The sequence below is a fragment of the Nonomuraea sp. ZG12 genome (assembly GCF_052068115.1).
GTDB lineage: Bacteria > Actinomycetota > Actinomycetes > Streptosporangiales > Streptosporangiaceae > Nonomuraea.
Map to the genome: position 1 here is coordinate 107,183 of NZ_JBQHCW010000015.1, position 95,695 is coordinate 202,877.

Consider the following 95,695-nt stretch of genomic DNA (forward strand, 5'->3'; position numbering starts at 1 on the left):
CTGGGAGATGAACCCGCCCGAGCCGGTCACGCCGAGCGCCATCGGCGTCAGGGCGAAGATGGTCGCGATGGCGGTCATCAGGATCGGCCGCAGCCTGCGGCGGCCGCCTTCGATCACCGCCTCCACGATCCCCATCCCCTGGTCCCGATACTGGTTGATCAGGTCGATCAGCACGATCGCGTTCGTCACCACGATGCCGATCAGCATGAGCATGCCGATCAGCGCGGGGACGCCCATCGCCGTGTCCGTCGCCACCAGCAGGCCCACCGCGCCGGTCGCCGCGAACGGGATCGACACCAGCAGGATGAGCGGCTGCACGAAGCTCCGGAACGTCGCCACCATGATCATGAACACGATCGCGATGGCGGCCAGCATCGCCATGCCAAGGTCCGCGAAGGCGTCCTCCTGGTCGGCGGACGCGCCACCGATCTCGTACGACGAGCCCGCGGCCAGGCCCAGCCCGTCCAGCTTGGTGGTCAGGGCCTGGGTCACGCTGCCCAGGTCGGCGGCGGACGCCTTGGCCGACACCGTCGCGGAGCGTTCGCCGTCGATCCTGGTGATCTGGGTGGGACCGGCGACCTCCTCGACGTCGGCGACCGTGGACAGCTTCACCATGCCCGCGGCGGTCGCCAGCTCCAGGTCCTCGACCGCCTTGACGTTCTCCGGCGCGTCGTCGCCGCGCAGCACCAGGTCACTGGCCCGGCCGTCCAGGGTGAGCTCGCCCAGCGGCGCGCCGCGGAACGCCTGCGCCACCGCCTGGCCGATCCGCGCCTCCGACAGCCCGCGCTCGGCGGCTTCCTCCCGGTCGACGCGGACCTCGATGCGCGGGGCGCTGTTCTCCAGGTTGGACGCCACGTCCCGCAGCCCGGTCACCTGGCCCATCGCCCCGGTGACCGCGTCGGCGGCAGCGCGCAGCGCGTCGGCGTCGGGCGCCCGCACGATCACGTCCACCGTGTCGCTGGAGAACCCGCCGCCGCCGGCGGCTCCGACGGTGACCTCGCCGATCCCGGACAGGGTGGCGAGCTTGTCGCGGAGCTCCTGCTCCACCTGGGGCGTCTCGGCGCCCTCCTTGATCGTCACGGAGTAGGACGCCCGGTCGGCGCCGCCGCCGCTGCCGCCCATCATGGCGTCGCCGCCGCCCACGTTCACCTGGTAGGACTCCACCGCGTCCAGCTCCGCCAGGGCGTCCTCGACCTTGGCGGCGGCCTTGTCGGTGGTCTCCAGGTCGCTGCCGACGGGCATCCGCTGGCTGAGCGAGATCGTGTTCTGCCCGGAGGAGTCCAGGAAGTTGGTCCGCAGGCCGCCCGCCAGCACGAGTGTGCCGACCATCACCGCCACGCCGATCAGCACCGTCACCAGCTTGAACCGGGTGGCGAAGCGCAGCACCGGCAGGTAGGCGCGCTGCAGGGGGCTGCGCAGTTCCTTGGCCTCGGCGGCCTCACGCTGGGCGCGGGCCTGCTCCGGGGTCAGGTCGGGCGCCTTGAGGAACCAGTACGCCATCACCGGCACCACGGTCAGCGACACCACCAGCGAGGCGATCAGCGCGACCGCGACGGTGATCGCGAACGGGCTGAACAGCTCGCCCACCATGCCGCCCACGATGGCGATCGGCGCGAACACCGCGACCGTGGTCAGCGTGGACGCCGTCACCGCGCCCGACACCTCGCGCACACCGGCCAGGATGGCGGACTGCTTGGCCTCGCCGTAGCTGAGATGGCGTTTGATGTTCTCCAGCACCACGATGGAGTCGTCCACCACCCGCCCGACCGCGATCGTGAGCGCGCCGAGCGTCAGCATGTTGAGCGAGTGGTCGCCCACCCACAGCACGATCAGCGCGATCACCACCGACAGCGGGATGGACACCGCGGTCACCAGCGTGGAGCGCACCGACAGCAGGAACACCAGGATGACCAGCACCGCGAAGGCCAGGCCGAGCAGTCCTTCGGTGGTGAGACTCTCGATCGACTCCTCCACGTACGGGGCCTGGTCGAAGACGACCTCCACCGCCTTGTCGGAGCTGTCGCCGAGCGCCCGGCCGAGCTCCGGCAGCTTCTCGGTGACCTCGTGCGAGATCGCCACCGCGTTGCCGTCGGGCGCCATCGTCACCGACACGCCGAGGCTCGTCTTGCCGTCGGTGCGGGTGATCGTGCTGGCCTCGGCCAGGCCACGCTCCACCGTGGCCACGTCGCCCAGTTTGACCGGCTTGAGCGGCTTGGGCTTGACCACCGGCTGCGCCTGCGCCTGCGGCTGGCCGGGGCGGGCCTGCTGCGGCTGCTGTTGAGGCTGGGCCTGCGGCTGGGGCTGGGCGGGTGTCAGGTAGAGGTCGCGCAGGTCGGTGAGCGAGTCGACCCGGGCGCCCACCTGCACCGTCAGGGACTTGCCGTCGTCGACCAGCGCGCCGGCCGGGATGGGCGTGCCGTTGGCCTTCAGCACCTCGGGGATCTGTGCCGGCGACACCCCGGCCCGCGCCATCTTCTTCACGTCGGGGGTGATCGTCACGACCTCGTCGCGGGTGCCGGTGACCTGGACCTCCCGCACCCCCTCGATGGCCTGCAGCTCAGGCACCATGATCGTGCGCAACTCGTCGGCCATGGCGCGCGGATCGCCGCCGTCGCCCACGGCCAGCACCAGCACCGGGATGTCGTCGGTGTTACCCGCGACCACCTGCGGCTCGACGTTGGCCGGCAACTGACCCTGGATCCGGGACACCGCCTGCTGCATCTTGTTCAGCGACGCCTCGATGTCGGTGCCGAAAGCGAAGGCCACCTGGATCTGTGCCAGGCCCTCCTTCGAGGTCGACGTCATCGTCTCCATGCCGTCCAGGCCCTGGAAAGAGTCCTCGATCGGCTTGGTGACCTGCTCTTCCACGATGTCCGGCGAGGCGCCGGGGAACGACGCCACCACAAATGCGCCCGGGAAGGACAGGGAAGGCAGCAACTGCTGCTTGAGCTGCGGGATCGTGAACGCGCCGAAGGCGGTGAGCACGAGCGAGAGCAAGATCACAAGGCTGCGATTAGCGAGGCTTAACCGGGCGAGTGCGGTCATCGGCGTCCCTTCAAGATATGTGCCCCAGAGACTAACACTTAGCCTTGAACGAATTATTAGGTAGAAGTGACTTTCCTGATAACCTTCTCAGGAAAGCGAAGAGGTGCAAGTGAACGACGAACGTGAAGAGCTGATCCGGCGGATCATCGACAACCAGCGTGGCCTCGTCCGGGCCTTCGCCCAGCACCAGTCCCCCCTGTTCGCCTCCAACCTGACGATGCGCCAGCTCAAGGTCGTCTTGCTGGTGTCGGTCAACGGCTCGGCCACCGGCCAGGACCTGTCCCACCATCTCGGCGTCGCGCTCGGCACCGTGACCGGCATCGTGGACCGGCTGGTCGCCCACGGCCTCGTCAGCCGGCATGAGGACCCTCAGGACCGCCGGGTGCGCCGGGTCGAGCTCACCGAGGCCGGCACGAAGCTCATCGATCAGATCAACGACGCCGGCCTGCAGCAGTATCAGGCGGTCATGGCCTATCTCGACACCGAGATGCTCCGCTGCCTGAACAAGGTCACCGACCGGCTGCGCGAGGTCGCCAGGGATCTGTACGCGGAGTGACCGCCTTTACAAAGTAGATTCAAGGCGGACGAGCGGCGCGGGCAGATCGCCCTCGTGGACCACCGTCAGCCGCCGGGTCGCCCGGGTGATCGCCACGTACAGATCCCGCGTCCCCATCGGCGACTGCGCGACGATCCCCGCCGGATCCACCACCACGACCCCGTCGAACTCCAGTCCCTTGGCCTGCGTCACCGTCAGCGCCACCACCCGCGCGTCCAGGTCGCCGTCCGGGAACAGCGCCGCGACCTGCCCGTACCGGACGTCGGAGGTCACCACGCCGACCCGGCCCTCGCCGATCGCCGCCAGCTCCCGCGCCACGATGCCGGGCAGCCCCGCCACGTCCGAACGGACCGCGCGCGGCGCGGCCTCCCCCTCCCGCACCGACTCCGGCGGCCGCAGCCCCGGATCGATCGCCCGCAGGACGTCCGCCGCCACGCGCATGATCTCGGCCGGGGTCCGGTAGTTCACCTCCAGCCGCTCCTGGCGCCAGCGGCCCTCCAGGTAGGGATCGAGCACCTCGCCCCACGATCGGGCGCCCGCCGCCGAGCCCGTCTGCGCGATGTCGCCCACCACCGTCAGCGACTTGGCCGGCACCCGGCGCATGACCAGCCGCCAGGCCATCGCCGACAGCTCCTGCGCCTCGTCGACGATCACGTGCCCGTACGCCCACGTCCGGTCGCGCGCGGCCCGGTCCGCGGTGCTCAGGTCGTCACCGTCGCCGGCGTGCCGCTCGGCCAGCACGTCCGCCCGCTGGAAGATGCCCTCCTCCGCCAGACCCGTCGACCGCAGCACCTCCGCGGCGTACAGCTCCTGCTCCTGCCAGTCCTCCTGCCGCCGCCTGCCCGCCTCCCGCTCGGCCGAGTCGTCCTCCCCCAGCAGCTCGGCGGCCTCGTCCAGCAGCGGCACGTCGTCCACGGTCCACGCGGCGCCCGCCGGTCGCACCAGCGCCCGCCAGTCCAGCCCCGGCGGTGACACCGCGCGCAGCGTCTCCGGCGAGGCCAGCAGCCACGAGACCAGCCCCTGCGGCGTCAGCTCCGGCCACAGCTCGTCGAGCGCCCGGCGCACCTCCGGCTCCGCCCACAACCGCCGGCCGTTCAGCCGCAGGTCGACCTCGTCCAGCTCACCCTCCAGATCCAGCGGCCCGGCCAGCTCCGGGTCCTCCAGCTCCATCTCGTCCAGCCGCAGCGAGGCCTCCAGCGCCCGCGCCTCGGCCAGGGCCAGCTCCTTGAGCATCTCCAGGACGTACAGCTTGCGCGCCATGTTGTGCGGCAGGCGCACCGCCTGCGCGCGCGCCCGCAACCTCGCGCACACCTCGTACGGCACCCGCAGCGTGAGCCCGTCGGTCACCACCTCCAGGTCGCCCTCGGGCACCCGCTGCCGCTCCCGCACCGCCGCGGCCACCACGCCGGCCATCCGGGCGTCACCCTTGACCACCGCGACGCGCGGCTCGTCGTCGGCGGTGGCGCGCACCCCCGGGAACAGCTCGCCGAGCGTCGCCATCACCACCTGCGTCTCCCCGAGCGCGGGCAGCACCTGGCTGATGTAGCGCAGGAACATCGCGTTCGGGCCCACCACCAGCACGCCGCGGCGTTCCAGGGTGGCGCGGTGGGTGTAGAGCAGGTAGGCGGCGCGGTGCAGGGCCGCCACCGTCTTGCCGGTGCCGGGGCCGCCCTGCACCACCAGGGCTCCCTGCATCGAGGCGCGGATCACCCGGTCCTGCTCGGTCTGAATGGTGGCCACGACGTCGCCCATCCGGCCCGTCCTGCCCCGGCGCAGCGCCGCCAGCAGCGCCGCCTCGCCCACCAGGGTGCGGCGGTCGCCGTCGCTCATCCCCGTCAGGTCGAACACCTCGTCGTCCAGCCCCACCACCCGGCGGTCCCTGGTGTGCAGGTGACGGCGGCGCAGCACCGCGCCGGGGTCGGTGGCCGTGGCGACGTAGAAGGCGCGGGCGGCCGGCGCGCGCCAGTCGATCAGCACCGACTCGTGCTCGTCGTCACGCAGCCCGATCCGGCCAACGTAGATCGTCCGGCCCGAGCTGTCGTCGATCCTGCCGAAGCACAGCCCGCGTTCGACGGCGTGCAGCTGCGCCAGCCGCCTGGCCTGCTCCGACGCCATCACCTCGCGCTCCACCATCGCCTGGCGGGTGCCGATCGCGTCGCCCTGGCCGTGGACCTGGCGCAGCGTCGCCTGCGCGCGCGTCCTGGCCTGGTCGAGCCGGTCGTACAGCGCTGAGACGACACGCTGCTCGGTGTCAAGGGCTTCAGCAAGAGCATCTTGACGATTAGCCATTCGCTGGTATACTCCTAACGGGAGGACTGTCGAGACTGTCGCCTAGCGATAAGTTGTTCACTCTACTCGTCCGCGCGCTCCCCGAGCAAGGGTCGAGCGCGGTCCCGTGCTACCTTGACCGGTCGTGGCTGACTATCTTCGCGAGCTGTTCTCCCTCGCCGGCCGCCGCGCCCTCGTGACGGGCGGCAGCTCCGGCATCGGTCACCGCATCGCCGAGGCCCTCGGGCGGGCCGGCGCCGAAGTGGTGATCGTGGCACGCAGGAAGGCCGAGCTCGACCGGGCCGTCGACGGGCTCGGGCGGCACGGCGTGCGAGCCTCCAGCATCAGCGCCGACCTGGGCGACCGGCAGGCGGTCCAGCGGGTCTGCGAGACGGCCGGCCGGATCGACATCCTGGTCAACGACGCCGCCAACAACATCCGCAAGCCCATGGCGGAGCTCACCACCGACGACTACGAGCAGACCATCGCGGTCAACCTCACCGCCCCCTACCTGCTCGGCCAGCACTTCGGCCCGCGCATGGCCGAACGCGGCTGGGGCCGCATCATCAACATCGGCTCCCAGCAGACCGTGAGCGCCTTCGGCGACAGCGGCGTGTACGGCGCCGCCAAGGCCGCCCTCGGCGGGCTGACCCGCTCACAGGCCGAGGCCTGGTCGCCGCGCGGCGTGTGCGTCAACACGATCATCCCCGGCTTCGTGCTCACCCCGCTCACCGAGCCCGCCCAGGCCGTGCCCGGCCGCGTCGAGCAACTCGCCGCCCGCCACATGGTCGGCCGCAACGGGGTGCCGGAGGACTTCGCCGGAGCCGCCGTCTTCCTGGCGAGCGAGGCCAGCGCGTTCGTCACCGGGCAGATGCTGTTCGTGGACGGCGGCTTCTTCGTGCACTGAGAAGGGCACGCCTTTACAAAGTAGATCACCTTAGGGTGATTGATAAATGTACGGTCATTTACAAACGGGTCGACCTCCGGGTACGTTAGCGAACGTCCGTTCACGAATGGGGGTTCCAGCGTGGCCAGACCGCGCACCACCAGCGACGAGGCGATCCTGGGGGCCGCCGCGCGGGCGATCGGGCGGCACGGACCGCAGGGTCTCACGCTGGCCGCGGTCGCCCAGGAGGCGGGGCTGGCGCCCGCCACGCTGGTGCAGCGGTTCGGCTCCAAACGGGGGCTGCTGCTCGCGCTCGCCGCGCACGCCGAGCAGACCGTGCACGTCCCGTTCGCACGGGCCCGGCAGGAGCATCCCTCGCCCCTCGCGGCACTGCACGCCGCGCTCGCCGGTCTGTCGGCCGGCGCGTCCACGCCCGAACAGCTCGCCGGCAGCCTCGGCTTCCTGCGGCTGGACGTGACCGATCCGGAGTTCCGGGCGCACGCGGCCGCCCACGCCCTGCGCACCCGCGAGGAGATCGCCGCCCTGCTCGGCGACGCGGTCGCGGCGGGCGAGCTGACCCCGGCCACCGGCGTCGCGGCGCTGGCCCGCGCCGTTCAGACCACCTACAACGGCGTGCTCATCCTGTGGGCGCTGACCGGTGAGGACACCCTCGCCGCCACCCTGCGCCATGACCTCGACCAGACGCTGCGCCCCTACCGGGCCGGCGCCGGGAAGTGAGACGACCATGACGGTTACGGCACCGTTCACCGCCTCGGTGTTCATCGGCACCAGCCTCGACGGCTTCATCGCCCGGCTCGACGGCGACCTCGAATGGCTCACCAGCCGGGGCGAGGCCGCCGGCGACGACCTCGGCTACCAGGAGTTCATCAGCGGCATCGACGCCATCGTGATGGGCCGGGGCACCTACGAGGCCGGCCTGACCTTCGACACCTGGCCGTACGAAGGCATGCGGGTGGCCGTGCTCAGCACGCGCCTGGAGCCCGGCGCGGACCCGCGCGTCACTGTCTACCGCGACCTCGACCGGCTCGTCGAAGGGCTGGCCGGGCACGGCGTCAAGCGCGTCTACGCCGACGGCGGCCAGGTGATCCGGTCGTTCCTGCGGGCGGGGCTGATCCACGACCTCACCATCACCACGGTCCCCGTCCTGCTGGGCACCGGCCTGCCGCTGTTCGGCCCGCTCGACGGCGACATCTCGCTCACCCACCGGTTCACCCAGGTGTTCGGCGCCGGCGTCGTCCAGTCCACCTACACCGTCGGCTCCTGACGCGCGAACCCCTGGATTTGGTGGACATTCTGCGGGAAAGTGGCAAGATCCCGGCGTTGAGGAGGCGGCTGTGCGGCTCGGATTCAGCATTGGCACCCTGGGGCCGGTGGCGGCCACCCATGAGGCCCAGTTGAAGCTCGTGCGTGAGGCCGAACGGCTGGGCTACGACTCGGTGTGGGCCTCGGAGGGTTACGGGGTGGATCCGGTCACGACGATGGCGTGGCTGGCGGCCGGCACCGAGCGCATCGGCCTGGGCACGGGGGTGCTGCAGGTGACGGGCCGGACCGCGATCTCCGCGGCGATGGCCGCCGCCACCGTCGACCGGGTGTCGGGCGGCCGGTTCCTGCTCGGGCTCGGCACGTCCGGGCCGCAGGTGGCCGAGGGCTGGCACGGGCACCGCTACGAGCGGCCGCTGGCCCATCTGCGCGACTACGTGAGCGTGGTGCGGACCGCGCTGGACGGGCGGCCGGTCGAGCACGACGGGCCCGAGATCGTGCTGCCGCTGCCCGGCAGCCGCGGCAAGGCGCTGAGCATGACGGTCTCACCGGTGCGCAAGCCCCTGCCCGTCCACCTGGCGGCCATGGGGCCGAAGGCGGTCGAGCTGGCCGGGGAGATCGCCGACGGATGGCTGCCCATCCACTTCCCGCCCGAGCACCTGGCCGACACGATGGAGCACCTGCGGGCCGGAGCCGCCCGAGCCGGGCGGGACGTGGCGCGGGTGGAGGTGTCGCCCATGGTGATGGCCATGGTGGACGACGACGCCGACTACGCCCGCGACCTCATCCGGCCGATGCTGGCCCTCTATCTGGGCGGCATGGGCAGCCGGGGGGTGAACTTCTACAACCGGCTGGCCCATCGGCTCGGCTTCGGCCCGGCCGCGACCCGCGTACAGGACGCCTATTTCGACGGCGACCTGGGTGAGGCCGTGGAGGAGCTGCCCGACGACCTGGTCGACGCCCTGTCCCTGTGCGGCACCCCCGAGCGGGTCCGCGAGCGGCTCGCCGCCTACCGCAAGGCGGGCGCGACCAGGCTGATCGTCGGGCTCAACGCGCCCACCGTGGACGACCGCGCCGAGCAGCTGGGCTGGCTGGCCGAGCTCAGCTCGTGACCGGCGCCTGAGGCATTTCGCGCAGCTTCGGGATCGGCGACATCGCGAGCACGATCATCGGCACCACCGCGCCGATCACCGCCGCGACCAGGACCACCGGCCACATCCCCACCGCCTGGCCGAGCAGCCCGGCGACCAGGGCGCCCAGCGGCGCGGGCACCAGCCCCATCGCCCAGATGGTGGCGATCACCCGGCCGACGAGCTCACGCGGCGTCGCCGACTGCAGCACCGTGATGTTGTTGACCACGAAGATCTGCGTGCACAGGCCGACGAGCAGCTGGGACACGGCCAGGACGCCGATCGCCAGCCACAGCGGGCCACCCGCGAGCGGCACCAGGATGAGCGCGCTGTTGCCGATGACCGTCGACCAGAACATGGTGGGGCCCGGCCCCGCCCGCTTCATCAGCCGCACCGACAGCCACGCGCCCGCGATCGCGCCGACGCCGCCGACGGCCAGCACGGCCCCGACCCAGCCGGCCGGCACGCCGGCGCCGTCGATCACGTACGGGATGTAGAGGGTCTGCAGGATGCCGATGTCGAAGAAGGAGTACACGGCGCTGGCGATGGCCAGCGGGCGGATGATCGGCTGCGACATGACGAAGCCGAACCCCTGCCGGATGGCCGCGATCATGGTGCCGCCGTCGTCGGGCGGCGGCGGGTCCTCCCGCTTGCGGATGGAGATCAGGCACAGCGCCGACAGCACGTAGCTGACCGCGTCCACCAGGATGACCAGCGGCGCCGAGCGGGTGGCGATGAGCACGCCGGCCAGGCTGGGGCCGACCGCCTTGGAGACCGAGTCGCTGAGCTGCAGCTTGCTGTTGCCGTCGCCGAGCTGCTCCGGCGGCACCAGGATCGGCAGGTAGGAGCGGTAGGCGATCTCGAACAGCACCCCGGCCACGCCCATCGCGAACACGACCACGTACAGCCACCACAGCGTCAGCATGTCCATCACGAACAGCACCGGCACGGTGGCGAGCATGAACGCGCGGAAGACGTCGCTCCAGATGAGGACCGGGCGGCGGCGCATCCGGTCCACCCAGACGCCCACGACGAAGAACAGCACCATGGGCAGCCTGGCCAGCGCGCCGAGCACGCCCATCTCGGCGACGGAGGCGTTCAGCCACAGGTAGGCCACGATCGGCATGGCCAGCACGGTGACCTGGGAGCCGACCAGGGACAGGCTCTCGCCGGACCACAGTTTGAGGAAGTCGCGGTTCCTCCAGAGGCCGGCGGGTTCAGTCGTGGGGGGTGAGGCCATGGTCGACGCTGCTCCTCAACTCGGCGGCCGCCAGGGCGACCCTCGGTTCGTACATGACGGTGAAACGTTCGCCGTGGATGGGCGAGATGCGCAGCCGTCCGGTGACGACGTCGCGCCAGCCCATGTCGTCGGGTTCGACGCCTTCGGCGGTGGGGGAGAACAGCAGGACGTCGCCGTCGTACGGCGCGTGCTGGTAGTGGCCGACGGCGTGCGCGTTGGCGCGGAAGACCTCGACGAAGCGGCGGGCCTGACGCAGGTCGGCGGTGTCGGGCTGCAGCTTGTCGGCGCGGGCGGCGGCGTCGATCACGGCGAGCAGCCGCTCGTCGGGGTCCATCTGGTGCAGGTCGTCCAGGTTCACCTGCACCTGGCCGCCGGCCAGCGCGTGCATGAGCAGGACCGCGTCGTCCTCCAGCGAGGCGCGCAGCACCGGCTCGGCGGCGTCGGAGTAGAACAGGACGACGAGCGGCACCTGCTCGCCCATCGCGCGCAGCCGCCGGGCGGTCTCCAGGGCGATGTTGCCGCCGATGCAGTAGCCGCCGAGCACGTACGGGCCGTGCGGGCGGACGCGCAGCAGGTGGGCGGTGTAGTCGTCGACCATCTCGGCCAGGGTCGCGTGCGGCCGCTCGCCGGGGGCCAGGCCCGCCGCCTGCACGGCGTAGACCGGCTGGTCGGCGCCGAGGTGGCGGGTCAGCGGCAGGTAGCGGAAGACCTGGCCGCCGAGCGCGTGGAACAGGAAGATCGGGGTGCGCTCACCGGCGGGACGCAGGGGCACGATGCGCTGGGGGGCGCCGTCGTTGTCCTGCGGGCGGCGCAGCTCGACGGCGAGCCGGGCGACTGTCGGCGCGGTGAGCACGGTGGACAGCGGCACGTCGCGGCCCAGCTCCTTGCGCAGCCGCATGGTCAGGCGCAGCGCGAGCAGGGAGTGGCCGCCGAGGGCGAAGAAGTCGTCGTGGACGCTGACGGCGTCGACGCCGAGCGTCTCCTCCCACAGGGTGGCCAGCTTGGCCTCGAACGGGTCGCGGGGCGGCAGGTAGGGGGCGCGGCCGGCGTCGCCCGGGTCGGGGAGCGCGGCGCGGTCGAGCTTGCCGTTGGCGGTCACGGGCAGCGCGTCGAGCCGTACCCAGGTGGCCGGGACCATGGGGTCGGGCAGCTGCCTGCGCAGCGCCGGAGCCAGATCGGGCAGGTCCTCGCCGTCGGGGACGACGTAGCCGACCAGGCGTTCGCCGCGCAGGACGACGACGGCCGCGCGGACGGCGGGGTGGGCGGCGAGCAGCGCCTCGATCTCGCCGAGCTCCACCCGCTGGCCGCGGATCTTCACCTGGAAGTCGGTCCGGCCCAGGTACTGCACCTCGCCGCCGGGCAGCCAGCGGGCCACGTCGCCGGTGCGGTAGAGGCGAGCGCCGGGCGGGCCGTACGGGTCGGGGACGAACCGGTCGGCGGTGAGCGCGGGCCGGTTGACGTAGCCGCGGGCGAGCTGGACGCCGCCGAGGCACAGCTCGCCGGGTGTGCCGACGGGGACCCGGCGGCCGTCGGCGTCGAGGATCTCCAGGCGGGTGTTGGCGACCGGCGCGCCGATCGGCACGAGGCTCTCGCCGGCCGCGCACGCGTGCCAGGTGACGTCGACCGCCGCCTCGGTCGGCCCGTACAGGTTGTGCAGCTCGGTGCCGGGGAGCCGCTCGTGGAAGCGGGCGGCGAGTTCGGCGCTGAGCGCCTCGCCGGAGCACAGGACGCGGGTCGTCGCCGGCAGGGCGGGCTCGTCGAGGAAGAGCTCCAGCATGGACGGCACGAAGTGCATGGTGCTGACGCGCTGCGCGGTGGCCAGGGCGGCCAGGCGGGCGCCGTCGCGGTGCGCGCCGGGCTCGGCGACGACCAGCCCGGCCCCGGTCATCAGCGGCCAGAACAGCTCCCACACCGACACGTCGAACGACAGCGGCGTCTTGTGCATGACGCGCTCGCCGCTGGTCAGCCGGAAGGTGTCCTGCATCCACCGCAGCCGGTTGACGATCGCCCGGTGGGAGACGCCGACGCCCTTGGGCCGCCCGGTGGAGCCCGACGTGAAGATCACGTACGCGAGCGAGTCCGGATGGACGCGCGGCGCCGCGGCGGCCTGCGGCGCGGGGCCCCCAGCAGGCAGCACGATGGGGAGCACGACGGTCAGCGCGACGCCGTCCGGCAGCACCGCCGCCCCGGCCGCGCCGGTGAGGACGACGCGCGCCCGCGCCTCCTCGATCATGTACGCGAGCCGCTCCGGCGGCAGTTCGGGCTCCAGCGGCAGGTAGGCGGCGCCGGCGCCGAGCACGCCGAGCAGGGCGGGCAGCAGGTCGGGGCCGCGTTCCAGGCAGACGCCGACGACGTCGCCGGGGGCGGTGCCCGCGGCCAGCAGCCGGGCGGTGACCGCCCGGGCGCGTGCCGCCAGCTCTCGGTAGCTGAGCCAGGTGCCGTCGTAGCAGACGGCGGGCGCGGTCGGGGTGCGCCCGGCCTGCTCGGCGATCAGCTCGTGCAGGGTGGCGGCCGGATACGGGCGGGCGGTGGCGTTCCAGCCCTCGATGGCCGCGGTGTCACCGGTCAGGTAGGGGGCGGTGTCCCGGGGGTCGGCGCCGGTGTCGGCGGCCAGCCGCAGCGCCGTCGCGTACAGCTCACCGGCGCGGGCGATCTGCTCAGCGCCGAACTGGCCGCGGTCGTAGGTGATGGTCAGGTCGAAGCCGCCGTGCTCGCGAGAGCGGGTGAACCCGGCGGCGAACGGCAGGTCCGTCTGCTCGAAGAAGTCCTGCTCCACGATGTCGATGCCGGGCATGCCCCGGTAGACGTGGAAGTCGCGGAAGTCGAACAGCACGTCGAGCAGCGGCGAGCGGCCGGCGGCCCGCTGGATCTCGAACAGCGGATACTGCCGGTGCGGCAGCAGCGCCACCTCGGCGTCGAACACCCGCCGCACCAGGTCCGCCCAGGTCGGGGCGGCCACGTCGACGCGCAGCGGGACGGTGTTCAGGAACAGGCCGAGCACCTCCTCGCCCGCCTCGCTCTCCGGGCGGCTGTGCGTGACCAGGCCGGTCATCACCTCGCTCTCGCCGGTGAGCAGGGCCAGGACGCGCAGGTGGGCGGCGAGCAGCACGGTGCGCAGCGGCACCTTCAGCTGCCTGGCCGCCTCCTCCACCGGTCCCAGCTCCATCGGCAGGCGCAGCACCTCGACGCCCTCGCCGCCGGCGTGGCCGGGCAGGCGTGGCAGGCGGGTGTCGGGGGCGTCGGCCACCTGGGCGTGCCAGAAGTCACGGGCCTCGGCGGATGCGACGGCGGCCCGCTCGGTGGCGACCAGCTCCCTGAAGGCGGCGCCGGGCGGCTCGACGGGGAGCGGCTCCCCGGCCAGGTGCCCGTGGTAGCGGCGGAAGAGCTCGGTGACCAGCGCGGCCACGCTCCACCCGTCCAGGATGGCGTGGTGGAAGCTCAGGCTGAAGGCGAACAGGTCTCCCGGCAGCAGGTGCACGTGCGCGCGGGCCAGCGGCGGCGTCCCCCAGTCGAACGGCCGCCGCTTCTCCCCCTCCGCCCACTGCGCCACCTGGTCGCGAGCCGCCGGGTCGGCCGAGAGGTCCGTCACCTCCAGCGGCAGCACCGCCGAACGGTGCACGAACTGCAGCGGCTCGCTGTACCCCGTCAGGTCCATCGACGTGCGCAGCACCGGATGCCGGGCGGTCACCTCCGCCAGCGCCGCCGCGAAGGCCTCCCGCTCGAACCGGCCGCGCAGCGTCATCGTGGTCAGGTCGTGGTAGGTGGTCGCGTCCGGCTCGTAGGCGCTGTGGTAGAGCATGCCTGCCTGCAGCGCGGCCAGAGGATAGGCGTCCTCCAGATCGCGTGCGGCTCCCGTCGTCACTGTCATCGCTTCTCGCCTTCCAGCATTCGTGCCAGATCCTCGGGGTTGAGCAGGCCGAACGCCGCGGGCGCCGCCTCGGGGCGTTCGGCTGCTTGGGCGGGCAGGAGCTGTCCGGCGAGCTCCCTGACGGTCTGGTGGAGGAAGAGCTGCTCGAGCCGCACGGCGTAACCGGCCTCGCGCAGGCGGGCGACCACCTTGAGGCTGCGGATGGAGTCGCCGCCGACGGCGAAGAAGTTGTCGTGCGCCGAGACGCGGTCCATCCCGAGGACGCCGCGCCAGGCGGCGGCGACGGCCAGCTCGGCGGCGCCTTCAGGCTCGGCGTGCGCCGCCGCCTCCGGCGCCTGGGGGTCCGGCAGGGCGTTGCGGTCCAGCTTGCCGCTGCGGTTGAGCGGCAGCGCGTCCAGGAGGGTCCACGCTCTGGGGATCATGTGGTCCGGCAGCCTGTCGCGCAGCAGCCCGGCCCAGTCGGTCCCGCCCGGGACGCCCTCGGTCGCCCCCGCCTCGGCCCGGCCTCCGGACAGCGCGCCTTCTTCGGCAACCCCGTGACCGCCGGACACGGCCGCCTTCTCCGGGACCACGTAACCGGCCAGGCGGAGCCCCGCGCCGTCCTGGACCGCGCGTACGGCGGCGGCGCGCACGCCCGGCAGGGAGGCCAGGGCCGCCTCGATCTCGCCGAGCTCGACCCGCATGCCGCGGATCTTGACCTGGTGGTCGGACCGGCCGAGATACTCGATCTCGCCGTCGGGCCGCCACCGGGCCAGGTCACCGGTGTTGTACAACCGCCCGCCGGGCGGGCCGTGCGGGTCGGGGACGAACCGCTCGGCGGTCAGCCCCGGCCGGCCCGCGTACCCCCGGGCGAGCTGCACACCGCCGATCCACAGATCGCCCGGCACTCCGATCGGCACGCGGTTCAGCCGCTCGTCGAGGACCTCCAGCCGGGTGTTGGCGACCGGCCGCCCGATCGGGACCACGCCTTCGCCGGGCCGGCACGCGTGCCAGGAGACGTCGACCGCCGCCTCCGTCGGACCGTACAGGTTGTGCAGCCCCGCGCGGGGCAGCGCGGCCGCGAACCGTTCCGCCAGGTCGGCGCCGAGCGCCTCGCCCGAGCAGATCACGGTACGGAGCCCGCCGGGCCGCTCCCCCGGGCCGGGCTCGGCGAGGAAGGCGTCCAGCATGGACGGCACGAAGTGCACCGTGGTGACCGCCTCGGCGTCGATGAGGCGGGTCAGGTAGGCGGGGTCGGCCTGGCCGCCGGGCCGTGCCACGACCAGGCCGGCGCCCGTCATGAACGGCCAGAACAGCTCCCACACCGACACGTCGAAGGAGAAGGGCGTCTTGTGCAGCACCCGGTCGTCCGTGGTCAACCGGAAGGCGTCCTGCATCCAGCGCAGCCTGTTGACGATCGCGCGATGGGAGACTCCCACGCCCTTGGGCCTGCCGGTGGAGCCCGAGGTGAAGATCACGTACGCGAGCGAGTCCGGATGGATCGGGACGCCGAGCGGTGCGGGCTCCTCGGCGTCGACGGCCTCGGCGTCGCGGTCGAGCAGCACGGCGGTGACCCCGTCCGGGAGCCGCGCCGCGTGCCGGCCGGTCGAGACGGCCAGCCGTGCGCCCGCGTCGGCCAGCATGCCCGCCAGCCGGTCGGCCGGGTGATCCGGCTCCAGCGGCAGGTAGGCCGCGCCGGCGGCGACCACCGCGTGCACCGCGACGACCAGCTCCGGCCCCCGCTCCAGGCACACCCCAACCACCTGGTCCGGCCCCGCGCCGAGCGCCCGCAGCCGCCTGGCCAGGCGGTTCACCCTGGCGGTGAACTCCCCGTAGGTGAGCCACTCGCTGGCCCCCCGCGGGGTCTGGAACCCCAGCGCGGGCGCGGACGGGCTCCGCAACGCCTGCTCGGCCACCAGCGCGGGCAGCGTCGCGAACTCCTGACCGTCGGGGGCCGTCTCGCTCGCCGGGGCGATGCCTCCTGGGCCGGTGACCGGGTGCGCGGAGGCGGTGGTCGTGTCGTTCGCATGCAGGATGGTGGCCAGCTCGGCGGGGGTGAGGAGGGGGACGTCGGTCACCGGCCGCTCGGGGTCCGCCACCGCCGCGGACAGGAACGCGCGGAAGTGATCGGCGAATCGCTCCATCCGATCGTGCTCGAACAGGTCGGTCGCGTAGTGCAGCACGCCCGCGAGCCGCTCCCCGGCCTCCTCGATCACCAGGTGCAGGTCCGCCTGGGTGACGCCCGGGTCGATGTCCAGCGTGCGCAGCCCGATCCCCGCCACGTCCGGCGGTGACGGCGGCACGTTCTGGTAGGCGAGCATCACCTGGAACAGCGGGTTCCTGGTCAGGTCGCGCTCTTCGGCGAGCTCCTGCACCAGCACCTCGAACGGCAGCTCGGCATGGTCCTGCGCGTCCAGCACCCGATCACGGGTACGGTGCAGCAACTCGGCGAAGCTCGGCTCGCCGGACAGGTCGCCGCGAAGGACGAGCGTGTTGAGGAAGAGACCCGCCATCTCCTCCACCTCCGGATGCGCCCGGCCGGACACCGGCGTGCCGACCGGGATGTCACGCCGCCCGGTGTAGCGGGCGAGCACCGCCTGGAACGCCGCCAGCAGCACCATGAACGGCGTCACCTGCAGCTCCAGCGCGCGGGCGCGCACGGCGGCCACGGTCTCCGCGTCGATCGTGAACGTCAGCCGCCGCCCCGCCAGGCTCGCCCGCCCCTGCCGGTGCCGGTCGGCGGGCAGGTCCAGCGTCGCGGGCGCGTCGGCGAGCGCGTCCTTCCAGTACGCCAGATCGGCCGCCCGGCCGGACACCCGCTCCCGGTGCCAGACGGCGAAGTCCCGGTACCCGGCCGCCAGTGCGGGCAGCGTGGCCGGGGTGCCGGTGAGCCGGGCCCGGTAGAGCTCCATCAGGTCGCGCAGCAGGATCGACAGGCTCCACCGGTCGGCGATCACATGGTGCAGGGTGAGGAACAGGTCATGCTCGTCCGGCCCCGTGCGCACGAGCAGCGCCCGCACGAGCGGCCCTTCCCCCAGCTCGAACCGGCGGCGCGCCTCCTCCCGTCCGATCGCCGCAGCCGCGGCCGGGCCCCCGGCCGGCGGTGAGCTGGAGAGATCGCGCACGGACAGCCGGGCCCGGTGCGAGCCCTCCCGCAGCCGTGGCTCGCCGTCGTGACCCACGATGACCAGGCGCAGGGCTTCGTGCCGGGCCACCAGCGCGTCGAACGCGGCGGCCATCGCGTCCAGGTCCAGGGGCCCGGTCAGGTGCTCGGCCCAGGCCACGTTGTAGGCGGGGTTGCCGGGGTCGAGCTGGTCCAGGAACCACAGGCGGGCCTGCGCGTGTGAGGGCGGCACCTCTCCATCCGTCCTGGCGGCCCCGGCAGGTCCGGCGGTCCGGTGGGTCTCGGTCCCGGCGGTCATGCGCTGGGCCAGTCCCGCGATCGTCGGGGTTTCGAAGCACTGGCGCAGTGACACCTCGGCGCCGGCCGTCTCCCTGAGCCTGACCACGAGCCGCATGGCGAGCAGGGAGTGGCCTCCCAGGGTGAAGAAGTCGTCCTCGATGCCGATGTCGTCGCGTTGGAGGAGCTCGGTCCAGATGGCGTGCAGGGCGCGTTCCGCCGGGGTCCGAGGCGGGTGCAGGCGGGGTCCTCCGGTGCCCGGCTTCGGGGGTGGCGGCAGGGCGGCGCGGTTCAGCTTGCCGCTCGGCAGCACCGGGAAGTCGTCCACCAGCACGAACGCGGCCGGGATCATCGCCTCCGGCAACCTCGCCCGGAGGTGAGCGCGCAGCACACCGGCGGCATGCTCGTGAGCAGGACCGGCCTCCGCGTCGGAGGCGTCGTCCCCCGCCGGCACCACGTAGGCGACCAAACCGCGCCCGCCGGGCGCGTCCTCCCGCACGGCCACCACCGCACGCCCGACCAGCGGATGTTCCCCCAGCACGGCGGCGACCTCGTCCAGCTCGATCCGCACCCCGCGAACCTTCACCTGATCGTCCAGCCGCCCCAGATACTCCAGCGACCCGCCCGCGCTCCACCGGACCAGGTCTCCGGTCCGATACAACCGGCCGCCTTCACCGCCGAACGGATCCGGCACGAACCGCTCGGCCGTGAGCCCGGCCCGGCCGTGGTAGCCGCGCGTCACCCCCGCACCGCCCAGGAGCAACTCCCCCGGCACCCCGACCGGCACCGGGCGAAGCTCCCTGTCCACCACGTACGCCGCGGTGTTGGCCACCGGTGTGCCGATGGAGCCGCCGGCGCCGCCGGTGACCTGGAGCCGGGTGGACCAGACGGTGGTCTCCGTCGGGCCGTACAGGTCCCAGAGCTCGCCGGTCACCTTCAGCAGGCGGGCGGCGAGTGGGCCGGGCAGTGCCTCGCCCGTGCTGACCACGCGGGGGACGCTGCCGTGGGCGAGGGCGGGCAGCAGGCTCTCCAGCACCGAAGGCGTGGCCTGGAGGGTGTGCAGGTCGCCGTGCCGGATGAGGTGGTGGAGACGGTCGACGTCGGCCGTGGAGGCGATCACGACGGTCCCGCCGGTGACCAGGGGGCCGTAGATCTCGATCATGGCGATGTCGAAGGACACGGAGGTCAGGAACAGGTAGCGGGCGCCAGGAGCGAGACCCGGACGGATCCGTACGTCCCAGAGCAGGCTGACCAGACCGCGGTGCGGCACCACCACCCCCTTGGGGCGGCCGGTGGAGCCGGAGGTGTAGATGAGGTACGCCGCCTGGTCAGGGTGGAAGGTCGCCGCCGAGCCGTCTTCCCGCAGGTCAGGGTGCTTGGGGTGGAGGGCGTCGAGGAGGAACACCGGAGGGTGGCTCGAGAGCCGGTCGGTGAAGGAGGTGACGGTGATCACCAGGAGGGCGGCGGAGTCGGTGAGGATCTGGGCCAGGCGCTCGGGCGGGTAGCCCGGGTCCAGGGGGACGTAGCAGCCTCCGGCCTTGAGGACGGCGAGCAGCGCCACCGGCAGGCCGAGGTCGCGGGGCAGGCAGACCCCGACGCGGGTCTCCCGGCCGACGCCGAGCCGCCGGAGCCGGTGCGCCAGGGCGGTGGCGCGGGATTCGAGCTCGGCGTAGGTCAGGGTGGAGCCGTCCGGGCCTTCGACCGCCACCGCGGACGGGGTGCGGGCGGCCTGGTCGGCGACGAGTTCGTGGACGCCTCTGCCGGGATGGGCGGCCTTGGTGTCGTTCCAGGTGCGCAGTGTGCGGTGGAGTTCGCCGGCGTCCATGAGCGGCAGGCGTGACAGGGGCAGGGCCGGTTCGGCGACGGCGGCGGCGAGCAGGGTGCGCAGGTGGGCGGCCAGGCGTTCCATGCGGTCGTCGTCGAACAGGTCGGTGGCGTAGTCGAGGACGCACAGCAGTCCGCCGTCGGGGCGTTCTTCGACGATGAGGTCCAGGTCGAACATGGCGGTGCCGGGGCGGACGTCCAGGCGTTCGAGGCGGAGGCCGCGGGAATCGCCCGGCAGGGCCGGGGTGCTCTGGTAGGCGATCATGACCTGGAAGAGCGGGTTGCGGGACAGGTCCCGGCCGGTGGCCAGGTCGTCGACCAGGGTCTCGAACGGCACGCCGGCGTGGTCGAAGGCGGCCAGCACCCGTTCCCTGGTGCGCCGTACCAGCTCGGTGAAGGGAGGGTCGCCCGACAGGTCGCCGCGCAGGACGACGGTGTTGAGGAAGAGGCCGACCGTCCGGTCGAGGGAGGGGTGCGGCCGGGCGGACATCGGGGTGCCGAGGGGGATGTCGGGCTGGCCGGTGTAGCGGGCGAGCAGCGCCTGGAGGCCGGCGACGAGCACCATGAACGTGGTGGCGCGCTGGCCGGCGGCGAGCTCGCGCAGGCCGTCGGCGAGCCGCTTGTCCAGGTCGAACAGCAGCCGCCTGCCCTCGTTGGCCCGTGCGGGTGGCCGTGGCCGGTCGGCGGGCAGGTCGAGCACGTCCGGCAGGCCGTGGAGGGCCTGCCGCCAGTGGTCGAGGTCCTCCTGCGAGCTCTGTGGCCGTCCGGCCCGCCAGGCCACGTAGTCGGCGTAGGCGACGGGCACGGCGGCGAGCGGTTCGCCGGCGTGGAGCCGCAGCAGGTCCTCGAACAGGATCGCCACCGACCAGCGGTCGGCCAGGATGTGGTGGACCGTGAGGACCAGCAGGTGCTCCCCCGGGGCCAGATGGATCAGGCGGGCTCTGGTCAGGGGGCCCGCGCCCAGGTCGAAGCGGAAGCGCGCCTCGTCCCGGGCCACGGCGTCGGCTTCGGCGGCGGTCAGCGTCTCCACCCGCAGCGTGGGCCTGACGGGGCCGGGGAGCTGGCGTGGTTCACCGTCGCGGGCGTCGATCACGTACCCGAGGATCGGATGCCGCTCCACGAGCCTGTCGAAGGCCGCCGCGAGCGCGGCGGCGTCCAGGTCGCCTTCGATCTTGTACGCCCACGACAGCGTGTAGGCGGGGTTGCCCGGGTCGAGCTGGTCGACGAGCCAGAGGCGTCGCTGGGCGTCAGAGAGCGGCGCGGCGGTCTCCGACCGGCGGGGGACGGCCGGTGGGCCGTCGTCCCGGGGGCGAGGCGGGCGGCCGTTACCCGAGCGGGCGAGGCGGGCCTCCAGTGCGGCGCGCTGTTGCGGGCTGAGCCGGGCCAGCCGCTCGCGTACCCCGTCCACGTCGCTCACTGCTCATCCTCCAGGAATTCCAGCAGGTCGGCCTCAGTGAGGCTCTGTTCGAGCACGGCCAGGGCCTGCTCTTCGACGGTGGTGGCGTCGAAGCAGCGGCGCAGCGGCAGTTCCACGCCGAACTCGTCGGAGATGCGGCCGACGAGGCGGACGACGAGCAGGGAGTGGCCGCCGAGTGCGAAGAAGTCGTCGCTCGCCCCGACGCGTTCCCTGCCGAGGAGGTCGGCCCAGATGGCGGCCAGGGTCTCCTCCATCGGGGTGCGCGGCGGGACGTGTTCGGCCGCGGGGCCCGGCTCGGGTGGCGGGAGGGCGGCGCGGTTCAGCTTGCCGCTCGGCAGCACGGGGAAGTCGTCCACCAGCACGAACGCGGCCGGGATCATCGCCTCCGGCAACTTCCCCCTCAGATGAGCGCGCAGCACACCAGCCGCATGCTCGTGAGCAGGACCGACCTCCGCGTCGGAGGCGTCGCCCCCCGCCGGCACCACGTAGGCGACCAGGCCACGCCCGCCCGGCGCGTCCTCCCGCACCGCCACCACCGCACGCCCCACCAGCGGATGCTCCCCCAACACGGCCGCGACCTCATCCAGCTCGATCCGCACCCCGCGAACCTTCACCTGATCGTCCAGCCGCCCCAGATACTCCAGCGACCCGTCCGCGCACCACCGGACCAGGTCCCCCGTCCGATACAACCGGCCGCCTTCACCACCGAACGGATCCGGCACGAACCGCTCAGCCGTCAACCCCGCCCGGCCGTGGTAACCGCGCGTCACCCCCGCACCACCGAGCAGCAGCTCTCCGGCCACCCCCACGGGCACCGGACGCATCTCGCCGTCCACCACGTACGCCGTCGTGTTGGCCACCGGGGGGCCGATGAGCATCGTGGTCACGTCGTCCGGCACCCGGTGCGCGGTGGACCAGATGGTGGTCTCAGTCGGCCCGTAGAAGTTCCAGAGCTCCTTGGTGACCCGCAGCATCCGGCGGGCCACGTCGAGAGGGAGGGGTTCGCCGCCGAGGATGGCCCGGGGCAGCCCGGCGGGCAGGTGCTCGGCCGCCAGGCCGGCGACCGAGGGGGTGAGCTGGACGAGGTCGGCGTGCTCGGCGGCACGGCGGATCTCCTTGGGCGTCCGGGCGGCGTCCTCCGGGGCGAGCAGGAGGGTGCCGCCGGACAGCAACGGTGTGAAGATCTCCAAGGCGGCGATGTCGAAGGACAGCGACGTCATCAGCAGCGTGTCACCGCCGCCCAGGCGGCGGATCACGTCGGTGACCAGGTTGACGACGCCCCGATGCGGCACCTGCACGCCTTTCGGGCGGCCGGTGGAGCCGGAGGTGTAGATGAGGTAGGCCAGGTGATCCTGGCCGACGGAGGGGAGCAAGGGCTCCGGCGCAGGCGCGGGCGCGGGCGCCGGCCGGCCGGGCGGACCCTCGGGCGACGGCCGGTCGGCCAGGGGCTCGGACGACGGCCGACCGGGCGGGCGCTCGAACGGGGGCTGGTCGAGGAGCAGCTCGGGTGGCCGCCGGGCCGGCAGGCGGTCGCGATAGCTGGAGTCGCTGATCAGCAGGGCCGCGCGGGAGTCGTCCAGGATGTACGCCAGCCGCTCCTGCGGGTAGGCCGGATCGAGCGGCAGGTAGCAGGCGCCCGCGCGCAGCACGGCGAGCAACGCCACGATGAGGCCGGTGTCGCGCGGCAGGCATACCGCCACACAGGACTCCGGGCCCACGCCCAGCGCCGCCAGCCGCGCGGCCAGCGTCCGCGCCCTGGCGTCGAGCTCGGCGTAGGTCAGCGCCGCACCGTCCGCGCCGCCCATGCCGCCCATGCCGTCCGCCGCGCGTACCGCCACCGCGTCCGGGGTGCGTGCCGCCTGCTCGCCGACCAGCTCGTGCAGCGGCAGGTCAGGGTACGGCGCGGCGGTGTCGTTCCAGCCGGTCAGCATCTCCCGCAGTCGCTCCGGGCTCATCAACGGCAGCTCCGACAGCCGCGTCCGGGGCTCGGCGACGGCGGCGGCGAGGACGAGCTCGTAGGCTCCGGCCAGGCGGGCGATGGTGTCCTCGTCGAACAGGTCGGTGCTGTATTCGAGGTAGACGCCGGCTCCCTCGGCGGTCCTGACGACGTCCACGCTCAGGTCGAGCTGGGCGGTGCCGTTGGCGAACTGCCCGCGCGACTCCATCGGCAGCAGGTTGAAGCCCACCTGGTGCAGCGGCGTGCGGCTCGGGTCCCGTTCCGGCTGGAGCGCCTGCACGAGCTGGTCGAAGGGCACCTCCGCGTGGTCCAGGGCGTCGAGCACGGTGCCGCGCACGCGGCCGAGCAGTTCCTCGAACGGCGGGTCGCCGGTCAGGTCGGTGCGCAGCACCAGGGTGTTGACGAACATGCCGATCAGCGGCTCGAACTCGGGCAGGTCGCGCCCGGCCACCGGCGTGCCGACCGCGACGTCGTACTGGCCCGAGTACCGGGCGAGCAGCACCTTCAGCCCGGCCAGCAGCACCATGAACAGGGTGGCGCCGCGCTGCCTGCCCATGACTTCGAGGCGGTCGACCAGGTCGGCGGGCAGCGCCAGGTGGAATTCGGCGCCGTCGTGGCCGCGCGTGGCGGGCCTGGGGCGGTCGGTGGGCAGCCCGGCGTCGCGGGGCAGTCCGGCGAGCCGTTCGCGCCAGTGGACGAGCTGGTCGGTGAGCACCCCTTGGGCGAGGTGCGCACGCTGCCAGGCGGCGTAGTCGGCGTACTGGACGGGCAGGTCCGGCAGCCGGGGCGGGCGGCCCTCGCCGAGGGCCGTGTGGAGCTCGCGCAGCTCGGTCGCGAAGTTGGTGCCGGAGCGGGCGTCGAACACGGCGTGGTGGACGACGAACACGAGCCGCTGCCCGCCGCCGGGCATCCGCACCAGGTGCGCCCGCCACAGCGGCGGCCGGTCGAGGACGAACGGCCGCCTGGCCTCGGCGACGGCCAGCGCCCGGTACTCCCACTCGGCGTCCTCGGGCGGCAGGTGCCGCAGGTCGGTGCTGGGGAGGGTGACCGGCAGGTCGACGTGCACGACCTGGACGAGGGCTCCGTCCTCGATCGTCAGGGCGGTACGCAGCGTCTCGTGCCGCCTGACCAGCTCCCGCAGCGCCTGCGCGCACCGGTCGGGATCACCCTGCCCGGGCAGCTCGATCATGGCGTTGACGTGGTGCGCGGGCGCGTCGGGGTCGAGCCGGGCAAGGAACCACAGGCGTTCCTGCGCGAACGACGCCGGTAAGACGTACGTGCCGGTCACGGGCCGCTCCCCCTACTGCCCCATGGCCTCGCGCAGGCTGCGCGGGCGCATATCTGTCCAGACCTGCTCGATGTGGTCGAGGCAGCTCTGCTTGGCCCCTTCGAAACCGGTCTCCCGCCAGCCCTGGGGCAAAGGCCGTTCGGCGAACCAGATGGAGTACTGCTCCTCGTCGTTGACCACGACCTTGTACTGGCCGTCTCGCATGTCAGCGCCTTTCCGTGCGGGGGAGCCGGGTGATCGTCGTTGCCTGCTGGGGTGCGTTCTGGCCGCGCAGCTCTTCCACGAGCGCCGCCATGCCGGCGACCGTCGGTACCTGGAAGAGGCTGCGCATCGGCAGCCGGACGCCGACCTTCTTCCTGATGAGGGCGATGAGCTGGACCGCGACGAGCGAGTTGCCGCCCAGCTCGAAGAAGTCCTGCTCGACGCTGACCTGCCGGGCGCCGAGCACCTCGCCCCACAGCCCGGCGAGGGTGGTCTCCAGGTCGTTGCGCGGTGCGACGTGGTCGGACGGCAGCGCGTCCTGGCCGCCGGCGGCGGAGGCGGCGTCGAGTTCGTCGGCCACGGTGTCCTGGGTCAGCTCGCGGACGCCCGCCACGAACTCCGGGAGCGCGGTGGCGTTGACGACCACCTGCGGGCCCAGGGGGACGGCGAGCAGGCGGCGGAAGGCCTCCGCGCCGTCCGCCGGGGGGATGCCGCGCTTGGCGCCGTCGAGGTCGAGGGCGACCCCGGCGGTGGCGGACTCCTCGTTGACCGCCGCGTCCTCGGCTCCGTGCCGGGCCCCCTCGCCGACGGTCCTGGTGACGGCCTCCTTGTCGATGCGCCTCAGGACGAAGTCGGTGATGGTCACCACCGGCTCGCCCGCGTCGTCGTACAGGGTGAGATCGGCGGCGAGGACCTCGCCGCCGCCGGTGTCGCGGTGCCTGGCGTGGCTCCACAGCCGGGCCGGGAGCGGGGCGTGCACGGTGATGCGGCCGTAGCCGAGCGGGAGGTAGCTGTGCTCGCCGGAGACGGCGATGTACGCGGTCGCCTCGTCCAGCAGGGCCGGGTGGAGGGGCAGGCGGTCCAGCTCGGCGGCGACGTCGGGGCCGGCTTCCAGGCGGGCGATCTGCTCGTTCTGGCCGAGGTGCACGGTGCGCAGGCTGTTCCAGTGCGGCCCGAAGGTGACCAGGCCGGACGCCGAGGTGAACGGGGCGGCGTCCGCCGAGCCGTACGAGCAGCGGGCCCGGACGTCGGCGAGGTCGCCGGGGTGCTCCTCGGCGGCCACCCACACCGCCGAGCCTCTGGCGTGCTGGGTGGACTCGCCTCCTGTCACGCTGACCACGTCGAAGTCCATGCCGTCGCCGCTCGGGGTGAGCAGCACCCGCAGCTCGGCGGTGGACCCGTCGGCGACCGGGAGCGGCGCGACGAAGGCGACGTCGCGCAGCTCGATCACGTGCCCTGGGGCGGGGCTGGGCACGGCGGCCTCGAAGGCGGCGCGGGCGGTCTCCAGGTAGCCGGTGCCGGGCATGACGGGCACCCCGGCGACGCGGTGCTCGTTCAGCACCCAGTGGCTCTCGGCCGAGAGGGTGGCGGCGTACCAGGGGCGGCGGCCGGCGCTCTCGTGGCGGTGGCTGAGCACCGGGTGGTCCAGGCGGGTGACCCGGTCACCGCGCTGCAGCGCGCGGAAGGCCACCGGGGCGGCGACCTCGGCCGCCATGCCGACCTCCAGCCAGGCCCCCCAGTTCACCGACACGACGCGGCCGGGCCAGGTGTGGGCGTAGGCGTCGAGGAAGTTGTTGGCGGCGCAGTAGTCGACCTGGCCGAAGCCGCCCGCGACGGCCGTCACCGAGGAGCACAGCATGACGAAGTCGAGCGGCAGCTCGCCGAACACCTCGCGCAGCGCCAGCGTGCCGGTGATCTTGGGCGCCATGACGTTCTCGGCCGTCTCGCGCTCCTTGACCTCGGCCATGCCGCCGCCGGGGACGCCCGCGGCGTGCACGAGGCCGTCGACGCGGCCGAACCGGTCCAGCGCCTCGGTCCTGGCCCGGCGCAGGGAGGCGGGGTCGGTCACGTCGGCGGCCATGACGACCACCTCGGCGCCGGCCGCCTCCATCCGGCGGATCGCGGCGACGGCCCGGCGGGTCCGCTCGGGCGTCTCGTGGAGCTCGTGCAGGGAGTCCCACTCCTCGCGGGGCGGCAGCCCGGACCGGCCGAGCAGCACCAGCCTGGCCTCGGCACGCCGGGCCAGATCCTCGGCCAGGGTGAGTCCGAGGCCGCCGAGGCCGCCGGTGATGACGTACACGCCGTGCCGGCGCAGCGGGTCGTCCTGCGGCGGGAGCGGCACCGGCTCGAAGCCGCGCACCCAGCGGCGGCCGGCGCGCAGCGCGACGGGAGAGGGCGGCACGCCCTCCTCGGGGTCGGCGTGCTCCGCGGCCAGCTCCGCCAGCACGGCGGCGGGGTCGTACGGTCCCTGCTCCAGGTCGAGGTGGCGGACGGCGAGCCAGCGGGCCTCCAGCGGGACCACGCCGGTGATGCCCGCGACGGTGGCGTGCTCGGGTCTGCGGACGTCCTGGCCGACGACACCCTGGGTGCTCGCGGTCAGCACGTCGAGCCGCACCTCGGCGTCACGCTCGGCCGAGGCCAGGGCCTGGACCAGGGCGAGGAGGCTGAAGAAGCCCACGTCCTGGGCGGCTCGCGTCTGCGGGGCGTCGCGCGCGGGGTCGCCGTCCAGCGCCCAGGCGTGGATGATCCGCTGGGGCACGCCCGTCCGGGCGATGAGCGCCTCGTAGTCGTCCCGCTCGGCCGGGCGCACGGTGATCGTGCCGTCGGGCGCGGTGCCGTACGCACTGCCCGCGACCACCGGGACGACGTCGGCGCCGGCGGCGCGCAGCCCTTCCAGCAGCGGCCGCGCCGCCGGTCCGGCGAACACCAGGCAGCGGACGCCCGCGAGCACGGCCGGCGAGGCGGGAGCGACAGGGGCCTGACGCCAGGCCGGCAGGGAGAACCACTCCTCCAGCGGCTGCGCGCCCGTGCTCGGCGGCCGGGGGAAGACGAGCTCGGGGTCGACCGGCGTGTCCACCCAGTGGTGGGCGCGCTCGTAGGGGTAGGCGGGCAGCGGGACGCGGCGGGCGGGCTCGGCCAGCGCCTCGGCGTCGATCGGGACGCCCGTCGTCCACAGGGCGCCGGCCGTCGCGTAGATGATCTCCAGGTCGGGCCTGGCGTCGGCGGGGCCGGGCAGGCTGGCCAGCGGCGCCGGGGAGGTCCGCCCCAGCTGGGCCCTGGCCAGGCCGGCGAGCTGGCGGCCTGGCCCGCACTCCACCAGCCGCCACTCGCCGTCGGCGGCGAGCGTGCTGACGCAGTCGCCGAACCTGACGGCCTCGCGCAGGTGGCGCGTCCAGTAGGCCGGGTCGGTGGCGTCCTCGGCGGTGATCCAGCCGCCGGTGACGTTCGACAGGAACGGCAGGGCGGGCGCGTGCCGGGCCGCCTGGGCGACGGCCTCGTGGAAGTCGCCGAGGATCGGGTCCATCATCGCGGAGTGGAAGGCGTGCGAGGTGCGCAGCGCGGTGTGCTGGATGTCGGTCGCGTCCAGGTGCGCGGCGTACTGGGCGATGAGCTCGGCGGGGCCGGACACGACGCAGGTGCCGGGGCCGTTGACGGTGGCGATCGACAGGCCCTCCGGGAGGGTGTCGCGCACCTCGTCGTGGTCCTGGCGGACGGCGAGCATCGCGCCGGACGGCATGCTCTGCATGAGCCGGCCGCGGGTGGCGACCAGGCGCAGCGCGTCGCGCAGCGGGAAGACGCCCGCTACGGTGGCGGCCACGTACTCGCCGATGCTGTGGCCGATCATCGCGGCCGGCTCCACTCCCCACGAGCGCCACAGGCAGGCCAGTGCCCATTCCACGGTGAACAGCGCGGGCTGGGTGAGCGCGGTCTGGCGCAGCCGCTCGTTGGCGGCGGCGCGCTCGTGCTCGGCGGGGAAGAGCAGGGTGCGCAGGTCGAGCCCGAGGTCGTCGGCCAGCGCCTCGGCGCACTCGTCCACCGCCTCGGCGAAGACCCGCTCGGTACGGTAGAGCTCGGCGCCCATGCCCGCGTACTGCGCGCCCTGGCCGGGGAACAGCCACGCCACCCGGGGCGTGCCCGCCTTGCCCTTGACCAGGCGCCGGGAGTCCGACAGCGCCGCGACCGCGTCGGCGGCGTCGGCGGCCACCACGGCGGCGCGGTGCGCGAACTGCCGCCGCCCCACGCGCAGGGTGTAGGCCACGTCGGTGAGGTCGATCTCCCGGTCGGTGAGGTGAGCGGCCAGCCTGGCCACGGCCGCGTCCAGCGCGGCGGGCGTGCGGGCGGACAGGTGCAGCAGGTGGGCGGGGCGCGGCGGCGCGGTCGGCAGCGGGGCGGGCGGCGCCTGCTCGACGACCACGTGCGCGTTGGTGCCGCCGATGCCGAAGGAGCTGACGCCGGCGCGGCGCGGGAAGCCGTCGGTGTCCCACTTGGTCAGCGTGTCGGCGACGTGGAAGGGGTTGCGGCCGAAGTCGATGCGCGGGTTCGGCCGCTCGTAGTTGAGCGACGGCGGGATCAGGCCGTTCTCCAGGGAGAGCACGGTCTTGATGAACCCGGCGATGCCGGCCGCGGGGCCCAGGTGGCCGATGTTGGTCTTGACCGAGCCGATGCCGCACCAGCCGGCCTCGTCGGTGCCGGCGCCCAGCACACTGGACAGGGCGGCGACCTCGATCGGGTCGCCCAGCGAGGTGCCGGTGCCGTGCGCTTCGACGTAGGTGACGGTGCGCGGGTCGATCTGCGCGACGCCCAGCGCCTGGGAGACCGCGGCCGCCTGCCCTTCGGCGCTCGGCGCGGAGAAGCCCACCTTGGAGGCGCCGTCGTTGTTGATGGCGTTGCCGATCACCACCGCGCGGATGTGGTCGCCGTCGGCGACGGCGTCGGACAGCCGCTTGAGCAGGACCATGCCGCCACCTCCGCCCCAGATCGTGCCGGTGGCCGAGGCGTCGAAGGCGCGGCAGTGCCCGTCCGGGGCGTAGATGCCGTCCTGGTGGTACTGGTAGCCCCATTCGGCGGGCATCTCCAGGGAGGCGCCGCCGGTCAGCGCCATGTCGCACTCGCCCGTCCGCAGCGCCTCGCAAGCGACGTGCAGGGCGACGAGCGAGGAGGAGCAGGCGGTGTGCATGGTCACGCTGGGCCCGCGCAGGTCGAGCTTGTACGACACCAGCGTGGCCAGGTAGTCGGGGTGGTTGCCGGTGTAGATGGCGAGGTTGCCGACGGAGGCGAACACCTTCTTGTTCGGGCGGATGTACATCCATTGGTACTCATCCGAGCCGATCGCGCCGTATACCCCGATCTCCCCCCGGTAGCGCCCGGGATCGTATCCGGCGTCCTCCAGGGCCGTGTTGGCGAGCTCCAGGAACATCCGCTGCTGCGGGTCACGCAGCTCCGCCTCCCGGGGCGACATACCGAAGAAGGCCGCGTCGAGCGCCCCGTAGTCGGCCGCGATGGCCGCCGCCGGGACGAACGTCGGGTCGTCGAGCAGGTAGTCGGGGACGCCGATGGCCTCCTGCTCCTGCCTGGTGTAGAACTTGACGGATTCGACGCCGTCCACCAGGTTGCGCCAGAACGCGGGCGCGTCCTCCGCTCCGGGCAGCCGGCAGGCCAGCCCCACGACCGCGATCGGCTCGACCCCAGGCTCCTCTTCGTGGTACGTCATTCGGTGCTCTCCCGTCTGGCCTGGTGAGGCCGCTGAGTTGAGGGTCGTGCCCGGCGCGCCGCGACCCGCCGCGCGGCGCGCTCCGAACCGGCCGGCCGCCGCTCGCCGTCGAGGTGTGCGGCGAGTGTCCGTACGGTCGGGAAGCGGAACAGGTCCACGATCGGCACCTCGCGCCCGAGCGAGGCGGCCAGCCGGGCCTGAACCTGAGCGGTGGCGAGCGAATGCCCGCCGATCTCGAAGAAGTTCGCGTCGGCGGAGATCCTCGGCAGGCCGAGCACCTCCCGCCAGACGCCGGCGACCAGGCGTTCCGTCCCCGTGGCCGGTTCCTGGCCCCGCCCTGCGGCGGGACGGTGAGCGGGAGCGGGCAGGCGGGCCCTGTCCACCTTTCCGTTCGGGGTGAGGGGGAGGGTGGGCAGGAGGACGACTTCGGCGGGGACGGCGTGGTCGGGGAGGCCGGCCGCGAGGTGCCGCCGCAGCTCACCCGGCTGGACGGCCGCGCTCCGCGGCACCGCGTAGGCGTGCAGCACCGCTCCCCCGGGCTGCTCGGCCACCTTGGCGGCGGCGGCCAGGACGCCCGGATGGGCCACCAGGACGGCCTCGATCTCGCCGAGCTCGACCCGGTAGCCGCGGATCTTCACCTGTCCGTCGGCCCGCCCGGCCGGCACGACGCGGCCCTCGCAGTCGTACCGGCCGAGGTCTCCGGTGCGGTAGCGGGCCGTCTCGCCGTCCGGCTCGCGGGTGAAACGCTGCCGGGTGAGGTCGTCGTCCAGGTACGCCTCCGCGAGGCGGCGGCTCCTGACCACCACCTCCCCCAGCTCGCCGACGGCCGCCGGGGCGCCGCCCGCGTTCAGGACGAGCAGCTCCGCCCCGGCCACGCCCCGGCCGACCGGCACCGGATCGCCGGTGCCCGCCGGCTCGCCGGTGATCTCGTGCACGGACTGGGCCTGGGGTGTCTCGGTGGTGCCGTAGCTGTTGACCAGGCGGGCCGCCGGCGCGACCGCCCTGAAGCGGGCCACGTCCGCGTAGGTGAGGCGGTCGCCGCCGAACAGCACCAGCCGCAGGTCCGGCAGCTCGACCCCGGCGGCGGCGATCAGCGTGGCGAGCTGCGGCGTGAGGTGGGCGACGGTGACGCGGTTCTCGCGCAGCCAGGAGGCCAGGCGGGCGGGGTCGCGGACGCGGTCCTGGCCCGGCACGCACAGCCGCGCGCCCAGCACCAGCGGGGTGAAGACGTCGCGCAGCAGCGGGTCGTGGGCCAGACCGGCGAGCAGGGCGAACCTGTCCTGCGCGGTCAGGCCGAACTCGGCGGTGTACCAGGACAGGAAGCGGGCCAGCGGGCGCTCGGCGGCGCGCACCGGCTTGGGCTCGCCGGTGGTGCCGGAGGTGAACGACAGGTACCCGCGCCCCTCCAGCGGCACATCTGGCACCGCCTGCCCGCCCTCCCGGCCTCCCGCTCCCGCCCCGTCGTACCCGACGGCACCGTCACGCGGATCGGCTTCGCCGGCGCGGGGCAGCCAGGCCAGTTCGGGGGGCACGGGGACGCCGGGGCAGGCGATCAGCGCGCGGGCTCGTACCGAGCGGGCCTGGGCCGCCAGGCGGGCCGGTGGGAGGGCGGGGTCGAGCATCGCCCAGCGGGCGCCCGCCGTCAGGACGCCGAACATCAGCGCGGGCAGCTCGCGGGCGCGGGCCGCCAGGATCGCCACCGCCTCGCCCGGCCGCACGGTCGCGGCGACGGCGGCGGCGGTCGACGCCGCGAGCTCGGCCAGCTCTGCGTAGGTCAGCTCACCGTGGGTCAGCTCACCGTGGGTCGGCTCGCCGTGGGTCGGCTCGCCGCCCGCGCCGCTGACCGCCACCGCGCCGGGGCCGTCGGCCACCTGCTTGAGCACGCGCTCGACCAGGCCGGGGCCGTCCCAGGAGGCCGGCGCGCCAGTCCCGTCGGGCAGGTTCCCCGAGCCCACCGCCGAGGTCGCGAGCGGGCGGAGGGAGGCCTGCCGTACCGGCTGCTCCGGGGCCGCGACCAGGTCGGCCAGCAGCCGGAGATAGCCGTCCAGCAGCGCCTCGACCCGCTCGGCCCGGAACAGCCGGGGGTTGTAGACGGCCTGCAGCACGTAACGCCCGTCCCGTTCCCCCACGTACAGGGTGAGGTCGAACAGCGCCCCCGGCAGCCCCGGCGGCAGTGGGCCGGCGGTGACGCCCGGCAGGTCCAGCCGGGGCAGGGCGAAGTCGTACATGTTGAACAGGACCTGGATCAACGGGTTGCGCGACAAGTCCCGGCCCGGCCCGAGCCGGTCGACCAGCCGCTCCAGCCGCACGTCGAGATGCGCCAGCGCGCCGGACAGCGCCTCCTGGCAGCGCGTCACGTGCGCGTCGAACGCCGTGCCGTCCTCGACCCGCATGCGCACCGGCAGCACGTGCACCAGGCACCCGGCCAGCGGGTCCAGCACCGGGTCACGGCGGTCGGCGACCGGGGTGCCGACGATCAGGTCGTGCTGACCGGTGAGCCGCCGCAGCACCTGCGCGTACGCGGCCAGCAGCACCGCGTACGGCGTACCGCCCAGCCGTGCGGCCAGCTCCCTGACGCCGTCGCTGACCCCGGCGTCCGCCTCGGCGGAGACGGACGCCCCCTCGAAGGTCTGCACGGGCGGGCGCGGATGGTCACGGGGCAGGTCGAGCACGGTGGGCGCGCCGTCCATCCGCGCGCTCCACCACGCGAGGTCCGCCTCGCTCTCCCGCTCGGCGAGCCAGGCCACATAGCCGCCGTACGACGCCCGCAGCGGGGTGAGGGTCTCGCGGCGGTAGGCGCGGCCGATGTCGTCGTACAGCACCTTCTGCGACCAGCCGTCGAACACCAGGTGGTGCGCGGTGACGGCCAGGACGTGCTCGTCGTCGGCGACGCGGAGCAGCCGGGCCCGCCACAGCGGCCCCGTCTCCAGGTCGAAGGGCAGCCGGGCCTCGGCCTGCAGCTGCTCGTGCACCTCATGCTCGGGCACGTCCTGCACGGGCAGCGGCACCGGTCCCGGCCGGGTGACCGCGACGACCGGCACCCCGCCGGACTGCGGCACCCGCCACCTGAGCACTTCGTGACGCCGCGCCACCTCCGCCAGCGCGTCCCGCAGCGCCGCCACGTCGAGCGGGCCCGACAGGCGCTGCGCCATCGCGATGTTGTGCGCGGGGGTGCCGGGGGCCAGCCGCTCCACGAACCACATCCGCCGCTGGATCGCCGACAGCGCGGCCGGGGCCTCGCCCGGCGGCTCGTCCCGGACGGGCGCGGCGAGTTCCGCGCGGCGGGCGATGCCGGCCACGGTCCGGCCGGTCAGCACGTCCTCGACCGCGAGGTCCTTGCCGAGCCCGGCCCGCAGCAGGGCGGTGAGCCGCATGGCGAGCAGCGAGTGACCGCCACAGGCGAAGAAGTCGGCACCGGGCCCGGGCACCCCGCTCCCGAACGCGACGGCCCACACCCGCGCGACCTCGCCCTCCAGCCCAGCGCTGGTCTCTGCCCCCGGCGCTGCGTCCTGCTCCGTCTCCGGTCGCAGAGCCGCTGAGGTGCTCGGCTCCGTTTCGGTGAGACGGTGGGCCCGCAGGGCCGCCAGGTCGGTCTTGCCCGCCACCGTCAGCGGGAGCGCCGCCAGTCGCACCACCCTGGTGGGCACCATGTACGCGGGCATGCTCTCCAGGCAGTGGGCGCGCACCTCCTCGACGCCGGGCGCGTCCCCGGGGGCCAGGTAGGCGGTGACCTCCTTCAGGCCCGTCGCGCCGGTGTCCACGTCGACCACCGCCTGGCGGATGTCCGGGTGGGCGCGCAGCACCGCCTCGATCTCGCCGATCTCCACGCGCTGCCCCTGGACCTTCACCTGCCGGTCCAGCCGCCCGATGAACCCGATGCGCCCGTCGCCGTCCAGCACGACCTGGTCCCCGGTGCGGTACAGCCGCGCGCCGGGCGCACCGTACGGGTCGGGCGCGAACCGCTCGGCGGTCAGCTCCGGCCGGTGCAGGTAGCCGCGGGCCAGCTGCGGCCCGCCGATGCACAGCTCACCGGGCGTGCCGGGCGGGCAGGGCCGGAGCAGGTCGTCGAGGATGTACGCGGTGCAGCCGGGCAGCGCGTGACCGATGGGCAAGGGCCTGTCCCAGGAGCCGTCGAGCTCGGTGCCGACGACGCACACGGTCGTCTCGGTGGGCCCGTACCAGTTGTGGAAGCGCCGGAACCCGGGCTTCGACCAGCGCGCGACCTGCTCGGGCCCCGCCGGCTCCCCCGCCGTCAGCAGGTCGCGCAGCCACGGCAGCCGGTCGGGGTCGAGCAACGGCAGCAGCGCGGGCGGGATGGTCCCCCACGTCACCTGGTGCCGCTCCAGGAAGCGCTGAAGCCGTACGGGATCCACCCGATCGCCGTCGGGGACGAACATCACCGACCCGCCACGGGAGAGCGGCGCGAACACGTCCAGCACCGACACGTCGAACCCCAGCGCGGCGAACCCGATCGACCGGCATCCGGCGTCGAGCCCGAACACCTCCCCCGCCATCGTGACGAAGGACACCGCCGAGGCGTGACTCACCACGACCCCCTTGGGCCGCCCCGTCGAGCCGGAGGTGTAGAGCACGTAGGCCGCCGCCTGCGCCGGGATCGCGGACGGCGAGCGATCGGCGGGAGGTGGCCCGTCCTCCGCCAGGGTGACCAGGTCGACGGGCAGCCCGGACAGCAGCTCCACGCCGGTGTCGTCGGCCACGACCGTGGTGATCCGCGCGTCCTCGATGATCCCGCTGAGCCGCCGTCGCGGGTGCGACGGGTCCAGCGGTACGTACGCGCCGCCGGACATGAGCACCCCCAGCACGGAGATCAGCAGCTCGGGGGTACGGCGGCCGCAGACGCCGATCCGCACCTCCGGCCCCGCACCGCACGCGCGCAGGCGGCGGGCCAGCGCCGAGGCGGCCGAGGTCAGCTCCCGGTAGGTCAGCGTCCGATCCCACTGCCGCACGGCCGGCGCGTCCGGCGTACGCCCGGCCTGGGCCAGGACGAGGTCATGCAGCAGCGGCCCGATGCTCATCCCGGTCACGTCGTCACCCGGCCTGTTCGGCGGGCATGTCGAATCTCAGCCGCACCCTGTCGTACGGCACCGCCACTGCTGCCAACGCTTCCCCCCGTGAGGTGTGCAGAGGTAGGTGTACGACCCGCCACCGGGCGAGCCGGTCCAGCCCCGGGCCGCCCTGGGCACGCCAGGGGCCAGGGTCGGCGAGGTCGGGAAAGTCGGCCAGCGCGGGATCGGCCCCTTGGCCGTCGGCCGCCATCAACGCCCGCTTCGCGGCGACGGCCCGCAGCGCCAGCCACCGCCTGTCCTGCTCGGCCGCTCCCTCGATCTGCTCCCGCTCCCCCGCGCTCAACTCCGCCCCACCGCGACCGGCCCCCTCCCCTACCGGGGTCACGGGCACGCCGTGCGACCTCCCCGGCCCGGACACGGAGGACGACGCCGCGGACGACGCCGCGGACGACGCTCCCGAGCCCGGCTCCGACGGTGACGAGGCTGCGGCGGGCGGCGTGGCGGAGTGGCCGGCGCGCATCACGGCGACGCCGATGCCGGGGTCGCGGGCCGCGGCCACCAGGGTCAGGCCGTCGGCGTGGCTGACGGTGATCGTCGTCTGGCCGTCGTGGTGACGCAGGAGCCGGCCGGGGCTCGCGGGGTCGGGGTGCTGGTCGAGCCAGAGGTGTACCTCGTCGGGCTCGGGCGGGGTGTGCCGGCCCGTCAGGTCGGCGGCGACGAGGGCGGCCAGTTCGGCGGGGCGGTCCTTGACGAAGAGGTGGCCGCCCCGCAGCGTGCGCAGGCGGAAGCCGGCCGTGGTGTGCCGGGCCCAGCCGAGCATGTCCTCGGCGCCCACTTCCCCGTCGTCGAGGCCGGTGAAGGCGACGATGGGGCAGTCGAGCGGTGGCTCGGGCGCGTACCGGTGGTTCTTGATCCAGGCGAAGTCGGCCCGGAGCACCGGCAGCAGCAGCTCGCGCAGCTCCGGGACGTGCTTGAGCTCGGGGAGGGCGCCCGATCGGCGGACGAGCTGGTCGATGAAGGCGTCGTCGGGCAGGTCGGCGGAGGCGGCCAGCGGCACCTTGCGATGCGGCGGGTGCGCGCCGCCGACGTACAGCCTGCGAGGCCCGGGCAGGCCGCGACGGCGCAGCTCGCGGACGACCTCGAAGGCCAGCCGCGCGCCCATGCTGTGGCCGTACAGCAGGTACGGCGCGTCCGTGGCGGGCGCTATCTCGTCGGCGATCTCCTGGACGGTGAAGGCCGGAGGTTCGGCGATGCGGTTCTCCCGGCCGGGAAGCTGGAGGGGGGTGACCGTGAGGTCCGGAAGATCGGTGAGGTCGGTGAGTTCGCGGAGGAGCCCGGTGTAGGCGCTGGCGCCTCCTCCGGCGTACGGCAGGCAGAACATCGTGCGGGCGGAGCGTGGGTCCGAGGGGTGGGAACCGTGCGGCGCCGCGGTCAGCTGGCCTGTGATCGCCCCGCACCTCCCCAGTAGGAGGTCACTGCCGGCCGCGCGTCCGGCCCGGACACCGGCAGCTCGATTCGTCGCTGAATACAGAGGTCGTCAATCGCCATGTTACGGCGCTCCTCGACAAATGCCTCAAAACAACATCGAAATTGATTTACTACTAACAGTCACTACATTTCGTACGATCTTACGCCGAAGCTCGACAGAGACTCTTATATCTATGTTTGGAGCCTGGAGTCAACGGCGCGATTTCGAGCGGGAACCGCAGCCCGCGAAACACAGATCAAACCTTGACGGACACTTGATCTGTCAGGCCGGCGATGATAGGCGCCACACACCCAATCTGACCGAAACTCCGATTCGGCCCCCCAGAACCCCGCCTGCGCCCGATTTATCCTACTTTATGCACTTTTCATATGATTTAGCCATTTTCACGGCACATGGGCCGCCGTGTGCAGGCGCCGGCAACACGGGCCAGGCCGACAGTCGCCGCCTTTCTCGCCCCACCGCAGCGCGAGCCCGCAGAGAAAGAACTCGCGCCGCACGCGCGAGCGCCCATTCCCGAACAACCAAGATCACTCCACCGTGACCTAAGTCACCTGGACAACGATCATTCGGCACGGCCAAAGCGGCCGCCCTGCCATCGACCGGGCTCCCAACCGCGAAAAATCGTCTTTGTCAAGAACCTATAAGGCTCGCATATATCGGCCAGGCCGATCGCACATCCAGCCCCCGCGCACCATAATCCCAGCTCGCGCCGCACCGAAACCCCCGCCGAAGGGTGGCACCCTGACACAACTCGGTCACGGCCCGGACTCCCGGAGTTAACCTGACCCTATTCGCGGCGATTCAATGCTTAAAACTTTTCGCATCCATTTTTCACTTCGTACGGACTCCGCAGTGATACGCCTTACCTTTCCGCAGCCCTCGCGAAATGGCCACCACATCAGCCGCGCACCCGAATGCGGCGACACCCCGGCCGAGGTTCTCGATCGGCCCACCCCACGATCTCGGCGAGCATCCGCCCCCGCCCGGCGAGCCGACCGACCGCCAAGGCCATGACCGAACCGGCACACGCTCCTGACGCCCTTTCCCGAAGTTTCGGCTGGGCCGTTACGACGGGCGAAAGTGTCCCCGCGAGCGAGTGAAAAGCATCGACCTCAGGCCTGACGGACCACGGCGGCACAGCCCGGCCGTCCGGAAAGCGGATACAGGCCGGCCTCACCGGGCGGCTGCCGGGGGATCCGGCGCTCAGGCGCTCATCCGGCCCTCCTGCTGACGGCGGCGGTCCTCGCCGCTCATCGACCCGCCGCCGTCGGCCTCGCTCTGGTCGGTGGTGCCGGGGGTGTAGTAGCGGCGCAGCCAGGCCGCCAGGCCGTCCAGCCCGGGGAGGAGCATCCGCTCGGTGACGCCCGCCTGGTCGAGCCGTTCCCTGATCTCCGCCTTGACCCGCGGGGGGATCGTCCATCCCCGCCACAGGCGGGGATGCTCGCCGAGCCACTCCTCCACCTGGAACGTCGGCCTGGACGTCGCCGACAGCACCGACGACTGGTTGACCACCCGCTCGTCCAGCGACGGCGGCTCGAAAAAGGCGAGGAACGGCCGGTCTGCGGTGAGCCGGTCGAAGCTCGCCAGGTCGCGGGCCGCCTCTCCCAGCATCTCGGTGGTGAACACCAGCGCCCCCTCACGCTCCAGCGGCGCGCGCAGCGCCTCGGGCAGCAACTGATGGGTACGGTCACAGTCGACCGCGAGCAGGATGCCGTCCTCATCGGGCCAGGAGGCGGTGGCGAAGTGCAGGGCCACCAGCGGTGAGAAGGTCCAGTCCAGCAGCCGGGTGGGCAGCCCGTGATGCTGGCCGAGCGCCAACCAGTCCCACACGGTCGGGCCCGGTACCGCGCGGTGGGCGTACTTGCGGAAGTTACGCACCAGGTGCGGTTCCAGCGCCGCGTAGTCACCCTCCAGCCGCGCCAGGCTGGACACGTGCGAGTAGGTGCTCCTCGCCAGGCCGCGGAAGACCAGGGTCGAGTGCGCGTGCCCCTGCCGGCGGGACCCGCTGGCCGCGCAGATGGCGTCGTCGAGCTCCCGCCACGAGGACACCTCTTCCATCCTCATCCGGCCTCCGCTGCCCCCGGCCCGGGTCCCCACACCTGCGACCGGCCGTCAGGAGTCGGCCGGCAGCCGAGGTGGGGTTCGGCCAGGAGCCCGTTAGGAGAGGCTGCCTCTCACCTGGCAGGTGCCCGTGCGCCCGTGCCATTCGGTGAGCAGGACGGTCGCGTCGTCATGCAGCCGGCCGTCATGGTGGTCCAGGACGTCCTTGATGAGCCGGCGCAGCGTCTCGGGGACGGGCAGCCGGGCGGCGCAGTGGCGCAGGATGAACTCGACGAAGCGGACCACCCCGAACTCCTCGCCCTGGTGACTGCCGGCCTCGACGATGCCGTCGGTGTACAGGAGCAGGCGGTCGCCCGGTTCGAGCTGTTCGCGGCAGACGGTGACGGGCTGGTCGAGGCCCAGGCCGAGCGGCGGCGCGGGCGGGCAGTCGAGCACGGTGGTCCACCGGCCGCCCCGGATGAGGATGGGCGGGGGGTGACCGCGGTTGACCCAGGTGAGCATGCCGGTGCGCAGGTCGAAGTCGGCCATGATGGCGGTGACGAAGCGGGCGCTCTCCCCGAACTCCCGCAGCAGCAGACCCTCGATGCCCTCGCCGTTGCTGGCCAGGTCCGCGCCGTGGCGGCGCAGGTTGCGCGAGGTGGCCAGGGCGAGGTTGGCGGCCAGCCCGGCGGCGAGGTCGTGGCCCATGGCGTCGAAGATCGCCAGATGGACGACGTCGTCCGCCAGCGCGTAGTCGAAGGCGTCGCCGCCGATCTCGTAGGCGGGCTCCAGCACGCCGGCGACCGTCACCTCGGCGTTGGAGAACGTCAGCGGCGGCATCAGATGCCAGAGCATCTCCGCCGCCACGTTCATCGGCCGCGAACGCACCAGGCGCGGATAGGCGTCACTGTAGGCGCGCTTGCTCACCACGAAGAGCGCCACCATCTCGGCCAGCGCGCGGATGACCTGCTGGTCCAGCTCGCCGAGCCCGTCGGCCGTGACGCGCAGCACGCCGAGGCGTTCGGCGCCGTTCAGCAGCGGCACCCACCAGCAGTCCTGGCCGTCCTCCCCACTTTTGCGCAGGATCCGGTTCTCCTGGAAGGCGCGGCCGCCGTACGTGGCGTCGATGCGCAGCTCGTCGGGCGGTTTGTCGTCTCCCTCGGGCACCTGGGCGTCCGCGTCGGGGAGCAGGCGCAGCCTGGTCTGCTGCAGGTCGGCGAGGTAGATCAGGCACTGCCGGATGCCGGCGTCCGGGAGGTACTGGCCCACCAGGGACGGCAGTTGCTCCAGGGTCGCCTCCCCGCCGAGGTCCAGCAGGCTGACCAGCATCCGAGGTACGCCGTGATGGTCGTTCATGGCATTGTGTGCCCCTATATCGCCTGATTCTTGCTGCCAATTATCGACACCTCATGCGCCTCAATTGTAAAAGGCCATACCAAAGGACGATAAACGGCCCAGGAAAACAGGGGTGCTTTGCCGTACATAAAGCATGAAAGCTAAAAAAATACCCTACAGGGGTCCTGACCTGGTGCCCGCCCCACGGGATGGTGACCTTGAGCCGGGCCGCGAGACATGCGGGCGTGACCTGGGCGGTCAGCCCGCAGGGGCGTGACCTGGCCGGTCACGCCCCCTCAGGAGCCGGTCACACGACGGCGCCGGAGCCCTCGCGTGGTCGCTTGGTTCGCGGCTTGACCGGCTCGGGTGGCGACTGCTTGTCGAATCTGCCGAGCACGATCGCCATCGGCCCCGCCACGAACGACGACGACAAGGTGCCGACCACGATGCCCGCCACCAGAGCGATGGCGAAGTCGCGCAGGGAATCGCCGCCGAAAACGGCCAGGGCCATCAGGATGAACAGCGCGCCCAGTCCGGTGTTGACCGTGCGCGGCATGGTCTGCAGGATCGCCCCGTTCACCGCCTCGGACAGCGGCGCCTTCCGCCGGGCCGCCCACAGCTCGCGTACCCGGTCGAACACCACCACCTTGTCGTTGACCGAGTAGCCGACGACGGTCAGCATCGCGGCGAGGAAGACGCCGTCGATCGGCTTGCCCAGCCAGGCGAACAGCCCGATCACGATGGAGACGTCCACCAGCAGCGCGATCACCGCCGCCGCGCCGAACGACCACCTGAACCGGAAGGCCAGGTAGGCGAGCTGCGCCGCCACAGCCACGGCCAGTGCGATGAGGGCGTTGCGCCGCAGTTCCTCACCGAGGCTCGGGCCGATGAACTCGTCGCGCCGCTTGGTCACCTCGCCCGCCTGGCCCTCCAGCGCCTCCTGGATCTTGGCCACCTCGGGGATGGTGAGCTCGCCGGCCCGCACGGAGACGCCGTCGCCGGACGCCTGCACCACGGCGTTGGGGAAACCGGCCTGCGCCACCGCCTGCCTGGCCGCGTCCGCCGTCACCGGCTGGGACGTGCCGAACTCCACGAGCCTGCCGCCGGTGAACTCGACGCCGAAGTTCAGCCCGCGGGCGAACAGCCCGGCGAGCGCCACGACCGCGAGGCCGCCCGCCACGGCCAGCCACAGCCTCCTGGTGGACATGAGCTGCGGGTTCCTGCGCGTCAGCCAGGTCCTGACCGAGCCGATGGAGCCGAGGCCCGACACGCGCGGCCCGATCCGGCCGATGACGGTCTGGGTGAGCACCCGGGTGATCAGCATGGCCGACACCAGCGAGGCCAGCACACCGATGCCGAGCGTCACGCCGAAGCCCTTGACCGGGCCGGAGGCCAGCCAGAACAGCAGACCGGCGGCGATCAGGGTGGTGATGTTGGAGTCGGCGATGGCACTCCAGGCGTTCTTGAACCCCCGGTCCAGCGCCGCCTTCAGGCCGCGCTCCGGTGCCTGGTGGTACTCCTCCCTGGCCCGCTCGAAGACCAGCACGTTGGCGTCGACGGCCATGCCGATCGCCAGCACGAACCCGGCCAGCCCCGGCAGCGTGAACGTCGCGCCCATCGCCACCAGCACGGCGTAGGCGATCAGGCCGTAGCAGACCAGCGCGACGGCGGCGAGCAGTCCGACGAGGCGGTAGACGGCGATGATGAACAGCGTGGTGGCGATCAGGCCCACGATGGCGGCCTTGGCGCTGGCCTCGATCGCGTCCGCGCCGAGCGTCGGGCCGACCGTGCGCTGCTCGACCAGGTCCATCGGCACCGGCAGGGCGCCGCCCTTGATCAGCACGGCCAGCTCGTTCGCCTCCTCGTGGGTGAACGAGCCGGTGATGTCGGTGCCGCCGCCGGGGATGCCGACGCGGCACTGCACGGACGGGTCGACCTGCGGCGAGGAGATGATCTCCTTGTCGAGCACGATCGCGACCCGCCGCTCCGGGTCGCCGACGGGGGCGCAGGCGGCCTCGCCGGTCATCTTCTGCCAGGCGCCCGCGTCGCGGAACTGGACGCTGACCCACCAGCCGGGCCCGCGCTGCGGGTCGCTCTCGGCCGCCGCGTCGGTGATGCCGTCGCCGCTGATGACGGGCGGGCTGAGCTTGAGCAGCTGCCCGCTCTCGTCGGGCAGCGCCGTCTTGTCGCCCTTCTCGGCCAGGCCCTCCACGGAGTGGAAGGCGAGCTGGGCGGTGCGGCCGATGACCTCGGCCGCCTGCTGGGGGTCGAGCACGCCGGGCAGTTCGACGATGATCCGCTTCTCGCCGGAGCGGACCAGCGTGGGGTCGACGACCCCGAGCGCGTCCGCCCGGCGGCGGAGTACGTCGAGGGCACGGTCGGTGGCGGCCGAGTCCGCCTTGACCGTCGGCGAGTCCTTCGTCTCGAAGACGAGCTGGGTACCGCCGCGCAGGTCCAGGCCCAGGCGCGGCTCAGTGGTGAACGCGAGGAACAACGAGGTCGCGATGACGGCGAGCGCCGCCAGCGCGCGCCACAAGGGCGCACGTGACATGGAGGCCTCCACAGGGCTCAAAAGAAAGAAAAAGGTGTCTTCAGCGCGCTGTGGAAGGTGGTGCCCGCGCGGGCGTGGCGTCCCGGTGACCCGTCACGGGGGCGCCGGTGGCGGGCCGCCGCACGACGGTGGCCCAGGCGGTCCGCGCGTGCGGGCCGCCCGACGCGAGCACGGCGGGCCCGCCGCCGATCATGTCGGGCGAGCCGGTCCGCGAATGCGCCGAGGCCGGCTGGAAGGGTGTCTGCCGGGCGCCGGGATGCTGCTCGGCGTGCCAGGTCGCCTCCTGCACCGCGACGACCTGGGCGGCGGCGTGGGCGTGCCCGGAGGCGGGCAGCATCCAGGACAGCAGCAGGAGCAGCGCGGCGGGCAGTCTGGTTCGCACAACGCCTCCCCTCTGCCACGATCGATCCGCCCGTTCAGTCACGGGCCCTCTCACCGTAGCGTCTGCGATTCTCTGTGGTTGCCTGAGGGATCAGGTGTTTCGGGCGGGCGTAGCCTTTGTGTCGGCCGCTCCCGTACTCACCAAGGGCGAGTACGGGAGCGGCTTTCAGGTGGTGGAAGCCGGTCCGGTGGTGAGAATCGCGTACAAGTCCTGTGCGGACGGCCGTTGGGCTGTTCGCCTGGGGTGCTTGGCCCGCCGGACGCTGTCCCACCGGGATCGTGGGGGCGGGCACCAGACGCCGGTCGGGCGGCTGGCTGAAGGCCTTTTCCGTGCTGGATCGCTCGGTGCTGGATCGCTCGGTGGGCCGCTGAGCGCTGGGGCGTTTGGGGGTAGGGCCGGTCTTGGTCCGGTCCTGTCGAGCCCGGTCGTGGGGGCGTGGGTGGAGGTCGGTGCGAGTGCGGCGGGCGCGCCTGGCGGCCCCGGTCGGCTTGCGAGGGCGGCGGGCGCGGGCGAGGTTGCCTTCCACGACGATACGGATGGTGCGGGTGCCGGTGCCACGGTCGGTGACGGTGTGGTGTTGGGCGAGCAGGCCGCGGGAGACGATCCGCTCGGCCGCTGCCTGGTCGCGGTCACAGGAAAGGCCACAGCGGGCGCAGTGCGCCCATTTCCAGCCGCGCTCCTTCAGCCGGTCCGGCGCGGGCGCGTGGCGCAGAGGTGAGGTACCGGTGCCACAACGCGGGCAGTATTTGCTGGTGCCTCGCGCGGGCACGGCCACGACCGCGAGCCCGGCTTTAGCGGCCAGGTGCCGGATGGCGTCGGCCACGCGTCCTCGGACTTGGCCGCACAGGGCGGCGTTGCCTTTCCGGCGGCCGCGGGTTTCGAGGGTGGCGAGGTCTTCCAGGTAGATGACCGACGCCCCCAAGGCGATGGCTTGGTCGACGGCCCAGCGGGCGGCGCTCCAAGACAGCGCGTTGTTCAGGTGCCGGATTCGCGCGCACACCCGCGTGTGCTCGCGGTCGGCCCGCTGGTGCAGCGCTGCCACCTTCTCGTGGCGGGTGGCGTCGGGAGCGAAGCCGGCCTGGAGGGTGGCGTAGTGGTCACGTTTGGCGGCCAGCGCCTCACGGTGCCCGCGTAGCCGGTGCAGTTTGGCGCTGACGGTGGTGGCGTCATAGATCAGTGGGCGGCCATCGCCCTCCACCCGGCCATTGTGCAGGCGTCCGACGGTGCCGGTAAGCAAGGTGTTGACTCCCCAGTCGAACCCGACCGCGACGGCGTGGACGGTGGCGGGGGCGTACGGCATCGCCACCGTGAACGGCAGGTCCACCCGCACCCGGCCGTCCATCACCCGCAGACTCGGACAGCGGAGTCCGGCGTCGGCCGGCACCTGCGGGGGCAGGGGGACCAGCAGCACATGCCACGCCCAGTCCCGGCGGGTGGCCGGTCGGGCACACAAGGGGAGCTGGACACGCAACCGCGCGCCGGAGGCGCCGACCCTTTCCAGGGTGACCAACTGCCGGTCAGCAGCCGCCAGTAGCACCTGGGCCGCCACCACCGGCGGACCCTCCACCTCCACTACACCAGCCTGACCGCCCAGGCCGGTCAGAGCGGCGGGCGACAGCCCGTGCTCGTCGAGGTAGGCGCGTAGCTGCCTGGTCCGGTTACGGATCAGCGCAGACGACACCCCGCTACCCGCCGCACCCGCCGTCGCGTTCAGCGCGACGCGCACCGCCGTCCACTCCGCGTCGGTACGGCGGCCGGGATCGGCGGGCCAGGTCGCGATGATCGCCGCCAGAATCGCCCGGCGATACAACGCCAACCGCAACGCCCGGGCGGCTTCCTCCTCCGCGCACCGGCGCACCCGATCGGAGACATACACCCCCTCCGGGATAGCGGCATCCCAGCCGAGACGGCGCACTGCCATCCACCCCTTCGCAGGCAGCGCCCGGCCATCCAGCCCCACTCCCGAACCCAGCCGATCCAGATGCACCCGATTCCAGTGCTCCGCCACCACCCCGGCCGCCATCCGCCGGATCACAGCCGCCAGCCAGGCCACCCGCTCGGCCAGCGCCCGCTCACCCACCATCTCACCCGAGGCTTCCAGCACGGCCCGAAACGCCCGGCATGACGCGGTGGACATCACCTCACCCATCAGCACCCACCCGACCCGTGTACGCTCATCAACCTCCGCCCGACGGGCCGGTGATAGCTTAGCGTGACGTTCCCGACACTCACAGATCATCACCGAAACACAGCCACCCGTAGCGGACATAAGGCACAGCCTTGACACTGCGTCCGGCGTGCCCACAGGAAACATTTCCGTGTCTGGGCGGAATGTGACCCTCTCCGCTCTGGGTCGGCTGTGAGTGGCGGCCGAGGCAAGTGCCCTTCGCGGGAAAGTGGGCTATGGTCGGCCTCATGGCGACCTGGGGCACTTCCCGTGACTCCGCCGCTTTCCGAGCGGTGGCGGTCCTGCTGCTGCTTGCCCTGGTCATGGCCGCTTCCGCCCCCACCTGGGCGGGCGGCGGCATCGAGCGCTCCAGCGCCGCCGGCGTGATGACGCCGGGCTCCGAGGTCTCCGCGCTGTCCACCTTGCCGTTGCAGCCGTTCAGGGGCCCTGAGCACCTGCCCCGCCTGGGGCTGCCCCGCCACGACTCCCCGCCCGCCTCCGTGCGGCCGGCCCTGGCCTGGTCCGAGGCCGGCTCGGCGAGCATCCGCGGCCCTCAGCAGCCCGGGCACCGGGCTGCGGGCTCGCGCAGTCCGCCGACCGCCTGAAGGTCCCCGTCCTTCCCCCTTGCCGCCCTCCACGAGGCTCACGCGGGCGCCGCGACGCGCCCAACGGCACCGGGGCTCATCGGCGTATCCGCCTCGCGGGCAGCGCCGGATTCCTCAGGCTGGGAGCGATGACTCATGGCTTCATTGCAGACATTCATGCAGGACTACGACCACCACCTGGCACGCCTGGAGGAGCTGCGGGAGCTGCTGGAGGAGCGGCTCACCGCGGCCCGTGACGTGCTGGCCGGGATCGCGCTGCCGAGCGCGGCGGAGCCGGCCAGGGAGCAGGTCGCCGCGATCGAGGCGGCGCTGGAGCGGATGGACCGCGGCCTGTACGGCACCTGCCGCCGGTGCAGCGCCTTCATCCCGTACGAGGTCCTGCTGCGCGCTCCACAGGAGCAGCTCTGCGCCGGCTGCCGCGGCGCGGAGCGAGCAGGAAGTACCGGACGAACAGGTAGTGCGGGACGAGCAGGTAGCGCGGAGCGAACGGGGACCGCGGCTTGATCGGTGACGACCGCGCGCCCGGCCTCACCCGCCGGGCCACGGTCGTCCTGCGCATGCCCCGGTCCTTGTCGACGGCCATCGCCACCCACTGACCATCGACCGACCATCGACGAATTCGGGCTCCGGACCCCGGCGTCCGCTCAGGCACGCGTCCTGACCGGCGGCTGATGACGGGCGGCTGGTGACGGGCGGCTGGTGACGGGCGGCGCCCGTCGAACGAGACGGCACCCGGCGTAACACCACATGCACCCGCCCCGCACGGCTCCGACGCCCTGCGGGCGATCACCTTTGGACGGCCTGTCAGCCGTGCCACGACTTCACGAAGGAAACACCCATGACTCAGCACGACGAGTTCACCATGATCAGCGACACCCAGGTCCAGGCCATCACCGAGCACCTCCGGGCGCAGCTCATCTGGCGCACCTCGCGGCTCGACGAGCTCAGGGCACTGGTGGACAGCGGCGGAACGGACGACGGGTCACGGCAGAGCGTGCTCGCCGACCTGGCCGCCACCGAGCGGATGATCACCGACATCAACAAGAGCCTGGAGCGGCTGGCGGACCGCTCCTACGGCCGATGCGTCGACTGCGACTCGTCGATCCCGTTCGAGCGGCTGAAGATCAGGCCGTTGACCCGCCACTGCATGCCCTGCCGTCAGCGGCATGAGGCTCGCTGACGGCATGCCGCGCGCCCGGTGCGGGCGCGCGGCGTCAGCCCCGTCGAGGGGCGACCACGGCCGGGGCGCGTCATGGTTGAATCTTGCGAAGCGTTGATGTTTCCATGGCTCGTGAGTTCCTGGTCGTGTGGGGGGATAGTGCTGCAAGCGCGGGAGAAGGCGACGCGGGCCGCCTGCGGACGCGTCCGGTGACGTCGCGGGGGGCGCTGCGGTGGCTGCCGTTCGTCGTGCTGTTCGCGGTGGCCGTGATCGACTTACTCGCCGGGCCGTCGCTCGGCTTCCTGCCGCTCCTCACGCTCGGCCCGACGTTCGCGTCGGTGTCCGGCGGCGTCCGGCGGACCGCGATGGTGGGGCTGGTGGCGATCGTCATCTGCGTTCCCCTGGCCTACTACAACGGCCTGCTGCTGAAGCGGCAGAACACCATCACCATCGTCACGATCGTCGGCGTGACCGCCGCGAGCATGCTGGCCGCCCATCTGCGGCTCAAGCGTGAGCGGGAGCTGGCCAACGTCCGGCTCGTCGCGGAGGCGGCCCAGCGCGTCCTGCTGCGCCCGGTTCCCCGGCGGGCCGCCGACCTGCGGGTGGCGCTGTCCTACACCTCCGCCGCCGCCGAGGCGCGGATCGGCGGCGACCTCTACGAGGTCGTCACCACACCGCACGGGGTACGGCTGCTCATCGGGGACGTGCAGGGCAAGGGGCTGGAGGCGGTGGAGACGGCGGCCTGGGTGCTCGGCGCCTTCCGCGAGGCCGCCTACGACGAGGCGGAGCTGTCGGAGGTGGGCGAGCGGCTGGAGGCGAGCCTCGCGCGGCATCTGAGCGGCGAGATGTTCGTCACCGCGATCCTGGCCGAGGTGCACCGGTCGGAGATCTCGCTGTTCAACTGCGGTCATCCGGCGCCGCTGCTGATCAGCTCCGACGGGCGGATCACGCCGCTGGACCCCCCGCACGAGGGGCTGCCGCTCGGACTCGGCTCGCTGGCCGCCGACCGGCCGAAGGCGCACCGGGTGATGTTCGAGAACGGGGACCAGATCCTGCTGTTCACCGACGGGGTCATCGAGGCGCGGAACACCGCCGGCGAGTTCTACCCCCTGACCGAGCGGGCCGGGCTGCTGATGGGCGGCGACCCGCAGGCGGCGCTGGACTCCCTGCGGGGCGACCTGGTCCGGCACGTCGGCGGGCCGTTGCTCGACGACGCGGCGATGCTCCTGCTCCGCCGCATCCCCGCCTGAGCCCCCGGCCAGGGTGACCGGGGCCACCGCATGCCGTACTGTTTGGACAGTTGCCCAAGTCGTTCGTCCAAAGGAGGCGGCATGGCATCTGTTTCCGCCCAGCGTGGCCGGACCACCCGGCAGCGGCTGCTCGACGCGGCCGTTCCACTGATCAACGAAGTCGGCTGGGGCGGCGTGAGCACGCGCCTGGTGGCCGAGCGGGCCGGGGTCGCGCCGGGCGTGGTGCACTACCACTTCTCGTCGGTGACCGGCCTGCTCATCGAGGCCGGGATCGGCTTCACCAGCGTGATGTTCGAGGAGTTCCTGAAGGAGCTGTCGAGCCGGCCCACGATCGGCGAGGGAGTCGACTGGATGCTCGGCGAGCTGTCCCGCTCCAGCGGCACCGACCCGGCCTCGCTGCTCATCGTGGAGATGTACCTGGCCTCCACCAGGCAGCCGGAGCTGCGGGCCCGGCTCAACGAGCTGCTCGCCCGCTTCCGCGCCGAGATGGCGTCCTGGCTGCGCGAGCGGGGCCATCCGGGTGACGCCATGGCGGAGGCGACCGTGCTCGCCGCGGCGGTGGACGGCATCATGCTGCACCACGCCCTCGACCCCGGCCTCGACCTCGCCACGCTGGCCGGGCCGCTGCGCGCGCTGTTCGTCCGGGCGGACGCATGAGGGCGCTCATCTGCGGCTCGGGGATCTCGGGGCTGACGCTCGCCTGGCATCTGGAGCGCGCCGGTTGGGAGGTGGAGCTGGTCGAGCGCGCGCCCGCATTCCGCGAGAGCGGCTACCTGATCGACTTCTTCGGCCCCGGCCACCAGGTCGCCGAGCGGATGGGCTTGCTCCCCCGGCTGCTCGACGTCCGCTATCCGGTCAGCGCGTTCGACTACGTCGACGGCGCCGGCCGGACCACGAGCCGGCTGACGATGCCCGCGACAGGGCCTGAGCCGGTACGCCGGTCGCGAACCCGCTGAGACCCGAATGACACAATGTCCGGTATGGGAATATCCGGTACGGAGGTGCGCATCCGGAACAACGTCGTGGTCACCGGGCGGCCCGGCGCGCCGGTGGTGATGCTGGCCCACGGGTTCGGCTGCGACCAGAACCTCTGGCGGCTGGTGGCGCCCGCGCTGGGCGAGGAGTTCGAGGTCGTCCTGTTCGACTACGTCGGCTCCGGGCGTTCGGACGTGTCGGCGTGGCGGGAGGAGCGCTACGCGTCGCTGGACGGCTACGCCGACGACGTGCTGGACATCTGCCGCGAGCTGGACCTGCGGGACGTGGTGTTCGTCGGCCACTCGGTCAGCGCCATGGTCGGCGTGCTGGCGGCGGCGCGCGAGCCCGGCCGGTTCGGCAAGCTGGTGCTGCTCGTCCCCTCGCCCCGCTACATCGACGAGGGCGACTACCGGGGCGGCTTCAGCGCCGCCGACATCCACGAGTTGCTCGACTCCCTGGAGTCCAACTATCTGGGCTGGTCCGCCACCATGGCGCCGATCATCATGGGCAACCCGGACCGGCCCGAGCTGGGCGAGGAGCTGACCAACAGCTTCTGCCGCACCGACCCGGCGATCGCCCGGGTGTTCGCCCGCACCACGTTCCTGTCCGACAACCGCGAGGATCTCGCGTCGGTACGGCTGCCGACGCTGATCCTGGAGTGCAAGCAGGACGCGATCGCGCCGCCCGAGGTGGGCGCGTACGTGCACGCCGCGATCCCCGGCAGCCGGATCGTCACCCTGGACGCGGTCGGCCACTGCCCGCAGCTGAGCGCTCCCGAGATCACCGCCGCGGCCATCGCCTCCTTCGCCCGCGACCGGCGATGAACGACCGGCCCGACCCCGGCGCCGAGCCCGAGCCCGGGCAGGACGGCCTGCTGGAGGACAGCGCCGAGGACCTGTACGAGAACGCCCCCTGCGGCTATCTGTCCACACTCCTGGACGGCACGATCGTCAAGATCAACAAGACGCTGCTGAACTGGCTCGGCCACACCCGCGACGAGGTCGTCGGCCGGATGCGCCTGCCCGACCTGCTCACCGTGGGCGGCAAGCTCTACCACGAGACCCACATCGCGCCGCTGCTGCGCATGCAGGGCGAGATCAGCGGGATCGCGCTCGAGGTGCGGACCGCCAACGGCACCCGGCTGCCCGTGCTGGTCACCTCCGTGGTGAAGACCGCGGGCGACGGCCGCCAGCTGATCATCCGCACCACGGTCTTCGACGCCCGTGACCGCCGGGCGTACGAGAGTGAGCTGCTGCGCGCCCGCCACGAGGCGGAGGAGGCGTGGCGGATCGCCGAGCGCGACCGCGAACGGCTGAAGAGCGTGCTCGGCACGCTGCAGCGCAGCCTGCTTCCGCCCTCCCTGCCCGAGGTCCCCGGCCTGGAGGCCGTCGCCGCCTACCACGCGGCCTCTCAGGACAACCTGAGCGGCGACTTCTACGACCTGTTCCCGCTGGGCGGCGGGCGCTGGTGCTTCTTCCTCGGCGACGTGTGCGGCAAGGGGCCGGAGGCCGCGGCGGTGACCTCGCTGACCCGTTCGACGCTGCGCGCCGCCGCCCTGCACGACCCGGAGCCGATCAGCATGCTCGGCACGCTCCACACCGCCCTGCAGGAACGTTACACCGGTGACAGCTCGCGCTACTGCACGGTCGTCGTCGGCATCCTCGCCGCCGATCGTGACGGCTTCTCCGTCACCCTGGCCAGCGGCGGACATCCCCCGGCGCTGCTGCTGCGCGCCGGCGGCCGGGCCGGCTACCTGCCCACCACCGGCGGCATGCCCGTCGGGCTGCTGCCGTCGCCGTCGTTCGTGGTCGTCGAGGCCCGGCTGGGGCCCGGCGACACCCTCCTGCTCTACACCGACGGGATCACCGAGGCCCGTACCTACACCGGCGACGGGCGCTACGGCGACGAGGCGCTGCTGGCCTTCGCCGAGCGGGTGGCCCCCGCCTCGGCCGCCGCCACGATCGAGGCCGCCACCCGCCTGATCGAGAGCTTCGGCGCGGGCCTCGACGACGACACCGCCCTGCTGGCGCTCGGCGTCCCACCCGCCTGAGCCCGTTCCCATGAGGCCCCCCGGCCTCGCCGTCCTGAGGAGTGCGTATGACCACGGCATCCGGCGCCGACGTGGAACCGTCGAGCCACGACCCCAACATGCTGGACTACAACGCCTGGCTGTTCTGGCGGGAGGCGACCGAGGAGCGGCGCGAGGCCCAGCTCGACCGGCAGGCAGCCCTCGCCGAGCTGCCGGGCGGCTCGATCGGCGCGCGGGTCTTCATCTCCGAGCTGGCCATGGTGCAGCCGACCAGCCTGCGGATGGGCGACGACTCCTACATCGCGGCGCACGCCTACGTCACGGGCGACTTCCACGCGGGCGACGACTGCAGCGTGAACGCCTTCGCCGTGGTGCGCGGCTCGGTGACCATGGGGAACGGCGTCCGCGTCGGGGCGCACACGTCGATTCTCGGCTTCAACCATTCGATGGAGCCGGACCGGCCCGTCCACCGCCAGCCGCTCACCGAGCGCGGCATCACCATCGGCGACGACGTCTGGATCGGCTCGAACGTGGTGATCGTGGACGGCGTCACGGTGGGCTCCCACGCGGTGATCGGCGCGGGATCGGTGGTGACCAGGGATGTGCCCGCCTGGGCGGTGGTGGCCGGCAACCCGGCCCGCTTCGTCCGCGACCGCCGCCACGCCTCCCGCCGGGCGGGCGCCGCGCACGCGCTGGCCGGGCTGGCGGCCAGGGCCAGGGAGCAGGCGGCCGCGATCATCGAACGGAGCTGGGAGCCGGACGCGACCGCCGCCGACGGGACGCGCACCGGCCGGTACGTGAACGCCCCCGGCGATCCCGCCACCCTGCGGGCGCACGCCGACGCCGTGGAGCTGTCGTACCTGCTGTCGGACGCTCCCCCGGGACAGCTGCCGAAGGCCGGGCACGTGCGCAGGCTCCGGCAGAACCAGGATCCGGTGACCGGCCTGACCCCGCCGCTGGACGCCTCCGGCTCGCACGGCCCGCCACCCGCCGGGTTCGAGGACGGGACGGCGCACTATCACGTGCTCAGCCTCGGCTATGCCCTCGACCTGCTCGGCTCCCGCTTTCAGCATCCCGTCGGCGCGGTCGGGCGGATGTCGCCGGCCGAGCTCACCGCCGTGCTCGACGGGCTGCCGTGGCGGGGCGGCGGCTGGGCGGCGGGGGCGGCCGTGGACACCCTGGGCACCGCCCTGATGTGGAACCTCCGTCACTTCCCCGCCCCCGGCTCGCGCACCGCCCTCGACGCCCTCTTCGGCCGGCTGCTCGCGCGCTGCCACCGGGACAGCGGCCTGTGGTCCCCGTCGCGCGCCGCCGACGGGCTGCTACAGGCGGTCAACGGCTACTACCGGGCGGTACGGGGCTCGTTCGCGCAGTTCGGGCTGCCGGTGCCGTATCCGGAGCGGGTCATCGACACGGTGCTGGCGCACGCCGCCGACGAGCGGCACTTCGGGCCCGGCCGCACCACCGCGTGCAACGTCCTGGACGTGGCGCACCCGCTCTGGCTGGCCCGGCAACAGAGCGCGCACCGGGCGAAGGAGGTGACCGCCTGGGCTTCGGGGCAGGTGGAGGCGATCATCGAGCAGTGGGTCGACGGTCAGGGATTCCCGTTCGCGCATCCGCCGCTGAGCGGTCCCCGGCATCGCGACCACCGGCCGGGTCTGCAAGGCACCGAGATGTGGCTGGCGACCCTGTGGTACATCGCCGACCTGCTCGGCGTCGCCGAATCGCTCGGCTACCGGCCGCGCGGCGTCCACCGGCCCGAACCCGCGCTCGACGGGAACGACGAGCCGGCGGTCACTCCTGGCCGGTGAGCCGGGCCCGGACCTCCTTGAGCTCGGCGCGGAGCACACGGAGCTCACTCTCGAGCTCGAGAATGCGGCGGATGGCGACGAGCGTCATGCCCTCGTCCGCCATCCGCGTGACGTGCCGGACGGCCAGGACGTCCTGGCGCGAGTAGCGGCGCTGGCCGCCGGCCGACCGGCTGGGGCTGATGACGTCGTGCTGGTCCAGGCGCCGCAGGAAGGCCTGCCGCACCTGAAGCATCTCGGCCACCTGCCCCAGGGAGTAGAGCGGCGCGCGCTCGTCGTCGAAGGGCAGCTCGGACATCGTGACCTCCTCAGGTCCGGGGGCGGGAACCGGGGCGCCCGCCCCCGGAGCCCGGGTCAGGCCTTGATGGCCTTGCTACTGGTGGTGCCGACGTCGCCGGCGGTGCCGGCGCGCTGGATCTCGACCTTGCGCGGCTTGGCGCGCTCCGTGACGGGAATCCGCACGGTCAGCACGCCGTCGGCGTAGCCCGCGTCGATCCTGTCGCTGTCGAGGTGCTCCGACAGGTAGACGCGCCTGGTGAAGGTGCCCATCGGGCGCTCGCGGACGAACAGCCGCTCGTCCTCGCCGATCTCCTCCTCGCGCGTGGCGCTGACGCTGAGGACGCCGCGGTCGACCGTCACCTCGACGGAGGCGGGGTTCACACCCGGAAGGTCGAAACGCAGGACCACGTCGTCGTCGCGGCGCAGCCCGTCCATCGGCATGACGGCCGCGGCGGTGTCGAAGGACTGACGGGCCAGCTGGCTGAACTGGCGCTCGAACTCCTGCAGGAACGGGTCGATCGACGTGAGAAGCATGGTTCGTACCCCCTAGCTGAGCTTCTCTGGTGAGAGCTAACCTCTAACTTCATTTGTAGGTTAGCTCTCAGCCGGTGTCAAGAGAGGGGAGTGAGTGAAATTTTCGGCGGGCTGCCGACAGCTATCGGAGCGGTATCTGTTAGGTTCACGCCGAGCCTGACGCCGCGCGCCGGACCGGAGGACCCCCATGATCGTTCCAGAACCGACCAGCGCGCACGCGGCCTGGCTGCCCGCCGAGGCGTTCCGGCCGATCGGCGCCCGGCGCACCCTCGTGCTCGGCGACGGCCTCCTCGTCGAGACCGCCCGCGACGAGGTCGCTCACGCCTGCGCGCGTTTCGGCGGCAGCCTCCTGCGGCGGGCCGACGACCGGGCGAGCGGACAGGCGGGCGACCGGGCGAGCGCCAGCGGGGGCGGACAGGCGGGCGGACAGGCGGGCGGTCAGGCCGATCTCGTGCTCGCGCTCGCCACCGAGGCGCACCTGCCGGCCGCCGCCCAGGCCGTACGGGAGGAGTCCGGGCAGGACGTGGGGCCGATCGGGGCCGAGGGGTTCCTGCTCGCCCGGCGGGGCGAGGTCACGGTGGTGCTCGCCGGTGGGCCCGCCGGGCTGCTGTACGGGCTCTTCCACGTGGTCCGGCTGGGCGAGGCGGCGTTCGGCGGCCCCCGGCCCGCCGAACGGCACCGGCCCGCGCTGCGGCGGCGCATGCTCGACCACTGGGACAACATCGACACGCACCCGGTCATGGGCCAGGTCGAGCGCGGATACGCGGGCGGGTCCGTCTTCTGGCAGGACGGCGGCCCGCGCGGCGACCTGACCCGGGTCCGCGCCTACGCCCGGCTGCTGGCCGCCGCCGGGGTGAACGCGATCACCGTGAACAACGTCAACGTGCACGCCACCGAGGCGCACCTGCTGACCGACCGGCTCGGCGACGTCGCCGCGATCGCCGACGAGCTGCGTCCGTACGGGATCCGTACCCATCTGTCGGTGAACTTCGCCGCGCCCATCGTGCTCGGCGCGCTGGCCTGCGCCGACCCGCTCGACGAGGACGTGCGCGCCTGGTGGGCCGCGGCCACCGCGCGGGTGTACGACGCGATCCCGGACTTCGGCGGTTACGTGGTCAAGGCGGACTCCGAGGGGCAACCAGGGCCGTTCGCGTACGGGCGTAGCCACGCGGAGGGGGCCAACCTGCTGGCCGACGCGCTGGCCCCGTTCGGCGGGGTGGTGCACTGGCGCGCCTTCGTCTACGACCATCGGCAGGACTGGCGCGACCGCTCCACCGATCGGGCGCGCGCCGCCTACGACCACTTCGCCCCGCTGGACGGGCAGTTCAGGGCGAACGCGATCCTGCAGGTCAAGCACGGGCCGATGGACTTCCAGGTGCGCGAGCCGGTGTCGCCGGTGATCGCCGCCATGCCGCGCACCCGCGTGGCGGTGGAGCTGCAGGTGACGCAGGAGTACACCGGCCAGCAGCGGCACGTGTGCTACCTGCCCCCGATGTGGCGCGAGGTGCTCGACTTCGAGCCGCGCGGGCCCGAGGGCCCGGCCGTGGCCGGGCTGGCGGACGAGCTGGTCGCCGTCTCCAACGTGGGCGACGACTTCTACTGGACCGGCCACCCGCTCGCGCAGGCCAACCTGTACGCCTTCGGCCGGCTGGCCTGGGATCCCCGGCTCGACCCGGCCGCCCTGCTCGACGAGTGGATCGACCTCACCTTCACGCCCGCGGCGGCCGGCGATCCGGAGCGGCTGCGCGGCACGCTGCACGCCATGATGGACGGCTCCTGGCTCACCTACGAGCGGTACACCGCGCCGCTGGGCGTCGGGTTCATGGTCCGCCCCGGGCACCACTACGGCCCCGACGTGGACGGCTACGAGTACACGCCCTGGGGCACGTACCACTTCGCCGACCGCCACGGCGTCGGCGTGGACCGGACGCGCGCCACCGGCACCGGCTTCACCGGCCAGTACCCGGAGCCGTGGTCACGGGTGTACGAGTCGGCCGAGGAGTGCCCGGACGAGCTGCTGCTGTTCTTCCACCACGTCCCGTACGGGCACGTGCTGCGCGGCGGCACGAGCGTCATCCAGCACATCTACGACACCCACTTCGCCGGCGCCGACCAGGCGGCCGAGACGCGGCTGCTATGGCAGAAGCTCACCGATCTGGTGGACCCGGAGCTGCACGCCCGGGTCGCGGACCTGCTGGACGAGCAGCTCCGCTCCGCCGAGGAGTGGCGCGACCAGATCAACACCTACTTCTCGCGCAAGTCAGGGGTGCCCGACGCGCACGGCCGGCGTATCTACTGAGGCACGTATCCACTGCGGCACCGCTGTCCCCTGCGGCTCTACTGCGGCGCCACGAACCGCTCCTTGATCTCGGCGATCATCGGGCGGCTGTTGCGCAGCAGCCCTGCCGCGAACGCGAACGCGACCAGCGCCAGCGCCGCCTCGGTGGCCACCAGCGTGACGCCCCCCGCCACGATCACCAGGCACCCGTTGCCCAGCGTGGCCATGGGAAAGCGGGCCAGCGAGTACGCGGCCAGCCGGGCGACGTCCACCGCCCGGAACCGGAACAGCGACGCGATCACCACCGCGTTGGCGACCCAGAGGAGGGCCACCACCGCGACGGCGACCAGCAACCCCGCCCACCAGCCGGGCACCCCGGCGGCGGACAGGTTCGCGAGGTTGATCCCGACGACGGTCAGCCCGGCCAGCCACGGCACCCAGATCATCAGCACGTCGCGGACGTTGGCCCGGTAGCCACGCCAGAACGCGGCCGCCGGTGACAGGTCCGCCAGGTCCAGGCGGCGGTGGTGCAGCGCGTACAGCGCGGCCGACAACGCCGGGCCGACCGGCAGCGCGCAGACCGCGGCCAGCGGCAGGTTGCCGGCGTCGCGCTCCAGCAGGACGAGCGCCACCAGGCCGGGCACGGCGGTGACCAGGAACAGCAGCTCGACGACCAGCAGCGTGTAGATCAGGGCGGCGGCGCGCGACAGCGGGCCTTCGGTGAACCGCCGCCCGGCGGTCATGTCGCTCATCAGCGGACTCCCAGCCGCGGACCGGTCAGCCGTGCTCCTTCTTGAACCGCTCGTACGCGCCGTTGACCAGGTTCAGGTAGGAGGCGCTGTTCTTGCTCTCCAGTTCCTTGACGTAGGCGTCCCACTCGCTCAGGTCGCGCTCGCCGAGGATGAACTTGAGCGTGTTCTGCGTGACGTGGTCCTTCAGGGGCGTCTCCCACAGCGACGACTGCTCGCGCTCGGCGTCCGTGAAGGGGTGCGCCGGCTCCACCGGCCAGGGCTTCCTGGCGTTCATCACGTTCTGGAACTCCAGCTCCTCCTCGGAGAAGGTGGACTGCAGCAGCTTGGTGGTGCCGCCGTAGGCGAACACGCCGTTGGAGAAGCCGAAGTCCTTCTGCAGGTGCTTGGGCGCCCCGGCGTTGAGCCCGAGGAAGTCGATGTCGTCGGCCAGCTTGTAGGCGCCGGAGGAGTCCTTGGTGAACGTCGTGCCCTCGACACCCCACTTGGCGAACTCCTGGCCCTGATCGGAGTACCACAGCCAGTCGATGAACTGCATCATGGCGACGAAGTTCTCGTTCTCCAGCGCCTTCTTGGAGATCATGACGCCGTTCTCCAGCCTGGTGCCGATCTTGAAGTCGCCGACCGGGCCCATGGGCACCGGGATTTTGACGATCTTCGCGCCTTCGACGGTCTTGGTCAGCGTCGTCCGGTAGTCGTTGATGATCGCCTGCGCGTTGGCGCTGATGACGAAGGACTTGCCGGAGTTGAACTTCTGCTTGGCCTGCTCGTCCTGCTGCGTGAAGCTCTCCGGGTCGAGCAGCTCCTCCTTCACCAGCTTCTGCAGATACTCGATCATCTGCTTGTACTGCGGCATGGCGCCGGTGTAGGCGAACTTGCCGGTGGCCGCGTCCCAGGTCGCGTGCTGATACTCCCAGCCGCCCTTGGTGCCGTAGGCCTGGGCGACGATCTTCAGCAGGTTGCCGCCCGGGGTGGGGACGCCCCATCGGTCGGTCATCGGGTAGCGGTCGGGATACTCCGCCTTCATCGCCTTGAGCACGGTGTAGAGCTCGTCCCAGGTGGTCGGGACCTCCAGGCCGAGCTTCTCCAGGATGTCGGTCCTGATGGCCAGGGAGTAGTCGACCCAGGCGTTCTCGTGGAGGCCGGGCAGCAGGTAGAAGCGGCCGTCGGCCTGCCGGAGCGTGTTCAGCTCCGGCTCCATCCCCCACTTGGCGATCTTGTCCTTGAAGTTCGGCATCAGGTCGAGGTAGTCGCTGACCGGCAGGATGGCGCCGGAGGACACGAACGCCTCCTCCTGCGGGTGGTACGTCTTCGGGATGATGAGCGGGGCCTGACCGGACCCCACCAGCAGGCCGCGCTTCTTCTCGTAGTCGCTGAGCGGCACCGTCACCGGCTTGATCGTCACGTTGGTCCGCTTGGTGAGTTCCTGCCAGAACAGCCAGTCGTCCTTGTGCGGGTAGAACGAGTGGTTGTTGTAGAGCGCGTCGAACGAGACCGGCGCGGTGGCCTTGAACTGCTGGTTGACACCGTAGTCGGCCATCGCGCCCGCCTTGTTCGCGGACACGTCGGCGGCCTTCTTCGGGGCCTCGTCGCCACCGCAGCCGGCGAGCACGAAGGTGAACGCGCCGAGTCCGATGATCGCCTGACGCCGTGAGAGTTCACGCATGGGGGGATTCCTTTGCCGTGGTCAGGGGGTTGTTGAGGCGTGGGGCGGGCCTAGCCCTTGACCGCCCCGAGCATGACTCCGGAGACGAAGTACCTCTGGACGAAGGGATAGACCGCCAGGATGGGCAGGACGGTGAGCATGATCGTCACCGACTGGATGTTGGCCGCGGCCTGCGTCACCTCCGAGGTCACGGCGCCGGCGGACTCGGCGCCGGTGGCTCCGGCGATGAGGTTGCGCAGGTAGATGGTCACCGGGAACAGGTCCGTCTCGTGCAGGTAGAGGAACGCCGTGAACCATGAGTTCCAGAACGAGACCGCGTAGAACAGCACCATCGTGGCGATGACCGCCTTCGACAGCGGCAGCACGATGCGCCACAGGATGCCGTAGGTGTTGAGGCCGTCGATGGCGGCGGCCTCCTCCAGATCGGTCGGCAGGTTCTCGAAGAACGCCTTCATGACGAGGAGGTTGAAGACGCTGATCGCGTTGGGCAGGACGATGGCCCAGATGGAGTTCGTCAGCCCCATGCCGTTGATCAGCACATAGTTGGGGATCAGGCCGCCGGTGAAGATCATGGTGAAGACGGCCACCCAGATCAGGAACGTACGGCCCTTCAGGTGCCTCTTGGACAGCACGTACGCGTAACAGGTCGTCAGCAGCATCGCGATGGCCGTGGCGACGACCGTGTACACCACGGTGTTGCGATAGTTGGTCCAGAACATCGGGTCCGAGACCACGATGTTGTAGGTCGTGAGGTTGAACCCGCGCGGGATGAGGTTGACCTGCCCGGTGACGATGTAGCGCTCTTCGCTGAACGAGCGGGCGATGATGTTCACGAAGGGGTAGAGCGTCACGATCACGACGCCGGTGAGGATCACCGCGTTGATTCCCTGGAACACCCGGTAGCCCCGGCTCCGGTTGAGCGTCACCACAGGCTCGTCCCTACTGTGCGGCGGGAGATCAGGTTCGCCGAACCGATCAGCACCACCCCGATCAGGGCCTCGAACAGGCCGATCGCGGCGGCGTAGCTCATGTTGCTGGACTCCACGCCCATGCGGTACAGGTACGTCGAGATCACATCGGCGGTCGGATAGGTCAGCGGGTTGTACAGCAGCAGGACCTTCTCGAAGCCCACGGCCATGAAGGTGCCGATGTTGAGGATCAGCAGCGTGATCGCCGTCGGCCGGATGCCCGGCAGGGTGACGTGCCAGATCTGGCGCCACCGGTTGGCTCCGTCGATCCGGGCCGCCTCGTACAACTGGTCGTCGATCGTGGTCAGCGCGGCGAGGTAGAGGATGGTGCCCCAGCCGACCGTCTGCCACATCTCGGACGAGACGAAGATCGCCCGGAACCACTCGGGCTTCTGCAGGAAGGGGGTCGGCTCCTGGCCGACCAGCTTCAGCATCTGGTTGATCGGGCCGTCGATGGCCGTCATCTGCATGACGATGCCGGCCACGATGACGATGGACAGGAAGTGCGGCAGGTAGGACACCGACTGCAGGAACCGCTTCAGCCTCCGCGTGCGGATCTCGTTGAGCAGCAGCGCCAGCACGATCGGCAGCGGGAAGCAGAACAGCAGCGTCAGCCCGCCGAGGGTGAGCGTGTTGGTGAAGACGGTCCAGAACGTGGGGTCGTCGAGGAACATGCGCACGTAGCGCAGCCCCACCCACTCCTCGCCGAAGATGCTGCCGCCCGGCTCGAACTTCCGGAAGGCGATGACGTTGCCGATCATCGGCAGGTACCGGAAGATCAGGAAGAACAGCAAGGGCAGGAGCGCCAGCGAGTACAACTGCCAGTCACGGCGCAGCGCCTGCCGCCAGGTGCGGCGGGGAGCCCGCGTGCCGGAACGCGGGCGGGGGCGGGGAGGGGGCGGTGGTTCCCGGGTACCCTGACTGATCGTCTCGGTGGTGCTCATGTGTGCTCCCGCGTGATGGGGTCGACGCTCACCACCGGCAGGAGTCGCCGCTGGTGACCGATCTCGCGTTCCTCGCCCACCAGGCGGAGCGGCAGGGCCGCCACCGGCTCCGCGCTGGAGCGGGCCAAGCGCAGCTCGACGTCGCCGGGCTCGACCACGCGCCTGCCGTGCACGCCGGTGAACGAGGTGAGGTCGGCCGGGACGGTGAACGTCACCCGCGCGGCCTCACCCGCCTCCAGCGGGACGCGGGCGAAGCCGATCAGGCGGACCACCGGCCGCGTGACCTGCGCGACGGGGTCGTGCAGGTAGAGCTGGACGACCTCGACGCCGGCCCGCGGGCCGGTGTTGCGCACGGTGACGGCGACGGCCGTCTCGCCGTCCACGGGCCAGTCGGCGCCGCCGAGCGCCTCGGCCCGCTCCCACGCGAAGGTGGTGTAGCTCAGGCCGTGCCCGAACGAGAACGCGGGGGTGGGGTCGACGGTCGACACCTGCGAGCGCCGGCCCAGGATCGGCGACAGGTAGGTGGCGGGCGCGCCGGCGGGGTCGCGCGGCACGCTGACCGGCAGCCGCCCGGACGGGTTGACCGCGCCGGTGAGCACCTCGGCCAGCGCCTGGCCGCCCCGCTGGCCGGGGAAGAAGCCGTAGACGACAGCCGCGGCGGCGTCCGTCTCCGGCCCGAGCGCGTACGGCCGGCCGGCGAGCAGCACCAGGACCACCGGGGTGCCGGTGGCGAGCACGGCCCGCACGAGCTCGGCCTGCACGCCGGGCAGGCGCAGGTCGGTGGCGTCGCAGCCCTCGCCGGACGTGCCGCGCCCGAACAGGCCCGCCCGGTCGCCGACGGCGAGCACGCACACGTCGCTCGCCGCGGCCTCGGCCACCGCCGCCTCGATGCCGGAGGTGTCGTCACCGCTGATGTCGCAGCCGGGAACGTAGGCCAGATCGGGGACGAACGTGGCGAGCGCCTCGCGCAGCGACGGGATCTCCACCCCGAGCCCGTGCTCGGGATGCGGGCCGACGTGCAGAGGGAAGGCGTAGCAGCCGAGCATCGCCATCGGGTCGTCGGCGCCCGGGCCGACCAGGGCGATGCGTCTGCCTGGCCGCCGGCCGGGGGCGAGCGGCAGGACGCCGCCGGTGTCGCGGAGCAGGACCACGGCCTGCCGGGCCAGGCGCAGCGCGAGGTCCCGGGCGGTCTCGTCGTCGAGGCGGAGCCGGTCGACGTCGTCCGGAAGGGCCTGCCAGTCCTCGTCGAGCAGGCCGAGCTCGGCCTTCTGCGTCAGCACCCGGTGCAGGGCGCGGTCGATCAGCGCCTCGTCGACCGCGCCGGACTTGACCGCCTCGATGAGCGGCTCGCCGAACGCGTCGATCATGGGCAGTTCGACGTCGATCCCGGCCCGCAGCGCGAGCCCCGCCGCGTGTCCCCCGTCGGCGGCCACGCCGTGCTGGGTCTGCAGGAACCGGACCGCGAAATAGTCGGCGACGAGCGTGCCGGCGAACCCCCACTCCTCGCGCAGCAGCCCGGTGAGCAGGCTCTCGCTGGCCGCCATCGGAGCACCGTCGATCTCGACGTAGGAGTTCATCACCGAGCGGGCGCCGCCCAGGCGCAGCGCCATCTCGAAGGGCGGCAGGATGACGTCCGCGAGCTCGCGGGGACCCATCGGCACCGGGGCGAAATTGCGGCCCCCGGGCGAGGCTGAGTAGCCGGCGAAGTGCTTGAGCGTGGCCACGATGCCGGCCCGCTCGAGGCCGCGCACGTAGCCGGCGCCGACCGTGCCCACCAGGAACGGGTCCTCGCCGATCGTCTCCTCGGTGCGGCCCCAGCGGTAGTCGCGGGTGACGTCGAGGACCGGGGCCAGGCCCTGGTGCACGCCGGCGGCCCGCATCGAGGCGCCGATGTGGCCGGCCATCTCCTCGATCAGTTCGGGGTCGAAGGACGCCCCCCAGCTCAGCGGCGCCGGGTAGACGGTGGCCCCCCAGGCGGCGAATCCGGTCAGGCATTCCTCGTGCACCTGGGCGGGGATGGCGAACCGGCCGGCGGCGACGATCTCCGACTGGGTGGTGGCCAGCCGGTGCGCGCCCGCGACGGGATCGATGGGCTTGGTGCCGAACGGGCGGGTCAGCTGGCCCAGCCCGTGCCGGATGACCGCGCGGTGATCCACCCCGGCCATGTCCGCCTGGAGCGGGGCGACGCCGCCCCCCGTGGCGTCGGCGCCGACCCACATCCCGACCAGCTGGTTGACCTTCTCCTCCAGCGTCATGAGCGGCACGAGCAGTTCGGCCCGCTCGGTGGGAGACAGCCGGGGGTCCCGCCAGGGCGCGGTCCCGGCGCTTCTCATGTCGATCGGTGCCTGGTCGCTCATGCCATCCTCTCGCCCCGGAGACGGCGTCACCCCGAAAGTGGACGCTGCCGAAACTTTCGGTTAATCCGTTAATGTTTCCGAAACCTAAAGGGCACGGTAAGGCGTGTCAAGAGGGAGTCAACAGCGACGTCACGCGAAATGGACACGCTGCGGTAACGCCCTGTATCCGGCTTTGTTGCCGGAAAAATTTTCCGACGCGGAGTCAGCCGGAATGAGGGGCGGTGCTGTGCCTGACGTTGAGGGTCGTGGCGAGCTCGATGCGGGTGCCGGCGGCGCGCGGATGGGTGAGATTCTCGTGGACCAGGCGGATCGCCTCGTTGGCCATCTCGTCGAGCGGCTGGCGCACGGTGGTGAGAGGCGGCGTCATCATCTCGCACTGCGGCAGGTCGTCGAAGCCGACGATGGACAGGTCGTCGGGGATGCGGACGCCCCGGTCGGCGGCGGCTTGGTAGACGCCGGCGGCCATCAGGTCGGAGCCGGCGAAGATGGCGCTCGGCCGGTCGGCGCGGTCGAGCAGCTCGGCGCCGGCGGACTTGCCGCCGGAGACGCGGAAGTCGCCGTAGCGGGTCAGCCCGGGGTCGGGGGTGATGCCGAAGGTGCGGTGCGCGGCGAGGTATCCCTCGTAGCGGTCGAGCGTGCACTGGGTGTCGAGCGGGCCGCCGATGAAACCGATCCGCCGGTGCCCCAGCTCCAGCAGGTGGGTGGTGGCCATGACGCCGCCGGACCAGTTGGTCGCGCCGACGGCCGACAGCCGCGGGTCGCGCCCGCCGGCCGGGTCCAGGAGCACCAGCGGGACGTGCAGCAGGTTTCTGATCGCCTCGATCTCGTCATGGCCGGCCCTGGACAGCACCAGGACGATCCCGTCGGTGCCGCGCTTGCGCAGGATGCCCGTCCAGCGCCGCAGGTCGAAGTCGGACCGCTCGGACGAGGTCACCACGAGGGAGAATCCCCAGCGCGCCGCCGCCTGCTCCGCGCCCCGGACGAGGACCTGCGCCCAGGACGAGCCGAGGCCGTCGATGAGCAGGTCGACCATCCCGGTCCGGGAGGCGCTCGGCGGGCGGGCCGGCTCGTAGCCGTGGGTCCTGGCCGCCTCCAGCACCTTGTCGCGGGTGGCCGCGGAGACATGCTTGCGGCCGCTCAGGACCTTCGAGACCGTGGGCACGGAGACGCCGGCCGTCGCCGCGATGTCGGCCAGCGTGGCTCGTTGCAACGGGACCCCCTGATGCGCTCACGGACTGTTGACAGGCCCGCGAGGCGGAGCCTACCGTAACGCCACAGCAAGGTCACAAACTATTTTCCGATAACCCTGCCGATATTTTCTCACACCATTTTCCGTTTCCAGCACTGCTGTTAGCGCTATCAGCCTTCAGGGCTCGGGGAGCGTAAACGTGTCTCGCATGTCCGCATTCAGAAACCGGGTCGGCGGGCTGGCGTTCGGCGGCGACTACAACCCCGAGCAGTGGGACCCCGCCGTGTGGCGCGAGGACATGCGGCTCATGCGCGAGGCCGGGGTGAACGTGGTCTCGCTCGGCGTCTTCGCCTGGGCCTCACTCGAACCCGAGCCCGGCAGGTACGAGTTCGGCTGGCTCGACGAGGTCATGGACCTGCTGCACGACAACGGCATCAGCGTCAACCTGGCCACCCCCACGGCCGCGCCGCCCGTCTGGCTGACCCACCTACACCCCGAGGTCTTCCCGATCATGGCCGACGGGGACCCGTTCGGCTTCGGCAACCGGTTGCATTACGATCCCTCCTCGCCGGTCTACCGCCGGTACGCGGCCGCCGTCACCACCAAGCTCGCCGAGCGCTACTCCTTCCACCCGGCGCTGGCGATGTGGCACATCAGCAACGAGTACGGCCCGACCGCCTACAACGAGGCCGCCTCGGCGAACTTCCGGCGCTGGCTCCAGCGCCGCTACGGCGACCTGGACACCCTCAACGAGGCCTGGACCACCCGACGACATCCCGGTGATGACCAACTTCATGCGCTTCTACCGCAACGCCGACTACTGGTCGTGGGCGCCGGAGCAGGACGCGGTCGCGCTCGACATCTACCCCGACCCCGCCGACCCGGACGCGCACGTCTCGGCCGCCTTCCAGTACGACCTGTTCCGCTCGCTCAAGGGCGGGCAGCCGTGGATGCTCATGGAGCAGGCGGCCAGCGCGGTCAGCCAGTGGAAGCTCAACGTCGTCAAGGAGCCGGGCCGGATGCGGCTGGGCTCGCTGCAGGCGCTGGCCCGCGCGGCCGACTCGGTGATGTTCTTCCAGTGGCGGGCCGGCCGGGGCGGGCACGAGCGCTTCCACTCGGCGATGCTCCCCCACTCCGGCCCTGGCTCCCGCACCTTCCGCGAGATCGTCGACCTGGGCCGGGAGGTGAAGCTCCTCTCCCCCGTGGCGGGCACTCGGATGCGCGCCGACATCGCCGTCCTGTTCGACTGGACGGGTGGTAGGGGCTGGAGGAGACGTTCGGGCTGCCCCGCAACGACTTCGGCTACGTCGACACGGTCATGCGGCACTACACGCCGCTGTGGCGCGAGCACTACCCGGTCGACGTGGTGTCCACCGGCAGCGACCTGGCCCCGTACAAGGTGCTGGTGGTGCCGAACGCGTACCTGATCGACGACGCGGGCGCGGCGGCGATCATCGCGTTCGCCCGGGGCGGCGGGACCGTCGTCATGTCGTTCTTCTCCGGCGTGGTGGACGAATGCAACCGGGTCCGTCCGGACGGCTACCCGGGCGCGTTCCGACAGCTCATCGGCGCGAGGATCGACGAATACCGGCCGGCCAGGCCGGACGAGCGCTTCACCGTCGAGTTCGCCGGCGGGCGCACCGCGCGGTCGAGCTGGTGGCGCGACGACCTCCACCTGGAGACCGGCAAGGCGCTGGCCACCTACACCGACGGCCTGCTGGCGGGCCGGGCCGCCGTCGTCGAGAACTCCTTCGGCGCCGGCCGGGTGGTCTACTTCGCCACGCTCCTGGAGGAGACGGCCTTCGACGACGTCCTCCTCGACGAGGTACGGGCCGCCGGGGTGGGTAATCCGTTCGCCGGCGTCCCCTCGCACGTGGAGTGCACCGTACGAGGGGACGAGCGGCAGGAGTACGTCTTCCTCCTCAACCAAAGCCCCGACCTGCCCGCCACTGTCCCGCTGGCCGGCGGCGGCACGGACCTGCTCACCGGATCCGCCCTCTCCGGGCAGATCACCCTCGCCCCGCTCGGCGCGGCGGTGGTCCGGCGCGGCTGAGCCGCCCTCTCCTACATGGCTCACCTGCGAAAGATGGGTGCTGGGCCCGATGGCGGAACCCACGGCCGACGGCGAGAGTGGAGGCACGGCCCAGCAAGCAGGAAGGAGTGAAGATGGACGCGATCGCCCTCGGCGCGAGCCTGATCATGATCCTGCTCGCCACCGTCGTCATCAGAGCCGTCATCACCTTCGTACCCAGAGGACGGCGGCTCGTGGTGACCAGGCGCGGTCGCGCGGCCACGGTGAAGGGGCCCGGCCTCGCCGTCGTGCTGCCGGGGGTGGACAGCGCGGTGATGACCCCGCACGAACCCGACTACCTGGACATCCTCTGGCTCGCCGCCACCACGGCCGACGGGGTGGCGGTGAGCGTCAACGGCCTCGCGCTGGCGTCGGTGCGCGACCCGGTCGGTTACGCCCGGCATCACACCTCGCCGGTCTCGGCGACCGTCACCGAGGCCGAGGAGGCGATCCGCCGCTACGTCTCCCGCCACGACCTGGCCGAGCTGGCCGACCCGTCGGACGACGACCTGCGCGAGCTGTCGGCCACGATCACCGAGCGCACCGGCGAGTGGGGCGTCGAGGTGGCGCTGATCGAGTTCTCCCGGATCGAGATCCGGCTCAAGGACGACCTGCTGAAGTGGGCGGACGGGTTCGCCGTCCGGCGGGCGGCGGCGCTGTCCGCACGGCCCGACGGGTCCCGCGCGGCCGCCCCGGACGGGGCGACCTCACCCGCCCTCTCGCACACCGACTCGCACTCCGTGCCCGGCACCGTCTCGCACACCGTGCCCGGCACCGGGACGCTGCACCACCGCATGACCCGGAGCGGGCAGCGGCTGGCCGTGCTGGCGCGCGGGGGCGAGCGCACGCTGTTCGTCTACGGCGCCGGCGCCGGGGACACGCCGCTGCAGACCATCGTGATGGAGCGGGACGAGTCCGACCATCTGGCCGAGCTCCTGCACAGCGAATCCGTCCCCGAACGGCTGGCCGCCCTGGAACGCCGCCTCGCCGACCTCGCCGCCCAGCCCCGCTGACCCTCGCCCCTGAGCACGTCGGTCACTTGATCGGCTGGACGTCCACCGTCTTGGGATCGGGGGCCTTGATCGATGTCTTGGCGCCCCATCCGGTGAAGCGGCTGTCGATCGTCATGGTCTTACCCTCGTGATTGCCCACGTCGAACACCGCCGTCGCCGCGTACGAGCTCTTCACCCTGCTCACGAGCCCGACAGAGGTAAGGGTGAGGGTGTAGCTGACCGTCGTGTCGTCGTGCATGCGCAGCGGGACGGACTGGTCGAACCAGGGCGAGATCTTGTCGAGCTCCTTAAAGGTGATCTTCCCCGTGATGGCGCGCTTGGTCAGTTTGCCCTTCTTGATCAGCGCGGCCAGGGTCTTGGGCTCGGCGGGGTTGATGACCTGCCCGTTGAAACCGCCACCCCCGGCGCCTCCGCTCGTGCGCCTGGCCCAGGTCTTCCCCTCCAGAAGCCGGAGCGACGGGCTCTTGAGGTAGCTGAATTTGTCGACGGAGATGACCCTCTCGAGCCTCTCGGGAGCGAAGGTGGTCACGATGTCATAGGCCGCGATGCCCTTGGCGTTGAACTGGAAGGTGCCCTTGCGGCTCTGCACCTTGGTCTTCTCACCCGACAGGGTGGTGGTCTCGGTGAAGCGCACGCCGTGCCCGGCGACGAACTCACCCTTCAGCGCCCGTACCGGATCTTTGGCCTTGGGGGCGGCGGCCTGGGCGGGGAGGGCCACCAGCAGGGGGGCGCAGGCCGCCAGCGCGATGATCGTTCTTCTCATGGGATGATCATGCCGAAAGCGGGTCACGGGCAGGCCACGGCCTCGGTCAGACTGCGCACCAGCAGGGACTCGACGCCGAGCAGCATCTCCTGCGCCGTCTCCCGGGACAGGTAGGCGGTGTCGATGATGAGACTGAGCTGCCCGATGTCGGGCGCCGTCCCCACCGTGAAGAACACCTTGAACCGGACTCCGGGCCACGCGTTCGTGACGTACGTGTGGGTCTTCCCGGTGAGGGGGGCCAGGTCCGCCTCCGGTGCGAACCCGGGCAGGTTCGGCCAGCTGCCACCTCCTCGCCGGTCGTTGAAGAAGGCGTCCAGGTCCGGCTCCCGGCCGCGCCGCCGGCCGACCTCCTCCCGCATGGCCTGCATGGCGAACGGGTCGTAGTGCGCGTTGCGGTAGGCCATGAGGGCGCTGCGGTGCGCGGCCCGGCAGGTGTCGGCGAAGTCGGTGCCCGGCAGGTCGAGCACCAGCAGCCCGTCCTGCCCCACCGTGGCGACCATGCTCTCGGTACGGGGATCGCGCCGGTTGCTGTGGACCAGCTGCATGACGGCCCGCCTGCGGCCGTTCACCCGGGCCAGGGCGGTGGCGCAGGCGGCGATCAGGACGCTGGTCGTGCTGATCGTCCACCGTTCGGCCAGCCGGACGGCCGCGGCGGCGAGCGCGACCGACTCCATGCCGACCTCGATGAACCGGGGGTCCTCCGGCTCGCCCGCGGGATGGTCGAACACCTCCAGCGGCACCTCTTCGAGCACCGGGCGCCAGTAGCGGATGGACCTGGCCGAGCGGGCCAGGTACGGCTCCGTGCGCTCCAGCTCGGCCTGGTCCAGGGGTGTCCACGTGTCGGCGGGCGGGTCCTCGCCCCTGAGCAGTCCCCGCCACCGCGCGGAGAGCAGGCTCAGCGCCTGGAAGTCCACCGCCAGGTGGGAGAAGGCGAACGCCAGCGCCTTCGGCCGGCCGTCGGCCGTCACGACGGCGCAGCGCAGCGGCAGGTCCTCGCCGTGCGCGAAGACGGTCCTGCTCAGCTCGCCGGCGAGCCGTTCGGCCGCCTGCAACGCCCGCTCCTGGCCTGCCTCCACCAGCTCCACGGTCAGCTCACCGCTGCCGGCCACCCGTTGCACCGGCCCGTCCGGCGTGTCGACGAAGGTGGTGCGCAGGCTGTCGTGGCGTTCGAGCAGCACGCGCAGCGCCTCCAGCACCGTGCCGAGGTCGCGCCTGCCGTAGACGGGCAGCACCCAGGGGCAGTTGAGGAAGGACTGGCTGTCGCCCATCAGGTGGACGGCCCGCCACATCAGCCGCTGCCCCCACGTGAGCGTCCCCTCGCCGTCCCGCTGCCCGCCGAACGTCACCGTCCGGACGTCCTTCCGGCTCGCGGTCATCGCTGCGGCTGCCCGGCCATCAGGTCGGCGAGGTGGGCGGCCAGGGTGCTCACGTACTCGAAGGACGACAGGTCGCCGCTGAGGTCGACGTCCACGCCGAAGACGTCCTCGATCGCGTCGACGAGCCGGATCAGGGCCAGCGAGCTGAGCCCGAGCGCCGAGAGCGAGTGGCCGCCCGCGAGCACCTCCTCGGCGCTGATCTCGCCGTCGGACAGGCCGGCGATCATGTCGGCCAGCTTCCGCTCGAGCTCCTCCGTGCCCGTCGTCACAGCGCACCCCCCGTGCCGCCGACGCCGGCGGGGGCGTTGGGGGCGTCGTCGGCGTCCTGGCGGGCGCGGACGCTGCGCGGACGCATGTCCGTCCAGACTTCGTCGATGTGCGCCAGGCACTGCTCCCTGCCGCCGGCGAAGCCCTCGGCCCGCCAGCCGTCCGGGAGTGGCCGGTCCGCGGGCCACAGCGAGTACTGCTCCTCGTCGTTGACCACCACCTGGTGGCGTGGGGACTCGGTCATGTCAATGCCTCCGTCTTGTCGCGCTTAGCGCGCTTGTCGTTCTTGTCGGGCGCGGTGGAGCCGGTGGACGTGGTGGTGCGGCGCAGGGCCTGTACGCCGACCAGGTCGTCGGCGATGGCGTCGGGCACCTCCTGGTCGAAGCGGGCCAGCGCCGGGATCCGCATGGCGATCAGGGTGATCACCAGGATGGCGGCGCCGAAGAGCAGGTACATGAAGCCGATGCCGCGTCCCGGTCCGGTGCCGATGAGCGCGCCGACGGTCGGGGCCAGCGCGCCGTCGTCCAGGAGCAGCGGATCGAGCACCGAGGCGGCGTACGGGGCGACCAGGCCGAAGCCGACGGGCAGCGTGGACCAGGCGATGAGCGTGTTCATCGCGAACACCCGGCCGTGGAACCGCTGGGGCACCTTGACCTGCACGATCGTGGTGTAGATGCCGTTGAGCAGGGTGAGCCAGGCCGTCATGCCGCACACCCCGATCGCGATCACGGTCAGGTCGGCGCGCATGCCGGTGACCACGCAGAAGACGCCCAGGGCCAGGGTGCACAGCAGCACGCCGCGCAGCCGCAGACGGCGCGGACCGCCCCAGACGATCATGATGAGCGCGCCCGCGAAGGTGCCGACGCCGGCCAGGAAGGAGATCCGCCCGACGTCGGCGAGCCCGGCGAAGGAGAGCACCAGCGGCGAGAACATCAGCAGGAGCGGCGACAGGAACACGTTCAGCACGACGAAGAACAGCAGCATGCCGACGAAGCCGCGGTGGCCGAGCGAGTAGCGCAGCCCGCCGAGGATCTCGGCCTTGATCGACTCGCGCCGTCGCCAGGGCATGGTGGCGGGGAACTTCACCATCAGCAGGATGACGATCGCGATCGCGTAGCTGGCCACGTCCAGGATGAGGATGCCGCCGAGGCCGATGCCGGCGAGCAGGCCGACCGCGAAGATGGGCACCAGGAGCTGGGTGGTGCCGTTGCTGAGCTGCATGACGCCGACCGCGTGCCCGAGGTAGCGCTTGGGCACGATCTGCGGCACGGCCGAGAAGTACGCGAGCCGCTGGAAGGTGAGCGCGACCGACAGGCAGCCCAGCAACGGGTAGATCATCGGCACGGACAGGTTGCCCGTCCACAGCAGCACGCCGAAGGCGAGCTGGATGGTGAACGCCGCGGCGTCGGCGGTGAGCATCACCCGCCGCCGGCTCGTCCGGTCGATGATCGCCCCCGCGATCGGGGCGGTGAGCAGGCCGGGCACCAGGCCGACGACGGCCATCAGGGCGAACTGCGCCACCGACCCCGTCGTGGTGTAGATCCACAGGGGGACGGCGAACTCGGTGAGCGCCGTGCCCATGATGGAGACGAGCTGGCTCAGCACGACGGCGAGGAAGCGCGGGATGCCGGGCTGTGGCCCCGCCGGCCCCGCCGCCCCGGCCGCCGCCGAGGGCGAGTCGGCGTGGGACACGTCGTGCAGCCACCAGGTGGCGTCCGGATCGCGTGCCGGTTTCAGCCGCGCGGGCGGCTTGGACAGCTTGGGGTGGACGGTGGTGACGATCTCGGCCAGCTCTTCGGCCCGATATTTCAGGAAAAAGTGCCCGGCTTCCGCGAGCACCACCACAGCCGACGTCGAGGTCAGGAAGTGCCATTCACGGAAGCGCTCCTGGTAGTAGTCCGTCGCCGGGTCCTCGGAGCCGACCACGCTGATCACCGGGGCGCGCAGCCGGTCGGGCCCGGCCTCGAACAGGCGGGTGTAGTACTCCTCGGCCTCCCGGGAGTCGCGGCGCATGTTCCGCACGATCCGGCGGGCCTGCGCGGGGTCGAGCTCGCTCATGTCCACGCCCTGCGAGATCAGCCAGTTGACGTAGCGCTGGTCGCTGCGCAGCCGCTCCGCCTCGGCGAAGCGGGCGATCCGCGACATCAGGGCGCCCCGTGGCCGGGCGAAGGGGAAGATCCCGCCGATGTGAACGGCGGTGAGATCCCGTCCCGCGGCCTCCAGCCGGAGGGCGATCGCCACGGTCACGGCCGAGCCGACACCGCAGTGACCGTACAGCGCGATCGGGCCGTCGACCTTCTCCAGGATCTCGCTCACGCAGGTGGCGACCAGCTCGTCCAGCGACAGCGGGTCCTCCTCCAGGCCCACGTCGTGACCGGGGATCGCCACCGACCACAGCGCGTGCCCGTCCGGCAGGGCGTCGGCGAGGGGCTGGTAGACGACCGCGCTGCCGCCGCCGTAGGGAACGCACACATGGCTGAGCACCGGCGCCAGGCTGCGGGCCGGGGTCAGGCGGTGCAGCAGCGAGCGGGGGCCGCGCCGCTCGGCGGGGGTGTCGGCGAGCGCCGCCAGCTCGCGGATCGTGGGGTGCTTGAACACGTCCATCACGCTGACCGCGCCGCCGGTCTGCTTGCGCAGCCGGGCCACCACCTGGGTGGCGAGCAGGGAGTGGCCGCCGAGGTCGAAGAAGTCGTCGTCGACGCCGATCGCCTCGACACCCAGCAGCTCGCCCCAGATCGCGGCGAGGGCCAGCTCGGTCGGCGTGCCGGGGGCGATGAGCTCGATCCCGGCGTCCCGGCCCGCGACCGGCGCCGGCAGGGTCCGCCGGTCCAGCTTGCCGCTGGGGCCGAGCGGCAGGGCGGCCAGGGTGACGTAACCGCTCGGCACCATGTAGTCGGGCAGCGTCCTCTTGAGCTCGGCGCGGACGCCGGCGTGGTCGAGCACCCCGTCGAGCACCCCGTCGAGGTCCTCCTCCCGGTCGGCGTCGGCCGGCGTGATGTAGGCCACCAGGCGGGGATCGCCGGGCCGGTCCTCACGGACGATCACGGCGGCGTCCCGGACGGCGGGCAGGGCGCGGAGCGCCGCCTCGATCTCGCCGAGTTCGATCCGCAGGCCGCGCAGCTTCACCTGGGTGTCCAGCCGGCCGAGGAACTCCAGGGCGCCGTCGGGGCGGTGCCTGGCCAGGTCACCCGTCCGGTAGAGCCGGGAGCCCGGCGGGCCGTACGGGTTCGGCACGAACCGCTCGGCGGTGAGCGCGGGCCGGTTCAGATAGCCCCGGGCCAGGCCCGCGCCGGCGATGAACAGCTCGCCCGGCACCCCGATCGGCACCGGCTCCATGGCCTCGTCGAGGACGTACAGGGCGGTGTTGGCGATCGGGGTGCCGATCGGCACCCGGGCCGCCGTGGTGAGCGTCGCGGGCAGGCAGTGCCAGGCCGACACGTCGACGGCCGCCTCGGTCGGGCCGTACAGGTTGTGCAGCTCGGCGGCGGGCAGCGTGGCGACGCAGCGGCGGGCCAGGTCGGCGGGCAGTTCCTCGCCCGAGCAGATCACCCGGCGGAGCGCGCCGCAGCCGGACGCGCCCTCCTCACCGAGGAAAACGGCGAGCATCGACGGCACGAAGTGGGCGGTGGTCACGCCCTCGGTGACGATCAGCTTGCGCAGGTAGGCCGCGTCCTTGTGGCCGCCGGGGGTGGCCAGCGCGAGCCTGGCGCCGGTTCGCAGCGGCCAGAACAGCTCCCACACCGACACGTCGAAGCTCAGCGGCGTCTTCTGCGCCACCACGTCGCCGGCGTCGAGCCCGAACCGCTCCTGCATCCAGTCCAGGCGGTTGGCGATGCCGGCGTGCGTGTTGGGCACGCCTTTGGGCCGTCCGGTGGAGCCGGAGGTGTAGATGACGTAGGCGACGTCGTCCGGTCGCACCTCGGGAAGCGGCCCGGAGGCGCCGGTCCAGACGCCGGGGTCGTCCAGGTCGAGGGTGATCGCGGTGGTGGGCGGTAGCGTCGGCCGGATCCTGGCCTGGGTGAGGAGCGCGGCCGGCGCCGCGTCCGACAGCATGAACGCCACCCGGTCGGCCGGGTAGTCGGGGTCGATCGGCAGGTACGCCGCGCCCGCCTTGAGCACGCCCAGCAGCGCGGGCAGCAGTTCCAGCGAGCGCTCGGCGCAGACGGCGACGACCGACCCGGCGCCCACCCCGAGGCCGCGTAGCGTGTGCGCGACCTGGTCGGCGGCCGTGTCCAGCTGCTCGTAGGTGAGCGAGCGGCCTTCGAAGCGCACGGCGGTCGCCTCGGGCGTGCGGGCGGCCTGCTCCTGGATCGGGCCGTGCAGGGTGGCCGGGCCGGGGAAGTGCCTGGCGGTGTCGTTCCAGTCCTCGACGACCAGGCGCCGTTCGTCGCCGGTGAGCAGGTCGAGCTGCGACAGCCGCAGGCCGGGCCGGGCGGCCACTCGCTCCAGCAGGGTGCTCAGGTGGCCGGCCAGCCGCTCGACGGTGGCCGCGTCGAACAGGTCGGTGTTGTAGACGAAGAGCCCGGACGAGCCGCCGTTCGGGTCGTCGGTGACGTAGAGCTCCAGGTCGTAGCGGGTCGCCCAGGTGTCCAGGGGGAAGTCCGCCACGTTCAGCCCGGCCGGCGGGGTGATGGTGGCGTCGCGGAAGTTCTGCATGGCGAGGATGACGCCGAACAGCGGCGACCTGGACACGTCACGGGGCAGGTCCAGCTCGGCGACGAGCTGCTCGAAGGGCAGGTCCTGGTGGGCGAAGGCGTCCACGGCGACCTCGCGCACCCGCTCCAGCAGCTCCGCGAACGTGGGGTCGCCCGACAGGTCCACCCGCATCGTGAGCATGTTCACGAAGCAGCCGATCACCCCGTCCAGCTCCGGAGCCTGGCGGCCCGCCACCGGTGATCCGACCGCGACGTCGGAGGCGCCCGCGTAGCGGCCGAGGAGCGCGGCGAACCCGGCCAGCATCGTCATGTACGGCGTCGCGCCGTGCTCACGGCCCAGGCGCGCCAGCTCGGCGGAGACCTCGGGGCTCAGCGGGAAGGCTCGCGCCGCGCCGGTGTAGGTGCGTTCCGGCGGGCGGGGCCGGTCGGTCTGCAGGTCCAGCGGCTCCAGCCCGGCCAGCCGGTCGCGCCAGAAGTCCAGGTCACGCCGCGACGGCGGCAGATCGCGCTGCCAGGCCGCGTAGTCGCCGTACCCGACCTCGAGGGGCGTCGGCCGCTCGCCCTCGTAGCGGCCGAAGACCTCCCGCAGCAGCAGGTCGGCCGACCAGCCGTCGGCGGCGATGTGGTGCACCGCGATGACCAGCACGTGATCGTCGCCGGCCAGCCGCACCAGCAGCGCCCGCGCCACCGGACCGGCGGCCAGGTCGAACGGCTCGGCCAGGAACTCCTCCACCAGCGCCCTGGCGGCGGCCTCGTCGTGGGCGTCGCGGCGGGTCAGCGGCAGCGTGACGTCGTCCGCGACCTCCACCCGCGGCCGGCCGTCCCAGGTCGCGGGGTAGCGCATGCGCAGCGCGTCATGGGCGGCCACCACGGCGTCGAGCGCGGCGGCGAGCGCCGCCACGTCGAGCGGGCCGCGCAGCCGCAGCCTGATCGGGATGGTGAGCTGCGTGGTGCCGGGCGCGAACTGCTCCAGGAACCACAGCCGCTCCTGGGCGTGCGACAGCGGCGGCGGCTCGTGGCCGGGCCGGGCGGGAATGGTGCGCCGCACCGGCGCCACCGCACCGCGCCGCAGCCGCCGCGCGAGCAGCTCCTGCTTGGCGGCCGACAGCTCGGTGGCCGACAGTTCGGTGGCGGGCAGTTCGGTGGCAGGCTGGGCGTCCGGGCCGGTCAACGGGGCACCTCCACATCCAGCAGGCGAGCCGCCTCCGCGTCGGAGAGGCCTGACAACTGTTCGATCAGCAGGTTCTCGACCGCGGCCGCCAGCTCGGCGACGCTCGGCCGGTCGAACACGGTGCGGATCGGCACCTCCACCTCGAGCGCGTTCCCGAGCAGGGCCGCGACCCGGGTGGCCAGCAGCGAGTGGCCGCCGAGGGCGAAGAAGTCGTCGAGTGTGCCGACCCGCCCGACGTCCAGGCCGAGCACCTGCTCCCACACCCCGGCCACCAGCGCCTCCGCGTCGGTGCCCGGCGGCACGAACAGCGCCGCCGCTTCCGGCTCGGGGGCCGGCAGGGCGGCGAGGTCGATCTTGCCGGTGATGGTGAGCGGCAGCGCGTCCAGCGGCACCCAGCTCGTGGGCACCAGGTGGGCCGGCAGGCGCGCGGCCAGGTGCCGGCGCAGCTCGTCCGGCTGTGCCGCGCCGACCACGTACGCCACCAGCCGGTCCGCGGCCGCGGTCACCACCGCCTGGCGCACCCCTGGATGGGCCAGCAGCGCGGCCTCCACCTCGCCCGGCTCCACCCGGAAGCCGCGTACCTTCACCTGGCCGTCCAGGCGGCCCAGGAATTCCAGCGTCCCGTCCGGCAGCCTCCGCGCCCGGTCCCCTGTCCGGTAGAGCCTGGATCCTGGTGGTCCGTACGGGTCGGGGATGAACCGTTCGGCGGTCAGCGCCGGACGGCCCAGGTAACCCCGCGCCAGTCCGGCCCCGCCCAGGCACAGCTCGCCGGGGAAGCCGGGCGGCACGGGCTCGCCGTACGGGCCGAGGATGTGCGCGGTCGTGCCGTCGAGCGGCCACCCGATGGGCGGACGGCGGGTCGCGTCGTCCACGCCGAGGGTGACCGCCGTGGCGATGACGGTCGCCTCGGTGGGTCCGTAGGTGTTGACCAGCCTGATCCGGTCGCCGAACCGGTCCCGCCACCGCGCCACGGCCGTGGCCTGGACCTGCTCACCGCCGAGGATGACCAGCCGCAGTCCCTCGGGCCAGGCCACGTCGTCGAGCGATTCGGTGAGCCGGTGCCAGTAGGCGGTGGGCAGGTCCAGCACGGTCACCTCCCGGCCCGCCGGGGTGCGCAGCGCGGCGGGCAGGCTGAGCGCCCCGTCCGGCAGCAGCAGCACGCCCGCGCCGGCGGTCAGCGCCGGGTACAGCTCTTCGGCGTGGGCGTCGAAGCTGAGCGAGGCGAACTGGACGACGCGGTCGCCCGGCCGCAGGTCGTACGCCTGCCGCATCCAGCGGACGCGCCCGGCGAGGCTGCCGTGCTCGACCAGCACGCCCTTCGGCACGCCGGTCGAGCCGGAGGTGTAGATGACGTACGCCGGGTCGTCGTGCTCGACCTCGTGCCAGCCGCCGAGCCAGCGGTCGTCGCCGCGCCGGGCCTCGTCGGCGGCGATGAGCGTGACGGTGTCCGGCGGCAGCCGCCGGGCGAGCCGTTCGTCGGTCACCACCAGGCGGGCGGCGCTGTCGCCGATCAGGAAGGCGAGCCGTTCGTCGGGATGGTCCGGGTCGAGCGGCAGGTACGCGCCGCCGGCCCGCCAGATGGCCAGCAGCGCCACCACCGCCTCGGCCGAGCGGTCCAGGAGCGCGCCGACCACACACCCGTCGGCGACGCCGCGCCGCCGCAGCGCCGCGGCGAGCCGCGCCACCCTGAGGTCGAGCTCGGCGTAGCTCACCCGCTCCGCGCCGCACAGCAGGGCGGTGGCGTCGGGGGTGGCGGCGACCGCCCGCTGGAAGAGCACCGGCACGGGTTCGCTCTGCCGGTACGGTGCGCCGCCACCCGTCAGGGCGGCCGGGTCGCCGCCGCCTGCCAGGGCGGCCGTGTCGCGGCCGGTCAGCAGCGGCAGCCGCGACAGCGGGGTCTCGGGGGCGTCGGCGATGCCGCGCAGCAGCACGGCGAACCGCTCCGCCAAGCCCTCGACGGTGGCCGCGTGGAACAGGGTGGCGTCGTAGCCGAGCACGGCGAGCAGCCCCTCGTCGTTACGCCAGGTCTCCAGCGCCAGGTCGAACTTGGCCTGCCGGAACCCGCCGTCGAACAGCTCCACGCCCAGGTCGCCGACCCGCTCCGGCGGCGCGCCGTCGCCCGCCTGACTGTGCAGGATGATCATGGTGGCGAGGAGTGGATTGCGCTGCAGGTCGCGGGGCACGCCCAGCTCGCCGATGAGCCGTTCGAACGGCACGGCGCGGTGCGCGTGCGCGTCCAGCACCGTGCCGCGGGTGGCGGCGAGCAGGTCGCGGAAGGGCGGGTCGCCCGTGAGGTCGCCGCGCAGGACCAGGGTGTCGGTGAGGTAGCCGATGACCGGTTCCAGCTCGACCCGGTCGCGGGTCGCCCACGGCGTGCCGACCAGGATGTCGCTCTGCCCGGTGTGCCGGGCCAGCAGCACCTGGTAGGCGGCGACCAGCACCATGAACAGGGACGCGCCGTGCTCCTGGGCCAGTCGTTCCAGGCGGGTGACGACCTCCTGCGGGATCCGGAAGGTGTGGAAGGCCCCCTCGGGCCGTTCCCCGCCTGGCTTGTCCGTGGGCAGCTCCAGCAGGGGCGGCTCGGCCAGGCGGCGGCGCCAGTAGTCCAGCGACTCCTCGGCCGCCTCGCCCCGGTCGCGCTCCCGCTGCCACAGCGCGATGTCGCCGAACTGCACCGGCAGCGGGGCGAGCGGGGGCTCGGCGCCGGCGGCCGCGGCCTGGTAGAAGGCGAACAGGTCGTCGAACAGGACACTGAACGACGAGCCGTCGGCGATGATGTGGTGCAGCACGAAGCACAGGACGTGGTGGCCGGGGCCGATCGTGAGCAGGGTGATCCGCAGCGGGGGCGCCCCGGCCAGGTCGAACGGCGCGTTGGTGCGCTCGGCGACCAGCCGCCGCGCCCGCTCCTCTGGGTCGGCCTTACAGTCGGCCGTTGAGTCGCGCTCCGGGGCGGCGTCTGAGGCGGCGTCCGAGGTCAGGTCCAGGCGTTCGACCTGGACGGGGCCGGGCGGGTGGATGACGGCGATCGGCTCGCCGTTCACGTCGGGGAAGCGGGTGCGCAGGCTCTCGTGCCGCGCCACCAGCGCCTCCAGCGCGGCATCCAGCGCGCCGACGTCCAGCGCGCCGCGCAGCCGCAGCACGAGGCACATGTTGTACGACGCGTCGCGCGGGTCGAACCGTTGCAGGAACCACAATCGCTCCTGGCCGAACGACAGCGGCGGGCTGACCCCTGGCGGCCGGCGAACGGGCCTGTCATCCCCCTCGTCCGGGTCGTCCGCCGTGGGCTGGTCGGCGCGGAGGCGGGTGATCTCCTCGACGATCCCGGTGATGGTGGGATCGTCGAAGAAGGCGTCCAGCGACACGTCGACGCCGAGCCGTTCCCTGATCCGGGCGGTGATCTGGGTCATGGTGAGGGAATGACCGCCGAGGTCGAACAGGTCGTCGTCAACGCCGATCTCGTCCACGTCGGCCGGATCCAGCACCTCCCGCCAGATCCGCCGAACGATATCGGCAAGATCGGCTTCGACCAGATCCCCCCGCACAGAACCCGTCAGGTCCCCTCCGACCGGGCTCGGGGCTACGGCCGGGGCGTCACCGGAGTCGGTCAGCGCTCCTGAGGAGGTCGGCAGCGCCGCGCGGTCGAGCTTGCCGACCGGGGTCAGCGGAAGGGCGTCCAGCAGAACGTACGAGCTCGGCAACATCGCAGGTGGCAGCGTCCTGGCCAGATGGGCGTTCAGCGCGCCGGGCTCAAGGACCGCACGAGCCTCGACGGCCGCACCAGGGCCAGGAACCGGGCCGGGCCCGAAGGCCGCACCGGGTCCCGAGGCCGGGCTGGGTTCGGAGGCCACGCCGGGTCCGGGGGCGGGCCTGATGGGCGCATCAGGTCTGGAGGGGGCGTTGGGGGCTGGGACGACGTAGGCGATCAGGCGGGGGTCCTCGGTGTCGCGGACGATCACCGCTGCTTCGGCCACCTCGGGGTGCTCCAGCAGGCGGGTCTCGATCTCGCCGAGTTCGATCCGGTGTCCCAAAAGCTTGACCTGGCCGTCCTGACGGCCGAGGAACTCGATCTCGCCGTCGGCCCGATACCGGGCCAGGTCTCCCGTGCGATACAGCCGCGAACCGGGCGGGCCGTACGGGTCGGGGACGAATCGTTCGGCCGTGCGGCCCGGCCTGCCCCGGTAACCGCGGGCCACCCCGGCTCCGCCGACGCACAGCTCGCCCGCGACGCCCATCGGCACCGGGCGCAGGGCCTCGTCGAGCAGGTAGATCTGGGTGTTGGCGAGCGGGCGGCCGATCGTGACCGTGTCACCGAGCTCGCCGTACGTGCTCCAGATCGTCGTCTCGGTCGGGCCGTACACGTTGAGCACCCGGTCGCAGCGGGCGCGTAACTCCTCCGCGAGCCGGGGCGGCAGCGCCTCGCCTCCGGTCAGCGCGGTCACGCCGCCGATGCCGCCCGGCAGCAGCAGCCGCCACACCGACGGGGTGGCCTGTACGTGCGTGACGCCCTGCTCGGCGACCAGCCGCGCCAGCGCCTCCGGTCGCCGCACCGCGCCGTGCGGGGCGACGACGATCCGGCCACCGGTGATCAGCGGCAGGTAGAGCTCCAGCGCGGAGATGTCGAACGCGGGCGAGGTGAGGGCGAGCCAGGTGTCGGCGGGACCGGACTTGAGCCGGTCGCGCATCGCGAGCAGCAGGTTGGCCAGGTTCCGATGGTCGACCTCGACCCCCTTGGGCCTCCCCGTGGATCCCGAGGTGTAGATCACGTACGCGATCTCGGCCGGCTCCGGCCCGGTCTCTCCGACGAGCTTCAGCCCGGAATCAGGCTCCCCCTCACCGACGACGAGCGCCGGGACGGAGAGGTCCGGGGTGGGCGTTTCGGACAGCAGGAGACGGGGCTTCGCGTCAGCCGTGATCATGGCGAGGCGTTCGGCCGGGTGGTCCGGGTCCAGGGGCAGGTAGGCGGCGGCGCACCGGTGGACGGCGAGCAGGCTGATCAGGAGGGTGTCGGAGCGTCGCAGGTGGACCGCGACCAGGTCCCCGCGCGCGACTCCGGCGGCGCGGAGCCGCAGGGCGAGACGGTCGGCCGCGGCGTCCAGGCCGGCGAAGCTGAGCGAGCGGTCCTGGTACGTCACGGCGGTCGCGTCCGGGCGGGCCCGCACCTGCTCGGCGAACAGGCCGGGCAGGGTGGCGCCGGCGGGGTAGGCGGCGGCGGTGTCGTTCCACTCGGTGAGCAGCCGCCGTCGCTCGGCCGCCGGCAGGACGTCCAGGTCGGACAGGTGGGTGTCGGGCTCGGCGGCGGCGCCGCGCAGCAGGGCGCGCATGCCGTCGGCGAACCGGGTCACGGTGCCGGTGTCGACGGCCGCCGGGTCGAACCGCAGGCACAGGGCCAGCCCGTCGGGTCCGTCGACGAACTGCAGGTGCAGGGCGTTGCGTACGCCGCCGCCGAACATCATGCGGTCGACGGAGAGCTCCAGGCCGGGGAAGACCGGGTCGGCCGCCGCCTTGCGGTAGCTGATCGACACCGGTATCGCGGCGCCGCCCGGCGGCAGGCCGGCCGCCCGAGCCAGAGGCACTTCCCGGAACCTGTACAGCTCGCGCAGTTCGCCCCGGATGTCCTGTACGAACTGGCCGAACGCCTGGTCGGCCGCAGGGCGGGACAGCACGGCCAGTTCGTTGACGAACGGCCCGATGTGCTCGCGGGTGGCGGGCCCGCGCGTGGTCACGTCGATCGCGACCGCCACGTTCTCGGTGCCGTACCGGAACAGCAGCGCGTGCACCCCGGCGAGCAGCACCTCGAAGGTCGTCGCACCGACCGCCGCGGCCACCGCGGCGGCGTCCCTGCCGAGTTCGCGGTCGACGCCGACGTCGATCTGCTCGCCGACGCCGATCTGCCCGGCGACGCCGTGTCGCCCGGTGGTGCGGCGCTGGCCGGGCAGGACGAGGTCGGTGGGCCGCGTCCAGCGGGCGGCCCAGAAGTCGCGGGCGGCGGGCAGGGCTGCCGACACGCGCTCGTGTTCGGCGCGCACGGCGTCGTCGATGGGCAGCGGCGGCACGGGACCCGGCGTCCCGGAGCCCATCCGGGACGTGTAGCAGCGGGCCAGGTCGTTGATCAGGATGTCCTTGGACATGCCGTCGAAGACCAGGTGGTGAGCGACGAACAGCAGCAGGTGCCGGTTCGGCCCGGCGGGCGCGAGCGTGAACCGGGCCAGCGGTCCCTTCTCCAGGTCGAAGCCCCGTGCGCTCTCCTGCCGGATGAGGGCGCCGGTGGCCGGGCCGACGTCGTCGGTGAGCGTAACGGACGGCTCGGCCCCCGTGACCAGCCGCGGCCCGTCACCGCTCTCCTCCACGGCGGTGCCCAGCACCGGATGCCGGGCGGCTACGTCCGCGCACGCCGACAGCAGTGCGCCCACGTCGAGGTCGCCGTCGAGCCACAGGGCGAGCGGCATGTGGTAGGCCGGACCGGCGCCCATGCGCTCGCTGATCCACATGACTTGCTGGGTGAACGTAGCCGGAAGGCTTTCCTGGTGGTGCGTCATGTCCGTTCTCTCTGTCTCATCCACTGGCGCTTGAAGTCGGTTCTCACGTGGACGCGTCCGGGCTGCCGAGCAGGTCGAGGAGCCGCGGCTTCACCACCTTCCCGACATGGTTCTTCGGCAGTTCGGGCAGGAACAGCAGCCGGCTCGGCAGCTCGTGCCTGGCGAGCCGGTCCAGCAGGAACGTCCGCAGGTCGGCGGCGGTGACCGGGGAGCGGGTGACGACGGCGGCGGCGGTCACCCGGCCGAGCACCGGGTGCGGGATGCCGATCACCGCGGCCTCGGCGACCGCGGGATGCTCGAACAGCGCGGCCTCCACCTGGAGGGTGGAGACCTTGTGCGCGCCGGACTTGATGACGTCGCTCTCCCGGTCGACGAGGTAGAGGTAGCCGTCCTGGTCGAGGTAGCCGACGTCGCCCATGCGCACCCAGCCGTCCTGGAAGATGTCGTCGGTCAGCCGCTGGTCCCGGTAGTAGGCACGGGTCCCGGCGGGGGAACGCAGCCAGACGTGCCCCTGTTCGCCGATTCCGGCGGGGCTGCCGTCCTCGGCGACGATCTTGAGGTCGCTGCCGGACGAGGGCCGCCCCACCGACGCGGGCCGCTCGGGGTCCACGATCATCGTGGTCTGCGCCGGGGCCGCCTCGGTGGAGGTGTAGTAGTTGACGATCGTCGCCTTCGGGAACGCCGTGGCCATGCCCGCCGCCACGGCCGGCGGCAGGCTGGCGGCGGTGGAGCCGAGCAGCCGTACGCTCGACAGGTCGTACCGCTCCCGCACCCCGGCGTTGAGCAGCTCGATGGCCATGGCGGGCACCACGAAAACCGTTCCGACGCCGTACGACTCGATCAGGCGGGCGAAGCGGGACGGTGTGAAGCGCGGCAGGGTCAGCGCGGCCGGGCTGGCGTCCAGGGCGTTGACGAGCATGCTCTGGCCGGCGTTGCAGCCGATCGGGAACGCGTGCAGGAAGTGCCGGGAGTGGGCGAGTTTGCGGCGGCGGGGATGGATGGAGACGCCGTAGGCGAGGTTGGCGTGGGTGGCGCCGACGCCCTTGGCGCGGCCGGTCGTGCCCGAGGTGTAGATGATCTGGGCCAGCCGGTCGGGCCGCAGGTCGCGCCGTACCGGGGTCTCGTCGCCGCACTCCAGCTCGGCCGGGGTCGCCCGCCACTCGCCCACCTCGGGCGGCGTGACGTCCGTGCCGTGCAGGACGGCGGTCACGGAGCAGTCCAGCAGCGCGTGCCGCAACTCGGCGGGCGCGAGCCTGCCGGACAGCGGCACGCTGACGCAACCGGCCCGCATGACGGCGCACCAGGCGACGGCGAAGTCGATCCAGTCCCGCTCGTCGAACACCAGCCCGACCCGGTGGCCGGGCGGGAGACCGCGGTCGATCAGCGCGTGCGCGACGGCGTTGGCCCGCCGGTCCCATGCGCCGAAGGTGATCGTGCCCACGTCGGCCACGATGAGCGCCGGGCGCTCGGGCTGCTCCTCAGCACGTCGTGCGAGCAGATCCGGTAGCGTGAGCCGCCGATCATCCCTCATCACGACACGTCACCGAAACATTTCGACCGCATGACGCACTCCCTGATCAACACCGCCGGGCCGAGGGACGACCGCGAACGCTCTTGCAGGGCAGAATAGGCAATGCCGATGCCAATGCAATAGAGAAACTTTAAGACGATTTCCGAAAGGTTTCGACACGCGTCGATCCAGGGTGTCCCAGGAGCGACGATCGCCCCGCTTGCCGCCTCAGATTTTGCTTACCTGAGCTACGATTAGCTCATGCAAGCAAAACAGCCCCGGCCGCACGGCAGGACCTTCACGGAGACCGGGCGGCGGGCGCAGATCGTGGCCGCGGCGATCGAGACGATCGCCGAGCTCGGCTACCCCCGCGCCTCCTTCGCGCAGATCGCCAAGCGTGCGGGGCTGTCCAGCACCGGGCTGATCTCCTACCACTTCGCGAGCAAGAACGAGCTGTTCCAGCAGGCGATGATCCAGATCTACGGCGAGATCACCGCGTTCATGACCGAGCGGCTGGAGGGGCAGCCGACGGCGTCGGCGGCGCTGCGCGCCTACATCGAGGGGAACATCGAGTTCTCCGGCGCGCATCAGACCCAGATGAAGGCGCTGCTCGACATCTTCATCAACGGCGGCATCGACTACGGCGAGCCCAAGGAGCGCACCGCCGTGTCGCCGCTGGAGCAGATCCTCCGCTGGGGGCAGGAGACCGGCGAGTTCCGCGACTTCGACGTGCGGGTGATGGCGACGAGCCTGCAGCGTTCCGTCGAGGGGCCGAACTTCCTGCTGGCCGGCGACGCCGCCCTCGATCTGCGCGCCTACGCCCGGGAGCTGGTGACGCTCTTCGAACGCGCCACCCGCGCGGACCCATGACCAGGCCGGCTGCATGAGCACCCGGCGTCCATCGACCGGAAGGAGTCCTTCATGACCATCGTGCACCGCCTGCTGGCCACCGCCACCGCCCTGATCACGCTCGGCGTGGCCACCCCCGCGCAGTCGACGGGCCCGCCCGTGCCGGCGCCGGCGACCGGCGCGCCGGTCGTCCGCCTGCAGTCCGGACTGGTGCGCGGCACCGACGCCGGAGCGGTCCGGACGTTCCTCGGGGTCCGTTACGCCGAGCCGCGCGACGCCGGCGGCGAGCGGCTGCCGGTGATGGTCTGGTTCCACGGTGGCGGGTTCACCAGCGGCACGGCCGGCCTCTACGACGCCCAGCGCCTCGCCGCCCAGGGCAACGTGATCGTGGTGACGGCCAACTACCGGCTCGGCGTGCTCGGCTACTTCGGGCACCAGGGGCTGGCGGGCTCGGGGACGTACGGGCTGGCGGACCAGATCGCCGCGCTGCGCTGGACGCGGCGCAACGCCGCCGCCCTCGGCGGCGACCCGCGCAACGTCACCGTCTTCGGCCAGTCGGCCGGTGGCATGAGCACCTGCGCGCTGCTGACCAGTCCCGCCTCGGCCGGCCTGTTCGACAAGGCGATCGTCTCCTCCGGCTCGTGCCTGCTCGACTGGCCGGACGGAGGGCTCTTCCCCGGCTCCCCCGCACACGCGCCGTACACCTCCCTGGCGACGACGCGGAAGGACGGCGCCGCGCTCGCCGCGCGCCTGCGCTGCGGCAACGGCACGGCCGAGCAGACGCTCGCCTGCCTGCGCGACCTGCCGGTGGCCGAGCTCCTGCCGCACACGGGCGCCTTCAGCGACCATCTCACGTACGGCACTCCGCTGCTGCCCGCCGACCCGGCCCGCGCGCTGCGCGAGGGAAGGTTCCACCGGGTGCCGGTGATCTCCGGTGGCACCCGTGACGAGATGCGCGCCTTCATCGGCGGCGCGGCCATGGCCGGTCAGAAGTTCACCGCCGAGCGCTACCCCGAACTGCTGCGCAAGTCGTTCGGTGCGCAGGCCGACGCGGTGCGGGCCCGCTATCCGCTGTCCGCGTACGACTCACCGGCGATGGCCTGGGCGGCGGTCATCACGGACCGATCCTGGGCCTGCCCCACCCTGACGGCCGACCGGCTGCTGGCCCGCCACACCGACGTGTACGCCTACGAGTTCGGCGATCGTGACGCGCCGAACATCAACGGCATCGACGTCCCCGGGCTGCCCCCGGGCGCTGCCCACGCCGGCGACCTGCCGTCCGTGTTCGACCTGGGCGGCGCGAACCTCCTGTCGACCCCGCCGCAGCAGCGGCTCGGCGCGCGGATGGTCGACTACTGGACCACCTTCGCCCGCACCGGGGACCCGAACAGTCCGGATTCGCCGCGCTGGTCCCGGTTCACCCGGCAGGGGCCCGTCCTCGGCCTGGTGCCGGACGCCGTGCGGCCGGTCGACTACGCCGCCGACCACCAGTGCTCCTTTCTGGAACACGCTCGGCTGAAGTCCCAGTACGGGGGAGCCGATCCTTCGGATCCTCCCCCGTGCCCTCCTCAATCGTCCGGGCCGGCGGCGTCCTCGCGCAGGTCGCTCAGCCGTGCCTGGGCGAACGAGCGGATCTCCTCCTCCTCGACCATGGCCGCGTGCTCCAGGAGGCTCATGTCCTGCTCGTCGGACAGGCTCGCGGCGGCCGCCGCGGCGAACAGCCGGGTCACCGGGTCGCCCGCTTCCAGCCGGATGACGATGCCGGGCAGGTCGGGATCCTCGCCGTCCTGGAGGATCAGCCACTCGGCCAGCTCCTTCACATGACCGGGGGGCAGGCATGACGCCCCTGCCTGGAGCTGCTCGATCGAGGCCTCGGTCAGGAATTCGAGGACCTTCCAGCGGACGGCGCTCTCCGGGTCCCGGCTCAGGTTCATGACCTGCGCGATGATGGGCCCGTGCCGCTCGTCGGCGTTCTCCAGCACCACCGCTGTCGCGTTGTACCGGACGGCGCGGAGCGGGCTGGCGAGCAGGGCCGGGACCTCGTCCATCATCGGGGCGGCGAGCTCGACCAGCTCCGAGAGCAACCAGGCAGCCGTCCGGACGAGCACCTCGTTGTCGCTGTGGAGAAGCTTGCCGAGATTCTCGACGGGATATCCCGCGTACAGCTCGCTGAGGAGGTCGTTGGCCGCCGGGCCGACGATGTCGTCGTCAGCCGGATGCGTGCGGATGCGCTCGATCAGATCGTCGCCTGTTGGCGTCTGCATCGGCTGTCACCACCTCCTGTTCTTCTTCTGCTGTTCCCACTCTGCCGCGGTGGGATAGTGGTCGGCGCGCGCCTGGCTGCCGCTGTTGTACGTGCCGCCGCTGCTGGACGGCATGTCCGGCTGTTCGTACTGCTGCCGCCGTATGCTGTCCTCGAGCTCTCTGAGCGCTTTCTCTTCCCTTTTGATCCGCTCCGCGTGCCCGACCTCCACGCCCATTCTGTTCTCCTCGTCCTTCCTCGTCTTGATGCTCTTCTTCAGTTTGTTCCTGGTGGCCTTCGCCTCTCGCTCCGTCATGCCTTTGGCGCTGTTGGGCGGGTCGCCGTGAATTCTGCCGTCATTCTCCACGCGCCAAGAAGACGAAGAAGACGAAGAAGACTGGCCATTGCCCGAGCGCCGGGAGAAGAGGCCGCCCTCTCCGCGGCTGCTTCCGCCGCCGCGCCCCCTGTTGCCTCTGCCGTCATCCCTGTTGTTCCTGCGGCCCATCTGAGCGATGCCGTCCTTGACGGACCGGGGTCCGGACGGATTGCGCAGGCCGGACGTGCGTAAGGGGACGCCACCGCGCGGGCCGGCCGCGGCCAGGCGTCCACCGGGGCCTCCCAGGCGGCGGAGGTCGTCCCTGATGCGGCTCAGCACGTCGGTGCCGTTCTTGCGCAGGTAGGGCCCGATCACGTTGTCGGTGCCCTGGCGGCCCTCACGCATGATCTTTCTGACCGCCTGACGTGACGCCAGCACCCGCGCCGTCGCGGCCGTTGCCCCGAGTGCCCCGCCGAACGCCAGCGCCTTGGCGACACCCACCGCGGTGAACACCGCCTGGGTGCCCGCCGCCACCTTCACCGCGGACACCACCGACGCGGTGCCCTCCAGCGCCGCGGGCATCGTCCTCATCGCCGCGCCGGCCTGGGCGATGTGGCCGCCCTCCCCACCGGTCCTGTTCCAGTGGCCGGCCATGCTGGTCGCCGACTCGCCGCGATAGACCTGCTGCGTGGCACGGACCGCCGCGTCGGCCCCGCCCGCCGCGGGCGCCGTACCGGCGTTGGCGGCACGGACGGCCCGGCCCTCGGCCCGGGCCTCATCCTCGTTCATGGCCGGCCAAGGACCGAGCATCGACATCATCCCCGCCGCCTCCGGCGGCAGCATCACGACCATGGGGGGACCACGTTCGTCATGTGCTCGGCGTTCGCGGCCTCGCCTTCCCGCGTGTTCCGCTCCACGGCGTGCAGGCCGTCGCCGGTGTCGTCCATCACCATGGACAGGCCGTCCCGTACGTCCATCGCCACCGCGCGGCACTCGGCGTACATCATGACGAACATGCCGAAAAGGCCGTCGTCCCCAAAAGAGGACACCCCGTCGCCGCGAGCTCTGAGCGGGTCCAGTGCGGCGTGGTACTCCTCCGCATGAGTCCTGATCCGGGAGGCTTCCTGCCCCACCGCCCCCAAGGCGATCTCAAATCCCGTCATGGCGAAGCACTTTATCGCCACATATCGTGATCTTGTAGACAGTTCCCGTTCATGTGATCTTCCGCTCAATGTCAAGGTCACGGCGGTATGTGGCTAGACTGGGCCGCTGTCCGTTCTCCTGATGACCGGAGGTCCGACATGCGGTCACCAACACCGGAAAACGACGCCGAATACCTGATCGATTACTCCACGCAGGGCCGGCGGATCATCCGCGACCTGCGGGCGGCGCAGGCAGCGATCCAGCGGGTGGAGGGCCTGGCGCGGAGCAAGGACGGACTGCTCGAAGCGGCCGCCGACGGCCAGGGCGGGCTGACCCGGCTGCACATCGACCCGCGAGCGCTGCGACTCGGCCGGTCGGCGCTCGGCCACGAGGTGGCGGCGGTGCTCAGGGCGGCGCAGGAGGACGCGGCGGGCAAGGCGCAGGAGATCGCGGACGCGGCCGAGAGCGCCGCGGCCTTGCCCGAACCGCTCGACGAGACCTTCGTCCGCCATCGGGTCGAGCAGGTGGCCCGCGATCTTTTTTCCTAGGCTCGGAGGCAAGCGTGCAAGGCCGGCAGTTCGACCCCGCCGCCATCTCGGATCAGGGCATCGACGAGGTGGCCCGGCAAGGTGAGCGGGTGCTGGCCTGGCTCGAGACGGCGCAGGATGACCTCGACCAGATCGTCGGAGCGGGCGAGACCGGACCGGACCAGGTCAAGGCGACCGTGGACGTGAACGGCCGCGTCCTCGACATCGTCTACGGCCCACGCTCGACGCGCATGGACAGCCGCGAGCTGGCCGAGGAGACGCTCGCGGCGGTGCACGTGGCGTGCGAGGACGCCCAGCGCCAGGCCCACGAGCTCATGCGCGAGGCCCTGCCGGGCTACGACCCCGTGGAGGCGAACGAGCAGTTCCAGCGCCTGCTGACCGACTGGAACTGATCCGCGCATCGACAGGCTGATGTCGGCGACGAGCCGACCGGCCGGTTCCACGCCGTCCGGCCTCGATCTTGCTCAGGGTTTCCGGCGAGATCCAGCCGCGTGCGCGACTTCCGCCTGGTCGCGGACCATGCCCTTAGGACTGGTATTACTATACCGGCACGTGTTAGAGTTCCGGTATAACTATACCAACACCCTGTGATGCGAGGCATTCGTGATCGAACTGAAGACGCCTGCGGAGATCCAACGCATGCACGTGGCCGGGCGTTTCGTCGCCGAGGTGCTGTCCGAGGTCGGGCGACTCGCCGACGTGGGCGTCAACCTCCTGGACCTGGAGCGCCATGTGCGCGGCATGATCGAACGGCGTGGGGCGGAGTCGTGCTACTGGGACTACGCGCCGTCCTTCGGACGCGGCCCGTTCCGCAACGTCATCTGCCTGTCGGTGAACGACGCCGTCCTGCACGGCCTGCCCCACGACTACACGCTGCGTGACGGCGACGTACTCAGCGCGGACCTCGCGGTCAGCGTCGACGGCTGGGTGGCCGACTCGGCGCGCACGGTCGTCGTCGGGACCGCCGCCGAGGAGGACCTGCGGCTCATCCGTGCCACCGAGGAAGCGTTGGAGGCGGCGATCGAGGCAGCGCGTCCGGGCAATCGCCTGGGTAACATCTCGGCGGCCATCGGAGGGGTGGCCCACGACTACGGCTATCCGGTCAACACCGAGTTCGGCGGCCACGGCATCGGCCGCACCATGCACGAGTCGCCCCACGTCTCGAACAAGGGCCGGGCGGGGCGCGGTCTCACGCTCCGGCCGGGCCTGACCCTCGCGCTCGAACCCTGGTTTGCCCGCACGACCGACCGGATCGTCTACGACGCCGACGGCTGGACCATCCGGTCGGCCGACGGCTCACGCACGGCCCACTCCGAGCACACGATCGCCATCACCGAGGACGCCCCCTTGGTGCTCACCCGGCGTGAGCCGGAGATCCCCGTGACGAGGGGTGATCACGCCGGTCGCCTGTCCACGCAGGACGCTTAGCACCCCGAGCCACCCCTAGCACGTCGACGGCGGCTGCCCGGTCCGTCGCGGATCACAGGCGCCGACCCGGCTCAGCGGCGTGACTCACGCCGGGTCCGGCAGGTGCATCGACGCGAGCCTGGCCGGGTCAGCGACGATCGCGATGGCGGTGATCCGGCCGCCGGCGACCGTGAACGAGATGATCGAGAGCGGGGTTCCGTCCTCGCGCCAGGAGACGTACCCGGGAAGGCCGTTGACGAGCACCGCCTGATGGCGTGCGACAGCGCCGGAGACCATCCGCGCACCGGTGGCGACCGCGGTGGCGCCGAGGGTGACGACCACCCCGCCCGGAGTGTCGACCGTCAGCCTCACGTCCGGGTCGAGCACGCGCAGCAGCGCCTCGAAATCGCCGCCCGCCGTGGCCGCGCGGAAGGCTTTGATGACCTGTCGTTGCTCTCGTCGCAGGATCGTCGGCCGCTCGGTCGCCCGCACCTTCCGGCGAGCGCGGCTGGCGATCATCTTGGTGGCGTCGGCGGACTTGCCGAGGATCTGGCCGATCTCGGCGAACGGCACCGCGAACAGGTCGTGCAGCACGAACGTGAGCCGCTCGCTGGGCCCGAGCACGTCCAGGACGACGAGCAGCGCGAGCCCCACCGAGTCGGCGAGCGACACGGTCTCCTCGGGCTCAGCGCTGTCGTCGACCGTTATCACGAGCTCGGACAAACCGTCCCCGTAGGACTCCTCGGGGCGGGTCTGGCGGGACCGCAGGACATCCAGGCTGATCCGGCCGACCACCGTGGTCAGCCAGCCCGCCAGGTTCGCGATGGTCGTCGCGTCCTGGCGGGCGAGCCGCATCCAGGCCTCCTGGACCACGTCCTCGGCGTCGGCGTGCGATCCGAGCACGCGGTAGGCGACCGCGCTCAGCCGGTCGCGCTGGGCCTCGAACGCGTCGGCCAGCAGGTCCGTCCGGCTGGTGTCAGTCATCCTGTGGTCTTCCTCGGATCTGCTCGTTCATGGGTCACGGTGGACCTGGATCGTCGCATGGTCCACGGTCGGTCAGCCATCGGCACGGTTCCAGCGGCGCTGCTGGCGGAGCGAGATCCGGTTGCCGTCCGGATCCACCGCCTCGATGCGAACGCCGAACGGGTAGTCCTCCGGCTCGGGCTGATCGAAGGTCACGCCTCGCCGGCGGAACACCTCGAAGTCCTTTCTCAGGTCGTCCGACTCGAGGATGAGCGGGCCGGCGGCGGCACCCGGCCGCTTCTCGTCCGGCTGTCCCCCGGCCGGCGGCTGCGACCAGAGGATGATCTCGACCGGGCCATCGGGGACGCCCACGGTGAGGAAGCGCCCTTCCGGTCCCGGGTGGTCGATGCGCTTCTCCAGGCCGAGCCCTTCGGTGTAGAACTTCAGCGCCCGATCCTGATCGGTCACGTCGACCGTCACATACATGATGTTCGTCAGCATCCTGGTCTCCAATCTCGTCGCCGGTCCACGACTGTGCGCGTACACGGCCGTGCGCGTACACGGCCGTCGCTCGTATGACGGGCGCAAGCGCCAGAAGGTAACGTCCAGGCGGCCGGACAGGGCGTTTCCATCCGGCCGTCCCGGCCGCAGAATGTGATCGTGAGTCCCAGAAGCCGGAAGGTGTCGCCCGTCACGCTCGTGCTCATCCCGGTGGCGATCGGTCTTGTCGGCAACCTCTGGACCAGCACCGTGGCGGTGGACGCGTGGTGGTTCGGCCCGCTCACCGCGCTGCTCGTGGCCGTGCTCGTGGTCTGGTCGATCCGGATCGAGCTGGCGCGCTCGCGCCCGGCCTCCGCCGAGGAGGCGGTCGCGTCGCTGCGCCTCGCGGTGACGCGTCAGTGGGTGGCCGAGTCGAAGGTGCTGTCGCTGGCCAATCCGCGGCCGATGCCCGTGCGCTGGAACCTCACCGCTGAGCCGCGTTTCGTCCCCGGCTCCGACGGCGTGAGCGTATCCGGAGAGGTGACCTGGTCGGGGTCGGCCGACCGTATCGACGCGCTGGCGGAGTCTTACCGCGCGCTGCCGGGCGGGCGGCTGATCATCCTGGGCGAGGCCGGGGCCGGGAAGACGACGCTCGCCATCCAACTCCTACTCTGCCTGGCCGAGGACACCGAGGGCCCGGTGCCCGTGCTGGTGTCGGCGGCCGGGTGGGATCCGGCCGTCCATCCGGATTTCGCCGGCTGGTTCGCCGCCCGTCTCGATCAGGGGTACGGCTGGCTGCGCGACTTCGGCCCTGACACCGCCGCGAACCTGTTCACCGACGCCCGCGTCATCCCGGTCCTGGACGGGCTGGACGAGGTTCCCGCCGACGTCCGCCCGCTGATCCTGACAGGCCTGAACGCCGCCCTCGCGCGGCGGAACCGGCTGATCATCACCTGCCGCCGGCGTGAGTACGGCGAGGCGGTGCGAGCGGGGCAGACCATCAGCGACAGCGCGGTGATCGAGGCCGAGCCGATGCCGGGCCACGGGGCGGCCGGCTACCTCTCGGCCGTCATCGGCCGGACGGTCCCCGAACCGGGCTGGCAGGACGTCATCGCCCACCTTGAAGGCGAGGCGCGCGGCCCGCTCGCGGAGACGGCGGCCAACCCGCTGGGTCTGTGGCTGCTGCGCACCACCTACGCCGACGCCCGGGAATCCCCCGAGGTGCTGCTCGACACAGAGCGGTTCCCCACGGCGTCCGCGCTCCGGGCGCATCTGTTCGACCGGTTGATCCCGACCGCGATCGCCGCCCGCCCGTGGACGTCGCGACCCGAGACCGACCTGTTCCGCCCGCGCCGACCGTACGCCCCCGAGCAGGTCACCCGGTGGCTGGGGAACCTCGCCGTGCTGCTCGACCACACGCCGAACCCGGAGCGGGAGGTCGGCCGGGCGAGCCTCGGCAGCCGCGACCTCGCCTGGTGGCGGCTGGGGGCGGGCGTGCTGATCCACCGGCCGCCAGGGCCTTTCGGTTACCTCGGCATGGTGCTGAGCAGCGTCCTGTGGGCGGTGGCGGTCGGGCAGCTCGCCCTCGGCGTCCCGTGGGGGTGGGCTCTGACGGCGGCGGTGATCGTCCTCACCGAATACCACGAGGGGCCCGCGGGCGATCACTGGTCGTGGGAGCGCGATCTGCCGGGGTCGGCCGACGTCGGGATCCGCGGCCGGCTCGGCCCGCTGGTCCAGCAGATCAGGTCGAAGGCCGTGCTGCCCGTCCTGCTGTTCGCGGTGTTCGGCGGGGTGCTCGCGGGGCTGCACGTCCTGGCGGTGGCGCTCGGCGCGGGCGACTTCCCGTTCACTCTCGCACTTCTCGTCCTGTACGGCCTGACCTTCGCCCTCAGCCTGCTCAACGGCGCCGTGACGGCGTGGATGGACGGCGACGCGGCGGGCGGGCCGATGGACCAGTGGCGGGCCGACCGGCGGCTCACGTTCACCCGCGCCGCGGCCGGGGCGGTGACGGGCGCGGTGATCGGCGGCGGCGTCGCGGCGATCGCCCGGCCGGAGTCGGCCGTCCTGGTCACCGCTCTGACTGCGGCGGCGGGCGCTCTCTCCGCCTTCGTCAGCGGCACCAGGCACGCCTGGCCGGTGTACCTCATCGCGTCCGCGCGGCTCGCTCGCCGCGGCGACCTGCCCCGCCGCCTGATGCGGTTCCTGGACGACGCCCACCGGCTCGGCCTGCTCCGCGTGGTCGGCCCGGTCTACCAGTTCCGCCACGCCGAGTTCCAAGATCACCTCTCGGCCCGCCTCCGCCCGGCGCCGCCTCCGCGCGCGGCCCGGCCGCCCACGCCCGTGGTGCGGATGCCCCCACGGGGGGACCCGGCGGACCTGCGGCCCGTCCGCGTCCAGACGTTCGAGGGCTTCAAGGAGATCCTGGACGTCGCCTTCCACCCCGGCGGCGAGAGCCTGGCGCTGAGCACGACGGGCCGGACCCACGTGGTCGATCTCCATGGAAAGATCCAGCGGACCTTCCGCTACGGCGGCCTGGCTTCGCGCTTCGAGCGCTACGCGGCCATCCACGCCCAGGCCGTCCACAGCCCCGATGGCCGCTGGATCGCCGTGGCCGGCGGCACCTTCGACCTGCGCGCCACCGACTGGGGCAACGGGAAGGTCTGGATCCTGGACGCGGCGACCGGCGCCCGCCACCGCGAGTTCGTCCACGACGACTGGGTGAACGCGCTCGCCTTCAGCCCCGACGGCGGCCGGATCGCCAGCGGCAGCCGGGCGGGCAGCACCCGGATCTGGGACGTCGCCGACGGGACGGAGCTCCTGACGATCGCCCACGACAGCTGGGTGAACGGCGTGGCCTTCAGCCCCGACGGCACGCTCGTCGCCACCGGGACCTCCGGCATCTACCTCCCTCAGCGCGATCACCGCGCGGCCGAGGTCTGGGACGCCTCCACCGGCGCCGCGCTGCTCCGGCTGGAGGGCGTCGACAGGGGCATGAGCTCGGAAGGGGTGAACGACGTCGCCTTCAGCCCCGATGGCACGTGGCTGGCCACCGCGGGCGACCGGGTCACCCGGATCTGGGACGTCGCGACCGGCGCCGCCGCGCACACCATCCCGGAGGGCTCACAGAGCCTCGCCTTCAGCCCCGACGGCCTGTTGCTCGCCACTGCCGCCCGGGCCCCGGCCTCGGTCCTCTGGAACGCCCGGACCTGGGCCGAAGTCCTGCGGATCCCCCAGCCGGACTTCGCGACGAGGGTCGCCTTCGACGCCGGCGCATCACTGCTCGCGACATGCTGCCGCAGCGGCGCGGTCCAGCTCTGGCGGCTCCGGCCCGGCGCCTAGGACGTGTACCTGCTGCTCACACCGGCCATCCGTCGCTCACGCGCTCAGCTCCTTGACGAGTGATCACGACGATCGCACGGTCCACGAGATCATCTCCAGCGCCTTCCGCAGGCTGCAAGCTCTCAGAGCCTGCTGACGAAGGATTTGGTCGCTGAGGTCGGGATCAAGGATGGCCTGGTAGAGGCCGCCGCCGAGTGATTCGCTGCGGACAGGAGCGGGCTCCTGATAGCTGAGGTGTTGTCTACGCAACTCGACGACCAGGAGCCCGTGGTTGTCCGGTTACACGTCCGCGCCCGTGGGCGCCAGTGCTCGTACCTCGCCGGGGTGCGGGTGCACGGCCGTAAGCCGTCATATCCGTCGGATCTGACCGATGCCGAGTGGGCGGTCATGGAGGGCGAGGCACGGGCGGTGATGGCCGAGCTGGTCAAGACCACTGGCCGGCCGATAGTGCATGGGCTGCGGGCGGTACCGGACACGATCGGCTATGTGGCCCGTTATGGGATCGAGTGGCGGGCGCTGCCGGTGGACTTCCCACCACCTGAGGTGGTGTAGGCGTTCTTCCTGCGCTGGTCACGGCGTGGCCTTCCCGAACAGCTGGCAGGTCGGTTAGGCGGAAGGCTGCGTGTCCTGAGGAGCCGCAGCCGGCGCAGGACCTCGCAGGGTACCGATGTCAGGAGGGCGGCAAGGAAGGCGCGATCCGCGGGAGCGAATTGCACTTTGGCGCCGCCGAGCTGCCGTTCAAGAACGGTGATCTGGTGACGCAGGGCAAGGATCTCGGCCAGGGCTTCGGCAAGATGGCGTTGACGACCGTGGTGTCCGATTCAGCGCTTGAGAGCGACGGCCATGCCGAGCGATGGGCGGCCGGGGAAAGTGAAAGTCATCCTGGCGGGCAGGCGAACATCGCCTACCCGATGGCTGCTCGGTGGTTGCTCGCAGTCGTTCGATCTGCAGTGGGGTTGGGGCCTGGTCACGAGATCCCGGCTTATGACAGCCGTACTGTGATGGCGGGCAAATGGCACATGATCGCGATGGTCAAGGGCGCATGGTTGCTCGGCGGTTGCTCGCGTGCACGCGATACAGCACGGCATCCATCATCACTTCCCGACACGACGGCGGGGAGAATTCCGTCCACAGCGATAGAAAGTGTCACTCCGCGACACTGAGCGACACCCAGGGAACCGACTCATAATCCGTGGGTCGTGGGTTCAAGTCCCACCCGCCCTACTCTCCACTACCGCGTTCTACCTGGGGTTTCTCGGTTCTCGCCGGCCTTGGATCTTGTTTTTGATCATGGTTGGTTGCTCGGTGGTTGCTCTTGTGTGCGGACCATGTAGCGCGGTAGATCGTTTAGAGCGGGAATGTCAGCTCAGACCTCCGAGACGATCATCGGAAGACCAAGCCAGAACGTCTCTGCGGGCTGGCCGGTCAGTGATG

60 protein-coding genes and 1 pseudogene (1 of these 61 only partly in view) are annotated in these 95,695 nt (G+C 72.3%); 27 read left to right on the plus strand and 34 right to left on the minus strand.

What is annotated here, in order from left to right; translation table 11 throughout:
• Positions 1-3,045, minus strand: partial view of an efflux RND transporter permease subunit gene (locus ACTMTF_RS32415; protein WP_441114094.1) — the 5' portion only. It extends 162 nt beyond the left edge of the window; 3,045 of the gene's 3,207 nt are visible here — the first part of the coding sequence; it begins with the start codon at positions 3,043-3,045; the stop codon falls past the left edge of the window.
• A gap of 109 nt (positions 3,046-3,154) precedes the next feature.
• Between ACTMTF_RS32415 and ACTMTF_RS32420 the strand changes: the two genes are divergently transcribed.
• Positions 3,155-3,601 carry a MarR family winged helix-turn-helix transcriptional regulator gene (locus ACTMTF_RS32420; RefSeq protein WP_441114095.1) on the plus strand — a complete coding sequence of 149 codons (447 nt, stop codon included), beginning with the start codon at positions 3,155-3,157 and terminating at the stop codon, positions 3,599-3,601.
• 6 nt (positions 3,602-3,607) lie between these two features.
• Here ACTMTF_RS32420 and ACTMTF_RS32425 read toward each other — a convergent pair whose 3' ends face one another.
• The gene (locus ACTMTF_RS32425) at positions 3,608-5,890 is read right to left on the minus strand and encodes a HelD family protein (protein WP_441114096.1); all 2,283 of its coding nucleotides are present in this window, start codon (positions 5,888-5,890) and stop codon (positions 3,608-3,610) included.
• 124 nt (positions 5,891-6,014) lie between these two features.
• Between ACTMTF_RS32425 and ACTMTF_RS32430 the strand changes: the two genes are divergently transcribed.
• The 4 genes from ACTMTF_RS32430 (at position 6,015) to ACTMTF_RS32445 (ending at position 9,148) form a co-directional block, all read left to right on the plus strand.
• Complete coding sequence (locus ACTMTF_RS32430) at positions 6,015-6,776, plus strand: SDR family NAD(P)-dependent oxidoreductase (RefSeq protein ID WP_441114097.1); 762 nt, start codon at positions 6,015-6,017, stop codon at positions 6,774-6,776.
• A 120-nt stretch (positions 6,777-6,896) separates the two neighbouring features.
• On the plus strand, positions 6,897-7,493 hold the full coding sequence (locus ACTMTF_RS32435) for a helix-turn-helix domain-containing protein (RefSeq protein WP_441114098.1): 597 nt from the start codon (positions 6,897-6,899) through the stop codon (positions 7,491-7,493).
• Between the two features lie 7 nt (positions 7,494-7,500).
• Positions 7,501-8,040 (plus strand): dihydrofolate reductase family protein, encoded by a 540-nt coding sequence (locus ACTMTF_RS32440; protein WP_397014800.1) that lies wholly within the window; start codon positions 7,501-7,503, stop codon positions 8,038-8,040.
• Positions 8,041-8,110: 70 nt separating this feature from the next.
• On the plus strand, positions 8,111-9,148 hold the full coding sequence (locus ACTMTF_RS32445; RefSeq protein ID WP_441114099.1) for an LLM class F420-dependent oxidoreductase: 1,038 nt from the start codon (positions 8,111-8,113) through the stop codon (positions 9,146-9,148).
• Here ACTMTF_RS32445 and ACTMTF_RS32450 read toward each other — a convergent pair.
• From ACTMTF_RS32450 to ACTMTF_RS32510, 13 genes are all read right to left on the minus strand, one after another.
• The gene (locus ACTMTF_RS32450; RefSeq protein WP_397014796.1) at positions 9,138-10,406 is read right to left on the minus strand and encodes an MFS transporter; all 1,269 of its coding nucleotides are present in this window, start codon (positions 10,404-10,406) and stop codon (positions 9,138-9,140) included. The genes ACTMTF_RS32445 and ACTMTF_RS32450 overlap by 11 nt on opposite strands.
• The gene (locus tag ACTMTF_RS32455; protein WP_441114100.1) at positions 10,384-14,274 is read right to left on the minus strand and encodes an amino acid adenylation domain-containing protein; all 3,891 of its coding nucleotides are present in this window, start codon (positions 14,272-14,274) and stop codon (positions 10,384-10,386) included. The genes ACTMTF_RS32450 and ACTMTF_RS32455 overlap by 23 nt, the downstream gene beginning before the upstream one ends.
• A complete protein-coding gene (locus ACTMTF_RS32460; RefSeq protein ID WP_441114101.1) occupies positions 14,271-20,894 on the minus strand; it encodes an amino acid adenylation domain-containing protein in 6,624 nt (2,207 codons plus the stop codon). Before ACTMTF_RS32460 ends, ACTMTF_RS32455 begins: the two co-directional genes overlap by 4 nt.
• Positions 20,891-24,139 carry a non-ribosomal peptide synthetase gene (locus tag ACTMTF_RS32465; protein ID WP_441114102.1) on the minus strand — a complete coding sequence of 1,083 codons (3,249 nt, stop codon included), beginning with the start codon at positions 24,137-24,139 and terminating at the stop codon, positions 20,891-20,893. The genes ACTMTF_RS32460 and ACTMTF_RS32465 overlap by 4 nt, the downstream gene beginning before the upstream one ends.
• A gap of 12 nt (positions 24,140-24,151) precedes the next feature.
• A complete protein-coding gene (locus ACTMTF_RS32470; RefSeq protein ID WP_397014788.1) occupies positions 24,152-24,343 on the minus strand; it encodes an MbtH family protein in 192 nt (63 codons plus the stop codon).
• 1 nt (position 24,344) lies between these two features.
• Positions 24,345-29,831: a type I polyketide synthase gene (locus tag ACTMTF_RS32475; protein WP_441114103.1), complete on the minus strand. Its 5,487-nt coding sequence runs from the start codon at positions 29,829-29,831 to the stop codon at positions 24,345-24,347.
• A complete protein-coding gene (locus tag ACTMTF_RS32480) occupies positions 29,828-34,867 on the minus strand; it encodes an amino acid adenylation domain-containing protein (protein WP_441114154.1) in 5,040 nt (1,679 codons plus the stop codon). Before ACTMTF_RS32480 ends, ACTMTF_RS32475 begins: the two co-directional genes overlap by 4 nt.
• A gap of 13 nt (positions 34,868-34,880) precedes the next feature.
• Positions 34,881-36,239, minus strand: a complete 1,359-nt coding sequence (locus ACTMTF_RS32485) for a thioesterase II family protein (protein WP_441114104.1) — start codon at positions 36,237-36,239, stop codon at positions 34,881-34,883.
• 1,311 nt (positions 36,240-37,550) lie between these two features.
• On the minus strand, positions 37,551-38,411 hold the full coding sequence (locus ACTMTF_RS32490) for an FRG domain-containing protein (protein ID WP_441114105.1): 861 nt from the start codon (positions 38,409-38,411) through the stop codon (positions 37,551-37,553).
• Positions 38,412-38,504: 93 nt separating this feature from the next.
• A complete protein-coding gene (locus ACTMTF_RS32495) occupies positions 38,505-39,743 on the minus strand; it encodes a PP2C family protein-serine/threonine phosphatase (RefSeq protein WP_441114106.1) in 1,239 nt (412 codons plus the stop codon).
• Between the two features lie 286 nt (positions 39,744-40,029).
• Entirely contained in the window at positions 40,030-42,273 is a 2,244-nt protein-coding gene (gene secD / locus ACTMTF_RS32500) for a protein translocase subunit SecD (RefSeq protein WP_441114107.1), read from the minus strand.
• Positions 42,274-42,313: 40 nt separating this feature from the next.
• Positions 42,314-42,655, minus strand: a complete 342-nt coding sequence (locus ACTMTF_RS32505; RefSeq protein ID WP_441114108.1) for a hypothetical protein — start codon at positions 42,653-42,655, stop codon at positions 42,314-42,316.
• A gap of 34 nt (positions 42,656-42,689) precedes the next feature.
• Positions 42,690-44,792, minus strand: a complete 2,103-nt coding sequence (locus tag ACTMTF_RS32510; protein ID WP_441114109.1) for a zinc ribbon domain-containing protein — start codon at positions 44,790-44,792, stop codon at positions 42,690-42,692.
• Between the two features lie 278 nt (positions 44,793-45,070).
• Here ACTMTF_RS32510 and ACTMTF_RS32515 point away from each other — a divergent pair, with 278 nt between their 5' ends.
• The 9 genes from ACTMTF_RS32515 (at position 45,071) to ACTMTF_RS32555 (ending at position 52,651) form a co-directional block, all read left to right on the plus strand.
• Positions 45,071-45,427 carry a hypothetical protein gene (locus tag ACTMTF_RS32515; RefSeq protein ID WP_441114110.1) on the plus strand — a complete coding sequence of 119 codons (357 nt, stop codon included), beginning with the start codon at positions 45,071-45,073 and terminating at the stop codon, positions 45,425-45,427.
• A 135-nt stretch (positions 45,428-45,562) separates the two neighbouring features.
• Positions 45,563-45,931 carry a TraR/DksA family transcriptional regulator gene (locus ACTMTF_RS32520; RefSeq protein WP_441114111.1) on the plus strand — a complete coding sequence of 123 codons (369 nt, stop codon included), beginning with the start codon at positions 45,563-45,565 and terminating at the stop codon, positions 45,929-45,931.
• Between the two features lie 334 nt (positions 45,932-46,265).
• Entirely contained in the window at positions 46,266-46,607 is a 342-nt protein-coding gene (locus tag ACTMTF_RS32525; RefSeq protein ID WP_441114112.1) for a TraR/DksA family transcriptional regulator, read from the plus strand.
• Between the two features lie 104 nt (positions 46,608-46,711).
• On the plus strand, positions 46,712-47,836 hold the full coding sequence (locus ACTMTF_RS32530) for a PP2C family protein-serine/threonine phosphatase (protein WP_441114113.1): 1,125 nt from the start codon (positions 46,712-46,714) through the stop codon (positions 47,834-47,836).
• An 81-nt stretch (positions 47,837-47,917) separates the two neighbouring features.
• Complete coding sequence (locus tag ACTMTF_RS32535; RefSeq protein WP_441114114.1) at positions 47,918-48,493, plus strand: TetR/AcrR family transcriptional regulator; 576 nt, start codon at positions 47,918-47,920, stop codon at positions 48,491-48,493.
• Entirely contained in the window at positions 48,490-48,792 is a 303-nt protein-coding gene (locus ACTMTF_RS32540) for an FAD-dependent oxidoreductase (RefSeq protein WP_441114115.1), read from the plus strand. The genes ACTMTF_RS32535 and ACTMTF_RS32540 overlap by 4 nt, the downstream gene beginning before the upstream one ends.
• A gap of 24 nt (positions 48,793-48,816) precedes the next feature.
• Positions 48,817-49,635 carry an alpha/beta fold hydrolase gene (locus ACTMTF_RS32545; RefSeq protein ID WP_441114116.1) on the plus strand — a complete coding sequence of 273 codons (819 nt, stop codon included), beginning with the start codon at positions 48,817-48,819 and terminating at the stop codon, positions 49,633-49,635.
• Positions 49,632-50,861 carry a SpoIIE family protein phosphatase gene (locus ACTMTF_RS32550; protein ID WP_441114117.1) on the plus strand — a complete coding sequence of 410 codons (1,230 nt, stop codon included), beginning with the start codon at positions 49,632-49,634 and terminating at the stop codon, positions 50,859-50,861. The genes ACTMTF_RS32545 and ACTMTF_RS32550 overlap by 4 nt, the downstream gene beginning before the upstream one ends.
• Positions 50,862-50,908: 47 nt before the next feature.
• Positions 50,909-52,651, plus strand: a complete 1,743-nt coding sequence (locus ACTMTF_RS32555) for an acyltransferase (protein WP_441114118.1) — start codon at positions 50,909-50,911, stop codon at positions 52,649-52,651.
• On the opposite strand, the gene ACTMTF_RS32560 is transcribed toward ACTMTF_RS32555, so the two are convergent.
• Entirely contained in the window at positions 52,635-52,946 is a 312-nt protein-coding gene (locus ACTMTF_RS32560; protein ID WP_397014754.1) for a MerR family transcriptional regulator, read from the minus strand. The two genes, ACTMTF_RS32555 and ACTMTF_RS32560, sit on opposite strands and share 17 nt — an antisense overlap.
• A 56-nt stretch (positions 52,947-53,002) precedes the next feature.
• Positions 53,003-53,461 carry an Hsp20/alpha crystallin family protein gene (locus tag ACTMTF_RS32565; RefSeq protein ID WP_441114119.1) on the minus strand — a complete coding sequence of 153 codons (459 nt, stop codon included), beginning with the start codon at positions 53,459-53,461 and terminating at the stop codon, positions 53,003-53,005.
• A gap of 187 nt (positions 53,462-53,648) precedes the next feature.
• Here ACTMTF_RS32565 and ACTMTF_RS32570 point away from each other — a divergent pair, with 187 nt between their 5' ends.
• Positions 53,649-55,760 carry an alpha-glucuronidase gene (locus tag ACTMTF_RS32570; protein ID WP_441114120.1) on the plus strand — a complete coding sequence of 704 codons (2,112 nt, stop codon included), beginning with the start codon at positions 53,649-53,651 and terminating at the stop codon, positions 55,758-55,760.
• Positions 55,761-55,798: 38 nt separating this feature from the next.
• Here ACTMTF_RS32570 and ACTMTF_RS32575 read toward each other — a convergent pair whose 3' ends face one another.
• From ACTMTF_RS32575 to ACTMTF_RS32600, 6 genes are all read right to left on the minus strand, one after another.
• Complete coding sequence (locus ACTMTF_RS32575) at positions 55,799-56,491, minus strand: hypothetical protein (RefSeq protein WP_441114121.1); 693 nt, start codon at positions 56,489-56,491, stop codon at positions 55,799-55,801.
• A gap of 25 nt (positions 56,492-56,516) precedes the next feature.
• Positions 56,517-58,154, minus strand: coding sequence for an ABC transporter substrate-binding protein (locus tag ACTMTF_RS32580; protein WP_441114122.1), 1,638 nt, complete (start codon positions 58,152-58,154; stop codon positions 56,517-56,519).
• A gap of 50 nt (positions 58,155-58,204) precedes the next feature.
• Positions 58,205-59,080: a carbohydrate ABC transporter permease gene (locus tag ACTMTF_RS32585; RefSeq protein WP_441114123.1), complete on the minus strand. Its 876-nt coding sequence runs from the start codon at positions 59,078-59,080 to the stop codon at positions 58,205-58,207.
• On the minus strand, positions 59,077-60,066 hold the full coding sequence (locus ACTMTF_RS32590; protein WP_441114124.1) for an ABC transporter permease: 990 nt from the start codon (positions 60,064-60,066) through the stop codon (positions 59,077-59,079). The genes ACTMTF_RS32585 and ACTMTF_RS32590 overlap by 4 nt, the downstream gene beginning before the upstream one ends.
• Positions 60,063-62,423, minus strand: a complete 2,361-nt coding sequence (locus ACTMTF_RS32595; protein WP_441114125.1) for a glycoside hydrolase family 3 N-terminal domain-containing protein — start codon at positions 62,421-62,423, stop codon at positions 60,063-60,065. The genes ACTMTF_RS32590 and ACTMTF_RS32595 overlap by 4 nt, the downstream gene beginning before the upstream one ends.
• Positions 62,424-62,625: 202 nt before the next feature.
• Positions 62,626-63,633: a LacI family DNA-binding transcriptional regulator gene (locus ACTMTF_RS32600; protein ID WP_441114126.1), complete on the minus strand. Its 1,008-nt coding sequence runs from the start codon at positions 63,631-63,633 to the stop codon at positions 62,626-62,628.
• Between the two features lie 187 nt (positions 63,634-63,820).
• Here ACTMTF_RS32600 and ACTMTF_RS32605 point away from each other — a divergent pair.
• From ACTMTF_RS32605 to ACTMTF_RS32620, 4 genes and pseudogenes are all read left to right on the plus strand, one after another.
• Positions 63,821-64,366 (plus strand): annotated as a pseudogene (locus ACTMTF_RS32605) (beta-galactosidase); the annotation flags it as partial.
• A 28-nt stretch (positions 64,367-64,394) separates the two neighbouring features.
• A complete protein-coding gene (locus ACTMTF_RS32610) occupies positions 64,395-65,039 on the plus strand; it encodes a beta-galactosidase (RefSeq protein WP_441114127.1) in 645 nt (214 codons plus the stop codon).
• On the plus strand, positions 64,931-65,665 hold the full coding sequence (locus ACTMTF_RS32615) for a beta-galactosidase (RefSeq protein ID WP_441114128.1): 735 nt from the start codon (positions 64,931-64,933) through the stop codon (positions 65,663-65,665). The genes ACTMTF_RS32610 and ACTMTF_RS32615 overlap by 109 nt, the downstream gene beginning before the upstream one ends.
• Before the next feature lie 113 nt (positions 65,666-65,778).
• Entirely contained in the window at positions 65,779-66,696 is a 918-nt protein-coding gene (locus ACTMTF_RS32620) for an SPFH domain-containing protein (RefSeq protein ID WP_441114129.1), read from the plus strand.
• A 22-nt stretch (positions 66,697-66,718) separates the two neighbouring features.
• Here ACTMTF_RS32620 and ACTMTF_RS32625 read toward each other — a convergent pair whose 3' ends face one another.
• The 7 genes from ACTMTF_RS32625 to ACTMTF_RS32655 are packed head-to-tail and all read right to left on the minus strand — an operon-like array spanning position 66,719 to position 82,995.
• Positions 66,719-67,459: a hypothetical protein gene (locus tag ACTMTF_RS32625; RefSeq protein ID WP_441114130.1), complete on the minus strand. Its 741-nt coding sequence runs from the start codon at positions 67,457-67,459 to the stop codon at positions 66,719-66,721.
• A 23-nt stretch (positions 67,460-67,482) separates the two neighbouring features.
• On the minus strand, positions 67,483-68,835 hold the full coding sequence (locus ACTMTF_RS32630; protein WP_441114131.1) for a condensation domain-containing protein: 1,353 nt from the start codon (positions 68,833-68,835) through the stop codon (positions 67,483-67,485).
• Positions 68,832-69,104 (minus strand): phosphopantetheine-binding protein, encoded by a 273-nt coding sequence (locus ACTMTF_RS32635; RefSeq protein WP_441114132.1) that lies wholly within the window; start codon positions 69,102-69,104, stop codon positions 68,832-68,834. Before ACTMTF_RS32635 ends, ACTMTF_RS32630 begins: the two co-directional genes overlap by 4 nt.
• Positions 69,101-69,346 carry an MbtH family protein gene (locus ACTMTF_RS32640; protein WP_397014726.1) on the minus strand — a complete coding sequence of 82 codons (246 nt, stop codon included), beginning with the start codon at positions 69,344-69,346 and terminating at the stop codon, positions 69,101-69,103. The genes ACTMTF_RS32635 and ACTMTF_RS32640 overlap by 4 nt, the downstream gene beginning before the upstream one ends.
• Positions 69,343-74,928 carry a non-ribosomal peptide synthetase/MFS transporter gene (locus ACTMTF_RS32645; protein WP_441114133.1) on the minus strand — a complete coding sequence of 1,862 codons (5,586 nt, stop codon included), beginning with the start codon at positions 74,926-74,928 and terminating at the stop codon, positions 69,343-69,345. Before ACTMTF_RS32645 ends, ACTMTF_RS32640 begins: the two co-directional genes overlap by 4 nt.
• A complete protein-coding gene (locus tag ACTMTF_RS32650) occupies positions 74,925-81,464 on the minus strand; it encodes an amino acid adenylation domain-containing protein (protein WP_441114134.1) in 6,540 nt (2,179 codons plus the stop codon). Before ACTMTF_RS32650 ends, ACTMTF_RS32645 begins: the two co-directional genes overlap by 4 nt.
• 43 nt (positions 81,465-81,507) lie before the next feature.
• Positions 81,508-82,995 carry a class I adenylate-forming enzyme family protein gene (locus ACTMTF_RS32655; protein WP_441114135.1) on the minus strand — a complete coding sequence of 496 codons (1,488 nt, stop codon included), beginning with the start codon at positions 82,993-82,995 and terminating at the stop codon, positions 81,508-81,510.
• A gap of 240 nt (positions 82,996-83,235) precedes the next feature.
• Between ACTMTF_RS32655 and ACTMTF_RS32660 the strand changes: the two genes are divergently transcribed.
• Together ACTMTF_RS32660 and ACTMTF_RS32665 are read left to right on the plus strand one after the other, a co-directional pair.
• A complete protein-coding gene (locus ACTMTF_RS32660; protein WP_441114136.1) occupies positions 83,236-83,844 on the plus strand; it encodes a TetR family transcriptional regulator in 609 nt (202 codons plus the stop codon).
• 51 nt (positions 83,845-83,895) lie between these two features.
• Positions 83,896-85,647, plus strand: a complete 1,752-nt coding sequence (locus ACTMTF_RS32665; protein WP_441114137.1) for a carboxylesterase/lipase family protein — start codon at positions 83,896-83,898, stop codon at positions 85,645-85,647.
• A gap of 446 nt (positions 85,648-86,093) precedes the next feature.
• Here the strand turns inward: ACTMTF_RS32665 and ACTMTF_RS32670 are convergent, their stop codons facing one another.
• Together ACTMTF_RS32670 and ACTMTF_RS32675 are read right to left on the minus strand one after the other, a co-directional pair.
• A complete protein-coding gene (locus tag ACTMTF_RS32670) occupies positions 86,094-87,233 on the minus strand; it encodes a hypothetical protein (protein WP_441114138.1) in 1,140 nt (379 codons plus the stop codon).
• Entirely contained in the window at positions 87,224-87,544 is a 321-nt protein-coding gene (locus ACTMTF_RS32675) for a hypothetical protein (RefSeq protein WP_441114139.1), read from the minus strand. The genes ACTMTF_RS32670 and ACTMTF_RS32675 overlap by 10 nt, the downstream gene beginning before the upstream one ends.
• Positions 87,545-87,682: 138 nt before the next feature.
• Between ACTMTF_RS32675 and ACTMTF_RS32680 the strand changes: the two genes are divergently transcribed.
• From ACTMTF_RS32680 to map, 3 genes are all read left to right on the plus strand, one after another.
• Positions 87,683-88,072: a YbaB/EbfC family nucleoid-associated protein gene (locus ACTMTF_RS32680; RefSeq protein ID WP_441114140.1), complete on the plus strand. Its 390-nt coding sequence runs from the start codon at positions 87,683-87,685 to the stop codon at positions 88,070-88,072.
• 14 nt (positions 88,073-88,086) lie between these two features.
• On the plus strand, positions 88,087-88,464 hold the full coding sequence (locus ACTMTF_RS32685; RefSeq protein ID WP_441114141.1) for a YbaB/EbfC family nucleoid-associated protein: 378 nt from the start codon (positions 88,087-88,089) through the stop codon (positions 88,462-88,464).
• 211 nt (positions 88,465-88,675) lie between these two features.
• Entirely contained in the window at positions 88,676-89,500 is an 825-nt protein-coding gene (map, locus tag ACTMTF_RS32690; protein WP_441114142.1) for a type I methionyl aminopeptidase, read from the plus strand.
• Positions 89,501-89,584: 84 nt separating this feature from the next.
• Here the strand turns inward: map and ACTMTF_RS32695 are convergent, their stop codons facing one another.
• Positions 89,585-90,463, minus strand: coding sequence for a sigma-70 family RNA polymerase sigma factor (locus ACTMTF_RS32695; protein WP_441114143.1), 879 nt, complete (start codon positions 90,461-90,463; stop codon positions 89,585-89,587).
• 72 nt (positions 90,464-90,535) lie between these two features.
• Complete coding sequence (locus ACTMTF_RS32700) at positions 90,536-90,943, minus strand: VOC family protein (protein ID WP_441114144.1); 408 nt, start codon at positions 90,941-90,943, stop codon at positions 90,536-90,538.
• A gap of 159 nt (positions 90,944-91,102) precedes the next feature.
• Between ACTMTF_RS32700 and ACTMTF_RS32705 the strand changes: the two genes are divergently transcribed.
• From ACTMTF_RS32705 to ACTMTF_RS32715, 3 genes are all read left to right on the plus strand, one after another.
• Entirely contained in the window at positions 91,103-94,261 is a 3,159-nt protein-coding gene (locus ACTMTF_RS32705; protein ID WP_441114145.1) for a hypothetical protein, read from the plus strand.
• Positions 94,262-94,528: 267 nt separating this feature from the next.
• Positions 94,529-94,813 (plus strand): transposase, encoded by a 285-nt coding sequence (locus tag ACTMTF_RS32710; protein WP_441114146.1) that lies wholly within the window; start codon positions 94,529-94,531, stop codon positions 94,811-94,813.
• Positions 94,814-94,971: 158 nt separating this feature from the next.
• On the plus strand, positions 94,972-95,424 hold the full coding sequence (locus tag ACTMTF_RS32715) for a hypothetical protein (RefSeq protein WP_441114147.1): 453 nt from the start codon (positions 94,972-94,974) through the stop codon (positions 95,422-95,424).
• Positions 95,425-95,695 lie beyond the last annotated feature (271 nt).

Bases quoted from the DNA above. Each gene is read 5' to 3' on its own strand.
- ACTMTF_RS32425 (WP_441114096.1), bottom strand. From the start codon at position 5,890: ATGGCTAATCGTCAAGATGCTCTTGCTGAAGCCCTTGACACCGAGCAG.
- ACTMTF_RS32440 (WP_397014800.1), top strand. From the start codon at position 7,501: ATGACGGTTACGGCACCGTTCACCGCCTCGGTGTTCATCGGCACCAGC.
- ACTMTF_RS32450 (WP_397014796.1), bottom strand. From the start codon at position 10,406: ATGGCCTCACCCCCCACGACTGAACCCGCCGGCCTCTGGAGGAACCGC.
- ACTMTF_RS32455 (WP_441114100.1), bottom strand. From the start codon at position 14,274: ATGACAGTGACGACGGGAGCCGCACGCGATCTGGAGGACGCCTATCCT.
- ACTMTF_RS32470 (WP_397014788.1), bottom strand. From the start codon at position 24,343: ATGCGAGACGGCCAGTACAAGGTCGTGGTCAACGACGAGGAGCAGTAC.
- ACTMTF_RS32475 (WP_441114103.1), bottom strand. From the start codon at position 29,831: ATGACGTACCACGAAGAGGAGCCTGGGGTCGAGCCGATCGCGGTCGTG.
- ACTMTF_RS32480 (WP_441114154.1), bottom strand. From the start codon at position 34,867: ATGAGCATCGGGCCGCTGCTGCATGACCTCGTCCTGGCCCAGGCCGGG.
- ACTMTF_RS32485 (WP_441114104.1), bottom strand. From the start codon at position 36,239: ATGTTCTGCCTGCCGTACGCCGGAGGAGGCGCCAGCGCCTACACCGGG.
- ACTMTF_RS32490 (WP_441114105.1), bottom strand. From the start codon at position 38,411: ATGAGGATGGAAGAGGTGTCCTCGTGGCGGGAGCTCGACGACGCCATC.
- ACTMTF_RS32495 (WP_441114106.1), bottom strand. From the start codon at position 39,743: ATGAACGACCATCACGGCGTACCTCGGATGCTGGTCAGCCTGCTGGAC.
- secD (WP_441114107.1), bottom strand. From the start codon at position 42,273: ATGTCACGTGCGCCCTTGTGGCGCGCGCTGGCGGCGCTCGCCGTCATC.
- ACTMTF_RS32510 (WP_441114109.1), bottom strand. From the start codon at position 44,792: ATGTCCACCGCGTCATGCCGGGCGTTTCGGGCCGTGCTGGAAGCCTCG.
- ACTMTF_RS32515 (WP_441114110.1), top strand. From the start codon at position 45,071: ATGGCGACCTGGGGCACTTCCCGTGACTCCGCCGCTTTCCGAGCGGTG.
- ACTMTF_RS32520 (WP_441114111.1), top strand. From the start codon at position 45,563: ATGGCTTCATTGCAGACATTCATGCAGGACTACGACCACCACCTGGCA.
- ACTMTF_RS32525 (WP_441114112.1), top strand. From the start codon at position 46,266: ATGACTCAGCACGACGAGTTCACCATGATCAGCGACACCCAGGTCCAG.
- ACTMTF_RS32530 (WP_441114113.1), top strand. From the start codon at position 46,712: ATGGCTCGTGAGTTCCTGGTCGTGTGGGGGGATAGTGCTGCAAGCGCG.
- ACTMTF_RS32535 (WP_441114114.1), top strand. From the start codon at position 47,918: ATGGCATCTGTTTCCGCCCAGCGTGGCCGGACCACCCGGCAGCGGCTG.
- ACTMTF_RS32540 (WP_441114115.1), top strand. From the start codon at position 48,490: ATGAGGGCGCTCATCTGCGGCTCGGGGATCTCGGGGCTGACGCTCGCC.
- ACTMTF_RS32545 (WP_441114116.1), top strand. From the start codon at position 48,817: ATGGGAATATCCGGTACGGAGGTGCGCATCCGGAACAACGTCGTGGTC.
- ACTMTF_RS32550 (WP_441114117.1), top strand. From the start codon at position 49,632: ATGAACGACCGGCCCGACCCCGGCGCCGAGCCCGAGCCCGGGCAGGAC.
- ACTMTF_RS32555 (WP_441114118.1), top strand. From the start codon at position 50,909: ATGACCACGGCATCCGGCGCCGACGTGGAACCGTCGAGCCACGACCCC.
- ACTMTF_RS32560 (WP_397014754.1), bottom strand. From the start codon at position 52,946: ATGTCCGAGCTGCCCTTCGACGACGAGCGCGCGCCGCTCTACTCCCTG.
- ACTMTF_RS32565 (WP_441114119.1), bottom strand. From the start codon at position 53,461: ATGCTTCTCACGTCGATCGACCCGTTCCTGCAGGAGTTCGAGCGCCAG.
- ACTMTF_RS32570 (WP_441114120.1), top strand. From the start codon at position 53,649: ATGATCGTTCCAGAACCGACCAGCGCGCACGCGGCCTGGCTGCCCGCC.
- ACTMTF_RS32575 (WP_441114121.1), bottom strand. From the start codon at position 56,491: ATGAGCGACATGACCGCCGGGCGGCGGTTCACCGAAGGCCCGCTGTCG.
- ACTMTF_RS32580 (WP_441114122.1), bottom strand. From the start codon at position 58,154: ATGCGTGAACTCTCACGGCGTCAGGCGATCATCGGACTCGGCGCGTTC.
- ACTMTF_RS32590 (WP_441114124.1), bottom strand. From the start codon at position 60,066: ATGAGCACCACCGAGACGATCAGTCAGGGTACCCGGGAACCACCGCCC.
- ACTMTF_RS32595 (WP_441114125.1), bottom strand. From the start codon at position 62,423: ATGAGCGACCAGGCACCGATCGACATGAGAAGCGCCGGGACCGCGCCC.
- ACTMTF_RS32610 (WP_441114127.1), top strand. From the start codon at position 64,395: ATGACCAACTTCATGCGCTTCTACCGCAACGCCGACTACTGGTCGTGG.
- ACTMTF_RS32615 (WP_441114128.1), top strand. From the start codon at position 64,931: ATGCGGCACTACACGCCGCTGTGGCGCGAGCACTACCCGGTCGACGTG.
- ACTMTF_RS32620 (WP_441114129.1), top strand. From the start codon at position 65,779: ATGGACGCGATCGCCCTCGGCGCGAGCCTGATCATGATCCTGCTCGCC.
- ACTMTF_RS32625 (WP_441114130.1), bottom strand. From the start codon at position 67,459: ATGAGAAGAACGATCATCGCGCTGGCGGCCTGCGCCCCCCTGCTGGTG.
- ACTMTF_RS32630 (WP_441114131.1), bottom strand. From the start codon at position 68,835: ATGACCGCGAGCCGGAAGGACGTCCGGACGGTGACGTTCGGCGGGCAG.
- ACTMTF_RS32640 (WP_397014726.1), bottom strand. From the start codon at position 69,346: ATGACCGAGTCCCCACGCCACCAGGTGGTGGTCAACGACGAGGAGCAG.
- ACTMTF_RS32650 (WP_441114134.1), bottom strand. From the start codon at position 81,464: ATGACGCACCACCAGGAAAGCCTTCCGGCTACGTTCACCCAGCAAGTC.
- ACTMTF_RS32655 (WP_441114135.1), bottom strand. From the start codon at position 82,995: ATGAGGGATGATCGGCGGCTCACGCTACCGGATCTGCTCGCACGACGT.
- ACTMTF_RS32660 (WP_441114136.1), top strand. From the start codon at position 83,236: ATGCAAGCAAAACAGCCCCGGCCGCACGGCAGGACCTTCACGGAGACC.
- ACTMTF_RS32665 (WP_441114137.1), top strand. From the start codon at position 83,896: ATGACCATCGTGCACCGCCTGCTGGCCACCGCCACCGCCCTGATCACG.
- ACTMTF_RS32670 (WP_441114138.1), bottom strand. From the start codon at position 87,233: ATGGTCGTGATGCTGCCGCCGGAGGCGGCGGGGATGATGTCGATGCTC.
- ACTMTF_RS32675 (WP_441114139.1), bottom strand. From the start codon at position 87,544: ATGACGGGATTTGAGATCGCCTTGGGGGCGGTGGGGCAGGAAGCCTCC.
- ACTMTF_RS32680 (WP_441114140.1), top strand. From the start codon at position 87,683: ATGCGGTCACCAACACCGGAAAACGACGCCGAATACCTGATCGATTAC.
- ACTMTF_RS32695 (WP_441114143.1), bottom strand. From the start codon at position 90,463: ATGACTGACACCAGCCGGACGGACCTGCTGGCCGACGCGTTCGAGGCC.
- ACTMTF_RS32700 (WP_441114144.1), bottom strand. From the start codon at position 90,943: ATGCTGACGAACATCATGTATGTGACGGTCGACGTGACCGATCAGGAT.